The 115,343-nt window shown below is 49.0% G+C and carries 103 protein-coding genes, 1 other RNA gene, 1 pseudogene and 1 CRISPR repeat array (1 of these 106 running past the window's edge); of the genes and pseudogenes, 21 read left to right on the top strand and 84 right to left on the bottom strand.

The features are described 5' to 3' along the window. Window positions 1-139: 139 nt before the first annotated feature. The 20 genes and pseudogenes from cas2 to B9A14_RS12975 form a co-directional block, all read right to left on the bottom strand. Window positions 140-403, bottom strand: coding sequence for a CRISPR-associated endonuclease Cas2 (gene cas2 / locus B9A14_RS12885; protein WP_084666180.1), 264 nt, complete (start codon window positions 401-403; stop codon window positions 140-142). 19 nt (window positions 404-422) lie between these two features. Continuing rightward, window positions 423-1,419: pseudogene (gene cas1b / locus B9A14_RS12890) on the bottom strand (type I-B CRISPR-associated endonuclease Cas1b). A 57-nt stretch (window positions 1,420-1,476) separates the two neighbouring features. Continuing rightward, window positions 1,477-1,995: a CRISPR-associated protein Cas4 gene (cas4, locus tag B9A14_RS12895; protein ID WP_084666182.1), complete on the bottom strand. Its 519-nt coding sequence runs from the start codon at window positions 1,993-1,995 to the stop codon at window positions 1,477-1,479. Window positions 1,996-2,158: 163 nt separating this feature from the next. Then, the gene (gene cas6, locus B9A14_RS12900) at window positions 2,159-2,821 is read right to left on the bottom strand and encodes a CRISPR-associated endoribonuclease Cas6 (protein ID WP_340631048.1); all 663 of its coding nucleotides are present in this window, start codon (window positions 2,819-2,821) and stop codon (window positions 2,159-2,161) included. Between the two features lie 870 nt (window positions 2,822-3,691). After that, window positions 3,692-7,998: direct repeats of the CRISPR family, unit length 30 nt; unit sequence GTTTCCAGCCTACCTATGAGGGATTGAAAC. Between the two features lie 351 nt (window positions 7,999-8,349). Further along, a complete protein-coding gene (locus B9A14_RS12905) occupies window positions 8,350-9,132 on the bottom strand; it encodes a hypothetical protein (protein ID WP_084666184.1) in 783 nt (260 codons plus the stop codon). A gap of 141 nt (window positions 9,133-9,273) precedes the next feature. Beyond that, window positions 9,274-9,825, bottom strand: coding sequence for a hypothetical protein (locus B9A14_RS12910; protein WP_084666186.1), 552 nt, complete (start codon window positions 9,823-9,825; stop codon window positions 9,274-9,276). A 161-nt stretch (window positions 9,826-9,986) separates the two neighbouring features. Further along, complete coding sequence (locus B9A14_RS12915; protein ID WP_084666188.1) at window positions 9,987-10,898, bottom strand: HNH endonuclease; 912 nt, start codon at window positions 10,896-10,898, stop codon at window positions 9,987-9,989. Between the two features lie 329 nt (window positions 10,899-11,227). After that, a complete protein-coding gene (locus B9A14_RS12920) occupies window positions 11,228-12,025 on the bottom strand; it encodes an HNH endonuclease (protein ID WP_084666190.1) in 798 nt (265 codons plus the stop codon). 2 nt (window positions 12,026-12,027) lie between these two features. Then, window positions 12,028-12,441, bottom strand: coding sequence for an 8-oxo-dGTP diphosphatase MutT (gene mutT / locus B9A14_RS12925; protein ID WP_084666192.1), 414 nt, complete (start codon window positions 12,439-12,441; stop codon window positions 12,028-12,030). Window positions 12,442-12,632: 191 nt separating this feature from the next. Further along, entirely contained in the window at window positions 12,633-14,174 is a 1,542-nt protein-coding gene (locus tag B9A14_RS12930; protein ID WP_084666194.1) for a hypothetical protein, read from the bottom strand. A gap of 352 nt (window positions 14,175-14,526) precedes the next feature. Then, window positions 14,527-15,921, bottom strand: a complete 1,395-nt coding sequence (locus B9A14_RS12935) for a stalk domain-containing protein (RefSeq protein WP_340631049.1) — start codon at window positions 15,919-15,921, stop codon at window positions 14,527-14,529. A 221-nt stretch (window positions 15,922-16,142) separates the two neighbouring features. After that, a complete protein-coding gene (locus B9A14_RS17805) occupies window positions 16,143-16,523 on the bottom strand; it encodes a hypothetical protein (RefSeq protein WP_231967770.1) in 381 nt (126 codons plus the stop codon). Window positions 16,524-17,048: 525 nt separating this feature from the next. Next, complete coding sequence (locus B9A14_RS12940; protein WP_084667145.1) at window positions 17,049-18,359, bottom strand: acetamidase/formamidase family protein; 1,311 nt, start codon at window positions 18,357-18,359, stop codon at window positions 17,049-17,051. A gap of 309 nt (window positions 18,360-18,668) precedes the next feature. Continuing rightward, complete coding sequence (locus B9A14_RS12950; RefSeq protein WP_084666200.1) at window positions 18,669-19,706, bottom strand: AI-2E family transporter; 1,038 nt, start codon at window positions 19,704-19,706, stop codon at window positions 18,669-18,671. A gap of 213 nt (window positions 19,707-19,919) precedes the next feature. Beyond that, entirely contained in the window at window positions 19,920-20,084 is a 165-nt protein-coding gene (locus B9A14_RS17490) for a hypothetical protein (RefSeq protein WP_172839158.1), read from the bottom strand. A gap of 16 nt (window positions 20,085-20,100) precedes the next feature. After that, window positions 20,101-20,628 carry a PRC-barrel domain-containing protein gene (locus B9A14_RS12955; protein ID WP_172839159.1) on the bottom strand — a complete coding sequence of 176 codons (528 nt, stop codon included), beginning with the start codon at window positions 20,626-20,628 and terminating at the stop codon, window positions 20,101-20,103. Window positions 20,629-20,726: 98 nt separating this feature from the next. Then, window positions 20,727-21,815 (bottom strand): tRNA 2-thiouridine(34) synthase MnmA, encoded by a 1,089-nt coding sequence (gene mnmA, locus B9A14_RS12960; RefSeq protein ID WP_084667146.1) that lies wholly within the window; start codon window positions 21,813-21,815, stop codon window positions 20,727-20,729. Between the two features lie 66 nt (window positions 21,816-21,881). Then, window positions 21,882-22,286 carry a Fe-S cluster assembly scaffold protein NifU gene (gene nifU / locus B9A14_RS12965; protein ID WP_084666204.1) on the bottom strand — a complete coding sequence of 135 codons (405 nt, stop codon included), beginning with the start codon at window positions 22,284-22,286 and terminating at the stop codon, window positions 21,882-21,884. Between the two features lie 2 nt (window positions 22,287-22,288). After that, a complete protein-coding gene (gene nifS / locus B9A14_RS12970; protein ID WP_084666206.1) occupies window positions 22,289-23,458 on the bottom strand; it encodes a cysteine desulfurase NifS in 1,170 nt (389 codons plus the stop codon). 25 nt (window positions 23,459-23,483) lie between these two features. Then, the gene (locus B9A14_RS12975) at window positions 23,484-23,936 is read right to left on the bottom strand and encodes an RrF2 family transcriptional regulator (protein ID WP_084666208.1); all 453 of its coding nucleotides are present in this window, start codon (window positions 23,934-23,936) and stop codon (window positions 23,484-23,486) included. Window positions 23,937-24,152: 216 nt separating this feature from the next. On the opposite strand from B9A14_RS12975, the gene B9A14_RS12980 reads away from it, so the two are divergent. Continuing rightward, entirely contained in the window at window positions 24,153-25,481 is a 1,329-nt protein-coding gene (locus B9A14_RS12980) for a replication-associated recombination protein A (protein ID WP_084666210.1), read from the top strand. Window positions 25,482-25,532: 51 nt separating this feature from the next. On the opposite strand, the gene B9A14_RS12985 is transcribed toward B9A14_RS12980, so the two are convergent. The 23 genes from B9A14_RS12985 to ruvC all read right to left on the bottom strand — a co-directional run bounded on the left by B9A14_RS12985 (window position 25,533) and on the right by ruvC (window position 48,242). Then, window positions 25,533-25,805, bottom strand: coding sequence for a metal-sensitive transcriptional regulator (locus tag B9A14_RS12985; RefSeq protein WP_084666212.1), 273 nt, complete (start codon window positions 25,803-25,805; stop codon window positions 25,533-25,535). 28 nt (window positions 25,806-25,833) lie between these two features. Further along, a non-coding RNA gene (ssrS, locus tag B9A14_RS12990) (6S RNA) lies at window positions 25,834-26,018 on the bottom strand. A gap of 56 nt (window positions 26,019-26,074) precedes the next feature. Beyond that, the gene (gene aspS, locus B9A14_RS12995; RefSeq protein ID WP_084666214.1) at window positions 26,075-27,895 is read right to left on the bottom strand and encodes an aspartate--tRNA ligase; all 1,821 of its coding nucleotides are present in this window, start codon (window positions 27,893-27,895) and stop codon (window positions 26,075-26,077) included. Next, entirely contained in the window at window positions 27,896-29,167 is a 1,272-nt protein-coding gene (gene hisS / locus B9A14_RS13000) for a histidine--tRNA ligase (RefSeq protein WP_084666216.1), read from the bottom strand. A 23-nt stretch (window positions 29,168-29,190) separates the two neighbouring features. After that, a complete protein-coding gene (locus B9A14_RS13005) occupies window positions 29,191-29,808 on the bottom strand; it encodes an MBL fold metallo-hydrolase (protein WP_084666218.1) in 618 nt (205 codons plus the stop codon). Window positions 29,809-29,893: 85 nt separating this feature from the next. Further along, complete coding sequence (gene dtd / locus B9A14_RS13010) at window positions 29,894-30,343, bottom strand: D-aminoacyl-tRNA deacylase (protein WP_084666220.1); 450 nt, start codon at window positions 30,341-30,343, stop codon at window positions 29,894-29,896. A 44-nt stretch (window positions 30,344-30,387) separates the two neighbouring features. Beyond that, the gene (locus B9A14_RS13015; RefSeq protein WP_084666222.1) at window positions 30,388-32,556 is read right to left on the bottom strand and encodes a RelA/SpoT family protein; all 2,169 of its coding nucleotides are present in this window, start codon (window positions 32,554-32,556) and stop codon (window positions 30,388-30,390) included. A 6-nt stretch (window positions 32,557-32,562) separates the two neighbouring features. Then, a complete protein-coding gene (gene recJ, locus B9A14_RS13020; RefSeq protein ID WP_084666224.1) occupies window positions 32,563-35,382 on the bottom strand; it encodes a single-stranded-DNA-specific exonuclease RecJ in 2,820 nt (939 codons plus the stop codon). Between the two features lies 1 nt (window position 35,383). Further along, on the bottom strand, window positions 35,384-36,292 hold the full coding sequence (locus tag B9A14_RS13025) for a cation diffusion facilitator family transporter (RefSeq protein WP_277995820.1): 909 nt from the start codon (window positions 36,290-36,292) through the stop codon (window positions 35,384-35,386). 89 nt (window positions 36,293-36,381) lie between these two features. Further along, complete coding sequence (locus B9A14_RS13030) at window positions 36,382-36,861, bottom strand: hypothetical protein (RefSeq protein ID WP_084666225.1); 480 nt, start codon at window positions 36,859-36,861, stop codon at window positions 36,382-36,384. A 45-nt stretch (window positions 36,862-36,906) separates the two neighbouring features. Further along, on the bottom strand, window positions 36,907-37,806 hold the full coding sequence (gene secF / locus B9A14_RS13035) for a protein translocase subunit SecF (RefSeq protein WP_084666226.1): 900 nt from the start codon (window positions 37,804-37,806) through the stop codon (window positions 36,907-36,909). A gap of 1 nt (window position 37,807) precedes the next feature. Continuing rightward, entirely contained in the window at window positions 37,808-39,100 is a 1,293-nt protein-coding gene (secD, locus tag B9A14_RS13040) for a protein translocase subunit SecD (protein WP_157109960.1), read from the bottom strand. 39 nt (window positions 39,101-39,139) lie between these two features. Beyond that, the gene (locus B9A14_RS13045; RefSeq protein ID WP_084667149.1) at window positions 39,140-39,799 is read right to left on the bottom strand and encodes an HD domain-containing protein; all 660 of its coding nucleotides are present in this window, start codon (window positions 39,797-39,799) and stop codon (window positions 39,140-39,142) included. A 9-nt stretch (window positions 39,800-39,808) separates the two neighbouring features. Further along, entirely contained in the window at window positions 39,809-40,090 is a 282-nt protein-coding gene (yajC, locus tag B9A14_RS13050) for a preprotein translocase subunit YajC (protein ID WP_084666228.1), read from the bottom strand. Between the two features lie 62 nt (window positions 40,091-40,152). After that, complete coding sequence (gene tgt, locus B9A14_RS13055; RefSeq protein WP_084666230.1) at window positions 40,153-41,289, bottom strand: tRNA guanosine(34) transglycosylase Tgt; 1,137 nt, start codon at window positions 41,287-41,289, stop codon at window positions 40,153-40,155. A 28-nt stretch (window positions 41,290-41,317) separates the two neighbouring features. Then, window positions 41,318-42,343 carry a tRNA preQ1(34) S-adenosylmethionine ribosyltransferase-isomerase QueA gene (queA, locus tag B9A14_RS13060; protein ID WP_084666232.1) on the bottom strand — a complete coding sequence of 342 codons (1,026 nt, stop codon included), beginning with the start codon at window positions 42,341-42,343 and terminating at the stop codon, window positions 41,318-41,320. 12 nt (window positions 42,344-42,355) lie between these two features. Next, window positions 42,356-43,813, bottom strand: a complete 1,458-nt coding sequence (locus tag B9A14_RS13065; RefSeq protein WP_084666234.1) for a SpoIID/LytB domain-containing protein — start codon at window positions 43,811-43,813, stop codon at window positions 42,356-42,358. Window positions 43,814-43,858: 45 nt separating this feature from the next. Further along, on the bottom strand, window positions 43,859-45,046 hold the full coding sequence (locus B9A14_RS13070) for an anti-sigma factor domain-containing protein (protein ID WP_172839160.1): 1,188 nt from the start codon (window positions 45,044-45,046) through the stop codon (window positions 43,859-43,861). Beyond that, entirely contained in the window at window positions 45,036-45,749 is a 714-nt protein-coding gene (gene sigI, locus B9A14_RS13075; protein WP_084666238.1) for an RNA polymerase sigma-I factor, read from the bottom strand. Before sigI ends, B9A14_RS13070 begins: the two co-directional genes overlap by 11 nt. 66 nt (window positions 45,750-45,815) lie before the next feature. Beyond that, on the bottom strand, window positions 45,816-46,040 hold the full coding sequence (locus tag B9A14_RS13080) for a DUF2905 domain-containing protein (RefSeq protein WP_084666240.1): 225 nt from the start codon (window positions 46,038-46,040) through the stop codon (window positions 45,816-45,818). Window positions 46,041-46,077: 37 nt separating this feature from the next. Beyond that, a complete protein-coding gene (ruvB, locus tag B9A14_RS13085) occupies window positions 46,078-47,121 on the bottom strand; it encodes a Holliday junction branch migration DNA helicase RuvB (RefSeq protein ID WP_084666242.1) in 1,044 nt (347 codons plus the stop codon). A 33-nt stretch (window positions 47,122-47,154) separates the two neighbouring features. Continuing rightward, complete coding sequence (gene ruvA / locus B9A14_RS13090) at window positions 47,155-47,748, bottom strand: Holliday junction branch migration protein RuvA (protein ID WP_084666244.1); 594 nt, start codon at window positions 47,746-47,748, stop codon at window positions 47,155-47,157. Further along, window positions 47,745-48,242, bottom strand: coding sequence for a crossover junction endodeoxyribonuclease RuvC (gene ruvC, locus B9A14_RS13095; RefSeq protein ID WP_084666246.1), 498 nt, complete (start codon window positions 48,240-48,242; stop codon window positions 47,745-47,747). Before ruvC ends, ruvA begins: the two co-directional genes overlap by 4 nt. 220 nt (window positions 48,243-48,462) lie before the next feature. Between ruvC and B9A14_RS13100 the strand changes: the two genes are divergently transcribed. From B9A14_RS13100 to hypE, 12 genes are all read left to right on the top strand, one after another. Further along, window positions 48,463-49,104, top strand: a complete 642-nt coding sequence (locus B9A14_RS13100; RefSeq protein WP_084666248.1) for a response regulator — start codon at window positions 48,463-48,465, stop codon at window positions 49,102-49,104. Between the two features lie 226 nt (window positions 49,105-49,330). After that, window positions 49,331-50,389: a 4Fe-4S dicluster domain-containing protein gene (locus tag B9A14_RS13105; RefSeq protein WP_084666250.1), complete on the top strand. Its 1,059-nt coding sequence runs from the start codon at window positions 49,331-49,333 to the stop codon at window positions 50,387-50,389. A 3-nt stretch (window positions 50,390-50,392) separates the two neighbouring features. Beyond that, a complete protein-coding gene (locus tag B9A14_RS13110; protein WP_084666252.1) occupies window positions 50,393-51,241 on the top strand; it encodes an FAD/NAD(P)-binding protein in 849 nt (282 codons plus the stop codon). After that, a complete protein-coding gene (locus B9A14_RS13115) occupies window positions 51,238-51,999 on the top strand; it encodes an NADH-quinone oxidoreductase subunit B family protein (protein WP_084666254.1) in 762 nt (253 codons plus the stop codon). The genes B9A14_RS13110 and B9A14_RS13115 overlap by 4 nt, the downstream gene beginning before the upstream one ends. Further along, window positions 51,996-53,279: a Ni/Fe hydrogenase subunit alpha gene (locus B9A14_RS13120; RefSeq protein ID WP_084666256.1), complete on the top strand. Its 1,284-nt coding sequence runs from the start codon at window positions 51,996-51,998 to the stop codon at window positions 53,277-53,279. The genes B9A14_RS13115 and B9A14_RS13120 overlap by 4 nt, the downstream gene beginning before the upstream one ends. Before the next feature lie 7 nt (window positions 53,280-53,286). Next, window positions 53,287-53,763: a hydrogenase maturation protease gene (locus B9A14_RS13125; protein ID WP_084666258.1), complete on the top strand. Its 477-nt coding sequence runs from the start codon at window positions 53,287-53,289 to the stop codon at window positions 53,761-53,763. Beyond that, entirely contained in the window at window positions 53,756-54,118 is a 363-nt protein-coding gene (gene hypA / locus B9A14_RS13130; RefSeq protein WP_084666260.1) for a hydrogenase maturation nickel metallochaperone HypA, read from the top strand. Before B9A14_RS13125 ends, hypA begins: the two co-directional genes overlap by 8 nt. 57 nt (window positions 54,119-54,175) lie before the next feature. Continuing rightward, on the top strand, window positions 54,176-54,868 hold the full coding sequence (gene hypB, locus B9A14_RS13135; RefSeq protein ID WP_084666262.1) for a hydrogenase nickel incorporation protein HypB: 693 nt from the start codon (window positions 54,176-54,178) through the stop codon (window positions 54,866-54,868). After that, window positions 54,805-57,117, top strand: a complete 2,313-nt coding sequence (gene hypF / locus B9A14_RS13140; RefSeq protein ID WP_084666264.1) for a carbamoyltransferase HypF — start codon at window positions 54,805-54,807, stop codon at window positions 57,115-57,117. The genes hypB and hypF overlap by 64 nt, the downstream gene beginning before the upstream one ends. Window positions 57,118-57,120: 3 nt before the next feature. Continuing rightward, window positions 57,121-57,360 carry a HypC/HybG/HupF family hydrogenase formation chaperone gene (locus tag B9A14_RS13145; RefSeq protein ID WP_084666266.1) on the top strand — a complete coding sequence of 80 codons (240 nt, stop codon included), beginning with the start codon at window positions 57,121-57,123 and terminating at the stop codon, window positions 57,358-57,360. Window positions 57,361-57,362: 2 nt separating this feature from the next. After that, a complete protein-coding gene (gene hypD, locus B9A14_RS13150) occupies window positions 57,363-58,472 on the top strand; it encodes a hydrogenase formation protein HypD (RefSeq protein ID WP_157109962.1) in 1,110 nt (369 codons plus the stop codon). Between the two features lie 28 nt (window positions 58,473-58,500). Next, window positions 58,501-59,532, top strand: a complete 1,032-nt coding sequence (gene hypE / locus B9A14_RS13155) for a hydrogenase expression/formation protein HypE (RefSeq protein WP_231967771.1) — start codon at window positions 58,501-58,503, stop codon at window positions 59,530-59,532. On the opposite strand, the gene B9A14_RS13160 is transcribed toward hypE, so the two are convergent. The 3 genes from B9A14_RS13160 to cysK form a co-directional block, all read right to left on the bottom strand. Next, on the bottom strand, window positions 59,515-60,099 hold the full coding sequence (locus tag B9A14_RS13160) for a hypothetical protein (RefSeq protein WP_084666268.1): 585 nt from the start codon (window positions 60,097-60,099) through the stop codon (window positions 59,515-59,517). The two genes, hypE and B9A14_RS13160, sit on opposite strands and share 18 nt — an antisense overlap. A 67-nt stretch (window positions 60,100-60,166) precedes the next feature. Beyond that, window positions 60,167-60,925 (bottom strand): YebC/PmpR family DNA-binding transcriptional regulator, encoded by a 759-nt coding sequence (locus B9A14_RS13165; RefSeq protein ID WP_084666270.1) that lies wholly within the window; start codon window positions 60,923-60,925, stop codon window positions 60,167-60,169. 103 nt (window positions 60,926-61,028) lie between these two features. Continuing rightward, entirely contained in the window at window positions 61,029-61,949 is a 921-nt protein-coding gene (gene cysK / locus B9A14_RS13170) for a cysteine synthase A (protein WP_084666272.1), read from the bottom strand. 62 nt (window positions 61,950-62,011) lie between these two features. Between cysK and B9A14_RS13175 the strand changes: the two genes are divergently transcribed. Next, window positions 62,012-62,233, top strand: a complete 222-nt coding sequence (locus tag B9A14_RS13175) for a Uma2 family endonuclease (RefSeq protein ID WP_084666274.1) — start codon at window positions 62,012-62,014, stop codon at window positions 62,231-62,233. Here the strand turns inward: B9A14_RS13175 and B9A14_RS13180 are convergent. The 8 genes from B9A14_RS13180 to tyrS form a co-directional block, all read right to left on the bottom strand. Continuing rightward, window positions 62,170-63,045, bottom strand: coding sequence for an ATP-binding cassette domain-containing protein (locus B9A14_RS13180; protein ID WP_084666276.1), 876 nt, complete (start codon window positions 63,043-63,045; stop codon window positions 62,170-62,172). The two genes, B9A14_RS13175 and B9A14_RS13180, sit on opposite strands and share 64 nt — an antisense overlap. Then, entirely contained in the window at window positions 63,024-63,860 is an 837-nt protein-coding gene (cbiQ, locus tag B9A14_RS13185; protein ID WP_172839162.1) for a cobalt ECF transporter T component CbiQ, read from the bottom strand. Before cbiQ ends, B9A14_RS13180 begins: the two co-directional genes overlap by 22 nt. A 57-nt stretch (window positions 63,861-63,917) precedes the next feature. Continuing rightward, a complete protein-coding gene (locus tag B9A14_RS13190; RefSeq protein WP_084666280.1) occupies window positions 63,918-64,244 on the bottom strand; it encodes a PDGLE domain-containing protein in 327 nt (108 codons plus the stop codon). After that, window positions 64,241-64,870 carry an energy-coupling factor ABC transporter permease gene (locus tag B9A14_RS13195; protein ID WP_084666282.1) on the bottom strand — a complete coding sequence of 210 codons (630 nt, stop codon included), beginning with the start codon at window positions 64,868-64,870 and terminating at the stop codon, window positions 64,241-64,243. The genes B9A14_RS13190 and B9A14_RS13195 overlap by 4 nt, the downstream gene beginning before the upstream one ends. 125 nt (window positions 64,871-64,995) lie before the next feature. Beyond that, entirely contained in the window at window positions 64,996-65,187 is a 192-nt protein-coding gene (locus B9A14_RS13200; protein WP_084666283.1) for a CooT family nickel-binding protein, read from the bottom strand. After that, the gene (locus tag B9A14_RS13205) at window positions 65,180-65,656 is read right to left on the bottom strand and encodes a DUF3842 family protein (RefSeq protein ID WP_084666285.1); all 477 of its coding nucleotides are present in this window, start codon (window positions 65,654-65,656) and stop codon (window positions 65,180-65,182) included. The genes B9A14_RS13200 and B9A14_RS13205 overlap by 8 nt, the downstream gene beginning before the upstream one ends. Before the next feature lie 162 nt (window positions 65,657-65,818). Further along, a complete protein-coding gene (gene yunB / locus B9A14_RS13210; RefSeq protein WP_084666287.1) occupies window positions 65,819-66,487 on the bottom strand; it encodes a sporulation protein YunB in 669 nt (222 codons plus the stop codon). Window positions 66,488-66,534: 47 nt separating this feature from the next. After that, window positions 66,535-67,749, bottom strand: coding sequence for a tyrosine--tRNA ligase (gene tyrS, locus B9A14_RS13215; protein WP_084666289.1), 1,215 nt, complete (start codon window positions 67,747-67,749; stop codon window positions 66,535-66,537). A gap of 122 nt (window positions 67,750-67,871) precedes the next feature. On the opposite strand from tyrS, the gene B9A14_RS13220 reads away from it, so the two are divergent. Further along, window positions 67,872-70,613, top strand: a complete 2,742-nt coding sequence (locus B9A14_RS13220) for a transglycosylase domain-containing protein (RefSeq protein ID WP_157109963.1) — start codon at window positions 67,872-67,874, stop codon at window positions 70,611-70,613. 35 nt (window positions 70,614-70,648) lie between these two features. Here the strand turns inward: B9A14_RS13220 and B9A14_RS13225 are convergent, their stop codons facing one another. The 15 genes from B9A14_RS13225 to hydG all read right to left on the bottom strand — a co-directional run bounded on the left by B9A14_RS13225 (window position 70,649) and on the right by hydG (window position 90,335). Further along, a complete protein-coding gene (locus B9A14_RS13225; RefSeq protein ID WP_172839163.1) occupies window positions 70,649-73,045 on the bottom strand; it encodes an endonuclease MutS2 in 2,397 nt (798 codons plus the stop codon). 27 nt (window positions 73,046-73,072) lie between these two features. Next, window positions 73,073-75,571 carry a U32 family peptidase gene (locus tag B9A14_RS13230; RefSeq protein WP_231968023.1) on the bottom strand — a complete coding sequence of 833 codons (2,499 nt, stop codon included), beginning with the start codon at window positions 75,569-75,571 and terminating at the stop codon, window positions 73,073-73,075. Window positions 75,572-75,746: 175 nt separating this feature from the next. Beyond that, on the bottom strand, window positions 75,747-75,905 hold the full coding sequence (locus B9A14_RS17300; RefSeq protein WP_157109964.1) for a hypothetical protein: 159 nt from the start codon (window positions 75,903-75,905) through the stop codon (window positions 75,747-75,749). Between the two features lie 437 nt (window positions 75,906-76,342). Continuing rightward, window positions 76,343-78,634, bottom strand: a complete 2,292-nt coding sequence (locus B9A14_RS13235; protein ID WP_157109965.1) for a sigma 54-interacting transcriptional regulator — start codon at window positions 78,632-78,634, stop codon at window positions 76,343-76,345. 224 nt (window positions 78,635-78,858) lie between these two features. Continuing rightward, window positions 78,859-80,580 (bottom strand): NADH-dependent [FeFe] hydrogenase, group A6, encoded by a 1,722-nt coding sequence (locus tag B9A14_RS13240; protein WP_084666299.1) that lies wholly within the window; start codon window positions 80,578-80,580, stop codon window positions 78,859-78,861. A 73-nt stretch (window positions 80,581-80,653) separates the two neighbouring features. After that, window positions 80,654-83,689, bottom strand: a complete 3,036-nt coding sequence (gene nuoF, locus B9A14_RS13245; RefSeq protein WP_084666300.1) for an NADH-quinone oxidoreductase subunit NuoF — start codon at window positions 83,687-83,689, stop codon at window positions 80,654-80,656. 79 nt (window positions 83,690-83,768) lie between these two features. Further along, window positions 83,769-84,128: a (2Fe-2S) ferredoxin domain-containing protein gene (locus B9A14_RS13250; protein WP_084666302.1), complete on the bottom strand. Its 360-nt coding sequence runs from the start codon at window positions 84,126-84,128 to the stop codon at window positions 83,769-83,771. After that, entirely contained in the window at window positions 84,097-84,684 is a 588-nt protein-coding gene (locus B9A14_RS13255; protein ID WP_172839164.1) for an ATP-binding protein, read from the bottom strand. Before B9A14_RS13255 ends, B9A14_RS13250 begins: the two co-directional genes overlap by 32 nt. A 17-nt stretch (window positions 84,685-84,701) precedes the next feature. After that, complete coding sequence (gene nuoE / locus B9A14_RS13260) at window positions 84,702-85,175, bottom strand: NADH-quinone oxidoreductase subunit NuoE (RefSeq protein ID WP_084666306.1); 474 nt, start codon at window positions 85,173-85,175, stop codon at window positions 84,702-84,704. A 33-nt stretch (window positions 85,176-85,208) separates the two neighbouring features. Continuing rightward, window positions 85,209-85,544 carry a DRTGG domain-containing protein gene (locus B9A14_RS13265; protein WP_084666308.1) on the bottom strand — a complete coding sequence of 112 codons (336 nt, stop codon included), beginning with the start codon at window positions 85,542-85,544 and terminating at the stop codon, window positions 85,209-85,211. Next, the gene (locus tag B9A14_RS13270) at window positions 85,541-86,866 is read right to left on the bottom strand and encodes a [Fe-Fe] hydrogenase large subunit C-terminal domain-containing protein (RefSeq protein WP_084666310.1); all 1,326 of its coding nucleotides are present in this window, start codon (window positions 86,864-86,866) and stop codon (window positions 85,541-85,543) included. The genes B9A14_RS13265 and B9A14_RS13270 overlap by 4 nt, the downstream gene beginning before the upstream one ends. A gap of 11 nt (window positions 86,867-86,877) precedes the next feature. Further along, window positions 86,878-87,252 (bottom strand): ATP-binding protein, encoded by a 375-nt coding sequence (locus tag B9A14_RS13275; RefSeq protein WP_277995821.1) that lies wholly within the window; start codon window positions 87,250-87,252, stop codon window positions 86,878-86,880. A gap of 216 nt (window positions 87,253-87,468) precedes the next feature. Continuing rightward, a complete protein-coding gene (hydE, locus tag B9A14_RS13280) occupies window positions 87,469-88,524 on the bottom strand; it encodes a [FeFe] hydrogenase H-cluster radical SAM maturase HydE (RefSeq protein ID WP_084666312.1) in 1,056 nt (351 codons plus the stop codon). Between the two features lie 77 nt (window positions 88,525-88,601). Next, window positions 88,602-88,850 carry a TM1266 family iron-only hydrogenase system putative regulator gene (locus tag B9A14_RS13285; protein WP_084666314.1) on the bottom strand — a complete coding sequence of 83 codons (249 nt, stop codon included), beginning with the start codon at window positions 88,848-88,850 and terminating at the stop codon, window positions 88,602-88,604. 72 nt (window positions 88,851-88,922) lie between these two features. Further along, window positions 88,923-90,335: a [FeFe] hydrogenase H-cluster radical SAM maturase HydG gene (hydG, locus tag B9A14_RS13290; RefSeq protein ID WP_084666316.1), complete on the bottom strand. Its 1,413-nt coding sequence runs from the start codon at window positions 90,333-90,335 to the stop codon at window positions 88,923-88,925. A 599-nt stretch (window positions 90,336-90,934) separates the two neighbouring features. On the opposite strand from hydG, the gene B9A14_RS18330 reads away from it, so the two are divergent. Then, window positions 90,935-91,228, top strand: coding sequence for a DUF6922 domain-containing protein (locus tag B9A14_RS18330; RefSeq protein ID WP_422938478.1), 294 nt, complete (start codon window positions 90,935-90,937; stop codon window positions 91,226-91,228). Continuing rightward, the gene (locus B9A14_RS13295; RefSeq protein WP_084666318.1) at window positions 91,177-91,803 is read left to right on the top strand and encodes a nucleotidyl transferase AbiEii/AbiGii toxin family protein; all 627 of its coding nucleotides are present in this window, start codon (window positions 91,177-91,179) and stop codon (window positions 91,801-91,803) included. The genes B9A14_RS18330 and B9A14_RS13295 overlap by 52 nt, the downstream gene beginning before the upstream one ends. Before the next feature lie 131 nt (window positions 91,804-91,934). On the opposite strand, the gene B9A14_RS13300 is transcribed toward B9A14_RS13295, so the two are convergent. From B9A14_RS13300 to B9A14_RS13315, 4 genes are all read right to left on the bottom strand, one after another. Further along, entirely contained in the window at window positions 91,935-92,300 is a 366-nt protein-coding gene (locus tag B9A14_RS13300) for a CBS domain-containing protein (RefSeq protein WP_084666320.1), read from the bottom strand. Window positions 92,301-92,425: 125 nt separating this feature from the next. Then, entirely contained in the window at window positions 92,426-94,951 is a 2,526-nt protein-coding gene (glgP, locus tag B9A14_RS13305) for an alpha-glucan family phosphorylase (protein WP_084666321.1), read from the bottom strand. A gap of 11 nt (window positions 94,952-94,962) precedes the next feature. After that, window positions 94,963-97,731, bottom strand: coding sequence for a 1,4-alpha-glucan branching protein domain-containing protein (locus B9A14_RS13310; protein WP_197686518.1), 2,769 nt, complete (start codon window positions 97,729-97,731; stop codon window positions 94,963-94,965). A 5-nt stretch (window positions 97,732-97,736) separates the two neighbouring features. Next, window positions 97,737-98,168, bottom strand: coding sequence for a DUF4912 domain-containing protein (locus B9A14_RS13315; RefSeq protein WP_084666325.1), 432 nt, complete (start codon window positions 98,166-98,168; stop codon window positions 97,737-97,739). A 374-nt stretch (window positions 98,169-98,542) separates the two neighbouring features. On the opposite strand from B9A14_RS13315, the gene B9A14_RS13320 reads away from it, so the two are divergent. From B9A14_RS13320 to pdxA, 3 genes are all read left to right on the top strand, one after another. After that, a complete protein-coding gene (locus B9A14_RS13320; protein WP_084666327.1) occupies window positions 98,543-99,478 on the top strand; it encodes a 2-keto-3-deoxygluconate permease in 936 nt (311 codons plus the stop codon). A gap of 96 nt (window positions 99,479-99,574) precedes the next feature. Then, complete coding sequence (locus tag B9A14_RS13325) at window positions 99,575-100,852, top strand: four-carbon acid sugar kinase family protein (RefSeq protein WP_084666329.1); 1,278 nt, start codon at window positions 99,575-99,577, stop codon at window positions 100,850-100,852. Next, window positions 100,819-102,003: a 4-hydroxythreonine-4-phosphate dehydrogenase PdxA gene (gene pdxA, locus B9A14_RS13330; protein WP_197686519.1), complete on the top strand. Its 1,185-nt coding sequence runs from the start codon at window positions 100,819-100,821 to the stop codon at window positions 102,001-102,003. The genes B9A14_RS13325 and pdxA overlap by 34 nt, the downstream gene beginning before the upstream one ends. Before the next feature lie 71 nt (window positions 102,004-102,074). Here pdxA and B9A14_RS13335 read toward each other — a convergent pair whose 3' ends face one another. After that, on the bottom strand, window positions 102,075-103,808 hold the full coding sequence (locus B9A14_RS13335; protein WP_084666331.1) for a sigma-54-dependent Fis family transcriptional regulator: 1,734 nt from the start codon (window positions 103,806-103,808) through the stop codon (window positions 102,075-102,077). 207 nt (window positions 103,809-104,015) lie between these two features. Next, window positions 104,016-104,351 (bottom strand): nucleotidyltransferase domain-containing protein, encoded by a 336-nt coding sequence (locus B9A14_RS13340; RefSeq protein WP_269456780.1) that lies wholly within the window; start codon window positions 104,349-104,351, stop codon window positions 104,016-104,018. Between the two features lie 314 nt (window positions 104,352-104,665). Between B9A14_RS13340 and B9A14_RS13345 the strand changes: the two genes are divergently transcribed. Beyond that, a complete protein-coding gene (locus B9A14_RS13345; protein WP_084666335.1) occupies window positions 104,666-106,426 on the top strand; it encodes an alpha amylase N-terminal ig-like domain-containing protein in 1,761 nt (586 codons plus the stop codon). A 70-nt stretch (window positions 106,427-106,496) separates the two neighbouring features. Here B9A14_RS13345 and polX read toward each other — a convergent pair whose 3' ends face one another. The 9 genes from polX to rplT form a co-directional block, all read right to left on the bottom strand. Then, a complete protein-coding gene (gene polX, locus B9A14_RS13350; RefSeq protein ID WP_084666337.1) occupies window positions 106,497-108,236 on the bottom strand; it encodes a DNA polymerase/3'-5' exonuclease PolX in 1,740 nt (579 codons plus the stop codon). Next, window positions 108,233-108,511, bottom strand: a complete 279-nt coding sequence (locus tag B9A14_RS13355; protein ID WP_084666339.1) for a cell division protein ZapA — start codon at window positions 108,509-108,511, stop codon at window positions 108,233-108,235. The genes polX and B9A14_RS13355 overlap by 4 nt, the downstream gene beginning before the upstream one ends. Before the next feature lie 54 nt (window positions 108,512-108,565). After that, complete coding sequence (gene pheT, locus B9A14_RS13360; protein ID WP_084666341.1) at window positions 108,566-110,989, bottom strand: phenylalanine--tRNA ligase subunit beta; 2,424 nt, start codon at window positions 110,987-110,989, stop codon at window positions 108,566-108,568. Between the two features lie 44 nt (window positions 110,990-111,033). Continuing rightward, complete coding sequence (pheS, locus tag B9A14_RS13365) at window positions 111,034-112,062, bottom strand: phenylalanine--tRNA ligase subunit alpha (RefSeq protein WP_084666343.1); 1,029 nt, start codon at window positions 112,060-112,062, stop codon at window positions 111,034-111,036. Window positions 112,063-112,130: 68 nt separating this feature from the next. Then, complete coding sequence (locus tag B9A14_RS18150) at window positions 112,131-112,223, bottom strand: YqzL family protein (protein ID WP_340631036.1); 93 nt, start codon at window positions 112,221-112,223, stop codon at window positions 112,131-112,133. Between the two features lie 82 nt (window positions 112,224-112,305). Then, a complete protein-coding gene (locus B9A14_RS13370) occupies window positions 112,306-113,640 on the bottom strand; it encodes a TrkH family potassium uptake protein (protein ID WP_084666345.1) in 1,335 nt (444 codons plus the stop codon). 20 nt (window positions 113,641-113,660) lie between these two features. Further along, window positions 113,661-114,431, bottom strand: coding sequence for a TrmH family RNA methyltransferase (locus tag B9A14_RS13375; RefSeq protein WP_084666347.1), 771 nt, complete (start codon window positions 114,429-114,431; stop codon window positions 113,661-113,663). Window positions 114,432-114,451: 20 nt separating this feature from the next. Further along, entirely contained in the window at window positions 114,452-115,102 is a 651-nt protein-coding gene (locus tag B9A14_RS13380) for a potassium channel family protein (RefSeq protein ID WP_084666349.1), read from the bottom strand. A 5-nt stretch (window positions 115,103-115,107) separates the two neighbouring features. Next, window positions 115,108-115,343 carry the 3' portion of a 50S ribosomal protein L20 gene (gene rplT, locus B9A14_RS13385; RefSeq protein ID WP_084666351.1) on the bottom strand. 130 nt of this gene lie beyond the right edge of the window, so only the last 236 of its 366 coding nucleotides appear in the window; its start codon lies off the right edge, out of view; it ends in the stop codon at window positions 115,108-115,110.

The raw sequence follows: 115,343 nt of genomic DNA on the forward strand, positions 1-115,343 counted from the left end.
CTTGTCAAGGCCAAAATACAATTCTCCAAAATGCTGATATCTTCGTTGGCGCCGATCTGCCCTGAGTGCCCCTTAGCACCATTTACTATCCCCTTTTCCTACATCTGGCTTTCCCCTCCCTGGTTTTACCCACCTTTTCTCACCACACCCACTCTTCGCCTCCCTTTCTAACTCCTATTATCTCCCGTCGGGTGTACCGTTGGCTCCCTAAGACGTAAAAGAGAATAGAATCTTCTTCCCGGTCGATGATGCGCTCAAGCTCCATTTTAAGTTTCCTGAAGCTTGCCTCCGTGAGCTCTCCTTCCAACACCGAGTTCTGCACCCAGTGCAGATACTTGCGGGCAGTCTTTAGCACTTTGGATACCCGGGCTACGTTTACATCGTACACCAGAATCACATACAACTGCCCTACATCCTTCCTATTACCAACGGCTCACAAAGGGTATATAGACTTCTTCGCCTAATTAAGTGTTTCTCTAACTTGTAGAGCTCTAGCCGCAAACAGGTCTGATAGCTCACGTTTCGCTTAAGGCGCCGGTGGTAAAAGGTGCTCTGAAGTTTGGCTTCAAATTCCTCTACATAGGTCCTACGGCCTTGCTCTTTCAAGAACACTCCTCCACCGTGCCGTTCAAAATCATTAGGGCCAATCATTCTTTTACCCACTAAGGAAAAAAGGACCCTATCCGCCAGAATCGGCTTAAAGATCTCGGCCATATCTAAGTTTAACGTAAACCGCCGGAAGTTAGTGGCATGGAGAAAGCCTATCCGTGGGTCAAGATGTGTCTTGTAGATCTCGGTGAGCATCTTAGTGTACACTAAGGAATTTCCAAAACTTATCAGGGCATTCAAAGGATCAGCTGGCGGACGCTTAGAGCGCCCATCGATAACAAAGGGACAGCCCTCCAAAATAACGTTAAAGCTCTCATAATAATAGTTACGGGCGTTTCCTTCTATAGCCATCAACTCTTCTATGGTATGGCAGCTAGCCAGACCCGAACGGTTAAACTCGTCTATAGCCTCGAGATAATGGGCGATCTCTTTGCCCCGGTTAGCATAGTAACGTAAGACTTGTATAATGTTGGCCAGGCTTCCTGCTACAAACTGACGGGCCAGAAATAGGCGTTTCTCGGCGTCAAGATAGTGCTCAGCCTGTTTTAAGACCATGTAGCCAGAATTATAATGCTCTCGTGGATAGAAGCTTCCGATGTAGTGTCCATGATAATCAAAAAAGTGCAGGATAATCTCGTGTTGGTGAAAGAATTCCAAGAGTTTTTTATTGAGGTCTACCTCCCCAAAAACGTAGATATCCCGGATGTTCTCCACTGGAAAATACTTCACTTGCTCCTCTGTTTCCACACAGACAGTGTTCTCTTTGCGGCGCAAGCGTCCGCTGGCAAAAAGATAGAGGGTCTTTTGCATAAACTTACGCACCCTTTTCTCGTAGGCTTTGCTCTGCCAATAATTCACAGTGACTACCTAGGCCCAGCAGAACTCGTTATAAGCGCACTTGCCGCAAAACTTTCCCCTTTCCGGTTGCGGTGGCAGAGGCTGATAAATGAGGGCCCAGATTTTCTTCTTAAGCCCCTCTATTTCCTTTTCTAGATCCTCATCAAGAATAACAGGCTCCCGGTAGCGTTCCTCTGGAAACAGAAGCTCGCCTTCGGCCTCAATTCCCATTCTTTTCAGTTCATACAGATAAAAGCCAAGCTGCAGGCGCGCAGCTCCTGAGGCACGTGAACTCTTCTTCACTTCAGCTACTACCAAGGTTTTACCTTCTCGGCGGATAAGATCGAGGGCCAGATGCCCTAAATGTAGCTCCTTCCGCTCCCGTGCATAAGCCTGGCTCTGTATGAGCCGGCCGAGCTGCAGATATACATTATCCTCGTCGGGGGTGACCTGCCTAGACATTAGCCAAGCCTGCCTGGGACATATACTATAGGCCTGGACCAGGCTGCCCACTATAGTAGCTTCTTCTGTAACTCTAGGTTCTTCCATACAAGATACCCTACCTTTCTTTTAGTCCTTTGGGAGATTAACGTCTGTTCTCCTTAAAGTGCATATCGCGCTAAGCTAGGAGGAAAGTACGTACTTCTTCGCTAAAAACTGACTGCTCATAGCCTAGGCTGAATACGCGCTAGCCCCAAGGAACTATATAGTCTTATCCTCCTTCTACTCCTACCAATTCACAACATCCAAAACCCTGAGAGTTCTTGCCACCCAATCCTGCATCCAGGGCCACTTCTAAAAGCTGAGGATCGCCTTGTAAACGATAAATACCCATCCATCCTTTTATGATAGTACCCTTGTACTTCACAATCTTAAAATCCTTTTCGCTAACGCTCAAAGGCTCTATAGAAAACCCTTCCTGTTCAGCCTGGCGACCAAAAATCAGCCAATATTTTTTGGTTAGATTAGCCAAAATCAATTCCTGGAAGCGAGGCTCAAAGGGAGAATAATAGTGGGTATAACGGTACTCTGAATCAACTAGGGTGCTATACACCGTTAGGGGAGAAAGCATCCGCACTACTATGTTTCTTCCTTGGACCACTTGGTCAGTTGCCGTCACCTTGTCCACCTGGAGGAGTTCTTTGCCCAGCCGGATGTATCCCTGCTTTAGAAGGCCGCTAGCTACTTCCTGTAATATGATGGCCAGAGGTGAACAAATAACAACGTTTATAGGGGGCGAAAACAGCATGTATCCTTGTCGAGGAGCAACCCTCACTTTCCCCATAAGCCGTGAGAAGGTAAAAAGTTTAAATTTTCGCTTACCTAGCTCAAAGCCTTGCTCATGCAGAAAATTGCGCAGCGCCGGCTGCTCAATTTGCTAGTAGATAGCAGCCTGCAACAGATAATTGTGATCTATGGGCAAAACTATGTCGGATAGGCTAGACAAGGTAACGTTGATGCGCAATCAAACCCACATCCCTTGTTTTCGTATATCTATGAACTTACCATTTATAGCCTGGGCGCTTCTAACTTATCCATGAATGCTGCATGGCATAGTTCTTATAAATACCTAGCTCGTTGCAACAACAGAGGGAAGTCATGGCTTGTAATCTGCGTTACATAGCCCTTATGGGTACCTAGCCTGTTATCATTTGGTTTCCTGGTTGTCCCATATTTTGCCGATAACCCACTGCTGTATGGCGGACCCACTTACTATCACCAGATTTCCTATACTTATTCGACACCTTCTAATATTTTCCTGCTAGTTCGCCTAAAATTTTACAGGCTGTCTGGCAGTTCACGTTCCTTAGCCGTACGATTACGATAAAGAACACAACGCTTATCATTGTACGTCGGCAATACTTATCTCCGGCGTCCCGGGTACGGCTGCACCTGCACGGTAATAGCCCCAACTTCGTTTACTGCAGGAAAGCGAAGACCAGTACCTGGTAGAGGAGAGCTGTAATACTCCAACTTTGTTTACTCCACGATTATACATACCTGTCTTGGGTCCGAGTTGCCAATCTTTCTAGAAAGGCACAATTGTCGTCGAGCACCAATAATGCAAAAACCCCTGGAGATCGACGACATCTTGCACGTTGTTCATAACCGCTAAATGAGGACCTAAGGCCCTTAGAAACTCAAGTCTAGATGATTATTCAAAGTATAATATTGGACTCGAAACGATACGTTGTGGTAAAATATGTACTAGCAAACAGCCCCAGATATTACGCACTTAAAACGGGTTTCCAGCCTACCTATGAGGGATTGAAACCTTTTTCTTTCAGCCACTCCACTGATATAGTTCCTTTCTTGTTTCCAGCCTACCTATGAGGGATTGAAACTCCTAATCATAATGGAAAGGTTCTGCTCTAACTCCGGTTTCCAGCCTACCTATGAGGGATTGAAACGCATAGAAAAGTCCCACTACACGAGCCAAATCCCACGTTTCCAGCCTACCTATGAGGGATTGAAACAGCTTTTCTATAATATCCTTAGAAGAAGGCATATCCGTTTCCAGCCTACCTATGAGGGATTGAAACCCTTTAGCTTTTTTCTTTAGCCACTCCACCGAAATAGTGTTTCCAGCCTACCTATGAGGGATTGAAACTAATATTTCCTCCAAAAATCAGGGTCGTCACTGAACGTTTCCAGCCTACCTATGAGGGATTGAAACGCCATTCTTTCACCCCCTTATCCAGCTTTAGCTACCGTGTTTCCAGCCTACCTATGAGGGATTGAAACTGCTTACTCCCAAGACAGGAGAGGCTATCCGTGTTAGTTTCCAGCCTACCTATGAGGGATTGAAACGACTTTATCTTTAGCAGCATCAATACCAGCAGAAACAGTTTCCAGCCTACCTATGAGGGATTGAAACGGAAGTTGCAGAAAGAGCGCATGAGGCTATCCAAAGGTTTCCAGCCTACCTATGAGGGATTGAAACAAAGAGAGGCTTATAAGGGTGGTAGGTCTGAGTGTTTCTTCATGTTTTCCAGCCTACCTATGAGGGATTGAAACAATCCCAGCTAGGATTACTAAGAACATCAGACCAACGTTTCCAGCCTACCTATGAGGGATTGAAACGTGTGGATAGCTAAGATTTCAAGAGATTTTCTAAGAGGTTTCCAGCCTACCTATGAGGGATTGAAACCCAAATAGTCCGTTTGCTAGTTTTGATGTTAGCGCTTTGTTTCCAGCCTACCTATGAGGGATTGAAACTTGGGTGGAGAGCTTGTAATGTGTAGATTTAGGGGTGTTTCCAGCCTACCTATGAGGGATTGAAACGAGAAGGAAGGATATGTAGAAATCCTTTTGATTAGTTTCCAGCCTACCTATGAGGGATTGAAACTTTAAGTCAGCTATCTTACGACGCAACTGTTCTTCGGTTGTTTCCAGCCTACCTATGAGGGATTGAAACGCCGACGGCTCGGACTGCTATGGATAATTCCATAACGTTTCCAGCCTACCTATGAGGGATTGAAACCACTAGAGAAGGTAGCCAGTACTGTTAGGTCCAGAAGAAGTTTCCAGCCTACCTATGAGGGATTGAAACCCCATAGGGTCCGCAAGCTCCTTGACGGCTGGACCAGGTTTCCAGCCTACCTATGAGGGATTGAAACGTTATATCGGTTGCCTCTCTAAGTAGCTGTATATTGGGTTTCCAGCCTACCTATGAGGGATTGAAACTTCCTGGGCTGGTGACTATGTTAGTTATATCGGTTGTTTCCAGCCTACCTATGAGGGATTGAAACTGTCCAGGGTCCTCGTCACGTCTGGGACCTTTGTCCCGTTTCCAGCCTACCTATGAGGGATTGAAACAACTAGCACAGAGCATAAGTGAGGATAAGCCAGTAGTAGTTTCCAGCCTACCTATGAGGGATTGAAACCCTTAACCCCTGCGCTCCCTGGGGGACTGGTAGAGTTTCCAGCCTACCTATGAGGGATTGAAACGTAATCGCCCCATGTCTCGTCCGGTTGTGCTTTGACGTTTCCAGCCTACCTATGAGGGATTGAAACAGGAGCGCAACAACGCCACAGCCATTTCAAGTACCAGTTTCCAGCCTACCTATGAGGGATTGAAACGTTGTGGGAAGACGGCTACCCGAAGCTTACCTTTCCGTTTCCAGCCTACCTATGAGGGATTGAAACTGCTTTGACTATGGGTAGCCAGTCGGTGTTTCCTGGTTTCCAGCCTACCTATGAGGGATTGAAACCCTCCTTGCCGCAAGCTCCAGCATTGCTGCCCGAAATTCGTTTCCAGCCTACCTATGAGGGATTGAAACGTTTAGTAATATTTAGGGACTTGTTTGAGAGAGCAAAGTTTCCAGCCTACCTATGAGGGATTGAAACGGTCATAAACAGCATCTACAATATGCACTTCCCCACGTTTCCAGCCTACCTATGAGGGATTGAAACTCTCTTAAGCACCTTCAGCCTTTCTATGTTCTTATACGTTTCCAGCCTACCTATGAGGGATTGAAACCCTCATATATCGCCGCACCATCTACCTGCTCAATCATGCGTTTCCAGCCTACCTATGAGGGATTGAAACACTGCTGTTTTAAGTATTTCAACGTCCCGCCTGCAAGTTTCCAGCCTACCTATGAGGGATTGAAACCATTATGTCCAATCCGGTCATCTCCACCGCCTCACTTGTTTCCAGCCTACCTATGAGGGATTGAAACTCAATTACCCGGCTTTCGGAATCCATATAAACCACCAGTTTCCAGCCTACCTATGAGGGATTGAAACCTACGGCTTCATTGAAAGCGTCACGGCCGGAATTGGTTTCCAGCCTACCTATGAGGGATTGAAACGATTAAGGGTACACCTTTAGGGATTAGAAAGCAAGAGTTTCCAGCCTACCTATGAGGGATTGAAACGGCTTTATTTCACTCCCCACCCTACTAAGGGTAAGGGGTTTCCAGCCTACCTATGAGGGATTGAAACGGGGTTAACGCCAACCCAAACTGACTGCACCCAATGGTTTCCAGCCTACCTATGAGGGATTGAAACACAAGTCATTGTCGAACTACCGTGCCAAGAAGTGAGGTTTCCAGCCTACCTATGAGGGATTGAAACTGATCAGGACCATACCGCATGACCAACACCGTTATCCGTTTCCAGCCTACCTATGAGGGATTGAAACGATGGACAGGGATGGTAGCGTGTTGCACCGTGTAAGGTTTCCAGCCTACCTATGAGGGATTGAAACGGGCCTCTGACCATTAAAGCCCCTACAGCGTACGTAAGGTTTCCAGCCTACCTATGAGGGATTGAAACGATGGACAGGGATGGTAGCGTGTTGCACCGTGTAAGGTTTCCAGCCTACCTATGAGGGATTGAAACGGGAAATGATTATGGAGGTAAACCGTAAATACCAAAGTTTCCAGCCTACCTATGAGGGATTGAAACACGCTTCTATCTTCTGCTGTTGCGTCATTCCCTTTAGTTTCCAGCCTACCTATGAGGGATTGAAACCATTAACAACACGTCGAAACCCTGGAATTTACAAAGGGTTTCCAGCCTACCTATGAGGGATTGAAACACGTAATTCATACCCTCACAACCCCATTATTGCCTCGTTTCCAGCCTACCTATGAGGGATTGAAACGTTTGTGGTCCAAGTGGACGACCTTGACAGTGCCGGTTTCCAGCCTACCTATGAGGGATTGAAACATGTAATGTACCAGTGGGCGGTAGAGGAGCAGGCGGGTTTCCAGCCTACCTATGAGGGATTGAAACAACTTGAACCAGAACTCGGTCAAGCGCTCGGTGTCGGTTTCCAGCCTACCTATGAGGGATTGAAACCATTTTTACAATGAATTTTTCCGCTGGTGCTACATGCGGTTTCCAGCCTACCTATGAGGGATTGAAACCCTATTGGCCATATCTATTAGCCTGGCCCTATAATAGTTTCCAGCCTACCTATGAGGGATTGAAACCGGAAAAACAGATAAACCAGTGCTATTCCAGCATTGCACGTTTCTAGCCTACCTATGAGGGATTGAAACGATTTTGATGCGTGTGAAGTCATAATTCCTATGCATGAGTTTCTAGCCTACCTATGAGGGATTGAAACCCTGAGTCCAGTAGCCAAAAACATCCTCTTCCCACCAGTTTCTAGCCTACCTATGAGGGATTGAAACGCAAGGCGAATGGTTATGCACCTTGACCCTGCCCACAGTTTCTAGCCTACCTATGAGGGATTGAAACCTCTAAGAGGTCATAGGGCTGTAGTAGAGTTATTTTAGTTTCTAGCCTACCTATGAGGGATTGAAACATTACAGGCTTTAGCAGTGGGCTTAACCGTTTTACAAGTTTCCAGCCTACCTATGAGGGATTGAAACAGATGTATGAAGGCGCGGTTATTCCTGCTGGTGTGCTTGTTTCCAGCCTACCTATGAGGGATTGAAACCCGTAAAACCCCAAAACACTAGCTGCTACGCATACTAGTTTCCAGCCTACCTATGAGGGATTGAAACGTAGGTTTTCCAGCAATAGGGAGTGGGTAGTATGCTGGTTTCCAGCCTACCTATGAGGGATTGAAACTACCAGGAGGCTCGGGAGTTTTTTGATGAGTTAGCTTGTTTCCAGCCTACCTATGGGGATGATTACATATCACCCCACGTTCAGTTGCCCATCAAAATCTGGAAATTACCCAAAGTGGGGGAACATGACAATCTAAAGCGGAAATTTGCTACCGAAGTGGAGGGAAAATGTAAGATAGACCAATGATATCACCAGCAAACCCAGGTGTAGCAAGGATTTCCAGGCAACCCACCAAATCATCTTGATTGCAATCCGTGTTAACATGAAGTAAGTAAATTTAGGTGGCTGGATGATACCTCCATTCTCAGGCTTAGCAAGACTTTATTAGCACCTCACCCGTTAAGAGTAAAATCATAGATGTTCTTCTCTTTGCTGTATAATTTCCTTTTTCGTTCTATAGTCTCCTGGAAACCACGAGTAGGTTGGTAAGAGTGGAAGCTTCAAATAAACATCTCTGAATTCATTATAATCGTATCTTGAAAAATATGTAATGTCATACAATCTTAAATCAGGGGGAGAATAATTGTCGATTGTCATTACATATCCAAAAGGAGGAAACTTAATTTCGGAAAATATATAAATTGTTTTCGTCAAAAAGTTAAGCTTTCCTTGGAAACCACCTATCCTCGCCCATCTTCCTTCGGGGTTAAGGTATACGAAAATACGATATTTTTCCAAGTTAATATATTTACGTTTGGGGTTTAATACAAAGCTTACAAGCTCTGAGTTCCTTTCAGCAAAATCAGGATTGTTGACTGAAAAGAACATGGTGATAATTTGTTTCAAAACCCTAAGAGGAAAAATCCAAAAGGGATAATATAAAGTAGGTTTTCCTCCTGCTTTACTAAGCAACTGAAAACCTTGACGACACCAATCTGCAAAAGCCTTTCCGTACCAAGCTCCTGTATTGTTATTGCATCGTGGACAGAGTGTATAACCTCCCATCCCCTTCGGCATAGGCTGTCCCTTAGATTTTACTTCGTCATCGGGACCAACATTTAAAAGATCGAAGACCCTATAGAGGACAGTAGGATGGTCATTGAAGGCAGATCTTGGGGGAATATGCTCAAACGTCAATTTTCCTACTATTCCACAAATATGGCACTTGCCATAAACTTTTCGTCGTCTACTCATAGTACCCCCACTTTAAATTCTTGTCCAAATGGTTTAATTTTCTCTCCCTTTCTCTTGGTTCCTACCATGCCATAACTTAAGTTTATTTATCAATGAGTCCGACACTCTTCACAACCTTAATCTTTTTTCTATCACACGATGTTACTGCCATAAAATATCCCAATTGTTAAGGTATTTGCGTAGCCTCTCTTGATATTCAACCACATTGAGTTTTCTTACTTTATTGTTTGGATCGTGGGGGCGGCCATTCTTACCTGGGCTTTCCACCCATCTCTTAAAATCCTCTTCTAACCAAGTATTCACCTCATTAGTGGGTATGATATAAAACTCTAGATTTTTTACATCCATAGACAAATTAACCAAAATAACAAAATCGTCATCTTGGCTTATGTCTCTGAACACTTTACCATCCTTTTTCGCAAGGAAATGCCAGCCTGGATTTTCCTCAGACTTAGTTTTCACCCTGATCTTTACAGTGCGGCCGTCATGCGTAGCTAGAACGTCAAAGGACGGGGCATTTCTAGGTGCCAGTGCGGCAATTATACCACGCTTTAACAATTCAGCACTACATAATATTCGCCAGCATTTCCAATTAGCGTTCCCTGGCCTGCCTTGACTTTTCCTTTCAACCCACTCACCCTCCGTTATAAAGCAAACTATCCCAAAAACCTTTACAAAAACTTTCCTTTCCACCTCCTGGTGGTCGAGATGGTTCTACTTCTTATCCCACCAGGGAGGGGATTTTCTGCTTTAGATATAACCCAGCTCGTGCTTAAGCTCGGCTTCAAGCATTTCTCGGATAAGCTGGCTGAATAAGTCTTTACTGCTTTAGGCATATTCTGATAACCCACGTTTCATTTTAATTTTCCTCGAAAAACCATTTTATTGTGATAAGTCAGAGCCTCTTTAGATGGGTATTTTGTGGGATCCTCCGGCAAGTAGATAGCCCTATTTCTGTAACAATTATAATCTGATGAACTCAATTGGTCACTAATTCTAACCTTATACTCTGTATCTATTGTAATTAGGCCCAAATCAAATAGCCTATGTAAGTCCACTCTAAGTGGGATTCCGTTCTGAACATGGTTACTATTTTCGTTAATATATGGTTGTATGTGTGCAGCCTCTATGATCTCAAGGCATGTTTCTCCTGATATACAGCATTTATATCCATATGCTTCTAAAACTTGTTGCCTAAATTGACTTTGTCCGGAACGATCTTTTGATTTGCTAATTCGGTAATTTACCCCTGTATTATCTTCGACTAAATGAAAAGACTGACGGAGATTTAAATGATTTCTTATAGCATAGCCAGGAAAATCTTCTGTAAAAGTTTTAAACTTAACAATAGAAGAAGGAACGGGTTTTTGATATCTCTCAGGTTCGAAGAATTCGTCATCGTTAAAGAACACAGGTTTTTCGATGATAATGCATCCAATCAGTGGATTATTTGAGTAAATATATCTATTTGAATTACGGCTCGCATAGTCATTGATTTTTTTAACAAGTATAGAAAAATCTGGAACCCCATTTGCCTTACCGAACTTTTCCCATGCATCTCTAGCAGACATTTCATCATAATAACCAAAATAACCATATCCGCCAATTCTTCTAATAGGAGACTTAAGCAAGAAGTAAAATTTTTCACCAGGTTTAAGCTTTCTAAATCTCCACGGTGTAGGTGTCCAAAAGTTAACTTCATCAAAGGTGAACTCTCTCAAGTAGAAAAACCAGTCCAAATCAGTCATAGCAATTGCTATCATCATTAACACCCCTAACGTTATATAATAACCTTCGTTTTTTTATACGCCTATTACTGCTCATTTTTAATAAACCCCATGAAGACTTCCGTAGTCCTTTTAAAAGTGCTTTAAGGTAATAAACTAGACTAAACTTTATCCCCAGCCTCCTTACCCACTACCTCCGGAGTTGACCGACGTTATCAAGTAGGCTCCGCCTCCTGCTCCCGGAGGACTTGCTCCTCGGGAACTTCGCCGAGCTAGCAGTATTAATTATTAACAGTATCTCGATCTATTAGGTGATATTTTGGATTGGTTATCGATTAAGAATGTCATCTCAGGAGAGGAAGAATACGTCAACTTTCACACCTTGAACTGAGGTCCTCAGCGATACACCGCTTAAGTGTTTCAATATCTTCAGGATCGTCCACTATATGCATTTTCCTATGGCAGTTGGGACAAAGGGCTACGGTATTATCAATACTGTCTTTCCCACCCCGTGACAACCATATAATGTGATGAGTTTCTAAATAAGGTTCATGGCATCTTCCCTTAGCTCTACGTTTGGCATATTCAGCCACGTACTGGTTTCTTTCGTAGACTTTTGTTATTACTTGTCGCTCTCCAGGGGTTCCGCTACTTATTGCTGCTCTTTCTTGTAATTCGTTTTCACTTAATTTCCTAGCTTGTTTTTTACGATGTTCTTCCTTATGCTGGAGATATTCACAAGGTACATAAACAGGTGGACCATCAAGGATTTTGAGTGGAAATACCCATACAATCCTCATATTTCCATCAATATCTGTTTGGTATGTCTGGTAAGGCTCTCCTGCTAGTTTAACTCTGCCTTGATAAAAATATCTTCCCTTCTCGAATACTTCAAATAAGTGAACTTCCACTCCATTTGATTTGGAATTAGCTAGTATAGCATTTGCCATAAAGTCGAGACTTTGGTTTCCCCGTAACCCCATACCTGTGTAATGAAAAATATCTCCAACCCATTTATCCTCATATATTCCTTTTGTATGATCAGATATAAGTACCAAGCAATTTGTACGTTTAGAAAAACGCATACCTCCCCGAGTACCACATTTCTCTCGTAACCTATTATTACTAATAACTTCACCTTTTCTCAAAGGGATTGTAATACCCATGGTTATACCCTTTTCTCCTTCATAAGTTTTTCTACAATAGGCAAGTCCGCAGGAACGAACTCTAACAAATTAAGCTCTGCCAGATTAACCCATCTAATTTCATCATGCACATAGGGTATAATAGTGCCGCTAACCCAATCCGCTAAAAAGGCTAGTAATTCTATGGAAATATGCTCGTAATCATATGCTGAGGTACAAATCAGGTCTCCAACCCGAATTTTTATACCTAACTCTTCTAACACTTCTCGTTCAAGGCATGACTCTGGGGTCTCCCCTTTTTCAATTTTCCCTCCAGGAAATTCCCACTTAAACGCTAATTTGTCTCCAGCAGGCCGCCGACATACTAACACTTTCCCATTCTTCTTGATCACTGCTGCTGCAACTTTAACCCTACTGCTAGATCTCTTATTATCCATAAGTCAATAAACACTTCCTAACCAAAGGTTTATACTTCGCAACAGACTATAAAGCCAACTTTCATGACAATCTATAATCTCTTGCTTTCTTACAACAGTAACTTGCAACGAATTATCGTTCGAAGATCAAATAAGAGATAACCTATATTTGTCAAACAAGACTTTCTATACCCTAGTGCCGTTCGATAAACTCAGCAGAATTCCGTAGTTGCAAGCTTCTCAATCACGTGATGCATTAGTCTACTCGACGGTTTCTTTGTTCCCTTAAGAAGCATTTTAAGATGCTGATAGCTTATCCCCAATCTTCTCGCCCACCCCCTCCGAGGGTGAGCAACCTTATCAAGCAGCCTCCGCAGTTCTTCCCAAGTTACGTTACTATTGGTATTCGCCTCATAGGTAACCCTTTCCTGCTCCTGGAGAACCTGTTCCTCCACCAGGTTATCAAGGAACGAGTCAGCTTCCTTCCCAATGTACTTAATCCACTTCGCCAAGACGTGGCAAGGTTTGAGCCTGCCAACAATGGTTTCGCCGCATGGCTGGCCATCCTCACCATCATACTTAGCTTCAGGATGGTTGATGTGCTTCTTTATGAAGTCTCCATATGTCCGCACAACCACCTCAGCCCGCTTTTCATCCTCCGGCTGAAGGGTTGGATGAGGTTCAAGGGATGGAGTACAGTATTTATGCCAAGCCTCATCCTCAGTCAAGAACGCCAATGGCTGCCCGGTTGTTTTGTCTTGCCAATCAAAAGCCCGCCAGTTCTCCAATGAATCATAAGGAGCTACCGGAACCAAGGGAGTATTGGCAAGGCAAGATTTACTATACCTACAGGCTGATTTTATTCGACATATCCCTTCTTTTTCCTTCTTTTCCACCCGGCAGTAATAAGGTTCAACCGTTTTCTGGGGAAATAAGGCCTCAGCAAGGAAAGCCACCACCATAAAGTTGAAGGGCTTTACTTTCTTAAGGTAATCCTCAATCCAAGGGCTTCCTTTAGGTGGTTTCCCCTGGCGGAAAAGGTTGTAGGTGTAAGGCTTGCCGATGGTGAACCTGGCCATTGCCGGCTGGCCAAACCACTCCGGCTCAGGCGGATCTTCCTTTAGCACTTCCCGCCTTATGTGGTACTCCCAGCAAGCCCTGACGAGGTCCCCTTTCTTGCCTGTAGGAGGAGAGGAGAGGTGGCCCAGCCCATGCTCGGAAAGCTTGCGGAACACGATTTTGCCGCCGGGAAGCAGGTTGAACAGGCAATACCTTTTGGCCGCTACCGCATAGCAGTAAAGAGGATGATATTCGCCTTCAACAATATTGCCCTTGTCGGTGTCCCTATCCCAGTCAACCCGCCGCCAGTTGTACTCCTCGGCAGCAAGGAGGGAGCCTTCCCCCTCGTAAGGCCAGAGGCTCCTGAACTTCTCCACAACCTTCCGGCCAATCAAATTAGGGCGGTCGCTTTGGAGATCGTATATGCACAGGGAGTCCGTATCGCAGAAGACATAATCTCCTCCCAGATCCTGTATAACCCGTTGGATCATGGCTAAAATCAACCTTGCCGCTCCTGTAATCATCACGGCAATAAGGGGGTTATAGTAAAATCCTTCATTCTCATAAACATCAGTCTCCACATGGAAGCACTCGTCCCCTGAGTAAACTGTGAGTAATCCTTCTTCATCTTTCTCGCGGTTAAGCTCTATGAATATGCCGTAGGACGTGGAGTTAGCCAGTATTTTCAGGAACATCTGGAGGGCATCGTTCTCATCTCCCTTGGCCTTAACCAGCTCTGGGCAAGAGAAGTCTGGTGGTTTTTCGGGGATGCCTTGCTACCCTGGGCTTGGCGGTACTACCATTAGTCTACCTTGCATTTTCCCTCCACTTCGCTGGCAAAAAACTACCCTTGCAGATTATGTTCCCCCACTTCTGCTGATTTCCAGATTTTGATAGGCAATTGGACGAGGGGTGATGTGTAATCATCCCCTTGCAGCCTACCTATAGCTACCTAATATTAACGTATAAAGCCCCCGTTGGGAAAATGGGGGCTCCGCATTCCCAGATTTTTTTCTCTGCTTACTCTCCATAGCCTCCGTGGCTTTCTTATCTCCCGGGCCACATCACTACCTGCTGCCTACTTTCCACCCATCCCACCTCATAACCCAAGACCTCGGCCACATACCTGGCCGGCAAAAAAACGCGCCCTTCCCTTTCAACAGGGGCCACATCCAGAGGCTTAATCTGCCCATCTACCTTTATCTTTTTCTCCCCCAACCGCAACACTATAGTATGGTCTTGGGAAGAAATTTTTACCAAACGCTCTTGCTCATCCCAAAGAATACCTTCTCCTGGTACTCCTAAGGATTGGGCCAAAAACCTTAAGGGTATAAAACTACGTCCTCCCTCAACAAAAGGCGCTACATCCATCTCCTTTACCTCGCCCCTACAGGTATAGCTTTTCTCACCTAAAGTGAAGACCGCTACCGGGATACCCCCTCCTTCTATCAGGTAGGTTCGCCTAAAGGCTTCCCTCTCCTGGCTATCAAAAACCTTAACTTCAAGGGATGATGGCCCATAGGCCCGGCTAAAATCAAACCTGGCCAGGTAAGGAGGAAGGCTAGCTTGGGCTACAAGCATACCATCAAGATAGTACTGCACCCGGCTGATAAAGGGATCATAAATCTTGGCATAAGCCCCAAGGATAACCTCGCCTTGAAGTTTCTCGCCTTCTCTTAGCTCCTGGTAAAAAGGAGCCGGGCTGCTCTGGCCAATCTTTTCCAGGTAATAAGGACTAGCTATAGCTTCCCGGTAAGCCCTCAATATCTCTTCTTTATCGCTCAGACGGTAGTCGCTCACTTTAGCCTGGGTATAGAGAGGGTCGCTTTCATCGAGATCTAAATACACAACAGCTTTAACGCGGGGGTAAAGCAGGGGCAAGGTATTATAAAACTTGCGGATATAGTTAGCCGCCCACCAGCTTACATCCTCCCGGTAAGGCTTAAGGGTCGTATGCGCGATCCCGAACTCCCCCACCATAAGGGGCTTGCGGGTGAAAAACACGCGGTACCAGTAATCCAAACGCTGCAAGGGATCTATCCCCGCGCCGGGCTGATCTACCTGGCCACTCAAATAGTAGTCGCTGTAGAAATTTACTCCCACCCAGTCCACGTAGGCATCTCCCGGATAATAGGAAAGGGCGGTGGCCTTAACCCCTTCGGGCTGTACTATATCAAAGAGATTCCATACCATGGCTACATTAGGGGCGTATTCCCGTATAATAGAAGCAACCTTACGGAACCAAAAAACATATTTCTGGGGGTCGCCATGCCACTGATTAGTGCCCTCCATATTCATCTCCGAGGCAAAGCGCAGGAACACCGGTATTTTTAAATCCCCCAACTGTCTAGCCACGGCTACAATATCTTCTTCCTTTAACTTATCCAAGCCGCAATTTGGCTCCAGGGCCAGGACTAGCCCGGCTCCTGGGACCTCCTGCACCTTATGTATGGTATCCCAAGGCAAAAATACCTCTCCCGCCCCATAGATATGGGCATAGCTTAAGAAGAGGGCGTGCTGTTTGCCATACAGGTTTTTTACCTGGCTATAATCGTACCTGGCCTGCCCGCGCTCTTCATAAAGCCCTAAATAAGCGCCACTAGGAGGCTCAAACTTGGCTAAAGCAGGGATACCTCCTGTCTCTGCCTGGTAAAAAAGGCGTACTACAGGTCGCAACGCTTCTCCTCGTGCCGTCTCCCTCCAGGCCCAGTCAGGCTTGCCTGCCTGCTCAAAAAGGGTGGCCTCTTTACCATAAGCCTCTCCTGCCTCGATGTCTTCCCCTGGTGCTCGCAAAGGTAAAATATCTTCTGCCAGGCTAACCCGGCATTTATAAAGTCGCCCTGCTCTTCGAAATAAGCAGCAGCCCGCCGGTAAAGGTTTTCGGCAGCAGCCGGGTCGCTGGCCTCAACATCCCTAGCCCGCTGCCACTCTGACCAAGGATCGTAGCCCGCTATTGCTTGGGGAGCGAAAAAGGCCAACAATAAAAATAAGACTGCTACCTGAGTAACCCTTAAAAGTCCTGAGTTTACCCACCATCTCTCCACTTGCCGCATACCCCCTAACTAGGCAGAATTGCCGCACCCAATTCCCAACCAAAGCTAGAATAAGGTGCTGGAACACTCCTTTTTACCACACATTTAGATAACTTCTAGTTCCGTCAGCAGTCTGGTCTCTTCGTCTACAAAATACTATTAGCTGGCGGCCGTCTTCTGTGTTCGCAATTTGTCGAAAAGCCCAGGGAAGATCCCTGGTCGGTCCGTGTGCTCATGTCGCAAATTACCTGACGTTTACTGCCTTTGTGGTTGGACCCTGGAGATTGGTCCCTTTCTGCTTGCGAGCCAGAAGCGTGTCTGCGGCCTGGTGGCTGCGGTGGGCGTTTATTTCTGGGCTGATATTATCTGGCACGTGTTGTGGCCGGCAATAAGATAGCAGCTAGCCACCAAAAGTAGGAGGCGTCGTTCCGGGCACTTGCCAGTATATGTTTTTACCCCTACCTATCAGCCTTCTGTTTATCAGACGACGGTTGTCAAGCATAAATCAAAATGTCAAGCGGGTTTACAGGCTTTCGCCTATTCTAACCCGTATTGTTCCCGGACCAATGGCAGTAGACCTGTTCTCTCCAATCGGTCTATTGGTACCCGGAAAGTGACCGTCACCACACCCGGAAGTCTCCCAATTTCGATCGCCCCGGTAATAGTTGCCCGGTTCTTCACTTCTGGTATGGCCATATCAAACAGTCTGGCGGCCCGTTCAAGAGCGTTTTCAGCCGCCGCATTTAAGTTTGGCCCTGTGCCAATTACAGAAACTGGAGCCGTCTCCTCGATATGGTTTAGTCCCCACCGGCGGGCTTCACGTAAGGCAATTTCTTTCTCTACCACACTCAAGGGGCGTGCTAAATATGGGAGATCTTCAGGGACTGGGAGGAGAACTGGGCCTTCGAGTGTTAGTCCTTTAATTACTTCAACCTGTAATGTTACCACACCCGAGACGTCGCAAGTATGACCTGCGATTTCTCCGTCTCCCTGTAGGGCATGCATATCACCCATATATACGCCTCCTCCTCGAACTTTAACAGGGCAAATCAGGATAGCTCCCTCTCGCACGCGATTAATGTCCATATGGCCATCCGTGCGGGCCTGCGCCAACTGGTCAGGTGTAAGAGCATACTCATGGGGGGCTCCAATCAGAAATGTCCCAAAATCACCCGCATTATGTGAATCTGGTATTGGAACTGAAGGCGTAGTTCCTAACTGACCTAAAAATGGACGCATCCTAGCTACGGTTCCTACTAAATCGCTAGGAGCAAATGTAACAATAGGGTTTTGTTTGGACTTTCCCGGGATTGCCATATAATAGCGCCCGTCACTAGCGATACGGCCTGCTGCTTCCCGGTGAAGAGTAACACCCAGTTGATGTCGGTGATCGAATGCTATGGTATATCCGTGGGCGAAGACAAACGGCGAGGCTTCTGTCCCGCAGTGTGCGCATCGCACAGCCTCCGGGCCGGTTCCCACAACATATGTTTCAGGGTATAGTACACCACATCCTGGACAGCGGCCTGCAACATATGGGTCACCTAAAAATCTACCTTCTATAACCTGGTCATTCCCGGAAGCTGTCACTATAGAGGTTACCTGGATAGAGAGAATGCGAATAACAATGGCATCGCCCACCTCCGCCCCTTCCACGTAAACCGGTTGTGTTACTTCATGGCCACCACGGATGCTCGGAGTAATCATTGGTCCCCAACACCCCGGAGCCGTATGGGCCACAATATAACCCTTGTCACGTACAGGACCCAGCATCGGTTGGGAAGGATCCAAGATACCGTTGGTAAAAGTGTTAACAAAAACCATTTCTCGTGATACTGAACATTCCATAGATTTATCCCCTTTCTTAAAAAGTTTTTGTATACAATTACCTAAGGAAAAATATCCCAATTGATTATTATACTCCTATTATATCATAAGTGATAACGGAAACTGAGGGGTATGGACAGGGCTTTTCTTGGCTAGAAGTTCGGGACCGCTTCCTCCGTAAACAACCCGACTGGCCCCACAATAAATAAGGTGTACTTTAATCTTAAGGGAGGGGGACGGTTCATTGTAAATTATATTTAATACCCCTACCCAGAGTATCTCCACACCATCTCCGCTTTATTTCCGCTTTTTGAATATAAGAAAGGGGCCTTAGCGTTCTATCAATTTACTCCACAAAAAACCAATTAGTATCCGGCTAATTGCTAAGGCTGGAACGGCAAGCAGGAGTCCCGCCACTCCCAACAGTTCCTCCCCAGCAAGCAAAGCTAGAATTATAGCTAGAGGTGAAAGGTCTACACTCTGGCTTAAAATACGGGGAGCCAGAATAGCGGCCTCGATCTGTTGTACAGCTATTACCACTAGCAAAGCGTAGAAAGCAAGCCTCCGGGATTCCAACCAGCTAATGGCCACTATAGGAATCGCACCCAGAAGGGGACCGAAGTAGGGGATGAGATCGGCCATGGCCATAACTATCCCCAGCACCACTGCATAACTGCTGCCGGCAAGGAAGAGCCCGAACCCCGTCAGTATACCTACTAATAAAGAGATCAGTAAGTGGCCACGCACAAAGCTTGTAAGTACCCGGTCAATTTTAGCCCATAAACCTAAGAAATCCTCCCGCCAGGTGGAAGGTAAAAGCCTCATGGCTCCTCGGCTAAGGGCCTCACTGTCTTTAAGGAAATAATAGGCTAATACTGGAGCTAAAGCCAGGCTCGTAAAACCCGAAAGCAAGCTTAAAAGAAGAGTAGCCACTCCCCGTACTCCATGTTCAACCCTGGCCTGGAGGTGGGCTAAAGTCTCGTCCACTACCCGGCGAAAGCTTAAAGGCATTCCAGGCCGCTGGTAGCGCTCATAGAAGATTTTAAGCCAGCCTTGTAATTCCTGGTTAAACTCCGGTAGTTTATCAAGGAAGTTGTTTAACTCACGGAAAAGCTGGGGCAAGACATAAAGAAGGGTAGGAACTAGAAGGAGCAAGCCTATAAAATATAAGAAAAGGATGGCCCGCACCCGGGGCCAGCCGCGCTTTTCTAGGGATACCACAGCGGGTTTAAGGGTATAGGCCAGGAGGGCCCCCAAAAGGAGGGGAGTAAGAAGCCTGCGAAGTAAGTAGAGAAAAAATAAAGCCCCGGCTAGCAAAACCACCAGCAAGCCTAGGCGCTTTATCTTACCTAAAGCCAAAGGGAACATCTACTCCCTCCAGTAGGCCGAATTAATCCACCTTGGAGAGCTAGGATCTATGGTAGCGTATAATCCCACTGGCCCGTTTCCCTCGCTCCCGGAAGCTCGTATTTTCATCAGTCCTTTCTAGGGGTTTATTGTGAGGCTGGGAAATCATCCCTAAGATAAAGCCTAACAAGCTCCCTGTTATAAACCCGCCCCAGAATCCTTTCCGCCCAAGCACTATCTTAAACCCTCCTGAGGGTTGTAGGCTACCAAAGTTCCATCTTCAGCAATAGCAAATACCTCATTTTTCCCGTTAAATTCCAGAAGACAATCCCAGCAGTAATATTGGTCTACCCCGATACGCCCCACAGCTTTCCCTCCACATATAGGACAGGTTTTCAAAGAATATAACACCTCCTTATCCGGGTTTAATTTTTTCTCTTACGTTTATCAGCACAACATCCGGTCCCCAGGTTACCGAATTTCCCTCTATGTCCACCAACTGGCGGCCATTAAGGAGATCCTCCACCAATCCTTTAGAGACCTCAAGCTTGACTACACGTCCAGAAGGCCATTCTATTTCCACATCCTCTAAAATCCCTAGCTCTTTACCTGTAGTATCTAAAACCCTCTTCCCCCTAAAATCTGCCCACCTTAAGCTGCCTTCTGGCAGGCCGTTCGATAAAGCTTGATTTTTATTTATAGTAAGGGCATCCGGGCCGCAAGTTTGGATCTCGGTAAGTTCTAAGAACCGTGGTCCTGTAAACAATCCAACAGGGGATATTAATATCCCCCTTAAGTACAAATTTCCTTCCTCCCAGGCCAGGTCTTGTACCCGGCCCAGCTCTTCTCCAGCCAAATTAATTACTGGTAAACCCATAAGTTCGCGCCCTTTAACCAGAATCGCGCATCTCCTCCTACCCGGCCATATTATTACCTGTAGCACCAGAAAACATACGCTTATCTCTTCCCCTCCAAAGTCAACAGGGCTAGGGGTTTCCAAAGTAAGTTTCTCGGTAAGCTTACGTCTTACCCAAAGGCCCTTTAAGTGCTAGGTACCTCTTCTTCCCAAGGAGCCATTATGGTACCGCCTCCTACCACCAGGTCTTCTTGGTAGTAGACTACGGCCTGACCAGGGGTTACAGCCCTCTGGGGTTCTTTAAACTCCACCTCGGCAACTCCATAGGCTTTAGGCCGGAGTACGGCCGGTGCTTCTGGTGACCGGTAACGGATCTTAACTGTAACCTCGGCTTCGGGTGGGAGTTCATCCCAGAGAATATAATTGTTATCACGGGCCAGGAGTTTATAACTTAGTAGGTCTTCTTCATCTCCTACGATAACCGCATTTCGCCTAGGATCTAGGGCTACTACAAAAAGAGGACGGCCAGTAGCCAGCCCTAAACCCCTGCGCTGTCCTACAGTATAATAGGGCAAGCCCTGGTGCTGTCCTAGGATCTTGCCCTTAAGGTCCAAAATGGGACCGGGCCGGATAGGTACACGGGCTCTTTCCCGGATGAACTCCCGGTAGTCGCCCACGGTTACAAAGCATATCTCCTGGGACTCGGGTTTCCGCGCCACCGGAAGACCATACATCTCTGCAATTTCCCGGACTTCTTCTTTAGTGTATTCTCCTAAAGGCAAGAGTGTATGGGCTAGCTGCTCCTGGGTAAAGGTATACAGCACATAGCTCTGATCTTTATAAGAGTCCCGGCCTTTGGCCAAAAGATAACGCCCGCGTTCCCCATCATAAAATACCCGGGCGTAATGGCCAGTAGCTATGTAATCCATCCCTAAGGCCAGGGCTTTACGCAAGAGGGCTTCAAACTTTATAAAGCGGTTGCAGGCTATGCAAGGGTTAGGGGTACGGCCTTCTAGGTAGTCAGTAATAAAATAATCTATAACCTTCTCGGCAAACAGGGAACGGAAATTGAGCACATAATGGGGAATACCGAGTAAGTGTGCCACCCGACGGGCATCTTCTACTGCGCTTAAAGAGCAGCAGCCGACCTCCCCTGGAGGCGGCGGGACATCCAGGGGCCAGATCTCCAAAGTTACCCCGATAACCTCATATCCTTGCTCCTTTAACAAAGCGGCGGCAGTGGAACTGTCCACCCCGCCGCTCATGGCCACCATTACTTTCCCCTTATGACCTCTGACCAACTACTCAAACCCCTTTTATATTTATTTAACGACTATTACTTAAGAATTATTGCGGTCTGAGTTGTCTCCCGTTTGATTTTTGCTACGCCTCTTAAAGTCTTCGATGGCCTTGTGTAGAGCATCGGCAGCCAGGTTAGAACAATGCATTTTCTGGGGTGGTAGGCCGTCCAAGGCCTCAGCCACAGCTTTATTGGTGATGCTTAAAGCTTCTTCAATGGTTTTCCCCTTTACCATTTCCGTCACCATACTGCTAGTAGCAATAGCCGCACCGCACCCAAAGGTTTTAAACTTCACATCCTTAATCACACCATCTTCCACTTTAATGTACAACCGCATTATATCCCCACAAACAGGGTTACCCACTTCTCCCACGCCATCGGCATCGGGTATTTCACCCACGTTTCTGGGATTAGTGAAATGCTCCATAACCTTGGCGCTATACATCTTCAATCACCCGCCTTTTTATATAATGGCGACATGGCCCGCAAACGCTCAATTATCTCAGGCAGTACTTCTAACACGTAATCAATATCCTCTTCCGTGTTATCCCGTCCCAGAGTCATACGTACTGAGCCATGGGCCACTTCATGGGGTATGCCCATGGCCAAGAGTACATGGGAGGGGTCCAGGGATCCCGATGTGCAGGCTGAACCGCTAGAAGCAGCTATACCTTTCATATCCAGGCTTAAAAGGATAGATTCCCCTTCCACGTACTTAAAACTAAAGTTGGCATTAATGGGGGATCTCCGTTCCCGGTCACCATTTAGCTGCACATGATCGATGCGCTCTAAAACTCCATCGATGAGCTTGTCCCGTAAAGCCTTAAGTCTCTTACCTTCGCTTTCCAGTTCCTGCCCAGCCAGTTCTGCTGCTTTACCGAACCCGACTATACCCGGGACATTTTCCGTCCCCGCCCTCCTCTTGCGCTCTTGGCCGCCTCCGTGGAGCAAAGGCTGGATACGCGTGCCCTTGCGGATGTATAGACAGCCTACACCTTTAGGGCCATAAATCTTGTGGGCAGAGGCTGAAAGCAAGTCTACGTTGAGCTCATCTACATTTACCGGGATTTTACCCACACTTTGTACAGCATCCGTATGGAAGATAATGCCCCGTTCTCGGGCAAGTTTCCCGATCTCCTGGATAGGCTGGATGGTACCCACCTCGTTATTTACGTGCATTATGCTTATAAGGATAGTCTCATCCGTGATGGCTTCTTCCACGTCTTCTACCCGTACTAATCCTTCGGGGGTTACCGGGAGGAAGGTCACCTTAAACCCTTGACGCTGAAGGTACTGGGCAGTATCCAGTACAGCATGGTGTTCGATGCTAGACGTAATTATATGCTTACCTTTCTTCTGATTAGCATAGGCAGCACCTATAAGAGCCATATTATCGGCCTCGGTCCCCCCGCTGGTAAATACAATCTCTTCCGGCTGGGCACCGATAAGGGCCGCGACCCGAGCGCGAGCTTCTTCAATAGCTTTTTTAGCTTCCCGGCCCCAACTATAAAGGGTAGAGGGGTTACCAAATTCCTCCTTAAGATAGGGAAGCATCTCTTCCAGGACCTCGGGCCGTACTGGTGTGGTAGCGCTATGGTCTAGGTAGACCTTACGCATGCCTCGATCACCTTTCTTAGAGCCTTTAAATATAGTACATATACTTATCCTTAGGCTGGAGTCTATGGGCTTCTGCCACCATATCTTCCAAAGTTATGGAATCGAGAACGCCAGCTATGCTATCCCGTACTTTCTCCCATATGGTACGTGCCACACAGGTCTCCGCACGGGCACAAGTCCCTTCCCCTTCCTCCTCACTCACGCAATCCATGGGCGCTATAGGGCCTTCGAGGACCCGGATGATCTCGCCTACCTTAATCTCCCGCGGTTCCCGAGCTAAAGTGTAGCCCCCTTGGGCGCCCCGGACACTGCGTACCAATCCTGCCTTCCTAAGGGAAGCAAAAAGCTGTTCCAGATAATGTTCAGAAATATCTTGGCGTTCGGCCACGCTCTTTAAAGAAATGGGGCCTTCACCATAGCGCTGGGCCAGGTCGAACATGGCGCGCAGGCCGTATTCGCCCCGGGTAGAGAGCTTCAATTCCAATCACCCCAATCTCTACCTTTTCCCTCAGCGATTATATCTTAGCAATTTACTCGGATATTGTCAAGAAAAAACCGAGCGAAATACTCTGCTTTTATTAAGATTTCCCCACAGACTAGCCTTTTTATACCATGTCTTAAGAAATGATATAATAAAGCTAAGCTATTTAGATTTTGTTTTAGATTTCGCTCTTCAAAGGGGCTAATTTGTATTATGAATCTCTTTGAGCAGGCGGCTCAGGAAGAACTAAAAAAACAAGCTCCTCTAGCGGTACGTATGCGTCCCCGTACCCTAGAAGAATTCGTAGGGCAGGAAAAGGTAGTAGGTCCGGGTACCCTCCTCCGGCGGGCCATTGAGAACGATACTTTAAGCTCCCTTATCCTTTGGGGGCCACCAGGTAGCGGCAAAACCACTTTGGCCTACATAATTGCCAACATGACGAAGGCTCACTTTGAAGCCTTACATGCGGTTTTAGATGGAATAACCGATATCCGCCGGGTAGTGGAAAAAGCCAAGGAAAGGCGCATTTATCTCCGCCAGAAAACAGTGGTTTTCGTAGATGAGATCCACCGCTGGGCCAAAAATATCCAGGATGCTCTTTTGCCCTGCGTTGAGGAAGGGGTAATAACCTTAATCGGAGCTACAATTGAGAACCCTATGTTCACTGTTAATCCTGCCCTCCGCTCCCGCTCCCAGATTTTCCGGCTGGACCCCCTACGGGAAGAGGATATCTTAAAGCTTTTGCGCCGGGCCCTGGAAGATAAAGAAAGAGGGTTGGCCGATCTTAATGTGGAAGCTGAAGAGGAGGCCCTAAAGCATCTGGCCCGGGTTGCCGGGGGCGATGCGCGCATAGCCTTAAACGCCCTCGAATTTGCTGCCCTCACCACTCCTCCTTCGCCAGATGGAAAGCGGTACATTTCCTTGGCCGTAGCTGAGGAAGCTGTACAGACCAGGCCCATCCTTTATGACCGCGATGGTGACCAGCATTACGACATAGTTTCGGCCTGGATCAAAAGCATCCGTGGCTCGGATCCTGATGCTGCCATATATTGGCTGGCCCGTATGATTTACGCAGGAGAAGATCCTCTTTTTTTAGCCCGCCGGCTCATGATCCACGCAGCCGAAGACATTGGCCTGGCCGATCCCCAGGCCTTGGTAGTAGCCACCGCCGCAGCCCAGGCCATAGAGCGGGTGGGCTTACCTGAAGGCCGGTTGATACTCGCCGAAGCTACCCTATATCTCGCTCTGGCACCTAAAAGCAATTCTGTATATAAGGCCATCGATAGCGCCCTGGAGGAAGTGCAAAAGGGAGAAAACGCATCCGTTCCCCTCCACCTGCGCGATGCTAGCTACCCCGGCGCCAAGGCTTTGGGCCACGGGAAAGGTTATAAATACCCGCACAATTTCCCCGGGGGCTGGGTGGAACAGCGCTACCTGCCGCCCTCCTTGGAAGGCAAGGGATTTTACCATCCGTCTCCTTACGGCAAGGAAAGGGATCTGGTCCGCGCCTGGCAGGAGCGTTGCGGCAAAAAACCTTCTTGAGCTTTAGCTTGGCCTACTATCTAACAGTCCAATAATCTTACATGGCCGAGCTCAATCCATAAATTTGTTTAGAATATCGATGAGTTCTTCTATTACTTCATCTCCTTGCTTTGTTACAATAGCATTTCGCACACAGCCCCGGACATGGTGTTCAAAGATAATCGTGCCTACGGTTTTCAAGGCTGCCCGTACAGCTGCAATTTGCGTAAGAACATCAACGCAATACTTGCCTTCCTCCACCATACGCTGCAAACCCTTAACTTGACCTTCTATTCGCCTTAAGCGAAGTAAAAGTTCATCCTTTACCGGAGCATAAGAGCTCATAAAGGTGAACCCCTTTCATAGATAAAAATAAAACCCCACACATGCCGTGAGGTGCCGCAGTTTCCATGAACCCTCTCTCGAAAGGTGGGTGCCCTCCTGGACGCTTTTTGTTTCCCCTCGCAGGGGCCTACAAGCCACGTCCAGAGACCAGGCTCCCTTTGTATTGGTGTTGGCTCAGAACTTGCGGCCTTTTCACGGGCATTGCAGGGCACTTCTATATTAACACAAAGTTAAAGCGGTTGCAAGAGTGCTCCTGATTTAACAACTGTTTACTTAGCACCCCGAACTAAAGAAACTTGGCCCTTACCCTTGGGCACTGCTTGAACAAGGTGTAGCTCCCGTAGCTGCTCCGGCGCCACTGGTCCTGGCGCACCGGTCAAAAGGCAGGTCCCGCTCTGGGTTTTGGGGAAGGCAATAACATCCCGGATGGTTTCCCGCCTACCCATGAGCATTATCAGCCGGTCTAAGCCTAAGGCTATGCCACCGTGGGGAGGGGCACCATATTCAAAGGCCTCAAGTAAAAACCCGAATTTTTCCCGGGCCTCCTCGGGGCTTAAACCTAGGAGGCTAAACATCTTCTCTTGGAGGTCCCTCCGGTGGATACGGATGCTACCTCCACCCAGTTCTACACCATTCAATACCACATCGTAAGCTAGAGCGCGTACCTTTAAGGGGTCACTATCTAGTAGAAAAATATCCTCTTCCCGGGGAGAAGTAAAGGGATGATGGATGGCCTTGTAGCGGCCCTCTTCTTCACTATATTCTAGCAAGGGGAAATCTATAATCCAAACGAAGGCGAATCTTTCGGGGTCCAGGAGCTTTAATCTCCCAGCTATCTCCAGGCGCAAAGCCCCCAAAACTTGAGCCGCTTTCTCCTCCTCATCAGCTACAAATAAAAGCAAGTCCCCAGTTTGGGCCTTCATCCGGTCTTTAATGCTTTCTAGCTCCCCAGGGGTAAAAAACTTAGCAATAGGAGAACGGATACCTTCAGCTTCTACAATCATCCACGCCAAGCCTTTAGCTCCCCAAGTGCCGGCGAGCTTAGTCAAGTCTTCTAATTCCCGGCGAGAATAGTTCCCGCATCCTACAGCATTTATACCCCGGACCACCCCACCCCGCTCCACCGCTTCAGCGAAGACTTTAAATTGGCTTTTCCTAACTAAATCCGAAATATCCCTGATCTCCAGGTCGAAGCGCAGATCCGGTTTGTCCGAGCCATAGCGCTCCAGGGCTTCCTTGTAACTTAGACGAGGGAAGGGTATTTGAATTTCCACTCCCAAAACAGTGCGGAAAACATAGGCTAAAAGTTCTTCGGTAACCTTCATTACATCCTCCCGGTTAACAAAGGACATCTCTATATCCAGCTGAGTGAATTCCGGCTGGCGATCGGCCCGCAGGTCCTCATCCCGGAAACAGCGTACGATCTGGAAATACCGTTCTACCCCGGCCACCATCAGGACTTGCTTAAAAAGCTGGGGTGATTGAGGCAAAGCATAAAAATCCCCAGGGCTCAAGCGGCTAGGTACCAGGAAATCGCGGGCCCCTTCTGGTGTGCTCTTGGTAAGCATAGGGGTTTCAATCTCCCAGAAACCGCGGCTGTCTAAGAAATCCCTAATAGCCTTGGTGGTGTGGTAGCGTATCTTTATTAGGCGTTGCATCTCCGGCCGGCGCAGATCGAGATACCGGTAGCGCAGCCTTAAAGCTTCATCTACTTCCAGGTTATCAGCAATATAGAAGGGGGGGACCTTAGCCCGGTTAAGTACCTTTATTCCCTCAGCATAAACCTCGATTTCTCCTGTAGGAAGGTTGGGATTGATGGTACCTTCCGGCCGTAGCCGTACTTCGCCGGTTACAGCCACCACGTACTCATTACGAAGGCTTTCGGCTATCTCAAAAGCCTCTTGTGAAACCTGGGGGCTAAATACTATCTGTACTATGCCTGAACGGTCCCGTAGATCTACGAATATAAGCCCACCGTGATCACGGGTCCGGTGCACCCAGCCCATCAACACCACGCGGGTACCAACATATTCTTTCTTAAGCTCGCCGCACCCGTGGGTACGGCGCCAAGTCCCCATGTTCTCTATCATTCATTCTCCACGCTCCTTTGCTTGCTGACAGAAAGCTACCAGATCCTCCCAAGGCACTTCCTTTTGTTCGCCTGTTTTAAGGTTCCTAACTGTGGCCTGGCCACGGGCCAGCTCTTCCTGGCCTAAGATGATCACTAACCTAGCCGGATACCGGTGGGCATATTTCATTTGGGCCTTAAGGCTACGGCCCAAGTAATCTTTATCCGCAGCGATATTATGCTCCCTAAGTAGGCTTAAAAGTTTCAAAGCAGCCGTCTCCAGCCCTTCCCCTACAGTAGCTACCACCACTTCTATCCCGCTATCTACTTTGATTTCTTTGTTTTGGGCTTCCAAGGCCAACAAAGTACGCTCTAGCCCTAACCCGAAGCCTATGCCAGGGATAGAGGGGCCACCACAAGCCTCTACCAAACCATCATACCGTCCTCCGCCGCCGATAGAACTCTGGGCGCCCAAACCTGGAGCTACTATCTCGAAGGCGGTATTAGTGTAGTAGTCTAAGCCCCTTACCAGGTTCTCATCGAGGAGATAGGGTATATCCAGTTCTTTTAGATAGCGTAAGACCTCCTTAAAATGCTGGCTACAATCCGGGCATAAGGAGGAAGTTATAGTGGGTGCTCCTTTTAATAACTTCTGGCATTCCGGGCTTTTACAATCAAAGATACGTAAAGGGTTCCGTTCAAAACGATCCTGGCAAGTGGTGCAAAAGGCCTTAAGTTTATCCTTTAGGTAACTTTTAAGCTTTTCCCGGTGGAGAGACCGGCAGGACGGACATCCCACGCTATTTATGTGGAGCTCAAGACCTTTAAGGCCTAGCCGCTGGTAGTAATCCATGGCCAGGGAGATTACTTCTGCATCTAAAGAGGGGTCGCGGCTTCCAAAAACCTCCACCCCGAACTGGTGGAACTGGCGCAAGCGACCAGCTTGGGGGCGGCCGTACCTAAACATGGGCCCTAGGTAAAAAAGTTTTACAGGGAGCATCCCGCTATAGAGGCGGTGTTCTAGAAAAGCCCTGACCACCGGTGCTGTACCTTCTGGCCTTAAAGTAAGGCTACGCTCGCTGCGATCTAAAAAGGTATACATCTCCTTTTCCACGATGTCGGTAGTGTCCCCTACACCGCGCTGGAAGAGCTCTGTATGCTCAAAGATAGGCGTCCGGATCTCCCGGTACCCGTACAGCCGGCAAAGGGAACGAGCCATCTCTTCTATATAATGCCATTTCTCGCTGTCACCAGGGAGAATATCTTCTGTCCCCCGGGGTCTCTGGGTTAACATGCTCCTCTCCTCTCCTTAACTTTTTAGAAAAAGGGATTGTCCATCTTTTCTGCACCAATAGTGGAGGAAGGGCCATGGCCAGGGTAAATCACTAGGTCCTCAGGGAGACAGAAAAGTTTTTCCTTAACTGAGTCTATAAGCTGCTTAAAGGATCCTCCTGGAAAATCTGTACGTCCGATGGATCCAGCAAAAAGGGTATCTCCAGTAAAGATTACGCCTTCTCCTTTAAGGCAGATGCCACCCGGCGTATGCCCCGGAGTATGGATCACTTCTAAGGTTAGCTTACCCAGTTGTATGGTATCCCCGTCTTCCAAGGTCCGGTCTGCAGGGGGGCTCCCTCCCTGGCCTCCAGTAAAAAGGAGCAAATTTTTGCTAGCATCTGTAAGATACGGGGCATCTGCCCTATGGATCAGGATTTCCGCGCCTGTGGCTTCTTTTATCTCTCCATTAGCACCGCAATGGTCGATATGCCCGTGAGTATTAATAATATAGCGGATTTTTATCCCGGCCCGCACAGCCGAAGCTAAAATCCTTTTCCCTTCGGCCCCCGGGTCGATGACCGCTCCTTCTTTGGTTTGGGGACACGCGATAAGATAGCAATTAGTGGCTAAAGGACCGACCACCAAGGTTTCTAGGATCATGTGAAGGCTACCCTCCTGTCATCCAGAGTCTACGAAAGAAGGTTATAGCCACCCGCCTGGGTGAAAAACGGTTTTTGCTTAGACTTTAAAAAAGCCTGTTGCTATCTAGAAGGAGCGTAACAGGGCCGTCGTTTACCAGCTCCACTTGCATATAAGCTTGGAATTGACCACAGGCCACCTCTAATCCTTGCTTCTTTAGGGCCTCAACAAAGGATTGGTATAGCTTTTCCGCCTCTTCGGCTGGAGCAGCCTCACTAAAGCTTGGCCGCCTCCCTTTACGGCAATCTCCGTACAGGGTAAATTGGGATACCACCAATACCCTTCCGCCCGTATCCTGGACAGAGAGGTTCATCTTCCCCTCCCTGTCCGGAAACACGCGCAAACCGGCAATTTTTTCGGCCAGGTACCAGGCATCTTCCTCCGTATCTCCAACTTTAACGCCCAGAAACACCAAGAGCCCTGGACCTATGGCGCTTATCTCCTGACCATTTACTTTAACTTTTGCTGACAAGACCCGCTGGACAACCGCCCGCAAACAACCCTCACCTCCGGTCTTGGGGTCGGAAGCCTCTACCCCTGTCAGCTCGGAGTTACCCTCTTGACCTCCATAACATCTTTAACGCGCTTGATCTTGTCCATTATATATTGCAGGTGCTCTAGACTCCGTATTTCTAGTTTCAAGTCTACAGTGGCCATATTGTTACGGGTAGCCCGGGCGTGGACAGCATTGATAATAGTCTTGGTATCAGCCACTGCAGACATGATGTCCATGGCCAGGCGTGGCCTATCTAAGGCTAAAGCCTCTATTTGTACTTGGTAAGTAGCTTCGGCCTCCTGATCCCAGGCTACCTCAATAATGCGTTCAGCCTCTTGCCTTAAATGATGAAGGATATTGGGACAATCACTACGATGTACAGAAACACCGCGTCCCCGGGTAATATAACCTACAATGGCATCTCCTGGCAAGGGATTACAGCAATGAGCCAAACGGACTACTACATTATCAATGCCCTTAACCCTTACCCCTTGGGAAGGACGGCTAAACCCAGTCCAGGATTTGGCTGGGGGAAGGGTATCCATTGGGGGTAACTCTTCCCCTTTTTCTTCCTCTTCCTTTTCTTTAAGATCCCCCAATACCTGGGAAGGGGTGACTACTCCATCCCCTACAGCCACCAGAAGATCCTCAGGAGAAGTAAGGTTAAACTTGCGGGCTACTTCCTGCAGGAACCCGGCCTTTAAGACTTCCTCCGGTTCTAAGCCCTGTTTACGACATTCCTTTTCCAAAAGTTCCCTCCCCTTGGCCAGGTTCTTTTCCCGCTCCACCCGTCGAAACCACTGGCGAATGCGGTTTTTAGCCTGGGAGGTCTTTACAATTTTGAGCCAGTCCCGGCTAGGGCCACTACCTTTCTGGGTCAAAATCTCCACTATATCCCCGGTTTTTAGTTGGTAATCCAAGGGAACTATGCGGCCATTAACTTTGGCTCCTACACACTGGTGGCCTATATCCGTGTGCACCCGGTAGGCGAAGTCGATAGGGACGGATCCGGCCGGTAACTCTACCACATCTCCCTTGGGAGTAAATACATATACCCGGTCGGAAAAAAGATCTATCTTAAGGGACTCCATAAATTCCCGGGGATCCCGTAGCTCCCGCTGCCAGTCCAAAATCTGACGCAGCCAGGTGAGCTTCTGCTCAAACTCCTTATCGGAAGTGGTGTAACCTTCCTTATAACGCCAATGGGCGGCGATACCATACTCGGCTGTGCGGTGCATCTCCCAGGTCCGGATCTGCACTTCAAAGGGCTCGCCCTCAGGTCCCAGTACAGTGGTATGCAGGGATTGGTACATATTCGGCTTGGGCATGGCGATATAATCCTTAAAGCGGCCTGGGATAGGCCTCCATAAAGCATGGATTATCCCTAAAACGGCATAGCAATCCTTAACAGTATCCACAATGACCCGTAAGGCAATTAAATCATATATTTCGTTTAGCTCCTTCTGTTGCTTTTTCATCTTATTATAAATGCTATAGAAATGTTTGGGGCGACCCTGGATATCCGCTTCAATACCGCTCTCTTGCAATTTCTCCCGCAAAATAGCGGCCACCTTTTGGATATATTCTTCTCTTTCCTGCCGTTTTTTGGAAATACTTTTTACCAGCTCATAGTATACTTCTGGTTCCTGATAACGTAAAGCTAGATCCTCCAGTTCCCATTTAAGACGGAAAATTCCTAAACGGTGGGCCAGGGGGGCATAGATCTCCAAGGTTTCCCGGGCGATATCCTTTTGCTTTTCCACCGGGCAGTGCTTCAGAGTACGCATGTTATGCAAGCGGTCAGCTAGTTTAATAAGAATCACGCGGATGTCCTTGGCCATGGCCAAAAACATCTTCCGTAGGGTCTCCGCCTGCTGCTCTTCTTTTGTCTTATACTCTAGTCGGCTAAGTTTAGTAACCCCATCCACCAATAAAGCTATTTCTTCGCCAAAAACTTCCCGGACTGTATCTATGCTTATGGGCGTATCCTCCACCACATCATGGAGCAAACCAGCAGCAATGGTAACCAAATCCAGCTGCAGCTCGGCCAGTATTTCGGCCACAGCCAGGGGATGGGTGATAAAGGGTTCGCCTGAATGCCGCCTCTGGTCTTTATGGGCAACGCTAGCAAAATCATAAGCATCCCGGATAAGTTTTAAATCGGCGTTCGGATAGTATAGTAATATCTGTCTTTCTAAACTATGGAGATCCATTAATTTTCACCCCCTTCGCCGGGTAAGCTCCCGCCAGAAAGCGAAAACCTCCTCATAATCCCGGCACAGCTGGCGATATCGCCAAGAGCGGTTTAAATCTTGTTTGCTTTTAGGTACACCTTTAACCCAGACTTTGATCCCCTCACCATGGGGAGCTATATTTATCAACCTCAGTTCTTCCAAGATATTTAAGCCGCACCGGAATAAATAATTGCTGGCAACATTATTATGTAAATATAAAGCCTTTTTGCGCAAGCTTATAGCTTGTAAACGCTTATACAGGTGGGCAAGAAAACCTCTTGGGTCTAAAGGCAAAGGAGGCCCCTTACTTAGGGCATGTGCTGCTATGTACACTTCTGGCCGTTCTTCCTGTAAGGGAAGGGCAAGCTCCAGTTCCTCTTTCCCCCGGGGAAGGTAGGTGAAAAGGACCACTTCTGCTGGATAAAACCAAGCCGGGCACCACCCTACACCTACCAAAAGCTTTAGATCCCCAGCCAACGCCTGCCGCCGGAGGAGAAGCTTTTCCTCAAAAATTAATCCTTCATCCAAGCCTACCTTAAATTTACCCCGCTGCCATAGTAGCTGAGCTAGCCTACGTGCCTGCGAGGGGTGTTCAGTATATATAAGAACCCTCTTCGCCTGGGAAGCCATCTCCCAAGCCAGCTTTACTGGATCGGGAGTAAACCCGTAATTAAAATGGCCTAGAGAAAGCTCTCGACCGGCCTCTCGGGCTCCTGGGGACCATACCTCCCGGCCCTTTTGTCCCCTGTCCTTCCGCCAAAGCTCGAAAGGCTCCAGGAGAATCCCCAAGGAAGGCGGGATAACTAATTTTCCTTCCGGCAACCATGGTCCCCGGGCCACCAGCGGTCCCGCCTCAGGAGGTAAGATACTCTTTAGCCCGTAGTAGCAGCTTAACACCCCTAGTCCAGAGGACAGGATAATGGTCACCGGCTGAGACCCTTCTTCCCAATATCCCTTTAATTCCTCTAGTATAGCCCCAGACCAGGTACTCATCCAACCTTTCCTGGCCTCTCGAGATACGGTCCCGTCTTTATCCCCAGTAGGCCAGATGTCCACCTCTAGGCTAGTAGGGCTATCCACCTTGATGGTGATTGGACTAGGGGCTACCGGCCGCATGGCCTCCACTACCAGTTCCAGTTCCGTTTCCCCATTGAAGGTATTCCCTTCTGGCCGGAAAGCCAAGTCTACCTTGCTACCAATGCTTATATCCGGTGGTAAGGCCATCCGGAACCCTATGGCCGAAACTTCCCGACCCTCGGCCTGTAGTTTAAGCTTAAGGTGAGCTCCTTCGGGCCCTACCTGGCGTATAGAAATTAACCTGGCACCCCGGTAGAGGAACAAGGGCCGGGGGTTAGCTGTACCAAAAGGAGCAAGAGCCTTAAGTTCCTCTACTAAACTTAAGTCTAATTGGCTTAGACGGGCTTCAGCATCCAATTTAAGCCTAGGTTTAAAGGTTTCTCGGGTAGAAGCTGCCTCCAGCGCGTAAAAAAAGGCCTCCTGGAAAGCAGGTATCTTTTCAGCTTCTATCTCTAACCCTATGGCCTGTCCATGCCCTCCATAGGCTAAAAGGTAAGATGCGCAGTTTTTAAGGATCTGGAAAAGGTCTATTCCTTCCTGGGCACGTCCAGAACCTCGCCCCTTTCCCGAAGGTTCTAAACTTATAAGGATAGTCGGCCGCCTAAAGCGTTCTACTAGCCTTGCCGCCACGATCCCTAATACACCGGGATGCCATCCCCAACCCGTAAGAACCAAACCTGGATCTCCCCGTGTCACAGCTTCTTCCGCTTGAGTAAGGGCTTCCGACCACACCTGATCTTCCAAAAGCTGGCGGGTCTGGTTTTGCAAGTTAAGGGCTTGGGCTAGTTCCCAAGCCCTTTGGGAGGAAGAAGTAAGTAAAAGCTCCAGGGCCGGCCAGGCGGAACCCAAACGCCCAGCAGCATTAAGGCGGGGTACCAGCCCCAAAGCCACCCTTTCGTCATCGAGACTATCCCATTTTAAACCCGCCACTTCTAGTAAAGCCCTTATCCCAGGACGTTCTGCCTTTTTAAGTTCCTCTAGCCCTAGTTGGACGAGGGCCCGATTTTCTCCTAGCAAGGGCATAGCATCCGCTAGGGTGCCCAGAGCTACCAGATCTAAAGCCCATCCCGCAGCTACCCCCGCCTGGGGGGGTAGGGAGAAAAATTCAGCTAAAGCCTGGGCCAGCTTGAAGGCCACCCCCACTCCAGCAAGAAGAGCTCCCCCTCCCCCCGCTAGCCAGGGATTAATCAGACTCAAAGCTTGAGGGAGCACCGGCCCGGGCCGGTGATGATCAGTAATTATAAGGTCTAAGTCATTCTTTTTAGCCCAAGCGGCCTCCTCTGTAGCTGTTATCCCACAATCTACGGTGATCACCAGGTGGCATCCTAAAGAGCGCGCCGTCTCCAACCCCCCTATTTTAACTCCGTATCCTTCTTCTAAACGGTGGGGGAGATAATACTCTACTTCTAAGCCTAACTTTTTTAAGATTTCTCCCAAAAGGGCAGAAGCCGTAAGACCATCTACATCATAGTCTCCATAAATCAACACTTTTTCTTTCCTATGTACCGCCTTTTCCACCCGGGCTACAGCCTCATTTACACCAGGAAGCTCATAGGGTGAGCTTAAGGCCTTTAAACCTCCCTGTAAAAATAGCCTCCCTTCCTCTACACTTCTTATTCCTCGGTTGATCAAAACTTGAGCGGTAAGGGGGGATACCTTTAAGCCTTGAGCCAAAGCCTCCTGCAAGTCATAATCGCAAGGACAAACCTCCCATATTATCTCGGCCATTTTAGCGTTCCTCCTGGCAACCGGGGCACCGGTCACAATCTTTATCTTCCCGGCAGGGTTCTATATGAATCAGCACATGGGTATAGGGGAGTGCTGCCTTGATTTCCGAGGTAATACGGTCACATAATCTATGGGCCTCAACTACTGGCTGACGGGCAGGTACCACCAGGTGTAAATCGATCTGCCGCTCCCTCCCAGACTTGCGGGTACGTAGCTTATGAAATTCCACATATTCTCCCGCATGGGCACTAATGATCTCCTTTACCAGGCGTTCTTCCTCTGCTGGTAGACATACATCCATCAAGGGTAGGAAGGCTTCCCGCATCAGCTGGTAAGCAGCCCGTAAGATAAGGCCTGCCACTAAAAGCGCTACCAAAGGATCCATAAAGCTAAAACCTGTGACCTTAAGGATCCCGAGCCCCAGCATTACACCTACTGAAGTATAAACATCTGTCAAAAGGTGCCAGGCATCGGCCTCCAAGGCCACCGATTGTGTAGCCTTAGCCACTTTAAAGAGGTGACGGGAAATCTGGTAGTTCACCCCAGCAGATAGACCCATAACTACCATACCGGTTACTGGCTGGGAGACCTCTGCCCCTAACTTAAGTTTCTTTAAAGCCTCTATAATTATGATCATGGCGGCCACAAACACAAGAAGGGCTTCCAGGGCTCCAGCTATGTTTTCTATTTTACCGTGACCATAACGATGTTCGTAATCAGCCGGTTTAGTAGCCTCCTTTAAAGAAAAATAGGCGAGAACGGAAGCCATTAAGTCCAATCCAGAATGGATGGCCTCCGATACTATACTTAGGGAGCCGGTGGCTACCCCTGTGAAAAGTTTTAAAACGACTAAAGAAATATTAGAGAATACCGATACCCGGGCGGCTCGCAGGCGTTCATCCACGGCCACCGTCTCCCTCCACCTCAAAAAATTAGACTTCATCTTTCCCCGGGATGAAGTCCATAGCAGCACGCTTTGTTCCCATTGTAACACTAGAGTTAAAGGTCGGCAAGATATTTAAGAGTATACCCTAGCAAAAGAAGCCAAAGTATGAAGAAAGAAAGTCGAGGAAGAAAGATACTGCCGAGATACCTCCAGTACCAACGAGCCCCTGCCTTCTTTAACTCTCCTAACTCCGTTGCTCCGGCTATCCCGGCAAGACCGAAGCCCAACCTAGGCCCTAGCAGGGCACTACCTATGAGCAAAATAGTAATACCTAGGACTAGGGATTTATTTAAGTTTAGCCTCTCCCTAGGAGCCTTTCGCCACCCTATTATGGCTAGGGTTAAGGCTGCTATAATCCCTCCCACCAGTAATAGTATAGACAATAGGTTCTGGGGTGGTGCATAATACAGGATATAAAAAAGAAGGAGCGCTATAATGGCAAGCAGGCCTGCCCCAGGGTGAAGCAGACCTGCTAGGAGTAACCAAGCCAAAAATACTCCCCAGAAAATTTCCAGGATTGGAACCTCCTTCAAAGGAAGAAGTTAAGAGACCCGACCCTTCTTGGAAGTAGCCCCCTTTTAAGGAGAAGTTGCCCGGCGTATTTTACCTTGGACCGCTCGCTTGCGTCCTTCAGCTAGGTGCCGGAAATCGATCCAAAGGGGGCTGGCTGTAAAAATGGAAGAGTAGGTCCCACTTATGGTCCCTATGAGCATGGCGAGGGCAAAGCCTTTAGTAGTATCTCCACCTAAAACGAGTAGGGCCACCAGGGCAATAATTACAGTAGTTACGGTACTAATAGTGCGGGTCAGGCTCTGCCTAATGCTCCTGTTCACCAGCTCCTCGAGGCTCTCTTTTTTGCGCATCCGCAAGTTCTCGCGGATACGGTCGAAAATAACAATGGTATCGTTAATAGAATACCCGATAATAGTTAAAATAGCCGCCACGAAGGAACTATCTACTTCCCAGCGGAAAAGGGCAAAAAGCCCTATAGTTACTAGGACATCATGGACCAAAGCCAAGACCGCCGCTATACCGAAGAGAAACTCAAAGCGGAATCCTATATAAATAAGCATTAAAATTGAAGCTATAATTAGAGCGTAAAGGGCATTTCGGGTTATTTCCCGTCCAATTGTAGCCCCTACCTTTTCGTTACGCTTTATCTCAAAACTTCCCAGCTTTTCTTTTAAAGCAGAAAAAAGCTTACTGGTCTCTTCCTCTCCCAGGACAGGGGTTCGTAACAGAAACTCGTTTTCCCCGGCTGTCTGCAAGGAGCTCTTTTCTAAATTGAACTCCTTTAGTACCTCCCTAACCTGGCTGCTTTCTACAGGGCGCTCAAATTTTAGTTGTAGGAGATTCCCGCCAGTAAAGTCAATGCCAAAATTGAGGGCTGGCCGGTTAACCAGCATGGCTATAAGCCCCGGTATAATTACCAACACCGAAATTATATACCATAGTTTGCGTTTACCTACAAAATCCATATTACTTCACCCCTTCTAGTTCTACCGGCCCAGCTTTTACATGGGCACCATAAAGCCACAAGTTCCGACTAAAAAGAGGTACGCTGATAATTAGGTGGAGCAGGGTTCTGGTCAAGGTTATGGCTGTAAACATGCTGATGGCGATACCTAAAGAAAGGGTTATGGCGAACCCGCGAACAGTTCCACTGCCTAAGAAGTAAAGGACGATGGCGGCTAAAACAGTTGTAGCATTAGAATCAAAGATAGTAACAAAAGCTCGTTTGAAACCGGCATCCACTGCCGCACGTAAGGTCTTACCATTACGCAATTCTTCCTTAAGGCGCTCGTAGATCAAAATATTAGCATCTAGAGCCATGGCTACAGATAAAAGCAAACCAGCGATACCAGGTAAGGTCAGGGTGGCCTTTAAAGCCCACAGCGCAGCCAGGACAAGGACAGCGTAAACTATAAGGGAAAAGTTAGCTACTAGCCCCGGCAGGCGGTAGACTATCAGCATAAATAAGGCGATGGCCACCAGCCCTACAATAGCTGCCTTCTCGCTTTTAATTAAGGAATCTTGGCCTAAGGTAGGGCCTACTGCCCTGCGTTCCTCAATCTGTACAGGTACCGGGAGAGCACCACCGCGCAAGAGAGCAGCCAAGTTGGCAGCTTCTTTAAAGTCAGCAAATCCACCCCGGATCACAGCTTCCCCGCTGGGAATAGGTTCATCTACTACCGGGTTGGTCAGAAGTTGATTATCCAGGTAAATACCGATTCTCCTCCGGGGATCGGTATGGTTATATTTCTGGACCAGCTCTGTGGTAACCTCGGCGAATTTTTTAGTACCCTCGGTGTTGAATTTTAAGGCCACCTCAGGCTCTTGAGTACGCGGATCTATAAGGGCCTTGGCATCCTTAAGGTCCTTACCGCTCACCACTACTCGGCCATCACTGGTTTTAAACTCCAGCAAAGCCGTCTTACCAATGACTTTAACTGCTTCTTCTGGATCACTCGCACCTGCGAGCTCAATAATAAGCCTGCGGCTTCCCTCCCTCTGGATAAGGGGTTCAGCCAGCCCTAGCTCGTCCACCCGATTGCGCATAACCCGCTGTAGGGCCTCCATATCCTCGCCAGTTACCTTGTGCTCTGGGGTATCTTTGGCTTCTACCACTACATGAACGCCACCCTGCAAATCTAAACCTAGTTTCATGGCCTTAAGAAGCGGTGGCAGCGCTCCTATACCTAAGGCAAGGATAGCTAAAAAAACAGCTATAACTTTAAGGAGGTTCCCTCCTCTTCCAGTTCTCCCTGACAAACTAGCTTCCCCCTTGTTAATAACTTAAAATAAACGGCTCTAAAGGAGCCTGGTTTGGTTTATGACCAGGCCGAACTGGCAACTTAAGAAAGCTGCTGCCCGGCGGCACATCATCATACGGGTAAGAAAGATCTCGAAATACTCGGCCGGTTTACTTATCTCCAGGTCAATCTCTAATTCCAAGGTAATGGTTTTGTGCTTTTCGTCCACCCGGAGAAAAGAGTGTTCTACCGCGTAATTTACCCTGTCATGGAGGTCAAAAGTGGCTAGCTCCCGGTTCCTTACCCGTGAACGGTGCACATCGGATTTATCAGCCAGAATTAAAGCAGCAGCCACGGGGTTTACCGCCTGGCCATACTCTTCTTCATGGTTTCCAATGGCTCCCAATACCAGGGCCATCTCCCCAGCATCCATCCCTAGCCTTCGCAAGATATTATAAGACAAAAGGGCGCCGGCCTGACCATGGTTTTGCCGGCTTATGACATTACCTATATCATGGAGATAACCGGCGATGGAAGCTAACTCAGCTAACCTTTCCGGATAACCTAGCCTAGCTAGGACATTGTGACTAATGCTGGCCACCAGCCCTAAATGCCGGTGGCCATGTTCAGTATAACCTAAAGCTCCCAGGTGCTCGTTACCCTGGCGTACAAAAGCCTCTACTTCAGGATCCCTTTTAACATCCTCTAAGGTAACCAGTGCCAAAAATTATTTCGCCTCCTGCCCAGGGACATAGGATATAGCGTTCTTATCTAGCTCTATCTCTACCTTGTCTGCGATCCGGATCATCACCGTCCTATCTTTTATCTTGGTAATCCGGCCATGGATGCCACCGATGGTGACGACCCGATCATCCACCTTTAATTTACTTAGCATCTCCTGCCGCTTTTTCTGCTGCTTCTGCTGCGGTCGTATCACCAGGAGATAAAAAATGGCAAAGAAAAAGATCAAGTAGAAAATAGTCCATCCCCAGGCTTGCGCCTGCTGCATATTGCTTAACACCCCCTTGTTAATTTCCTTTCTACAAGGGGAGGATAAAACCTCTTTTCCCTTTAGAAATTTTCTTCCCCACCTTCGGTAGCCTGGTAACGGGAATAAAACTCTTCGCTCATCTCTAAAAGGCGGTCTTCGGCTATGGCCTGCCTTATACGGTCCATAAGGCGGAAAATGAAGTAGAGGTTATGAATAGTTGTAAGGCGTAATCCTAAAACTTCATTAGCCTTTATAAGGTGACGGATATAAGCCCGGGTAAAATTACGGCAAGTGTAGCAATCGCATTCTGGATCCAAAGGGCGGAAATCCCGGGCATAAATAGCGTTCCGTACCACCAACTTCCCCCGGCTGGTCAAGACAGTACCATTGCGGGCTATCCTAGTAGGGAGTACACAATCGAACATATCGATACCCCTTTTTACCCCTTCTAGAAGGCAGTCGGGTGAACCTACGCCCATAAGATAACGGGGCTTGCTCTCCGGTAAAAAGGGGCGTAGCTCTTCCAGTATAGCATACATCATACTTTTAGGTTCCCCTACACTTAAGCCCCCAATACCGTATCCCGGAAAATCCAAAGAAGTTATCTCCTGGGCGCTGCGCCGTCTAAGATCAGGAAAAACCCCTCCCTGGATAATACCGAATACAGCTTGATCCTGTCGTTTATGCACCTTAAGGCATTCTTCAGCCCAACGGGTAGTCCTTTCCACCGCCGCTTCAACTTCTTCATAACTGGCTGGATAGGCCACACATTCATCAAAGGCCATGGCAATATCTGAGCCCAGGGCTTCTTGGACAGCCATAGATTCTTGTGGCCCCATAAAATGGGTTGAACCATCCAAGTGGGAACGGAAAAGAACACCCTCGGGACGTACCTCCCGGAGACTAGCGAGGCTAAAAACTTGGAAACCGCCGCTATCGGTTAAGATAGGACGGTGCCAATTCATAAACCGGTGCAAGCCCCCGGCCTCGCGAATAACTTCAGCCCCTGGCCTAAGGTAAAGGTGGTAAGTATTGCTCAAGATTATTTCCGCACCTAGAGATTCTACTTCTTCAGGTGTCATGGTTTTCACTGTAGCCTGGGTTCCCACAGGCATAAAAACTGGTGTATGCACAACTCCATGGGGTGTTATCAACCGGCCCAGCCGGGCTCCAAAGGTTTTCTCAACCTTTATTACTTCAAAGGAGACAGGTGTCAAACTACGGGTCCACCTCCAGAATTAAATCCTAAAGAATTAGCATGGCATCGCCAAAGCTATAAAAGCGGTAACGCTCTTTAATAGCTACTTGGTAGGCTTCTAATACCCTCTCTCGCCCAGCAAAGGCACACACCAGCATAAGTAATGTAGAACGGGGCAAGTGAAAATTGGTAATAAGTCCATCCACAGCTTTAAAGCGATAGCCTGGGTAAATAAAAAGTTCGGTAAGACCCTCTCGAGGCTTAATCTCTCCTTCCGGTGTAGCTGCTGTCTCCAAGGTGCGGACAACTGTAGTACCTACAGCTATCACCCGTCCCCCTTGTCTCCGGGCCTCGTTTATGGTCCTGGCTGCCTCCGGATCCACACAAAAATATTCAGCATGCATCCTATGTTTTTCTACCACTTCTTCCTTTACCGGCCGAAAGGTTCCCAGCCCCACATGGAGCAGGATGTAAACAATCTTTACCCCCTTTTCTTTAAGCTCTTTAAGCAGTCGGGGGGTGAAGTGAAGGCCAGCTGTAGGAGCGGCTACGGAACCAGGCCTGGAAGCGTAAACTGTCTGGTAACGTTCAGGGTCAGGTAGTTTCTCTTTGATATAAGGAGGTAAGGGAACTTCTCCCAACCTCCCTAATATTTCCTCCCACTCTCCTTCATATTTAAATTCCACTAAGCGACCTCCCTGTGGTGTACGTTCCAAGACTTTAGCCCTAAGCTCTCCCTGGCCAAAAAGAAGTTCTGTACCTGGTGGTATCCGGCGGCCCGGCCGAACCAAGGCTTCCCAACAGTCTCGCCTCAAAGGCCTAAGGAGGAGAAGTTCTACCTGCCCTCCTGTTTCCGCTTTTTTTCCTAAGAGCCTAGCTGGAATTACTCTAGTATCATTGAGAACCAAGATATCCCCCGGCTTAAGATACAAAGGTAGTTCATAAAACCGCCGGTGTTCTAACATCCCCGCCTTGCGGTGTAGCACAAGGAGCCGCGAGGCATCCCGCGGCTCCACAGGGTGCTGAGCTATGAGTTCAGGGGGCAAATAATAATCGAAATCCTCTACCCGCATCTCTATCTCCTACTATAATCTTCTGGTATAGGGCCCAATAGTTAGCTTACCGTCATACCTTCCCTGATTATAATAATGTTCAATAATATCCCGGTAACTAAATCCTTTAGCCGCCATCCCCCGTGCTCCCCACTGGCTTAAGCCTAAACCATGGCCGTAACCCCGGCCCTGGATAAGCACCCTCTGGAATATTTTAGGCACCATACGTGCTCCTTCAGCACCAGCTACCGCATATTCGCTAGCAGGACCGTTTAAACTTAAGGGATTTCCTCCGGCCCCTACTGCCTTTAACTCACCAGCATAATTTAGCTCGCGCTTGTTCCCCTGGCCGTCCAGGATGGTGACCGTAGAGTCCATCTCTAAAGTAAAGAGGGTGCTGCGGAGGCCGAGGACAGAGCGTATCCTATCCCGGTAGGCTATAGCCTTACCCCTAGTCCCCACTATCTCTAGGCGGGTCACCCGTCCAGAGACTGTAGGGGTGCTCCCGTCCCGCCGCTCCCGGGAAGTAATGAGGTCTATTATATCCCCTAGCTCAGCAGTTTGCCCTGTGCGCTCAAGCCACGCCTTGATCATACCTTGTACTTCCTCCCGGGTCAAGGTTTTGCTCCAGCTATAAGTGCTAGCTATCCAACCTCCGAAGCGTAAGGCGTATTCATCCTCTGGTGAAGGTACCCCGCGAAGGTAAGGAAGAGCTTCCGACCATACATTTTCACTATCTTCCGTATAGCCTCCGGCATTGGAATGAAAATAAGCCTTCACTAATTTACCTTCATAATAGATAACCTGGCCCCGGGTAGCATCTACCGCCTTTTTAACCTTATCGGCCCCAGGCACAAGCTCAGCCTCATATCCCCGATATACCTGGGTGTAGGTATCATCAGTTACATCGTAATATCCCCCGGAGCCTAAGCAACTTAGGGCGTAGGACCGGGAAACTACTGCTTGGGCCTTAAGGGCCTCTTCAAGTCCAGGCTCCCCAGTCCCTGTACTTACCGCCATCTCTGGTCCCACCACTCCATAAAGATATTGCTCTAAATCTAAAGTATTAACTGTAGCTAATCCTTCCGGCTTAAGAAAGATCTTTAGGCTACCCCGTAAGCGTTCGCCCTGGTAAAGGAAAAGATTAAAAGTTTTTTCGTCCTGGGGGCGTAATTCTACCACCCCAGTAAAAGTCTGGGGCAAAGTTTGCCCTTGCCGTATAAGAAATAGCTTTCCATCTATGGTCCGCGCTTCCCAAGCTTCCCCTACCACTGGCCGGGCGATCTCTTTCCCTTGCTCATCGAGCAATTGGTACCCACCTTGTATTACCTGGAAACTGACCTGGGATAGGCCCTGATCTAAAAGAACCCGGATGTAAGGAGGCTGGACTGTATCTGCCCTGGCCCCTGGGGAAAAACTAGCAAGCCCTAAGGATACTAGTATTACCCAACACCAACGCTTAAATTTACCCCTCAAGAACCCTTCCCCCATTTATCCCCTCATTCTCCTCCATTTACTCTTTAAAATACATTGGCTCTATTCTTTGCTTTGTTCCTTTATTCCCCTATTCCCTTCTTTATTTTCCTCCATCCTTTCCGGGATTCTAACACCTTTACTAGGGTGTTCGGGGTTAACCTTTATATCCTGTGGGCTAAACGCATCCCCTTTCTTCCCAGGGGTTTCTTCTCTCTTTGGAAATACTATAGGAGCCTTCCCCGTTTCTCCCCTCTTCTGAGCTGTTCCTATATCTTGACCTTCCTTCTCTACCCCTGGGCTCTCCCTTGAAGGCTTTTCCTCCAGCCTTCCTTCTGGCAGTGGTGGGAGATTCTTCTTAGGTAGGCCCTCTTTATTTTCTCTATTTTCTCTTTCTAGGACATGACTTCCTTCTTTTGGACTAACTGGATTAAAATGCTGCTCCCCCTTGTCCCTAACATCCGGTACAATAGAATCCCAAAGCTTTTGAGGATCGGCTCCGGCCTGGCGGAGAGCCTTTAAAGCCCCTCTCTCTTTTAGAGCCTCCACCGTAACCGGTAGTCCAGCTTCTAAAGCCTTTAAAAACAAAGCGTATTTTCCTGGGGAAAGACCTAATCTGGCTGCCTGTTTCCGTAGTTCTACCTTAAAGGTTCCTGCCTTAACCACAGGTTCCACACGTTCGGCCCGTAATACCTCCTCAGCCACTTTAGCCAACCTACCCGCCAACCGGTCTCCAGCCTCTATCCCCTCTTCTGTTTCTTTTCCAGGAACTACACTAACTAAAAGAAACCCTTCTTCCCCCGGCCGTAAGTAGCCCTTCTCTAGAGCTACCTTGGCTAAGGTCCTTAGGGCGTCTTGTACATCTTGCCCTCTTAGGTTAAGCCCTTCTAGTAAAACTTTTCCATCAGTGTTAAGGGAGTTAGCCTCCATCACTTTCTCCTGGGTATTCAGGACCAGTTCAAGGCTAGGGTTAATGTCTATAGCTACGTAAAAAGCAGGCTGCTGTCTTGCTAGTATACCAGGGCTAAAGATACGGGAAAGACCCCAAGCTAGAAAAACTAAAGCTACAGCCGTGGCAGCAAACTTCATCCGAGCCCACGTCCAGGAAGATGCCGGTGGTAACATTATCTCCTCCCCTATACTCGGGAAAGGTTGGGGAACCCTGACCCGCCGGAATTCTCCCTGGGGTGTTAGGACTATCGCTTCTTTTCCCCGGATCTCCAAAACGAGCCCCCTTTCATCAGCCCCCATTGCTTTCACCCCTTTCGGCCTGACTAATGTATTCTTTGAGATAATCATAATCCCCCATAATTATAAGGGCTAAAGCTATTATGTACTTACGGTGACGTTCCAGGGTTTTACGACTGGTTTTAAGATTATGGCCTAAAGCTTTAAGAGGTAATTCCTTCTTTTCCTCTAAATAGCGCCGTAAAAGGGGATTATCAGCAATGGTCCGTGCACAAGCCAGGGCCCGTTGGCGGGCATCCTGGTGGCGGGGACAGTTCCGTACCAGGTCCGCAAAGGAGATCCCATAAGAGGCCAGCTCCTTCTGGTACCGGACTATCTCTTCCCGGCGATCCACCAGTTCCCAAGCCCAGTGGTGGTCTTCTGGAGTGGATGAAACCTGTATATCTTGGGTAGCGAGGTGCTGGCGGTGCCTTTCTTCCTGCCGGAAATAGTCAATTATCCGCCGTCTGATTACTGTCTCCGCAAGGGTTAAAAAAGAAACACCTTTACGGGGATCGTAAGTATCGATGGCTTCATTAAAGGCCATAAGCCCAATGCTAGCTTCATCATCCTCCCCCAGGCGTACAAAGCGGCCGCTTAGTCGGGAGACGATGTTTAGGATAAAAGGGGTGAACTTCCGGATCAACTCTTCCCGGGCTAGATCGTTACCCTTCCGGGCTAAAGAAAGGAGGTGGTTAGGATCGGCTCCCAGTGGCAATTGCCTCACCCCATATATAAAAATTCGCTTAAAACCCTGGCTTTTAAAGGGTAGGGGACGCTGGAAAGGGAGAAGTTAACGCCGGAAGAGCAGATTTAACACTAGGGTTAGGATAAGGCTTAGCACCAGGGAGGTAACAAGAGGAAAATAAAAGGTAAAGTTGCCCTTCTGGATATATATATCCCCTGGCAACCTGCCCAAGGAAAATAGCTTACCCAGGCCTAAGACCATAAGGCCCATGAGGGCTATAAAAATTCCCATTCCTACAAGCATTTTGCCCAAGAAACTAAAGTCACCCATAAGTGTTTTTCCCCCTTTAAAATGGAAAATCTAAGCTTTACTCCTCGATAGAGGTATCTTGAAACCATCTTAACTGGGCATTGGTCTCTCCTGGAGGCTCCTTCCCTAGATGTCGATAAGCCAGTTTAGTAGCTAATCTACCCCGAGGGGTCCGCTGTAGGTAACCCTTTTGCAATAAGTAAGGTTCATATACATCCTCCAGAGTACCCGGATCCTCGCTTAGAGCCGCGGCTAAGGCCTCCAGGCCTACAGGACCTCCCCCAAAGCGTTCAATAATGGTAGATAGTAACCTCCTGTCTAAGGTATCTAAGCCTGCCTCGTCAACCTCCAGCAATTCTAAAGCCTCCCTAGCCACTTCCAGGGTAATTGTTCCTTGAGCCTTAACCTGGGCATAATCTCGTACCCTTTTTAAAAGGCGGTTAGCTACCCGGGGTGTACCTCGAGCACGGCGAGCGATCTCCCAAGCCGCACCTGGTTCCACTTGGACCTTTAAAATGGCGGCCGAACGCTGGATAATGGCCGCGAGTTCCTCATGCTTGTAAAAATCTAAGCGGGCTGTGATACCAAAGCGTTCCCTTAAAGGTGAAGTCAAAAGGCCTGTCCGGGTGGTAGCTCCCACTAAGGTGAACCGGGGTAAAGCCAAGCGTAGGGATCGCGCTCCTGGCCCTTTCCCCAAAACGATATCCAGCCCAAAATCTTCCATGGCCGGATAAAGGATCTCTTCTACACTCCGGGGTAGACGATGGATCTCATCGATAAACAATACTTCCCGTGGCTGTAAACTAGTGAGGATCGCGGCCATATCGCCAGGACGCTCAATAGCAGGACCTGAAGTTATACGGAAGGGCACCCCTAATTCTCGGGCGATAATACCCGCCAAGGTGGTCTTCCCCAAGCCCGGTGGCCCGCATAATAAAACATGATCTAAGGCTTCGCCACGAGCCTTGGCAGCAGCAATAAAAATGCTCAAAGTATTTTTGATGTGCTCCTGGCCTATATATTCAGCCAGGGATCGGGGCCGTAAACTGGCTTCTATCTCTTGTTCTCCCGAATGAAGGCCAGAAGCCACAAGACGTTCCATAAAAAACTTTTCCCTTCCTAAACATACATAATTTTACTTAACAGAACCCAAAATCCTTAACACTGCCTGGAGCAGTTCAGCACTACTAGCTCCCGGGCCTAATTGCTCTCGGGCTCTGCGCAAGGGCTCCTGCACTTCGGAAGCCGTATAGCCCAAGTTGACTAAAGCACCCAGGACTTCATCTTCAGCCGTATGGGAGATCTCCTTCCCCTCTAAAATCTGGAATCCCGACTTAAGCAGCCTATCTTTAAGTTCTACCACCAGCCGCTTGGCTTTTTTAGGCCCTATACCCGGTAAAGCGGTAAGAAAACCTGTATCTTCTTCTACAATGGCTTGGATGAGCCGTGAAGGCGATACAGAGCTCGCTAGTACCTGGGCACCTTTGGGGCCCATCCCAGTTACGCCTAAAAGGAGCTGGAAGATATTAAGCTCTTCTGGGGTTTTAAATCCGTAAAGCTCTATAGTTTCTCCTTTTATTACCATATGGGTATGGAGGATTACCTCGTGGCCTAAGGGCGGCCAATCTTGTACCCCCCAGGTATGTACCCAAAAACCTACACCGTTTACTTCTAAAACCACACCCCCAGGAGTAACCTGCCTTAACTTCCCCCGTAAAAAAGTTATCATACGAGATCCAACCCTAAGCCCCGTAACCCTTGATGAGCAGCATGACAAAGGGCCACGGCCAAAGCATCGGCTGCATCATCAGGTGCGGGGAACTGGGGCAGGTTTAAAATAGCTTGTACCATTTTCTGTACCTGATATTTGGGGGCGCGGCCATAACCGGTCACTGCTTGTTTAACTTCCAAAGGAGTATATTCGGCTATTTCCAACCCCGCGTGAATAGCAGCGAGAATAATCACTCCTCGTGCCTGCCCCACGGCCATGGCAGTACGAGTATTCCGGTTAAAAAATATTTCTTCCACAGCCAGGCAGGAAGGTTTTTCCTTATGGATCAAGCTCAAAACCTGTTCATATAGGGAAGCCAAGCGTAAGGGTAGCGGCTGAGCCGGTGAAGTAGATATTAAGCCATAATCACCCACTTTAACCCACGAACCTTCTGCCTCTATTATGCCATAACCAGTGGTAGCTGTACCTGGGTCAATCCCTAAAATACGCATAAACTCTCCTCCTGTGTTACGTAATTCGCCATCTTAAACTCAATCCCTTCTCTTTTTTCCCTGCCGGGTGGTATCTTCTATCGGTTATGCCATTATTATCTGAAATTTATGTGTATATATGTGACATCTTGAACAATATCCTTCTTTCCTGTATACTCTAGTTAGAAAGTTAACAATCTACGGGGCTTAATTTCATATTTTTGAATGAAAGGGAACAGGTATGGCCTGCAACTTACGCATCCTCTTGGTGGATGATCATACCTTGATCCGCAAGGGGTTGCGAGCCCTCATGGCCGAATGGGAGGGGTTTGAAGTAGTAGGAGAGGCCAGGGATGGAGAGGAAGCCGTTGAACTGGCCCTTGAGCTTCGCCCGAACATTGTCCTCATGGATATATATATGCCCCGCCTCGACGGCCTAGAGGCTACACGGCGCCTTAAAACCTTGCTTCCCGAAAGTAAAGTAGTCATCCTAACGGTAGATGACAATCCCGAAACTCTGTTAGCTGCCTTAGAAGCCGGGGCTAAGGGTTACCTCCTTAAGACAGTAGAACCCCAACAGCTTTATTACCTCCTCCAAGAAGTGGCTCGTGGTGAGATGACTTTGACCCCGGCCCTTATAAAAAAGATGCTCCCTAGGTTAACCCGGACGCCTACCTTGAATTCTTTAAGTGCCAGAGAGAAGGAAGTCCTGGAGCTAGTAGCCCAAGGTTTTACCAATCGGGAAATAGCCCAAAAGCTCTATATCAGCGAAAACACGGTTAAAAACCATCTTCGGAGTATCTTAGAAAAACTCCAAACTAAAAACCGTTTACAGGCAGTCCAGTATGCCCTCCAGCAAGGCTGGATAAAGGCGCCGAAATAGCCAGAAAGAACTATTTTTAAATAGTCCTTTCGGATATTACGTAAAGGAAAAGGCGCTGATTATATTACTTTGAGAAGAAAAATGATTTCAGGCTTTAAATTTAGACTTGGGGAGGAGGCGAAAGCATAAAGCTGCCTTAATGGAAATTAAGCAAAAAGGGAAATTTATTTTTGGCTTTTATTGTGAAGGTAGTTGCAAGTATACCATTTTATTGGAGGTGTAAATTATGTCAGTAGCTTATGCCCGCCAGGCAGAGATGGAATTACCTCTTCTTTATCACTTACCTAAGGCAAAACTAGATGCTTTTGTGCAGGAATTGCGCAAAGCCTATGATGTATTTGGCCCGGTAGCTAAAGGAAAAGAATTTGTCTTCGCTCCAGTAACTAGCGCTGAAGAGTTGGCCCTACACTACCAGACCACTTTATTACCTCCTAAGAAGTTGCTCCACCTACCCTTCGAAGTCCTCTTCTCCTTCCACGAAGACCAGCATATAGAAGAAGCTGTAGCGCCTGAGCGACCCCAGGTAATATTGGGCATCCATCCTTGCGATGTCCATGCCATTCATATCTTAGATAAAGCTTATACCTCCGAATATCCCGATCCTTATTACATGGCTAAACGGCGTAACACAATTATCATCGCCCTTAACTGTACTACCCCTGGAGAGCACTGTTTCTGCTCATCCTTCGGTACTGGTCCTGCTTTAAGAGAAGGTTACGATCTTTTGCTTACTGACTTGGGCCAGGGCTTCTTGGTAGAAGTTGGTAGCCAGGTAGGTAAAAAACTCCTCCTAAATATGGATATGGAGCTTACCCCTGCCCCCCGGGTGGCCATGGTAGAAAAACAAAAGGTAATAGATAACGCCCGCCGCAGGTTCCAAAAGAAAATTAATACCCAAGGGCTGCATGAATTGCTAGAAGAGAATTTCCGCCATCCACTTTGGGAAGAGCTTATGCATCAGTGCTTGGCCTGTGGATCCTGTACCATGGTATGCCCTACCTGCTTCTGCTACAACGTGGTGGATAAGCTCGACCTTAATCTTAAGAGTGGAAAGCGGCAGCGGGAATGGGATTCTTGTATGCTTTTGGAATATGCCCAGGTAGCCTTAGGACATAACTTCCGTAAGGATCGGGATGCTAGGGTTAAGCAAAGGATTTATCATAAACTGGTGTATTACGAGCCCCAGTTCGGGACCCTGGGTTGTGTAGGTTGTGGCCGCTGCATAAAGGCCTGCGTAAAGAAGATCGATATCACAGATATTATTAGCCGTCTCAGGGGGGAATAAAGGGTGTTCAATCCATTCAAGCCTGAACGGGCTGTGATCAAAGAGATCATTCGCGAAACCCACGATACCACTACTTACACCTTTAGCTTTATCGATGAAGAAGTGCGCCGGGATTTCCGCTTCCGACCCGGTCAATTTAATATGCTTACTATTTTCGGTATCGGCGAGGCCCCGATATCTATAAGTTCCAGCCCAGTCCAAACAGAAACTTTCCAACATACTATCCGCCATGTAGGTAACGTCACCAACGCCCTGGCTAGAATGAAACCCGGTGATGTGGTAGGTATCAGGGGGCCTTATGGTACGGGTTGGCCTCTAGATGTGCTACCCATAAAAAACCTTCTCATTGTGGCTGGAGGTATTGGACTTGCCCCCTTACGTCCGGTCATCCGGGAAGTTGTCCACCGGCGGAAGGAGTTCGGGCAAGTTGAAATCCTGTATGGTGCTCGTACCCCTGCTGATCTCCTATACACTCCTGAATACCAGTTATGGCGCCAGTCAGATATCATCTTGCGCCTTACAGTGGATATGGTACCTCCTGGCACTGAATGGAAAGACGAGGTCGGAGTAGTAACTAAACTCTTCGATAAAATGTCTTCCCGCCCCGAAGAAACTACTGTATTCACTTGTGGTCCAGAGATAATGATGGCCTTTGTAGTTAAAGGGCTTTTGGCCCGCGGTTTCCGGCCTGAACAGATCTATGTATCGCTGGAACGCCGTATGAACTGCGGAGTCAAAAAATGCGGTAAATGTCAGATCGGGCCTAAGTTCGTCTGCCGAGATGGCCCTGTGTTCGCCTACGCTGAACTCTTAAGCCTACCCGAAGAAGTTTTAGGAGGTGCAGCCCGGTGAGTAAACCCCGTATAGCTGTTTATAAAATGAGCTCTTGTGCAGGCTGCCAGTTAGAACTTTTAAACCTTGAACCTATTCTTTTAGATCTTTTGGGAGCCGTAGATCTTAGCTATTTCGTCATGGCCCGCCGGGACAATGAACCCGGACCTTATGATATCGGCCTAGTCGAAGGGGCCATAACTACAGGTGAAGAAATCGAGCGGCTTAAGAAGGCGCGGGAAGAATGCCGCATCTTAGTAGCCATGGGGGCTTGTGCCTGCTACGGTGGCCTCCCCTCCATTAAAAACTGGCAGCCCCAGAGGGTAGTAGAAAGCCGGGTCTACGAGAACTTAGCTGCTATCCATTCTACCACAGCCTATGGTATCGATTATTATGTCCCGGTTGATGCCTATCTCAAGGGATGCCCAGTAAGCCGGGAGGAACTATTAGAGTTTATCAAAGGTGCTCTACTGGGGATAAGACCCTATCTTAGACCCCACAGCGTATGTGTGGAATGCAAGCTTCACGAAAATGTATGCCTGTTTGTAACCGAAGGCCAGGTCTGCTTAGGGCCAGTCACTACAGCAGGCTGCGGTGCCCTCTGTCCTTCCCGCGGGAGGCCCTGTGAAGGTTGCCGGGGCCCGGCCAACGATGCTAATACAGTATCCCTGGCCCAGACCATGGCTGAATACGGCCTACACCGCAGCGATATCATCCGATATTTCCGGAAGTTTGCGGGTATGACCCCAGAATTTAGTAAGGGAGCGGAAGCCGTATGACAGAACAGGCCATCCATGTGGATTATATAGCCCGAGTGGAGGGCGAAGGCGCTTTAAAGATTAAAGTAAAGGATAACCAGATTACCGAGCTTCAGCTTAGGATCTTTGAGCCCCCGCGTTTCTTCCAGGGGTTCCTGGTAGGCCGCAAATTCGATGAGGTACCAGGGATTGTATCACGCATATGCGGTATCTGCCCTGCCTCCCATCAAATAACTAGCATACAAGCCTTAGAGGACGCCTTGGGAGTGGAGCCAAGCCAACAGACCAAGGACTTAAGGCTGCTTTTGGCCTTAAGCCAATGGATACAGAGCCACACCCTCCATATCTATTTCCTCGCCCTCCCGGACTTCCTTGGCTATGAGAGCGCCATTGCTATGGCTAAAGATCACCTGCCAGCAGTAGAGAGGGCTTTAAAGCTTAAGCGGCTGGGTAATGATCTTACGGCCCTCGTTGGAGGCCGGGAAGTGCATCCCGTCACCCCGACCATTGGAGGATTTACCTCCATTCCCAGCCGAAAGGAGCTGCAAGCTATAGGTGAAAGGCTCCAGGAAGCCCGGGCGGATGCCTTAGCTACCATAGATCTAGTAACTTCCCTTAAGATACCGGCTTTCGAACGGGACTGTGAACACATCGCCCTTTCTGCCGACGACACTTACGCCGTAAATAGCGGCCGCCTAGTCTCTACTAAAGGGTTAGATATACCAGTTTGGCAGTACCGTAACCATATAAAGGAACGGCATATACCCCATTCCAACGCTCTACATTCCTATGTGGAAGGCCGAGGCAGTTTCCTGGTAGGCCCGCTGGCTCGGGTAAACTTAAACATGGATAAGCTTTCCCCTGCAGCGCGAAAGATAGCAGAAGGTACAGGAGTATTCCCCACTTTAAACCCCTTCTACAGCATCTTGGCCCGGGCCATCGAGTTGCTTCACAGCATTGATACTTGCCTAGAAGTTATTGAGCGCCTCGACCCGCAGCCGGAGGATATAGCCTATACGGTCCAGGCCGGCCAGGGCTTCGCCATCACTGAGGCACCGCGAGGCGTCCTCTACCATAGCTACCGGATTAACGACCAAGGCCTAGTGGAGGAGGCAGATATAGTTAGCCCCACTGCCCATAACGTGGCCAACATGGAGGAAGATTTACGGGCCTTTGCTCCTAGTGTATTGGATCTTCCCTTGGAAGAAGCTACTCTAAAGTGTGAGATGGTTATCCGGAACTACGATCCATGTATCTCTTGTTCGGTCCACTTCCTGCGCCTGGAAATTGAGAGGGAATAAACGAAAAATGGCTTTAGTCAAAATTATAGGCTGCGGGAATCCCTTGGCTGGGGATGATGGAGTAGGTCTTAAGGTCATAGAAGAGCTTAAGCGCTGGGGGCTTCCGCCGGGGGTTAGGCTCATCTCGGCGGGGCTCCCGGGGCTTACCATTCTAGACCTTATGCGCGGCGCAGACCAGGTCATCATCGTAGATGCAGTGGAAGCAGGGCAAAAGCCTGGTACTGTGATCCATTGTAAAGAAACGGACCTGGCCCGGGTTACCTTCCGCAGCCTTTCCTTACACAATATAGGTATAGCAGAGGCTTTGAGCTTAGGACGCTTAGTAGAACCGGAAGCCTTCCCGCGTCGTCTTGACATAGTCGGCGTGCAGATAGCCGAAATAACCTGGGGAAAAGCTGATTTAAGCCCGTTAGTGGCAGCTGCTTTACCCCTGGCTGTGCATACTGTATACAATATTCTAAAGGGTGGGGGACCATATGCATGAACTATCCCTAGCCCAGGAAGCCATACGCTTAGTAGTCCAGGATGCTAGCCGAAGGGGTTTAAAGCGGGTAACCCTAGTGAAGATTTTAGTGGGAGAATGGACAGCAGTCCTGCCGGAGGCCTTCCGCTTAGCCTTTGAGTGCGCAAGCCGTGGTACAATAGTAGAAGGTGCGCGTTTAGAAATTGAAGAAGCGCCTGCCCGCGCTCTATGCTGCACCTGCGGGCTGGAATTCCACCCTAAGGAATGGTTTTTATTATGCCCCCGGTGTTCTACCCCAGGTGCCCAGCTTTTGAGCGGCCGGGAGATGCAGATAGTATCTTATGAAGGAAGCCTAGCCTTAGAGAAAGCCCAATAGGAGGATTATCAATTGGAAAATTAAAAAAGTCATCTTATAGCAGGAGGGACTTAAAAGATGCCTGATTTCAAGGTAATCCTGGCCCAGGACCTGCGCCAGGCTAACCAGGAACAAGCCACCGAAAACAGGGAAAGGTTTTCTTCCTTCGGAATTACCGTAGTTAACCTCATCAGTAGCCCCGGAGCAGGTAAAACTAGCATCCTGGAAGCCACCCTGGCGCACCTTTCTGGGACTATGGGTATAGGGGTAATAGAGGGCGACATTGCTACCACGCGCGACGCAGCCCGTATAGCCCGGTATAACGTACCCGTAGTCCAAATCAACACCGATGGTGCCTGCCATCTGGATGCAAGGCTAATATCCCGGGCTATTGTAGAACTACCTTTGGAAAAACTAGATCTCCTTTTCATCGAGAATGTAGGTAATCTAGTCTGCCCAGCGGAGTTCGACCTGGGTGAAGATATTAAAGCTTGTATCTTAAGCGTAGCTGAAGGTAGTGATAAACCCCTAAAATACCCTCTTATTTTTAGGGAAGCGCAGGTTCTCCTATTGAACAAGATAGACCTTTTACCGTATACTGATTTTAATATGGAGGCCTTCCGCCAAGATATAAGTAAATTAAATCCCGAGCTTACTATATTTCCTGTTTCTGCGCGAACCGGCGAAGGCCTGGGGGAATGGTGCACATGGCTAAAACGGCAGGTAGCATCCAAAAAGAAAAGTGCCGTCCCCTGCGACGCTATCGCCTAACCCTTTGGGGCATAGTGCAGGGTGTAGGTTTCCGTCCTTTTGTTTACCGTCTGGCTCAATCCTGGGGTGTACGGGGCACCGTATATAATGCCAGTTCGGGTGTATGCATCGACGTAGAAGGCGAAGAGGACCGAGTGGAAGCTTTTATCCAGGAGGTTTTGGTGCGGCCTCCGCGACTTGCGCGCATTGCCGGCTGGCAGAAGGAAGAACTAGAACCCTATGGATGGAAGGACTTTACTATCACAGCCAGCCTAACTGGCGATGAGCAACAAGTAGTAGCTTCTCCAGACGTGGCCCTCTGTAACGATTGCCGTCGAGAACTTGAGGACCCTTCTGATCGCCACTACTTGTATCCCTTTACCAACTGTACCAACTGCGGTCCCCGTTTTACCATAATTTTCAGTTTACCTTACGACCGTAGCCGTACAGCCATGGCCCCTTTTACTTTATGTCCAGAGTGTGCTACCGAGTATACTGATCCCGCCAACCGACGCTTCCATGCCCAACCCATAGCCTGCCCTGCTTGCGGACCACAGGTAGAACTACTCAACAATAAAGGTCAGCCGGTAACTGGCGACTGGCTTAAAAAAGCCTCCCAACTACTTAAGGAAGGCTATATCCTGGCTATAAAAGGTTTAGGCGGGTTCCATCTAGCCTGCGATGCCACAAATAAGCACGCTGTAAGTCTACTTCGCCTGCGCAAGGGCCGGCCTAGAAAACCTTTCGCTGTTATGGCGCGGGACCTGGACACAGTGAAACAGTATTGCTTTCTTAACGAAGAAGAAGCGGCTCTCCTCTCTTCTCCAGCGGCCCCTATAGTGCTTTTACGCCAAAGGCCAGATACAGATCTCGCCCCGGAGGTAGCTCCGGGCTTAAGTACCCTAGGGGTTATGCTCCCTTATACCCCCCTTCACTTGCTTATCCTTCAAGCGGGGCCTCCCCTTCTCGTGATGACCAGCGCCAATCCTAGCGATCTGCCCCTGGTTAAAGAAAACCACAAGGCTCTAGAGGAATTGAGAAATATAGCCGATTATTTCCTCTGCCACAACCGAGAAATAGTCAACCGTTGTGATGATTCGGTGGTAAGCTTACGGCTTGGAGGCACCCACTTCTACCGGCGCTCCCGAGGATATGTCCCCCAGGCTATCCAGTTAGACCTCCCTCAGGGGCCGGATGTCCTAGCTGTAGGGGGCGATCTTAAAAACACCCTCTGCCTCCTAAAAAAGAACTTAGCTTTTCTTAGCCAGCATATTGGGGATCTTGCTACCCTGGAAACCCAGAAAGCCTGGAGAGAGGCCAGGGAGCGCTTGGAAATTTTAACTGGTACCCGGCCCGAACTTGTCGCCTGTGACCTGCATCCTAGATATTACTCTGCCCATTTAGCCCAGGAATTAGGCCTTAAGGTCATTCGCATCCAGCACCACCATGCCCACTTGGCTAGCTGCCTAGCGGAAAATCAAGCTAAAGGTCCCGCCTTAGGGATCATCGCCGACGGTACCGGATATGGCTTAGACGGGGCTATCTGGGGTGGAGAAATCTTAATAGGCTCCTATGAGGAGTTTGAAAGGGTATTCCATCTCAAATACGTGCCCTTGCCCTCAGGCGATCAAGGAGTCCGTAAACCCTGGTATTTGGCCTTAAGCTACCTTTACCATTATCTAGGTCTTGAAGAGGCCGAAAAAGCTGCCCAGCGCTTTTTAAGCCAGGGTTTACCGGCTGATGTGGTCCTTAACATCTTTAAGCGTAAGTTCGGCCTAGTACCCACTTCTAGCCTAGGACGCCTTTTTGATGCGGTGGCCGCCCTGATAGGCCTTTGCCTAGAAAACACCTATGATGGCCAGGCACCGAGCGAGTTGGAAGAAGCTGCGCTGTCTGCCGGGAACCTTTCCACATATCCACCTTACCCATTTAAGCTGGAAGGGAGGGAAATAGATCCCGGACCCATGATAGAGGGCCTTTGGGAAGATTATAAAAAAGGGATACCCTCTCCGATCATTGCTGCTCGTTTCCACCGCACTATAGGTGAGATGCTTGTGCAAGCCGTTAAACAAGCCTCGGAAATAACCGGAATCCGTCAGGTGGCCTTAAGCGGCGGTGTATGGCATAATGCCCTCCTTCAGGAGTCGGTATATCAACACCTAACGACCCAAGGTTTCACTGTATACGTCCACCGGCTAGTTCCCACTAATGATGGAGGGCTCGCCCTGGGACAGGCCGCCATCGCCCGATGCCTAGCCAAGGAGGATTAAGCTATGTGTTTAGGTGTACCAGCTAAGATTATTTCTATTGATCCTAATGGCCTCGAAGCTATAGTAGAAACGTGGGGAGTAAGAGCAAGTGTTAGCCTAGCCCTAGTAGAAGGATGTAAACCCGGGACCTACGTATTGGTCCATGCCGGTCATGCTATAAGTGTTATCGATGAAGAGGAAGCAAAAGCTAGGCTTTCCCTATGGAAAGAATTGGCTAACTCGAAGGAAAGGAGCTCGCTTTAAAATTGAAACTATGGGTTCTCTACCGCCAAAGGGAGCTGGGTGAAAACGTCTTAGCTAAAGTAAAAGCTTTAGCCCGAGAAGCGGCAGATAAATTAGGTAGGCGGCCAGTGATCATGGAGGTATGCGGTACCCATACTGTGGCCCTGGGGCGTACGGGGCTCCGTAGTCTTTTGGCTGACTATTTGGACTTAAGGAGCGGGCCCGGCTGCCCAGTATGTGTTACCGCGCCCGAAGATATCGATTATATGCTGCTTTTAGCCCGCCAGCCAGATGTAGTGGTAGCTACCTTCGGTGATATGCTGCGGGTACCAGGAAGTTATGGCTCCCTGGAACAGGCTAGGGCTGAAGGTAGCCAAGTCCAGGTATGTTATAGCCCGCGGGAAGCTGTAGAACTGGCTAAGTCTTACCCGGATAAAACGGTAGTATTCTTGGGTATCGGTTTTGAAACGACGGCTCCCGCGGTGGCTTTGGCCCTTAAGGAAGCTATAACCGAAAAGTTAAAAAATTTCCTCCTTTACAGCGCCCACAAGCTAGTACCCCCAGCTTTAAGTCTGTTAGCTAGTGACCCGGAGTTGGGCTTAGATGGGTTTATTCTGCCCGGGCATGTAAGCGCTATTTTAGGTCGCCAGGCGTTCATTTTCTTAGCTGAAAAGTACAATTTACCTGCGGCCATAGCCGGTTTTGAACCCTTAGATATCCTGGGAGCCTTGATGGAGCTTCTTCCCCTGATATTAAGGAGGGAAGCCCAGGTGATCAACGCTTATCCGCGGGTAGTAACCGAGACGGGTAATCAAAAGGCGCAAAAAATATTGGAAGAAATTTTCTCTCCCCACTCGGCCAACTGGAGGGGATTGGGCATCATACCTGAAAGCGGCCTTAAACTTAAAGCCTGCTACCAGGATTTCGAGGCTAGGGAGCGTTATCCTTTAGAAGTAAGGCCATCCCCCCCACCGGCTGGGTGCCGCTGCGGGGCTATCCTTAAAGGATTATCCCTTCCACCAGAATGCCCCTTGTTCGGCCGCCGGTGTACTCCTCTTACACCGGTAGGTCCCTGTATGGTCTCTTCCGAAGGATCTTGTGCTGCCTACTACCGTTACTCCCAAAACATCTAATGCACCAAAGGAGGAACATAACCAATAGATGATAAAAGAGAGCCAAGTCAGCAACAAAAACATGACCATTACGTTAGCCCATGGAGATGGGGGCGAGTTAACCCATAAACTTATTTCCGAGCTATTTTTGAAATACTTCCCCTATGAAGCCTTACAAGCCCTAGGTGATGCCGCCCTGCTTCCTCCCCCGGCTGGCCGAATAGCTGTGACTACAGACTCCTTTGTAGTCAAACCCTTATTTTTCCCTGGAGGTAATATTGGTTCTCTAGCTGTAAACGGGACAATCAATGACCTAGCGGTAACTGGAGCCAGGCCCCTGTACCTTACTTTAGGGCTTATCCTGGAAGAGGGGTTATCCTATAGTACCCTGGAAAAAGTGATCTCTGCCATAGCCCTGGCAGCGCAAGAAGCGGAAGTCGCCATAGTAGCCGGGGATACTAAAGTCGTGGAACATGGTCATGGAGACCAAATCTATATCAATACTACGGGAATAGGGGTGGCAGCCGACAATATTGATTTAGGCCCCCACCGGGTAGAACCAGGGGATGTAGTAATCATAAGTGGGCCCGTGGGAGACCATGGTCTTACTGTCTTGGCTACTCGAGAAAATTTTGGCCTTCAAGGGTTAAAAAGCGACTGTGCTGCCTTGCATAAGGTAATCCTACCTTTTCTTAAGGCTCTAGGTCCTGCGGTAAAATGGCTCCGGGACCCCACTAGAGGGGGGCTCGCTACTACTTTAAAAGAACTCGCCACGAGCGCCCGGGTAAACGTTTATTTAAACGAGGAAGACATCCCGGTCCGGGAGGAGGTCCGGGGTGCTGCAGAACTCTTAGGGCTTGATCCCTTATACCTCGCCAACGAAGGCAAGTTCTGCGCTGTGGTGGAAAAAAGCGCGGTTGACCAGGCCCTGATCTTTTTACGCCAGCACCCCTTAAGCAAAGAAGCAACCCTCATAGGTGAAGTACGCGAAGGTTCGGGCCGGGTCTACCTTCGTACTCCCCTGGGTGCTACTCGTGAGCTCCACTATTTAAGCGGCCTTCTATTACCGCGTATCTGCTGAATATTCTTCTAGGCTATCCAAGGCCTGCAATAGTTCTTCCTCAGACTGAAATTCAGCACGACCCTGGCGTATCCGTTCCTGCCACGCCCGGGGTAAGGCATCCACTTTTACCTCCAGAACCCGCTCCAACTCTCCCATACTTCCTATAGGTCCCCTGTATACAGCCACCCTTCCATCTAATTCAGCCAAATGCCGCTTAGGAGCATCCTGGGGGCAGAGCCCCGGAACCTTCTTAAGTATAACTAGCCGACCATTTTTTTCTGTGCGGATAGTCCATCCCTCCTGGGGAGGAAAAAGGATCTCTAGTTCCTTTTTACCTACCCACCGTAGGTCTACCCCTTCCGGCAAAGGTATCTCCTCCCGGTGACCGCAAGCTTGATAAAGCTTTTCTATCCGGGGCTTAGGCCGCAAAAACTGGGGCAAAGCCCAGACTGGCACCTGCCAGGAAGCATCCGCGAATATCCGCTCTTTAACTATCCGCACTCCAATTGACCCACACGTTAGGACCGCTCCTGTAGCCACTAAGCATATAAGAACCAATAAGAAATGCCGGTAGCTAGATTTCATAGGCAAACCTCCTTTGTTTGCCAGAATCTAGCATTCCCGGCGTTAAAATGAATTATACTCTAAGCCCTTAACTCAAGCGTTCTATTATTTCATCCGGGATATCAAAGTTAGTGTAAACTGCCTGGACATCCTCGTGATCTTCTAGCAGGTCCACTAGTTTCAGAACTTTGGCCGCCGTCTCGGGATCCTCAATGGTGACTGTAGTGTTGGGAACCATGCGTACCTCAGCCTCTTTAACCTCTGCTCCCGCTTCTTCCAAGGCCCGGCGGACAGTTTCTAAATCTCCCGGCGTGGTATAAATCTCTACCATCTCCTGGTCGCTGTCATCCACGTCTTCTGCGCCTGCTTCAATAGCCTTAAGCGTCAGCTCCTCCCGTTTATCTCCCGGTGGTACAGCCAAAGTAATAACGCCCTTAGGCTGGAACATCCAAGACACACATCCGCTCTCACCTAAGTTCCCACCATGACGAGAAAAGATATATCTGATCTCCGCCGCCGTACGATTGCGGTTATCCGTAGCAATATTCAGAAGCAAAGCCACGCCCCCTGGGCCATAGCCCTCATAGGTAACTTCTTCATAATTAGCGCCACCCTCTAGTTCGCCTGTACCACGCATAATAGCTCGCTGAATATTTTCACTTGGCATGTTGGCGGCCTTGGCCTTCTGGATAGCTGCCTTAAGTCGAGGATTGGCCTCCGGGTCACCGCCCCCTAGTCTGGCTGCTATTATCAGTTCACGGCCGATTTTGGTAAAAAGTTTACCCCTTTTTTCATCTACCTTTGCTTTACGGTGTTTAATATTAGCCCACTTAGAATGTCCAGCCACAGGCTTTAATCCCTCCCCTCCTTCTCTATTTGCCGTGCATCATTCTAGCACAAGCCAAGCTTACCCTTCAAGGGAAGGGCCTTTAAAGCCTTTTCCACCTTACCTAATTAAACTTAAATAGCTCTGTGCTCAAATATCTTTCCCCTGTATCTGGGGCGATAGTCACCACTCGCTTACCTTTACCTAATCTTCTAGCTACCTGAAGGGCAGCATAAACAGCTGCTCCCGAGGAGATGCCCACAAGAATCCCCTCCTCCCGAGCTAAACGCCGAGCCGTCTCCATAGCTTCTTCATTGCCTACCGTAAGGATCTCGTCCACTACTTCACGATTAAAGACTTTGGGAACAAATCCTGCCCCGATGCCCTGGATCTTGTGGGGCCCTGGCGGGCCACCGGAAAGCACCGCTGAAGCAGCAGGCTCTACTGCTACCACTTTCACATGGGGTAATTCCTTTTTAAGAACCTCCCCCACTCCAGTTATAGTTCCTCCCGTACCCACACCGGCCACAAAGGCATCCAACTGGCCGCCCATCTGTATTAAAATTTCCCGGGCAGTGGTCTCGCGATGGATAGCCGGGTTGGCCGGATTTTCAAACTGCTGAGGCATAAAGAAATGGGGATTCGCTCGTACTAACTCCTCGGCCTTTTCTACTGCTCCCCGCATACCTTCAGAACCTGGTGTCAATACTAGTTCGGCGCCAAAGGCCTTAAAGAGTTTGCGCCTTTCTATGCTCATCGTTTCCGGCATTACCAAAATCAACCGATAACCCCGCGAAGCAGCAAGCATAGCCAGACCTATCCCGGTATTACCGCTGGTGGGCTCAACGATAGTATCCCCTGGTTTTAGGCGTCCTTCCTTTTCCGCTTTTACTATCATACTTAAGGCAATACGGTCTTTTACGCTCGCTCCCGGATTAAAAAACTCTAGCTTAACCCAAACTTCCGCGCCGTCGCTTATCAAGCGGTTCAAGCGAACTATAGGCGTCTGGCCGATGAGCTCTGCTATATTCTCTGCTACACGCATAGCCATCCCCCTTATCCTACTATCTCCTGGGTACATGCTAACCCGGCGAGACTTTCTTGTCAATGAAAGATAAAAAGATAAAAAAGCTCAAGCGCAGCCTTTACAACCGCTACGACGTGTTGGAATACTGGTTGTTCGATCCGGAGCTTCGCCTAGCAGAAATTTATCGCCGTGATACGGAAAATCGCCTTGTAAAGGTGGTCGAATATGAGGATGAAGGTCAACTAACATCTCCCTTGTTTCCCGGCCTGGTCATTGATTTAAAGCTGCTCTGGGTCGAGTGAAATAAAAGAGAATGGAGTAACCTCCTAGCGCTAGCTATATCCCTGGGCAAGGGATAACCCTCCGGTAACATCCCTTGGAAAATCTGGGCAACGATGGGAAGGCGAAGCTCTGCTTCCCTTACTATATCCTCATTTAAAAGCAGTTCAGGTTCCCCTTGGGCCAAAAGCTTTCCTTCTTTTAAAATTAGCACTTGCTCTGCCCAAGAAGCAGCAAAATCTACATCGTGGGTAGCTACCAGTAAAGTCTTGCCTTGCCGGTGGAGCTCCTCTAGAAGGAAATATAAATTAGCTTGGGCAGCCGGGTCTAAAAAGGCTAGAGGTTCGTCCAAAAGGATAACTTCAGGTTCCATGGCCAGAACACCAGCAATAGCTACCCTCTTTTTCTGCCCATAGCTTAAGTTTTGGGGGGCGCGGTCTTGGTATTCTAGCATACCAACGGCAACCAGGGCAGCTTGGACTCGCTTTTCTACTTCAGCCGGCGATAAACCCAGATTACGCGGCCCAAAGGCCACATCCTCTTTAACGGTAGTAGAAAACACCTGATCATCAGGATCCTGGAATACAAGGCCCACCCGGGTGCGCACCCACTTTTCAGTCGAAGGAGTTATCTCCCGGCCCTCAACTTGTACTTTCCCTTGTTGGGGTAAGAAGAGGCCATTTAAGTGCCATAGCAGGGTGGATTTTCCTGCTCCATTATGACCCATAAGGGCCACTTTTTTCCCTCGAGCAATGGAAAAAGAAAGGCCCCGCAGGGCCCAAGTACCATCAGGGTACTTAAAGTGCAAATCCTCTACAACAATAATTCTCTCCACTCCCCAACCCCCAGTTCTAATAGGCGTAAGGTTAAAGCCCAGGCTAAAATTAGAGCTCCTAAGGCTAAATCCTCTTTATTAAGCCGTGCTGCTGGAGACCCTGCCGCTGCTGGCCAAGCAGCAGGGCTAACTCCGTTAAAACCCCGAGCCAGCATGGCATAATAAATTCGCTCGCTCCGTTTGAAAGAGCGTAAGAAAAGAGCCCCTATTAGCTGGCCTAAAGTAGAAAAGGTAGCCATATCTAGAAGACTTCGTCCAACCCTAAAACCCCGGGCCTGCCGTGCCAGCATCATGCGTTTTAATTCTTGAGTAAATACTAAAGTATATCTTACGGTAAATTCTATCAATAATACTAGTAAGGGTGGGACATAAAGGCTTCTAAAAGCCAGCATGAGGTCTCTAAAAGGAGTGCTTTCCGTTAACAGGTAAAGGGCAAGTAGGGCATTTACCAACCGCAGGGTTAATACTACGGCCAACCTGGCTCCCTCTAAGGTAAAAGTAAAAATCAGTGTCCCTACTCGCAGTTCTTGCCAGGGTGTACCGGGGGTAACTAAAGATAACAGGACAAGGAGGGGCCCGCTAACTGCTCCCGCCCAGGACAGCCTCTTTATCACCCCTCGCCTTCCCAGACGGGCCACCCCTATCAGGAAGATTAAAAAGGCTATACCTAAGGAAAGTAAAAAAAGGGAAGTTAAGGTAGTAACCAAGGCAGTAAATCCGAGCAGGGCCACAACTTTTACCCGCGGGTCAAGCCGGTGAAGGCAAGAACCTCTCTTTTCCTGCCCGAATTCTATCTTGGCTGCTGGATTACACACCTTTCTGCCCCACCCTTCTCCTAAATCGCCCAAGTTTTGGTTAGGAACCTAGTTTATTTAAGCGCTACTTTGTTTTTGGTAGCCCTGACCACGATGACCGCTCCAAAGCCGGCCTATTCCCCAAGCAGCGCCGAAGGTTAGCGAGGTACCTATTATCCCAGCTAGAGCAGTAGCTAACTTTTCGTTCTCTATCCCCGGGAAGATATAATCCGGCATGAGGCCTTTTATCACTTCTTTACCTTCACTCCGCTCGAGAAAGCCCTGGTCCTCGGCCACCCTCTCTAATCCATCGGGGTAAGAAGAAGCCCAGGGTGAAAGGAAGGCAGCTATCATCAATGCTAAAAGTAAGAAAAGCCAACTTCCTCTTTTTACCGTGTCCCTCATCTGTCTCCCGCCTCCAAGGTAAAGGTTTGGAAAGGTACTACCCCTATCCGTTTAAGGAAAATCACAACCCCACAAGTAATTAAACCCTCGCCTATACCGATCAGGGAATGCCAGCCTAACATGGCTGGTAGGACTATACGTAAGGGTACAGTTCCAGAAAAGGCCAACTCCAAGGAACAGGCTAAGGCCGCTGCTACAATGGAGGCCCAGGCCGCCAAAAAAATGCTTAAATGTCTATACCCCACGAACCTGTAAATTGCCTGGGCTACCCAAGGACCTATCACAGCCATATTCAGCACATTAGCACCTAAAGCCGTTATACCTCCATCAGCGAAGAAAAGGGCTTGGATAACAAGTACAGTAGTGAGTACCAGGCCAGCTCCCCAAGGTCCGAGGAAATAGGTAGCCAGGGCTGCCCCCAGGAGGTGGCCCGAAGTCCCCCCTGCTACAGGGAAATTAACCATCTGAGCGGCGAAAATAAAGGCAGACATGGCCCCCAAGGTGGGTAACTGGCGTTCCTGCCACCTTTCCTTTGTCTTCTTTATTCCGTAATATAATGTAGCTCCGCTTAAGGCTGCCGCTCCTAGCCAGGTCTTGGCATCTAGGAACCCATCCGGTATATGCACCGAGCAACGCCTCCTTTTAAATAAATAAAATTAAGCCACGTAAGCTTTTTAAGCCTCCGTGGCTTGCTAAGTTGCCTCCTTGGCAACTTTTTACCCTACTTTCTTATTATGTTTCACTTTATTTTTCATTTTATCTCTTCCAGGAGTATTTTATGATCTACTAAAGCCATTTCCTTGATCCTAGCCCGCAAAATCTTTTTCTTACCAAAGATGTCTTCTAATAAAAGGCCGTCTTCTTGCGGCACTATACGATCTACGCTTTCCAAAACCAGCTCTTCTTTACCCCCTTTTAAAAGATAAGCATTAGCTTCACACATCTTTCTCTCCCTCCTCCACCTTCTGCCCGCCAGGACGGACTTGTAGCTTACCTGTAGCTTCAGCCCACTCCCTTAACCGGGCCACCAGCTTATCTATCAAGTGGGGCAAGGGTTCGCTCATTACTCCTATAACCTCCACCCCTGACCTGTTCAGGGGAAGGAGCAACTTCAAAGCCGGGCTAGCAGCTATACTAGCTGCCATGCGAGGCGTAACCTCACCTAGCATCCCTTCTGCTAGTACGATAGCTAAAGAACCCGCTATAACATCTACCAGGCCAACATTGCGTACAATGGCGTTTTCCCCGGTAGCGCCTTCGTTAGCCCCTGCCTTAAGCATGGCCGCCGTGGCCATGGCATTAGTTCCTAAAGCTAGGATTTCCACCTCCGGGGGTAATTCCTTGCGTATCTTCGCCGTGATATGCTTACCGATACCGCCCCCTTGGCCGTCAACTACAGCTACACGTAGCAAAAACTATCTCCCCTTACACAAAAAGGCCACCGGACTCCCGCCGGCTCCTTCCGGCTGGCAACCTCCGTGGCCAGACATCCAGCGCGGCCTCCGCTGACCGCTTTTTATGATTCATTATTCGCCCTAGGAAACAAAAATCCTGCTTAGAGAAGCAAAAAAGCTTTAAAACCTAGGAGAACGCAATATACCTTTTCCAGACTCCAGCCCCAAGGAGAGATAAGCTTGGGGTACCGGGCCTACAATTATGGCCTCAGCGACCGGTATCTGGGACTCCACTTTAACTTTTTCAGCCAGCAGAGGAGCCAATACCTGGACCTGGCTTTCCACCTGTAAGTAAATGCGGTGACGCGTCTGATTTATACCAGCAGCCTCAAAGGTATCTCCTAAGGTAATATTTACAGTACCTGCAGGAATAAAGCTTAAAGGGATACGTGGCCCGTATGCAGCCAGAAGCTTTAGCCCTAGAATCTGACCTAAAGGTAAAGTATAGGTCCTACCTTTAAGGTCAGATAATCGCTCTTGAATGGCTAGCTGGGCTTGGGCTTGGAGCCGGCTTAAGCGGGCTACATCGGCTTGCATAAATACCACCTGCCGGGTACCATCGGCCGCAGGCTGGATAAGGTCCTGGTATTTTATCCCTTCAGTTACCTTCTCCAGCACCGCCCTTTGAATGGCTTCTGTAGCCACCCACTGGGCTTGGGTTATAGCCAATCTGGCCAGGGCAGGTTTAAGCCTCCACTCCAATACCAATAAGAAAAAAAGAAAAAATCCTATAACACCCACAAGGGCCCAAGCTCTCCAAGGTATCCGCCCTGGCCGGCGCCGTCGCATACTTTCACCTCCATAGAAAGTATACGCAGCAACCGGCCATGGCGTTGTTATACCTTACGCACCAGGCGCACAAATTTTCGCTTGCCCACTTGGAGGACAGCTCCAGGCGAAATCTCTATATCAGCTTCCGGATCTTTTAACTTAACGCCGTCCATCTTTACCGCTCCTTGGAGGATGAGCCTTCTAGCCTCGCTCGTGCTAGGAGCTAAACCGCAACGAACCAGAAGGCGGGGAGCCCACATCCGGGCCTCTAATACCTCCACTTCTGGTATCTCCTCTGGTAGCTCCCTTTCCTGGAACACCTTCCGGAATTCAGCCTCGGCCTGTAGGGCAGCAGCTTCCCCATGGTAAAGCTTAACGATCTCCCGGGCCAGGTACATTTTGGCGTCCCTCGGATGGAGCGTACCCTGGGCCAATCCCCGGCGCACGTCTTCCAGCTCTTCCAGGGAAAGGGTAGTAACTAGCTCAAAATATAAAAGCATCAATTCATCAGGCAGGGACATAGTTTTACCATACATTTCTTTAGGCGGCTCATTTATACCAATGTAGTTGCCCAGGCTTTTACTCATCTTCTGTACCCCATCCAGGCCGGGCAGAATGGGCATCATAAGGGCTACCTGGGGTTCCTGGCCGTATTCCCGTTGTAGCGTGCGCCCCATGAGCAGATTAAATTTCTGGTCTGTCCCCCCGAGTTCCACGTCGGCCTTCAGCGCCACCGAATCATAACCCTGCATTAAAGGGTAAAAAAACTCATGTATACCGATGGGTCGTCCTTCTTGGAAACGTCTGGAAAAATCTTCCCTTTCTAACATACGCGCTACGGTAACCTTAGCAGCCAGCTCTATGACTTGGCTAAAAGTCAGCCTTCCTAGCCAGCTGCTGTTAAAAACAACCTCGGTACGCTGGGGGTCTAAAATTTTAAAAATCTGCTCCTTATAGGTTTCGGCATTAGCCTTAACTTCTTCTTCGCTAAGCTGACGCCGCGTCTCAGACCTTCCGGTAGGATCTCCAATACGGCCTGTAAAATCCCCGATAATAATGATCACCTGGTGCCCCAGTTCCTGGAACTGCCGTAGCTTGTGCAGTACTACAGTATGTCCCAGATGGATATCAGGAGCCGTAGGGTCGAGGCCTAGCTTGACCCGGAGGGGTCGCCCAGTCCGTAAGGAATGCCGAATCTTTTTTTCTAGATCCTCTTCCGGAATTATTTCTGCGGCCCCTCGCCGGATAACCGCTAATTGCCTGGCTACTTCCTGCTCCAAAGAAGATCAGCCTTCCTTTCTACCAACCTGTCTCTCAAAGTTTAGCATAAGGTATAACGGGGTTCAAGCTACCTGCGTGCTATGTTATAATGGAAGAGTGTAAGGAGGTCAGAACCAGGGTCATGGCCCGAGAAAAGAAAAAAGTACGGCGGCTAAATATCGTGCGGCTCCTTTTCTTGCTTTTAGGGGTACTTTTCCTTCTACTCCTTGGCGCAGGGACCGGCTTTGCTATTGGAATTTTTAAGAGCCTACCACAATGGGAGCCAGGCAATATAAAAATGGATCTTACTACCACTTTATATGACAAAGACAATAGGCCCTTCGCCACCCTCCATGGAGGAGAAAACCGCCTTCCTGCCTCCCTAGAAGAAATACCGGATCATTTAAAAAAAGCAGTAATAGCCATTGAAGACGCTCGTTTTTACCAGCATCACGGTATCGATATCAGGGCTATCCTCCGGGCTGCAATCACCAACCTATTACACCACCAGATAAAAGAGGGCGGGAGCACCATCACCCAGCAGCTAGCTAAAAACGCTTTTATAGAAAATCCCCAACGAACCTTGAAACGTAAGCTACAGGAAGCTATTCTAGCCCTCCAGTTAGAACATCTATATACTAAAGACGAAATCCTAGAGCAATACCTCAACATAGTTTATTTCGGCCCCGGAGCCTACGGAGTTAAAGCTGCTGCTGAAGTCTATTTTGGAAAAGATGTTAAAGACCTAACCCTAGCTGAAAGTGCTCTCCTGGCTGGGGTGATTCAAAGCCCTGCCCGTTACTCACCCTTAATCAAAGGCAATGAAGAAGCAGCCAAAGAACGCCAAGCCCTGGTTTTGGCCAATATGGTTAAGTATGGCTTTATCACCCAGGAACAAGCTGACCAAGCCCTGAAACAAAAGCTTGTATTTAATTCTAAGCCACCTCAAACTACACCTAAACACCCCTATTTTGTGGATGCCGTAATCGAAGAGGCCAGCCGCCTTCTAGAGGAAAATGGTATCGATGCTGGGGAGCTCTTCCGAGGCGGCCTCCATGTGTATACCACTTTAGATCCTAAGATCCAGTCCAAAATAGAAGAAGTCTATAGCAACCCGGCCAATTTCCCCAAAAGCGCGCCTGACCGCCTAATTGAAAGCGCCATGGTAGTCCTTGACCCCCATACTGGGGAAATAAGAGGGCTTATTGGGGGAAGGCAATACACCGCCCGCCGGGGCTTAAATAGAGCTACTCAGGCCGAACGCCAGCCTGGTTCCACTATCAAACCCCTGGTGGTCTATGCTCCGGCACTAGAAAAGGGTTTTCCACCGGCTACAGTAATAGACGATGTACCTACCACTTTCCCCAGCTCCCCTAAACCCTTCACCCCTGTAAACTACGACGGTCGCTACCGAGGTTTAATCAGTATGCGGGAAGCCCTCCGCTGGTCGGTTAATGTGGCAGCTGTTAAAATGCTTTATACTATTGGAGTAGACACTGGATTTGAATTTGGCCGCCGGCTAGGTTTACCCTTGAAGGACAGTGATCGCAATTTAGCCCTAGCCCTGGGTGGGATCACTTCTGGGGTAACCCCCTTGCAGATGGCAGCAGCGTATGCAGTATTTGCTAATGGTGGTGTTTATATCCCCCCTCATACTGTAACCCGCATTACAGATAGGTTTGGCCGGGACCTAATTGTAAACACGCCTAAACAAAAAGTAGTAATGAGCGAGCAACTGGCTTATCTCATGACCGATATGTTACAGACAGTAATAAAATCGGGCACGGGCCAGCGGGCCCAAATAGGTCGTCCGGCGGCGGGAAAAACTGGAACTACATCCCTCCCCGATCTCCCAGCTTTTAAAGGTTTATCAGGAGAAAAGGATGCCTGGTTTGTGGGTTACACTCCCGAGCTAGTAGCTGCTGTTTGGATGGGGTATGACGAGACGGACCCCAAGCATTACTTACAAGGGGTAGCCGGTGGTAGCTATCCGGCCCTCATATGGAAGCAAGTGATGCAGGAGGCTTTAAAAGGCGTACCGGTTAAAGATTTCCCACGGCCACCAGGAATAGTTTATGCTGATGTGGATGCTAAGTCTGGTCTCCTACCCAGCGATTTAACTCCTAAAGAGTTTATAGTTAAAGAGATATTCACTGCCGACATGGTACCCAAAAAGGTATCCGATGTATGGGTTAAGCTAGAAGTCTGCGCTACTACCGGGCAATTGCCTTCGCCCTATTGCCCGCAACTAACTACAGGCGTTTTCCTGAAGCGTCCGGTCCCGTACAACGGGCCTATACAGCCGGAAGATGCGTATCTAGAGGCTCCCAAAGAAGTTTGTACCTTGCATACTTCTGGCCAGGCTGTGAAGGTTAAAATATGTACCGACCCGCGCCATAAGGGTAAACCCGTCCTAGCCAATATACCGGGCCCAGGCCAGCAGGGTGGGTGCCCGCCCCAGTACGTTCAAGAGAGAGAATTTCCTCCAGGCGCTGTACCCACTGAGCGGTGCAGCCTCCCCGATCATCAAGTGATTAACCAACAGTCTAGTGGCCAGCCTGGTAGTCTTAAGCCCCCCCCACCGCCGGAACTCCAGGTTCAAGTGGATGTAGGTTTGGGACAGGGTCGGGCCCAGGTAAGACTCTCTTGGTCCAGCGGTGGTGAAATAGAATACCTTTATTCCGTGGAACGCAGGGACGAAAACGGCCGCAAAAATCTCTCTATAACCCGAGAAACCTCTTACGTGGATAGCTCTGTTAAGCCCGGAAAGACATATATATATAGGGTTATAGCCATCGATCCCCTGACCCAGGTTAGTAGCTCTTCCAATGAAGTTACAGTTAATATACCGCCCAGTGCCAAATCAGAAAATAAGCCTCCGTAAGGGGGAGGCTTTAATGGCAGCCTATTTTTTCAACTCTACTTCAACTCTACCACTGTAACCCCGCTGCCTCCTTCCCCAGCATTACCGAAGCGGAAACTCTTAACTAAGGGATGGGTGCTAAGATACCGGTGCAGGGCTGCCCTCAAGGCACCGGTCCCCTTCCCATGGATAAGGCTCACTATCTTGAGACCAGCAAGGTAAGCATCATCTAAATATTTATCTGCCTGGTGGCAAGCCTCCTCTATAGATAAGCCTCTAAGATCGATCTCCGGCCTTAAAGACCGGGTAGTCACCTGGACTACCCATCTACCTTGCTCCTTACTTTTTTCCCTTTTTTCTGGAAGCAGCCGCAGTTCATCTAACTTTACGTTTACCTTCAGGGAGCCTACCTGGACCAATACCTCTCCTTGGGAAGTGGGGAAAGTCAAGACTTGGCCTTCTTGGTTTAGGGCTACAACCCAAACCCTCTCACCAGGGGAAACCATAACAGGCGGGACACCATTTACCTCCGGTTGGTACTCTAAAGCCTTATCTGTTATTTCTTTACTTAAAAGACCTAGCTGTGTCCTAACCTTGTCCAAGGTCTTTATCTTATCTTTGTATCCTTCTTCCGCTAGAGCTCGCTCTACCTGTTTCCTTATTTCCCGGACTTCTAACTTAACCCGCCGGATTAAATCATAAGCTTCACGCCGGGCCTGTTCTAATAGCTCACCAGCCTTCTTTAGGGTTTCCTCCCACTCTTTTTCTGCCCTTTCCCTTATCTCCTTAGCTTGCTCGCGCAATACTTCTGCTTCTAGGAGGGCCTCTCGGCTAGCCTGGCGATCTTTAGCCAATGCCTGGATCATTTGGCTTATTTGGACCTGCTCTTCGGAAAGGTAAGCCCTGGCTCGCTTAAGGACCTCTTCAGGTAAACCTAACCTTTGGGAAATAATAAAAGCGTTACTTTCACCTGGCGTACCTATAAGCAACCGGAAGGTAGGCTTTAAGGTCTGGCTATCAAATTCCACCGCTGCATTCTCTACCCGCGAAGTCACATAGGCATAAGCCTTTAGCTCACTATAGTGAGTGGTAGCCACCACCTTGGCTCCCTGAGAAGCTAGGTAATCTAAGATAGCCATCCCTAAAGCAGCGCCTTCTGTAGGATCCGTCCCCGCTCCTAATTCATCGAGCAAAACTAAGGTCCCGGGCCTTACCTGGGATAAAATGGATATGATATGGCTCATATGGGAAGAAAAGGTGCTTAAGGATTGTTCGATGCTTTGTTCATCCCCGATATCAGCAAAAACAGGACCTGCCACCGATATTTCAGCTTCCTGGGCTGGTAAGTGCAGTCCGCATTGGGCCATTAAAGTAAAAAGCCCTAAAGTTTTTAAAGTTACCGTTTTACCTCCTGTATTAGGCCCTGTTATTATCAAAATGTCAAAATCTTCACCTAACCATAAAGTGATAGGCACCACTTTTCCTTTTAGGAGGGGGTGCCTCCCCGCCACGATCTTCCAACGGCCTGTAGTATTTAGAGAGGGAGCCACGGCGTCCATTCTTTGACTTAAAAGGCCTTTAGCCAAGATAAAGTCTATTCTAGCTAGGGCCTGCAAAGTTCGGGTAAGTTCTTCCTTCTCTCCTCCCACAAGGTTGCTCAAGGAGTAAAGGATAGCCTCTATCTCACGCTCTTCCTCAGCAGCCAAGCGTTTAAGCTCATTATTTAGTTCCACCAAAGCTAAGGGCTCAATAAAGAGAGTAGCACCGCTAGCTGACTGGTCGTGGACTAGGCCAGGTATCTGGTTACGGTATTCCTGCTTAACTGGAAGACAATATCGGCCTGCCCGTATAGTATATAAGTTATCCTGGAGATACTTTTGTATCTCAGAGGATCTCAAGTACCCCTCCAGTTTCTCTTTTATTTTTTCTTGTAGAGCATAGATGCGCTGCCTTAAGGCTAAAAGTTTAGGGGTGGCTTCGTCCTTTATCTCACCGTCCTCCCGGACAGTCCGGGCTATTCTTTCCTCCAGACGTGGAAATTCTCCTACTCGGCTAGCCCAGGACTTAAGTATCGGGAAAGCCCCTTCTACTTGCAAAAGGGTTTTTTTAAGGCGCCTCCCTGCAGCCAGGGTACTGGCCACCTGCAAGAGCTCTTCTCCAGTAAGGACTCCTCCCACCCCAGCTCTCTCTACCAAAGCCCGAATATCCTTAATACCTGCCCGGTTAAAATCCGGAAAAAGGCGCCATAACCGGCAAGCTTCTTCTGTCTCCGCCTGCCGCACTTTAATCTCTTCTTCATCCGTTGTAGGCTCTAATCTTTCCACCAGATCTTGCCCTAACGGTGAACTACAGCAATCTTTAAGCTGGGCCAAGATTTTACCCAACTCCAGTTTTTCTATAGTCTTAAAGATCAAGTCACTTGCTTCCACTGCTATTCCCCCATGCTTCCCCATCAGTTGCTGATATTTTTTATAGTCTTCCTATACTACGCCCCGGAAGTAATGCCCCCTAGTTATTTCCCGGCCCACATATTTTTCTACCTCACCGGCCAGTACAGATAAAGCCTCTATCTCTCCTTCTTTCAAACAGTTTAGGGCTTCCCGGTAGATTCTTGTTACCCGGCGTACATAAGAACTTTCTTTTTCCCGCAACTCGAGGCGTACCAGGGTAACTCCTGTACCCCTTAAAAGACTTAAGTGGGCAAGGAAATCCAGGGTTTTGGGATTGTACAGGTAAAACCGGCAGCGGGTATCTGTGGTTATGGAAAAAACAAACCCCAAGCGGTCCTTTAACCCATACCTGGCCTTTCGGCAGGGGGCAAAGCAAGGCTTCCTTCCTTCCTTGCCACCCAATCTTGCTCCCAGCACGCAGTGGGCAGAGAGCATTAAAGGCAAGCGGCCGTGGACAATTACCTCTAATGGTAGAAGGGCCTTAATCCCTTTTATCTCTTCTAAGTTTAATTCCGGGGATAGGGTGGCACCCTCAAGGCCCCAAGCCTTAAGGTTTTGAAGGGCAAAATCGTTAAATATGTTAAGGGTATAATCCCCCCATCCGGTTAACCGGTACTCTTTAAGCAACTGTAAACTTCCTAGATTACCCACTAAGAACTTTTGTCCTCCCGCTTGCAGCCACCTTTCTAACTCCCGCCGGATATGGAGTTCCTCTTTCTCTTGCCATAGCCGGGGGAAGGCTATAAAAAATTCCTTGCCCTGCCGCTCAGTAGCTTTACAAAGGCTCTGTAACTCCGAAATAGAGATAGCCTTCTGCCCTTGCCATACTTCCCCACCCAGATACACCCTTTCAGCACCGGCCTCTAAGGCGGCCAGGGCGGCCTCGTAGCTTCCTACCGCTACAGAAAGGGAAGGCACCCGCGAGGCCTGTTTTCCCTCTTTATCCCTTAGCAAGCTAGCCAGGGTAGTCACAAATTCCTGGCGTGGCGGTACAGAGCGGGGAAAGGCTTCCCGGCGTTTTAAACTTAAGTTCGCTAGGGCCTCTCGCCTTACCTGGTTAATTATACTTAAAGGTACCATGGGCGTACCATGAAGGTTAATTTGCAAGCTTTTAAGCTCATACGGGGTATTGCCTAGCCGATCCAGCTGCTCCTTTAAAACTTCTTCTGTTAAAGGGTGTTTTATAGCTATTTCCGCAGGGGCAGAAGAAGCCGCCTCTCCTATGTGACCTTCTTCATCCATTACCTTCACCTTGAAAAGTTGTCCTGGAGAAGCCCATACCTCCATATGGATAGGTATTTTCCGGATTTCCCGCTGGGAAGTATAAGTTCTTCTGGCCCAGGCCAGGAGGGAGGCATCACTGGTCTTGAATACCCGGTCTCCTGGGCGAGCTTGAGGAGGTAGTTCCAGGGAAACCAAGGCTCCCGCTGGTGCTTCCTCCACTTTCCTCCCCCAAAGCCTTATATCCTCCACTACAAGCCCTGGGTGTCCTCCTCCACGTACCCAAACCTCCACCCCATCTCCCTGGCGTAAGGGAGCTTCCAGCTTAACAAGGTAGCGACCGCCTTCCCTTTCCACCACTCTCCCTAAATAGATCCCCCGGTTGCTGGGGCGGCCATAGCTCATCAGCTCAGCCCCAGGATCACCCAGAAGATAGCCGGGGGTGAAATCCCGGTTGAAAACCTGGGCTACCTCCCGGATCTCCTCTGGATCTACAGTAAAGCCTTGGGGATCTTCTAGATACCGGTCAAGAATCCGGCGGTAGGCCCGGGTAACTACAGCTACATATTCGGGCCGGCGCATCCGGCCCTCGATTTTAAAGGCATTGACTCCCGCCTCTATAAGACGGGGCACCAGTTCCAGAGTACAGAGATCCCGGGTACTTAAAAGGTGTTCCGCCCCTGGTTCTAGCTCCTGCCCTTTAGCATCTACTAGAGTATAGGCCAACCGGCAGGGTTGAGCGCACCGGCCGCGGTTACCGCTCCGGCCGCCCACCATACTGCTTAGAAGACACTGGCCGGAGTAGCAGAAACAAAGGGCGCCGTGAACGAAAACCTCAAGCTCAAGTTGACACTCACGTCTTATACTAGCGATCTCCTTAAGGGATAATTCCCGGGCTAGTATTATCCGCTTAAAACCTAGTTCACCCAAAAGCTTGGCCCCAAGAGCATTAGTGACCGTCATTTGCGTACTGGCCATAAGCTTAAGATCCGGTAAAACCTGCCGAGCCGCCCAGGCCAAGCCTAAATCCTGGACTATAACCCCATCGACCCTGCTGTTGCCCAAGAAATATAAGTAATCTATAGCCTCCTCCATTTCCACATTCTTTACCAGAGTATTTACTGTTACATATACTCTAACGCCCCGCTCATGGGCATATTCTATAGCTTCTACTATTTCTTCCCGACTAAAATTTTCCGCCAGCTGCCGCGCGTTAAACTCCTGTCCGCCCAAGTAAACGGCATCCGCTCCGTTAGCTATAGCAGCCCGCAGCGCTTCCCTATTTCCAGCGGGGGACATAAGCTCCACTAAAGTCAAGCCTTATACATCTCCTTACGATATACCGCGTTTGTTTTTATTTTACCACAACTCGATATGGCCCCCTTAACCAGTTAACATCCCGGTCCCAAAAAACAAAAAAGCGCGAACGACCGCGCTTCTAACTAACCTCCACCTGGTAGTTCTGTATTCGGTATTTCTAATGTCAGTTCTGTTCTATCCTGGCTAGTATCTGGTATATAGGGTCTTTAAGGCTATTTTCCCCTATAAACCACTCCCAATTAGAACGCAAGTTATTATATTTTTCTTCCAACCGGCCATAGGCTTCATTTAGCTCCCTAAGCTCTACCTGGAACCCCCACATATGATTCTGCCCTCCTAAAAATTTTTGGTAAAGATAACTTCCAGGTATCAACCTTATACCACCCAGCCACCCTTTAAATAAACTTATCCCTCGGTTAGTGCTTCTATTTTAACATATTTTTACTACACTTTAGAATTGCCTCCCCTCAGAAGCAAATTTTTAACGCCCAAAGGTAGAAAAACCAGGATAAACGGGATTGTGAATTTTTTCTTTAAGACTGCCTTTCTAGCTCTACTTTAAGCTCCTAAGCAAAAATCATGCCAAGGATGGAAAGTCCAATAACAAAGCGGGGTCACACCGAGAAAATAAAAAAGGCTGGCCAGCTTTAAGCTAGCCAACCTGAAAGCAGGTGGTTCATAATTTTGAATTTCCCTGGAGATCCGTTCAAAAGTATCTTGCGGGTTAGGGGTGATGTTAGGTGGATTCAGTTTTTTGTATTACATTCGGTTTTCCGAATATATCTTGGCCATCTTGGGAGAAAGGCGGTATCGTTTAAGCATCTCATTTAAGGTACTGCGTTTCAATCCCAAAATTTCGGCTGCCCGCGCCTGTACCCATTTGCTCTCTTCTAAAGCCTTAAGGAGTAGCTGGATCTCGTAAGCCTCTACAGCTTCCTTGAAGGTCATCCCTTGGGTATAAGCCCAGCCCGCCGCCTTGGCCGCCCGGTTACGGAGTTCCCGGGGGAGGTCCCCTAGTTCTATCTTATCTCCTTCACAAAGAATAGCTGCCCGTTCCACTACGTTCTCCAGTTCCCGTACGTTACCCGGCCAATCCGCCCGCACCAAGGCGTCCATGGCTTCGGCAGTGAATCCTTTAATCTCTTTACCTAACCTTTGGCAAGCTCTTTCTAAAAAATGCCGGGCGAGCAACGGAATATCATCCCGCCGCTCCCGCAAGGGAGGTAGCCATATGGTAACCACATTTAGGCGGTAAAAGAGTTCGGGTCGGAAGCTCCCTTCCTTAATGGCCTTTTCCAGGTCCCGGTTGGTGGCGGCGATAACCCGTACGTCCACTCTACGGGGCCTGGTCTCCCCTACACGGATGAACTCTCCTTCCTGTAATACCCTCAAGAGTTTACTCTGTAAACTCAAGCTTATATCCCCTATCTCATCTAGAAATAAGGTACCCTGATGGGCTTCCTCAAAAAGGCCCCGCTTGCTGGTAATAGCACCGGTGAAGGCCCCCCTGGCATGTCCAAAAAGCTCGCTTTCCAGGAGGGCTTCAGGCAGGGCAGCACAGTTAATGCTTACGAAGGGGCCGTCACTGCGGAGGCTCCGGTAATGTATAGCCCTGGCCACTAACTCCTTTCCCGTACCGCTTTCCCCCCGGATGAGGACTGTAGCATCGGTAGGAGCCACCTTTTCAATTAGCCGGTATACCTCTTGCATGACCAAGCTCTTGCCTACAATATCGCCGAATTGCTTGCGTACTGTTCTAAGCTCCTGCCTAAGCCGCAGGTTGCTTTTTTGTAACTGTAAAATTAAATAAGGCAAGCACATCTTATTTTCTGCAAGTCCCTGATAAACGGCTATAGCCTTCTCGCGGCAGGAGGAATAGCCGCAAGCACCGCAATTTAGTTCGTCTTCCGGTCCCATCTTACCTAGTTCAGCCATGATAGCCCGTATATCAGCTTCGCTAGGTTGCGGTAGATGTACCCGGTGGTCCCGGAATTCACGGCGCAAGTTCACCCCATTAAGGTGAACCTGGGTAATAGCCGAACTTACCTCCGGAGGCCGAACTTCCCCTTGCTTCCCCAAAGCCAGACCCTGGCGGGTAAACTCAGCTACCAGGCGCCGGCGGCGGAAAAAGGAATATTCATTTTGCATCATGGGGCCTTCAATACAACCTTTGCAGAACAGCATATCCACAAGCTGGGGTACCATCTTACCTTCATTGGCTGCCCTAAGGAATTCCAAGCAATCCTCCCGCCCCTCGATGACTAGCAGCCGGCTTTCCAGCACATCCGCCATCATACCGGCACTACGCAAAAGCCCTCCGCCAATGGGATACAGGCGCCCCAGTTGGGGTGGGGGATTATCAAATTCTCCGTCTCCCAGGGAGGTTATCTCTATTCCCCGCTCTGTGAACATCTGTTTAAGCTCTGGGTAGGTTAACACTGCATCTATGGCACCCGCTACTTCTTCAGCCCTTGCTTCGTCTTTCTTAGCTACGCAAGGCCCTATGAATACAACTTTGATACCTGGACCTAGCTTCCTTTTAAGATAGCGTCCCAAGGCTACAGCAGGAGAAACGATGGGAACAAGTTGGGGAATAAGGCGAGGGAAATATTTCTGTACTAGATTAACTACTGCAGGGCAAGGGGTACTGATGAGACCTTGGCTTTCCCCGACCTCTTCCAAGAACCTTAGGTATTCTTGGGTCACCAGATAGGCACCAAAGGCTACCTCGTGCACTTCATAAAAACCTAATTTACGTAAGGCAGTCACCACTTGTCCAGGCCAGGCTGGATGAAACTCGGCCACAAAGGAGGGAGCCAGGCAGGCTATTGTTTTCTCGCGTTGAAGGAAATTATTTACTATTTCTATTTCGCTTTCTACCATTTTGGCTTGTTGAGAACAAACTCGCACGCAATATCCACAAGCGATGCACCGTTCGGGTACTACTTGTGCCTGCCCATCCACCACCTTGATAGCTTTAACCGGGCAGTTGCGAACGCAGGCATAGCACATACGGCATTTACCTGTGATTGTTCTCACTATACCACTCACAAGTAAAATATCCCCCCTCTTGTTCCTTAAAGTATTATATAATAAAGCGCCTGTTTTAGGGAAGTCAAAAATTTGAACCATAAGAATAAAAAAGGGAAGGCCACCTTTGTACAGTACCTCCCCAAAACCCCTATTTTTGCCGTGAGTAACCCCCTTTTACTTCTTACTTGCTTTTTCTTTTTTATCTCTTTATCTCTCTTGACCCCACCCTTTTCGTGTCCCTTCTAATATTTCCCTCGCGGTGTATAATGGGTATGCAGTAGATGGTGGGATTTCTCGCTTAAAGGATGGCCCAAGAACTCCCGGTACAAGGCCTGGATGGAAGGATTCTCATGGGATTTACGTATGGACATACGCTCATCCGCAGTATATATCCCTGCCATGCGCTGGGCTCGGATCTCTTCATTAGTAGGAATGGGTTGACCACCGCCACCTATGCAACCCCCAGGGCAGCACATGATCTCAACGAAATGATATTCCTCCCCACCCTTGACCCGCTCTAAAATCTTACGGGCGTTCCCTAAGCCATGGGCCACAGCTACTCTTACAGGAGTTCCGTCGATTTCTAGCGTAGCTTCTTTAATGCCCTTTAAACCCCGTACCTCGTGAAATTCTAGACGAGGCAATTCTTTCCCCGTTATAAGTTCATAGGCAGTCCGCAAGGCAGCCTCCATCACACCACCTGTAGCCCCGAACAGCACCGCAGCGCCGGTGGATTCCCCTAATGGATCGTCGTACTGTTCTTCGGGTAAGCTTTCGAAATCTATCCCGGCTTCCCTTATCATACGGGCTAACTCCCGGGTAGTAAGGACATAGTCAACATCTTGGTAACCGCTCGCCCTCATCTCCGGCCGCTGGCATTCGAACTTCTTTGCTGTGCAGGGCATGATGGAAACTACCACCATCTTGGCCGGATCAATCCCTACCTTTTGAGCGTAATATGTTTTGGCTACAGCTCCAAACATCTGCTGAGGCGACTTGCAAGTGGATAAATGGGGGAGGAACTCCGGATAAAAGTGCTCCACGAACTTTATCCACCCTGGGCTACAGGAGGTTAGAAGGGGTAGCCTTTCTCCCTTTTTAAACCTCTCGATAAATTCGCTACCCTCCTCCATAATGGTAAGATCCGCTGCAAAATTTGTATCGAATACCCGATCGAAGCCCAAACGCCTTAAAGCGGCCACCATCTTCCCTGTATTGATGGCCCCCGGAGGATATCCGAACTCCTGACCCAGGGAAACGCGAGTAGCCGGCGCCGTCTGAACCACAACAAACTTTTCTGGATCAGCTAAGGCAGCCCATACCTCTGACGTGTAATCCCTTTCATATAAGGCGCCTACAGGACATACAAGGGTACACTGACCACATTCTACGCAGGCCACATCCATTAGTTTATCCTGGAAGGCTGGAGCAACTATTGTATCAAACCCCCGCTCCAAGGGAGCTATGGCCTTTACGCCCTGGACTTTCTCACAAACAGCCACACAACGGCGGCACAAAACACATTTAGCAGGATCCCGGACCAAGGCTGGCGTAGAAGTATCCGGCGCTTGATAGTTCACCAGGCCGTTAAACCTCACTTGCCTTAAACCTAAGCTCTGAGCTAGAGCTTGGAGTTCACAGTTTAAGTTGCGAACGCAGGTGGGGCACTCCATTTTATGGTTAGAAAGCAAGAGCTCCACGTTCAACCGACGGGCAGCCCGGACTCGCGGGGTATTGGTGCGCACCACCATGCCCGGGGTCACCGGCGTAACACAAGCAGCCGCAAGATTCCTAGCTCCTTCTACCTCCACCACGCACACCCGGCAAGCCCCGATCTCATTGATCCCTTCTAGGTAGCAGAGGGTAGGAATATGGATACCGGCTTTCTGGGCCGCTTTCAATATGGTAGTACCGGGTTCTACTTCTACCTGGAGGTTATCGATGGTAAGGGTCATTTTGTTCATCCTTTCGCCTCCCCAATGGATACTAGATTTAAGCCTTGGGTAACAATCTACCATAGGCCACCCATAGAAAAGGTTAGTCTCGTACATCGCAACGTAGGCAACGGGCCGCTTCCATAACTGCTTGTTCCTCGGTAAAGCCTAGTTCCACTTCAGCAAAACTATCCAGGCGCTTCTCCACCGGCAAAAGACCGGAACAAACCCGCGCCGTCTTTTCTTCTAGCACTGGTGCAGTACGCTTACGCTCCACTTTATATTCAGGTACCACCACGCCATCTCCACCCAAATACTTATCGATGGCAGCAGCAGCTTTCTTACCCGAGGCTATCGCAGTTATGACTGTATCAGGGCCGCTCACACAGTCACCGCCGGCAAATACACCAGGAAGGTTGGTGGCCAAGGTCTTCTCGTTAACCGCTATGGTTCCGGCCCGAGTAACTTCTATATCCGCTGGCAAGCCCTCTCTATCCACCGTCTGACCAACAGCTGCGATAACCACGTCTACATCCATGGTAAACTCGGAACCTTCCACGGGTACGGGCTTACGGCGGCCGCTCTTATCGAATTCCCCTGGGCGCATCTTCTGGCACCTAATAGCCTTTACCCGTCCCTTTTCACCCAGAATAGCTACAGGAGCTGTTAAGCAGGTGATGTGTATCCCTTCTTTTTCCGCTTCATGTATCTCCTCCCGGATGGCTGGCATATCTTCTTGGGTACGCCGGTATAAGATATACACTTCTCTAGCCCCTAACCTGCGGGCTGACCGCGCAGCATCCACGGCCACATTACCACCACCTATAACGGCTACCACTTTATCCTTTACATCCACAGGACGGCCCAAATTGAGTTCGCGCAAGAAACTGACCCCTGAATAGACTCCTTCTAATTCCTCACCCGGTATGTCTAGCTTTAGTTCCCGGTGGGTACCTATAGCTAGGAAAATGGCCTGATATCCATCCCGGCGCAGGTCCTCCAAGGTGAAGTCTCGACCTAAAGCCGAGTTAGTACGGATCTCCACCCCTAGCTCCGTGATATTCTTTATTTCCGCCATTAAAATCTCCTTCGGCAACCTATATTCAGGAATACCCACGGCCATCATGCCACCAGCCACCGGCAAGGCTTCAAAGACGGTAACCTGGTAGCCTTTGAGGGCCAGGTAATGGGCTGCTGTCAAGCCCGCAGGTCCAGAACCGACGATAGCTACCTTTTTCCCGTTGGTCGGAGCCACTTCAAGCTTAGGTAGTTTGCCGTTAAGGGACAAGGCAAAGTCTCCTGCGAAACGTTTAAGGCTCCGGATAGCCACTGCCTCATCCATTTTGGCTCTATTGCACTTACCCTCACATGGGTGATGGCAAACACGGCCGCAGACTACAGGGAAAGGATTTTCATACTTTATAACTTCATATGCCTCTAAAAATTTGCGCTGGCGGATAAGATCAATATAAACAGGAACATCTACATTGGCCGGACAGGTATTCTGGCAAGGTGAATTAAAGAGGGCAGCACATACAGAAGCCGGGCAACGCTTATCCCTTATGTGGGCCTCATATTCTTCACGGAAGTATCGGATGGTACTCAATACTGGATTGGGCGCTGTCTGTCCTAGCCCGCATAAGGCAGTATCTTTTATTCTCTGTCCCAACTCTATAAGTAGCTCGATATCTCCTTCCTGGCCTTGGCCCTTAGTAATACGATCCAGAATCTCCAGCATCCTGGTGGTACCTATACGGCAAGGAGTACATTTTCCGCAGGATTCGTCTTTAACAAAGTCCAGGAAAAACTTAGCCAAGTCCACCATGCAGGTATCCTCGTCCAGGACAATAAGGCCGCCTGAACCCATGATAGTTCCCAAAGCGGTTAGCGACTCATAGTCGATGGGTACGTTCAAATGTTCAGCCGGTATACAGCCTCCGGAGGGACCACCAGTCTGGGCGGCCTTGAATTTTTTACCTCCTGGTATACCTCCACCTATATCGTAGATAACCGTACCCAGGGTAGTACCCATGGGTACTTCTACCAAGCCATTATTTTTGATCTTCCCTGCCAAAGCGAAAACCTTCGTACCCTTGCTCTTCTCTGTTCCGATGGAAGCAAACCATTCCCAGCCGTTACGGATAATGGTGGGGATGTTGGCAAAAGTTTCTACGTTATTTATTACTGTGGGCTTCCCCCACAAGCCCGAGATAGCGGGGAAGGGTGGACGCGGCCGCGGTTCACCCCGGCGCCCTTCAATAGAGGCTATTAAAGCCGTCTCCTCGCCGCATACAAAGGCCCCGGCACCTAAACGTATATCGATGTCAAAATCAAAACCAGAATTAAACAGGTTCTTACCCAAAAGCCCCTTCTCACGGGCCTGGCTTATGGCTATTTTCAAGCGCTGCACCGCGATGGGATATTCGGCCCTTACATATACATAGCCCTGGTTTGCTCCAATAGCATACCCGGCAATAGCCATACCTTCCAGGACAGCATGGGGGTCGCCCTCCAAGATGCTCCTATCCATAAAGGCTCCAGGATCGCCTTCGTCAGCGTTGCAGATAATGTACTTTACCGGACCGGGTGCGCGGTAGGCGAATTCCCATTTAAGGCCGGTAGGGAAACCGCCCCCTCCCCGTCCCCGGAGCCCTGACTTTTTGATAACCTCAATAACTTCTATAGGCTTCATTTCGGTAAGTACCTTGGCCAGGGCTAGGTACCCGTCGCGGGCGATATACTCTTCAATGGATTCTGGATTGATCACCCCACAGTTCCGTAGGGCTATACGTAATTGGTGCTTAAAAAAAGGTATCTCTTCAAAGCTTGAGACAGGCACTTCCGTCTCCGGCTGCTTATAAAGCAATCGCTCCAGTACCCGTCCCTTTATAAAATGTTCTTCTACAAGCTCAGGTATATCTTCGGGCCGGACAGTGCAGTAAAAGACACCTTCAGGGTAGACCATCATATTAGGGCCAAAACGGCAAAAACCAAAACAACCAGTTTCTATTACCTTGATCTCCCTATCCAGCCCCCGGTTAGCCAATTCCTGGATCAAAGCCTCCCTAGTAGCTTGGCTGTCAGAGGCTGTGCAACCGGTGCCAGCGCAAACTAATACATGGGCGCGATAGAACTCCATGACCTCCTTAACCTCCCTTGAAAGAATAGCGCTGCTTTAGAAATCAGTTGTACCGGGGATGTTATTGATTAATTAAGGGTTACTTATTGATCACCCAATCACCGATTATTAAGCCATTCGCAATGTGCTGGGCCACGATCTGGCGTGCCTTCCTCGCATCCACTTTGCCGTAAGTCACTTTAGGCTTGCCAGGGACAAAAACATCCACTAAGGGTTCCTGGGCACAAAGACCTATGCAGCCAGTCTGGGTAACCACCACATCGGTGAGCCTGCGTTTACTTAACTCATCCAGGATAGCAGTCATCACTTCCCGGGCACCGGCCGCAATGCCGCAAGTACCCATACCCACCACTACTTTAACTTTGGCCCCTTCTTCCCGCAGGGCAATAGCCTTCTGGGCCTCCTCCTTAAGCTTTAGCAGATCCTCCAGGGATTTCATGATTGCCCTCCACCTCCATTTGAAGTCGCCTTAAACCCTCATTAATATAGTCCTTAATCCACCTAAGAACAGGAGCTAAGTTTAGGGGGATTTCCCCCAAGATGGTTTTTACTTCCTTACTTGAGAATGTAAACTCTTTCTCATTTACCCGGTGCAAATACCAAATTTCCACCGGCTCCTCCCGGCTCAATATAGCAGCTATGGTAGCACCCATATCCCCCAAGGGTGGACAATCCACATGGTTTAGCTGCATGGCAACGAAAACCCGCGTCCCTTCCCCTGGGCAAGATTTCACCTCTAAGAAGCCCCCGCATGCTTCCGCCGTAGCTCGGAAGAGGGGAAGACCAAGACCAACCCGCCGCGTCTTACGCGTAGTGAAAAAGGGATCTAGGCATCCCTGGGCTTCTTCCTTTTTCATGCCCCTTCCGTTATCTTTAAGTTCAATGTACACCTGCCCAGCATCCTTATCTTCAACGATGTGCAGTTCAAGAACAGAGGCTCCCGCTGCGAGGGAATTTTCCATAAGATCTAGGATGTGTAAGGCCAGCTCTTCCATCCCCATAGTTCCCTTTTTTACTTATAAGATTTAAGTACCTCGACAGCCGTATCCGGCTTAAGAAGCCCATGGGCGCGCTTGTTAACCATCATAACCGGACCTAAGCCGCAGGCTCCCAAACACCGCACTACTTCCAGGGAAAAGCGGCCATCATCGGTACTATCCCCGGGTTTGATGCCCAGTTCTTTTTCCAGCCTTTCCAAGATCTCCGGAGACCCCTTAACATAGCAAGCCGTGCCCTTGCACACAGAAATTTGATATTTGCCCTTAGGCTTGGTGGTAAAATGGGAATAAAAGGAAACTACGCTGTAAACCTCGCTCAAAGAAACTCCCAGGCCATCGGCTATAGCCATCTGCACCTGTTTAGGCAGATAACCGATGAGCTCTTGGGCTTGGTGAAGCACCTCAATAAGGGCTGAAGGTTGGCCGCGGTGAGCATCGATAATTTGTTCCAATTGCTCCCACTTCTCTTCACATTGACAAGGTTGCATCAAGTGAAAAACCTCCTTTTCACGAAATAAAGCTTAAAAATTGAGCAGCTTATACAGTTCCCCCGCCACAATAAACGTGTTTTCCTTTGTAGTTAAGATGGGTATCCCTTCGGCATCAGCGCGTCGGCGAGTAGCCTCTTCGGGGTCGCGCCCGCTGGTTACTACTATCCCTGCAGCATCCACCAGAAGGGCTACGGCTACTATGTTTTCATGGGTTTGAAGGGTAACCCACAAGCACCCGGGAGGTGCGTGGGCGATAACTGCACTCAAAAGATCCGCCGCGTAACCAGCTAGTACTTCCCTCTCCAAACCCTGGTATCCGGCTACCACTTGTAAACCCAAGCGCGAGGCTATCTCCCCTACCTTCATGGGAGGTCTCTGCTCCTTTCTGGCTCGGCCATAGAGGGCGGGAGCTTCCTAGCCAACTCCGCAACTTCCTCTGCCAGTACACGCACCCTTTCCCGGAGAAGAAAAATACAATCTGTATCCACCGCATAGCCCCGTACTATATCTTCAGCTAAGGCTCGGCAATTGGGGGAGCCGCAGGCCCCGCAGTCTAGGCCAGGAAGAAGCTTCACCGTTTCCTCCAGCCGTTGCATTTTAAGAAGAGCACTGGCAATATCTTCATCTAAGCGTAAGGCTGGACGAGGCTCCAAATCCTTTTCCCTCCACCAACTCCCCCGGGCTGCCATATCAGCTAGAATTTTTTCTTCAACCTTTTGCTTAGGCAAGGCTTGAAGTAACTCCCCTAGCCGCCGTTTAGCCTCATAAGGGTTGCTCACCATTAAGGCCCCTCCCACGCAACCGCCCGGGCACGCCTGGGCTTCCAGATAATCGAAAGGTTCCAGTTGCCCCTTTTCCATAGCTTCCAATACTTCGATAACATGGTGAATACCATCTACCTCTAAAAGCTTCCCGTACCCCAGGGCTGCGTTTTCTCCACCGCTTCTCCCCCATCCCACCCCATAGGCCCCCGCTTGAGCTTCCAGGCTCTTCGCCTCTTTAAGGGCTTCGCGAACTTGGCCATATATGGAGAGAATGGGAATAACGCCATCGATCAGTCTTTCCCCTGCCCCTTGAGTCTGGCGAACAGCAGTAATCTTAGCTGGGCAGGGAGAAAGGAAAAACACTCCAATATTTTCTGGGGGTAACCCCGTGCGGGTGGTGGCTTCTAACCGTGCGAGACGTGCGGCAACATTGACCGGTGGCTCCACCGGTACCACATGATTAATAAGAGAAGGAAACCGGACCTGGATTAGACTCACTACCGCCGGGCAGGCTGCAGAAATCATAGGCCGCGGCCGGTCAAGATCTTGTAAAAGCTTTCGCGTAGCCCAGGATACTGCTTCTGCTGCTAGGGCCACTTCAAAAACGGCATTAAAGCCGATTTTAAGGAGAGCCCCTAAAATCTGAGGTATACCGCCAGACGCCTGGAATTGGGAATAAAAGGATGGAGCAGGTAACGCTACTACATAGGAAAAATTATATATTGCCTCCAGGCTATCACCCACAGCTATCTTGGCATGGTTAGGGCAAACCCGAATACACTCTCCACAGTCAATACACCGCTCTTCTATGATCTGGGCCTTTCCGTCCCGCACCCGGATAGCTTCGGTAGGGCAACGCTTTATGCAGTTAGTGCAACCCTTACACTTATCCCGATCCAGGCGGACGGAATGAAAGTATTCCATCCTCCTCTACCTCAATCCCGGAAACCCGTAGGATAAAATTCTATGTGTAAAGAAGTCCCCCGGCCAACCTCCGATTTTATCTCTAACACATCAGCACATGCCTTAATATTAGGCAACCCCATTCCTGCCCCGAACCCCATTTCCCGCACTTCCGGGGGTGCCGTAGAGTATCCTTCTTGCATGGCTAGTTCAATATCGGGAATACCAGGGCCTTCATCCTCGGCTACAAGGACTATTTTTTGCGGTTCTATCTTAACCCTTAGTTCCCCCCGGTAAGCATGGATTATCACATTAGTTTCCGCTTCAAAGGTAGCCACGGCCACCCGCCTAACTAGCTCCGGGGAAAACCCTACCTGTTGTAGTACTCGTTTTAACTTCCCGGCCACCTCTCCAGCGGCCTTAAAATTCCTACCCTGGACAGGATATACCAGCTCCAGGAGCAATGGCGCTTCACCAAGCTTTACCAATTAACTCTTAAGGTGACTGTGAACTCATTCACATTTCATCTTATTCGCTATCCCCTTCTTATTTCCTCCCTAAAGCAACAAAATTCCCTGTATTTGTTCAAATCAACGAACATCTTTGTCCAAAAATATAGACGTTCAATTTTCTGTGAGGGGTCGTAGAGCGTGACCTGGACCCCGGCCTATCCGACGGCCCAAAGAGTGGATCATCCCTTCCAGGCAATAACGGCAATCCGCAGGTTCTTCATTGACACATATCTTGCCAGGGTAAATCTGGTAGTCTCCCCGGTACTTCCTGGGGGTAAGATTCGGCATAACTACGTTCGCACCACGCTGGAGGGCGAGCTGCCGACCATTAGGTGACAAAGTACCTACAGCGGTGGTAGCTGGTAGATGGGCCCATGGTAAGACCAGACGAGCCACAGCCAATACCCGGTAGGTCAATTCCAAGCTACCAGCCGGATAACTTCCTAAGGGAGTGTCTGGATGGGGGATAAAGGGACCTATGCCTGCCATCTCTACCCTAAGCTTACGTAAAAGGAGAAGATCATCGGCCAGATCTTCCAAGGTCTGGCCGGGAAGGCCTACGATGTTTCCCGAGCCCACCTGGTAACCTAGCTCCCGTAGCCACTGTAGGCAGGTTATCCGTTCCTCCCAGCTCATGCCGGGATGCAGCCTATGATAAAGCCTAGGATTAGCCGTTTCATGCTTAAGGAGGTACCGGTCAGCGCCAGCCTCGCGCCAAAGGGCATACTCCTCCCGCGATCTTTCTCCCACGCAAAGGGTCACCGCCAGACCCATTCCCTTAATAGTAGCTACTAACTCGGCTAGCATCTCTGCCGAATACCACGTATCTTCTCCGGACTGGAGCACTACTGTACCATAGCCCAGCTCCACGGCCATCCGGGCGCTCTTAAGGATCTCCTCTTTTTCCATGCGGTAGCGCCGCAGACGCCTATTATCCGCCCGTAGTCCACAATAGTGGCAAAGCCGCCGGCAGTGGTTAGAAAATTCTATGACCCCCCGCAAGTGTACCTCTTCACCTACATACCGGGCGCGGAAGTTATCGGCCTCCCGGTAAAGGGCCTCCTCTTCTTCACCGGGCCGAGCTGAAAGAAGGATTATAAGAGAGGCTTTGTCAGGTTCCTCCCCTTGTATTATCCTAGATAGAGCAGTAGCAAATTCCTTACGCAAAAGTTTTCACCTCACTTTCCTGTCAAGACTACTATAAACCCCTCCCCTTTCACATCAGCACGCTATCGCGTTTCACCTCATTTTCCCGTTAGGGCTGCCCGTACCTTTACCCCCGGTAGGCTCCCCAACTTGCCCGTAAGAGCACCCACAACATCTGTACTTCCATCCACAATCAAAGCGATGACCGCTACCCCTCTCTCGCGATAAGGGACACCCATACGGCCCACAATATAGTCGCCGTAATCGCTTAAGACAGCATTTACCCGCGCCGCTACCGCTTCCCGATCTTCTATAACTATCCCTATAACACCAATCCTCCGCTCCACCTGGTCAATACTCCTCCCTTCTACAAAGGTTCTACTTAGCCGTGGATATTTGCTGCGCCTTCTGAATGGCCTTTAAAAATAAAGGTCTCGTTCGCCCTCTTCTATGCGCTTAAGCCTCCTTAGGGTTTCTTTACGCACAGCTTCATTAGGTATCTCCTCAAGATGTCGACTTATGATTTCCTCGCCTATCTTACGCGTCTCTGGAGTAGCATAATCAAGGAGGTATTCTTTAAAGGTCAGGAGGGCATTAGGCTGGCATACGTTCTGGATCTCGCCTGATTTGGCCAGAGCCATAAAACGCTCCCCCGTGCGGCCCCGCCGGTAACAAGCAGTACAATAGCTGGGCAGATAACCCCGCTGACACAGATCCCTAATAACCTCGTCGGGATGCCGACGATCTTCCACTTCAAATTGGGGCGTTTCCTCTTGTACCTGGGTATAATGCCGCCCATAGCCACCTACCCCTGTACAGGAGCCCGCGCTGAGCTGGGAAACTCCTAGCCTAAACAGTACAGTCCGAAATTCAGGGCTTTCCCTGGTGGAAAGGATAAGTCCTGTATAGGGCACCGCTAAGCGGATTACTGCCACAGCCTTTTTAAACTCCTCATCAGAAACCAAGAAAGGAAAATCCTCAAGGGATACGCCCTTAGCCGGGCGTAGACGTGGGACAGATATGGTATGGGGGCCTACTCCGAAGGTTTTCTCGAGGTGTCTTGCGTGATAAAGAAGGCCTAGCACCTCGAATTTATAGTCATAAAGTCCGAACAATACTCCTAGCCCTACATCATCAATCCCTGCTTCCATAGCCCTGTCCATGGCCGTAGTATGCCAGTCGTAATCGGCTTTAGGACCGGAAGGATGCATATATTCATAAGTGGGTCGATGGTAAGTCTCCTGGAAGAGCACATAAGTACCGATACCTGCTTTTTTAAGCTCCCGGTACTCATCCACCGTGGTAGCAGCGATGTTTACATTCACCCGGCGTATATTTCCGTTTTTTTCCGTTATCCGGTATATCCGGCGGATAACTTCCACCACATAATCCAAAGGACAATTTTGAGGGTCTTCCCCCGCCTCTACAGCCAGACGTTTATGTCCAAGGGATTCTAAAATCCGTACCTCCCGTTCCAATTCATCCCAAGCGAGGCGACGTCTAGTGAACTTATTATCCCGGCGATACCCGCAATACCGGCAGTTATTAATGCAATAGTCACTAATATATAGCGGAGCAAAAAGCACCATGCGCTTCCCATAGATCTTTTCTTTTATCTCCCCTGCAACAGCAAAAATCCTTTTCCACAAGGCTTTCTCTTTGGCCTGAAGCAACACTGCTACTTCATTAGGCTCAAGGCCTTTGGCTTCCCGGGCTTTCTCCACAATTTTTTCGGCTAACTCAGAAGGTGCACCTAAAGCTTCCGCCAACAGCCCTTCGATCTCTTCCTGAGGTATAAAATCTACCTGGTAATTATGCCTCGGAATATACATTCTATTCTCGTCCCTCCTTACTAAAAATAAAAAAGCTTACCCACTACCTGGGAATAGCTGGGTAAGCCCTTGTTACCCATAATCCATATCCTTTCCCTCCCCTTGATATTCAGGACCCCATGGAAGCTTAAGGTCAGAGACTTGCTCTTCCCTGGTTCCCCTCATCGCAGGATTAAGGTCTCCATCCTCCCAGGCGGGCATCCCTAGCCTAAATTTGTCGCCAAATTAATACCTCTGTTAATACTTCTGTCGCTAGGATAACCCTTTCGAGTTTGGCTACCCTTAACCCACCCAGTCAGATTGTTCTAGTATTATTTTGCACAATCATATATAAAAAATCAAGTTAAAGTGGGTATAAGCATTTATTTTTATTATGCATCAACACTATTGTAATCGTATTCCGCCAAAAACAAATCCCTTTAGGGACCCATGGGGAAGCCGCACAGTTCCATAGCCGCTTTAAAATGTTCGTTTATATTCCTGGTAAACTTTTACGTTCCACAAAAAATGGTATAATTATCATAGTGAAAAAGTTAAAAGAAAGGCCGAAAAAATTGTCCTCAAGCCAGTAATAAAAAGGCAGGAGATATCCGTTGAGGTTGCCGTCTTTTTTAAGAAAATATTTTTGGGACGTCTCTTTTGACAGCCTGGATAGTCGGAACGACTCGTATTTTATCCTCGAACGGTTACTGGAATACGGCGATGCCCGAGCCATTCAGTGGGTTTTGAGCCAGTATAGAGATGAAGAGCTCCTGAGAGTAATCAAAACCAGCCCTAGGCTATCTGCTAAAACTGGCCATTTTTGGTGTTGTTATTACCATCTTCAGGAGGATGAGCTTAAGTGTTTGCAGCCGCCCTCCCATCGCAGGGACAGCAAGTACTGGAATTATTAAGCACTAGTGGTTTATTGCAAAATTTTTATCTGGCAGGCGGTACTGCCTTGGCCCTGCACCTGGGCCATCGCCTTTCCGAAGACCTGGACTTCTTTTCCCCTGCTATAGTGGATACCTTTATGCTCAAACAAAGGCTCCAGGACCTAGGGGATTTTCAAGTGCTGGAAGAAAAATGGGGTACCCTTCATGGAATTCTCCGGGAAACCAAAGTCAGTTTCCTATATTACCGGTATCCCCTTCTTTTTCCACTTACTACATTCAGGGGTTGCTCAGTGGCATCTCCTGAAGATATTGCCCCCATGAAAATAGAAGCCATCGCCTCGCGGGGCAGCAAAAAAGATTTTTACGACCTGTATTTTATCGCCCAGGAAATTGCAAACTTACGCCAGTGCCTGGAACTCTACCAGCGTAAGTTTGCAGGAACCAACTTTAACTTATATCACGTGTTGAAAAGCCTTACCTACTTTGCCGATGCTGAAAAGGAAAAGGACCCTATCTTATTGCGCCCTGTTAGTTGGCCCCAAATAAAGAAGTACTTCGAACAAGTTGTGCCCCCGCTTTTAACCTGCATATAAAGTTCCACCTTATCCTCAAAGGGTACCGCGATGGCCAGCTCAAAATAGCTCACCTCTGTTATAACACGTTCATAAATTTTAATCAACTCTAGCGGTACCGCAAACGAAAGCAAAAAGTGGTAAAAGCTTTTTTATCTGCTAAGCTTCTGGGCCATAGCCGCTACAATATCGGCCCGGCTGATGATACCCACAAGGCGGCCTTGGTCATACACTGGTACCCGCTTTATTTTTTTGGTGTGTAAGATAGCTGCTACTTCTTCAATAGGAGTATCGACACTGACACTGATTACTTCCCGAGTCATGATATCTTTAACCTGGGTACCGTTTCTTAACTCTATAAGATCTGCCTCTGTGACCATCCCCACTACTTTCCCACTTTCATCGCATACCGGCACGCCGCTTATGTGGTGCTCAGCTAGAAGCTTAGTTAGTTCATAAATACGGGCATAGGCCTTGATGGTAATCACTTCCTTGGTCATAATATCCTTGGCCAGCACAGCTCCCCCCTCCTTTCCTCTTTTTTAAGAAAAATCAAATTACCTCCAGCTATATTTTTACGGCCATAAGTAACTAAACCAGATTAATTAAAACGAACAGCCCTTGCTTACCAAGATAGTAGCTTTTACCCCCATAAAACCAATCCCGTATAGTAGGGGTGGGGAAAATCCTCTTGATAGGGCACCACGAGGATCTTATATCCCTGGCGGCCGCTCTGCCGGCAAGGAATAGTACCTTCATACAGGTATCTTCCTTCCCCTAGATCCTGGGAAACCTTTAAAACTACCTTCTCCGCCTCTCCAATCTCTCCCCAGCTATCCATCTTCCCATAATAAGCCATTACCTTAACATCTCTAGGCGTTAAGGCCCCTAACGAAACTCTCACTTGCAAAGGCAGCTCTTCCCCGACTATCAGCGGGCTATCCTTCCCTTCTTTAACCTCTTCCACCTGCACTTTACCCCAAGATATCTCCACCCGTTTCCTAAAGCCAGCCAATTCCCTGGCCCGTTGCTGATCATTGGCCTTAAGCCTTGAAAACAGGCGGGCTGCAGGAAAGTAAAATTGCTTTGCGTATTCTTCCACCATGCGGTGGCTATTAAAGATGGGGGCGTAAGCCTTAATAGAGTTTTTAACCTGCTCTAGCCACTTTTTAGGAATCCCTTGCTCATCGCGTTCATAGAAGAGGGGGATCACCTCTTTTTCCAGCAGGCTATAGAGGGAACTGGCTTCCAGGGCATCCTGGTAAGAAGGATCAGTATAAACTTCACCCTGCCCGATAGCCCAACCTGCCCCCATCTCCCAGGCTTCATCCCACCACCCATCTAGCGTGCTGATGTAAAGAGCACCATTGAGGACAGCCTTCATTCCGCTGGTGCTACAAGCTTCTAAGGGCCGGCGGGGATTAGCCAGCCACACATCCACCCCCTGTACCATAAGGCGAGCTAGCTCCATATCATAATCTTCCAGGAAGACCACCCGGCCCCGGAATTCTTCTTTCTGGGCATAAGTTACAATCTGGCGGACTAGTTTTTTCCCCTCCTCATCCTGGGGGTGGGCCTTGCCAGCATATATGATTTGCACTGGTCGCTCAGGATCGCCTACTATATGAGCTAGCCTTTCCAGCTCATAAAAGAGGAGGTCTGGCCTTTTATAGGCAGCAAAACGGCGAGCAAAGCCTATAGTTAAAGCCCGGGGATTCAAAATAGTTTTTACTTCTTCTATCTCTTTTGGGTTTGCCCCTTGCTCCTTAAGGTTATATTCCATTTTCTTCCGTATAAACTTAATTAAGGCCTCCCTCTGTTTCTCCCGGGCCTGCCACAGCTCTATATCCGGCACTTCCTTTACTGCCCTCCAGGCTTCTTTATCCGCCGGGTTCGTTCGCCAGGTAATGCCTAGGTAATGGTCAAAAAGGGCGGCCATGGGGGATCCCACCCAGGTAGGAACATGCACCCCATTAGTTATGGCGCCAATGGGTATTTCCTCCTCTGGCACTTCCGGCCATATCATCTGCCACATCTTCCGGGCCGTATATCCGTGCAGGCGGCTCACACCATTAGCCCAAGCTGACAAGCGCAAGGCCAGCACAGCCATATTGAAGGGTTCTTGGTGGTTATTAGGGTCTTTCCGTCCCAGGGCCAAAAACTCCTGGCGGGAAAGCCCTAAAGACTGGTAGTACTCAGTAAAATACTTGTCCATCAGATACGGGGGAAAGAGGTCTATACCAGCAGGCACTGGGGTATGGGTAGTAAAAATATGGCTGGGAGAAGCTAACTCCCGCGCAGCAGCAAAATCAAGGTTATATGTTTCTTTTAGCTGGCGTATGTGCTCCAGGGCCAGGAAAGCTGAGTGGCCTTCGTTTAGATGATAGACATGGGGCTCCAGATTTAAACCTTTTAGAGCCCGTACCCCACCTATACCCAGGATTATTTCTTGCTGGAGGCGCTTCTCTAGGTCGCCCCCATAGAGCTGGTCAGTGATATTCCGGTCGGCCTCCCAGTTCTCAGGTACATCAGTATCGAGCAAGTATAGCTTTACACTACCCACCTGGGCCTCCCATACGTAAACTTTTACCGGACGGTCTGGAAAATCTACTTCCACCATCAAGGGAGAACCATCCGACCCCCTCACCCTCACCACAGGCCACTCATAAAAATCATAACGCGGGTAGATCTCCCTCTGCTCACCCAGACCATCTATCTTCTGGCGAAAATAGCCCTGCCTATATAAGAGCCCTACCCCCACAAGGGGAATCTTAAGGTCGCTAGCTGTCTTTAAGTGATCCCCAGCTAGAATCCCTAACCCCCCGGCATAAATAGGCAGAACTTGCGCCAGGCCAAATTCAGCCGAAAAGTAAGCGATTAAATTTTCGGTAGCGGGCGAACGGAAGTAATCCTGGTATTCCCTCCATACCTTTTCTAACCGGGCCAGGTAATGGGGGTCCTGGCTAGCTGCTGCTAATCTTTCCTCCGGCACCTGGTAAAGAAAAAGATTAGGATTATGCCCGCACTCCTCCCATATATCTTCGTCTAGCCTTAAGAAAAGTTCTTCCGTCTCCTTTAGCCAGCTCCAGTAAAGATCTAGGGCTAAAAGTTCAAGGGGCTTAAGTTTCTCTGGTATACGAGGTTGAACGAAAAAGGTGTGAGCTGCCATTTTATCCTCTCCTACTCTTCTTTCCCTATTTCCTTATAAACTTCTAGCGTATGCCGCGCTATCGCCTCCCAGGTATAATCACGCTCTACTTTAGCGCGGGCCTGGCGGCTAAATTCTTCCGCTTTAGCAGGATTTTGCAAAATAAACACTAGGCAGCGCAAAAGATCCTCTACATCACCAGGAGCAAAGGACAAACCCGTCATTCCATCCTCTACTATCTCTGCTAAACCGCCGGTGCGCGAAACGATCACAGGTACGCCGGCCGCCATAGCCTCTAAAGCTACAATGCCGAAGGGTTCATATAGGCTCGGGAAAACAGCTACATAGCTTTGCCCTAAAAGCTCATTGCGCCTCGTCTCCGAAACAAAACCGGCAAACTCCACCCGTTCGGCTATGTTTAAAAGAGCAGCTAAGTGTTTAAGCTCTGGAGCATAGGGGCCTGCCCCGGCCACCACCAGGCGGGCTTCTGGGAAAAGTGTTAGTAGGCGGGCAAAGGCTTTAAGGAGCACTTGGACCCCCTTTTCTACTACCAAGCGGCCCACATAAAGCACTATAGGTCCTTTCTCTCCTTCGCGCGTGATATCTATAGGCCGCACGCCGTTAGGGATTACCCTAACCTTACCCAAAGGAGGGTGGAAAAGCTCTTCTACCTCCCTGGCCATATACTGGCTACAGCAGATCACTTTTTGCGCTTCCGCTACAAGTTCCCCCTCCATCCCGTGGATAATCTCCTGCAAGGGATTATGCAATCCCCGGTTTCGGCCATATTCAGTGGCGTGGATAGTAGCAATTAGAGGTGCTCCAAAAGCTCTTTTAAGTTCCTGAGCAGCGCTAGCTACCAGCCAATCATGGGCATGTAAGATAACTTTACGTGGAGATAAGCGGTAAAATAATTCGTACCCCTTATCGGCTAGGGCTAAATTGAATTGCAATACCCAATAAAGAAAATCTACTCCTTGCCCTGGTCCCTGGTAGCGGGGAACATAGTGAATTTCTACACCCTCATAAACTATAGAAGAAGCTTCTTCCCCAGGGGCTAGGGTGAGGACATGGACCTCCACTTCCTCCCGGGCTAAAGCTAAAGACAAGTCGCGCACATGAATCCCTAAGCCCCCCACATGCTGGGGCGGGAATTCCCAGGCCAGCATAAGTACTACCGGCTTATTCACGACCGAAACCCGGCCCTGGCCAGTCTCTTTCTTCGCTTCCCGCTGGTACAGAGAATAATCAAGGTTAGGAAAGAGACCTTCCCGCGCTTCTAAGCAAGCGAGGAAATCTTCCTCTAGGCCACCTTGCTGGTAGCCCTGGTAGAGCCTAAAAAAGTTTTGCAAGTGTGTTTTTAAGCGGCCTTGGGCATACTCCATCACTGTCTTAGTCGTCAAGATAAAGGGCCAGTCGCTGCTTTGGGCGAGTAGAAGCTCCCGCGCCGCCTGCCTTAAAACGCGCTCTTCTAAGGGCGAAGGGTCCCTAGTTTTTTGGGCCATGGCCTGCATGGCCTTTTCGGCCTGGTGGAGAAGGGGATATACCCAGTCATTGGTGGGATTTAACCACATCTGGTTATAACCCCCTTCCCCCCAGCTAGAAAATCCTAAGTTTACTTCCTCCCGGGGCGGGTACTTATCTAAATACTCGGAAAGAGTAGTAAGCTGCACCTGATAGTTTGAAGAAGCTGCAAGTCTTAAAACTTCTTCCAGCCAGTCTGGACCCTCAAACCACCAGTGGCCAAAAAGCTCTGCATCATAGGGCGCTACTATCACCGGCTCCCCTTCCATCCGCCCGGTCCAGTAAAGGGCCTGCTGGTCCCGTTTTTCCATAAAATCATAAGCATGCTCCCTAACCTTTAAACAAGCAGCTTGGTAATCATAGGGTTCCTTGCTTTCGGTTGAGCCAGTAATGCGATAGTATTTAAACCCCGTGTCTCCCCGTATACCGCCCAGGAGGTAAGGTGCTAGGTACTCAAAATCCAAGTCATAGCCTATATCTCTATAAAATTCGCGGTAAACGGGATCCCCAGGATACCCCTCCGTACGGCTCCAGACCTGATGGGAAGTCTCCCAGTCTCGGCCGAAGACTGTTAGCCCCCCAACCCTTACCGGGGCATAAACTGCTGCTTGGGGCCGGGGGCGGGCATTAAGAAGCCCGTGGGCTGCTACTATAAAGTAGTTAATCCCCGCTTCTTTTAATATTCTCTCTATACCTGGTGCGTAGCCACATTCGGGCAACCAAAAGCCCGCTGGACTTAATCCCATGATTTCCTCAAAGAAATCCACCGCTACCTTCACTTGGGCCCGCTGGGCTTCAGGAGTAAGGATCAAGGGTAAGTACCCGTGGGTAGCACAGGTGGTGATTATCTCGAGGTTGCCTCGTGCCTGCAACTTCTTAAGGGGGGTAACTAGGTCCCCCTGGTATACTTCTTTAAAGGCTACTGCCAGTTCTTTTAAACGGTTAAAATAAAATTCAGCTACAGGAGAAAACTTAAGGTCTTGAGAGGTACGTTCCCTTTCTCGCTCGGCTAGCTCAATCATTTTATCTAAGAAAAGGCCATAGCGTTCCTGGATTTGGGGGTCAATAAGCATGCTTAAAAGAGTGGGAGAAAGGGAGAGGGTAAGCTTAAAACCTATCCCTTCTTGGGCTAACCTTTCCCAGCTCCTTATAAGGGGCAGGTAAGATTCCGTTAAAGCTTCAAACAGCCACTTCTCTTCCCAGGTGAGTTCGGCCCCATCCGGGCGGGGTATATAGGGCAGGTGGGCATGGAGCAAGATGGCCAGGTGCCCTGCCACAGGCCTCAACTCCTTAAACTAAAGCTAGAAGGAAGGGGATAAGGAGGCTCCTGGGAGCTTTCTTTCTCGCCAGCCGGAAAAAGAGCACTCTTTTCTCCCTCGAGGGGGCCTAGCTTAATCTCTGAGCTACGGGTAAAAACGACAAAATCTCCCTCTAAAGTCCTCACCCCGAGTTCCAGGCAGTAAACCAAGTGGGGATCGATCAAGCGGAAATAATGGCTTCCCTTTTCCCAGGAAGATAGGATAATTTCCTGTTCCAAGGAGGGAGAACTAGGACAGCGCAGGCGCAAAGACAATTTAGCCTCTGGCTTAAGCTTAGCCAGGAATTCCTGCAAGGCCTTTATCCTCTGGGGGGTAAAAATCCAGTACACAAAGATGGTCTGCGGATCCTGTGGCAAGCACACCAGATCATTCGAGAGGGCGCAGAAGTCTTCCATGATTATATCCCCTCGGTTCGTATAAGTTTAACTCCACTCATCCTCCACCCTCCTTTTTATGGTAATAATGATAATTCTTTCTCTTGGTTTTGTTATAGCATGTCCATGGGTAGCAGTCAATCTTTATTAATCAAAGTGCATTATCTGTTTCCAACCTTTTCATTCTACAACATTAAAAACATCTCTAGTTTCAAAAATAAACTCCAACCCCACCGCACTAAGTAATTCCCAAAAACGTTCGATTTTTGTCCTGGTTTAGTCCAGCAAAGGCCTCCAAGTATCTACTTCTTACCTCTCATGTTATCAATTTTACTCTGGCATAATTTTTGCTTTATTAATATACCAGTTACAAAAAACTCTTTGGAGGTGCTTCTATGAGGATCGTTGAAACCATCGAAAAGGTCCCTGGAGGCATGATGCTTATCCCTCTCCTCCTCGGATCTGTTGTCAAGACCTTCTTCCCCGGCTTCCTTGAATACGGCTCATTCACCACCGCCCTTTTCAAAAATGGTGCTTTACCGCTCATTGCCCTTTTAATCGTCGCTACCGGTGCGCAGATTTCTCTGCGCCAAAGTAAAGCTGTTCTTGTAAAGACAAGTGTTCTTCTTCTAGCCAAAACCATTATACCTGGCTTTCTCATCATTATATACGGCTATATCTTTGGTAAGGCCGGTATCTTGGGTTTTTCTCTGCTGGCTGTCCTCGTGGCCTTTATTAACTCCAACGGTGGCCTTTGGCTTGCCCTGGCCGCCCGTTATGGTGATAGCAATGATCAGGGCGCTTATATTGCCAGTGCTCTAAACGACGGGCCCTTCTTCACTTTACTTTTCCTAGGCTTGAGCGGCCTCGGCTCCATCCCTTGGAAATATATTGTGGCTGCTATCATTCCTTTCCTTGTCGGTTTTATCTGGGGTAACCTCGACAAGAAGTTCGCAGAAATGATGAAGCCTACCGCTAGGATCACTATTCCCTTCTTCTCTTTCTCTTTGGGCGCTGGTATTGATCTGCGTTCTCTATTTGTTGGAGGTTTCACAGGGATTATTATTGGCGTGGCTGTAACTATTATTACCGGTACCCTGGGTTACCTGAGTTACCGGTATCTCTTACGTGAAAAATCAGCTATCGGCTTTGCTATCGGAACTACGGCCGGGAACTCCGTTGCCACCCCAGCTATTGTTGCTGATGCCGATCCGTCATTTAAGCCTTTCCTTGCCGTGGCCACGCCTCAGGTAGCCGCCTCTGTCCTGGTTACGGCTATTCTTGTTCCTATTTTTACCCATTATCTGGACCGGAGGTTGAGGGCCAGCTAAAGTAATCTCTCTCGAAAGGGCTTGTCTCCGTACTGACCTATCCATGTCCAAACTATAAGGTAAAAGCGTTAGGAAAAGAGTTGAAGGAGGACCATTATGTCACTTTTAGCTGTCATCGCTGATGATCTTACTGGTGCCGGAGATACCGGCATCCAGTTCGCTAACACTGGCTTTAAGACCAGGGTTTTTCTGCAGTGGACGGACGTGGAACCTACAAATGATGTGGAGGTTATCGTTCTCAATACCGATTCCCGGGCTGTTAATGAAACGGAGGCCTATACCCGGGTTCAAAAAGCAAGTCGTAGGTTAAAGGAGCTTGGGGTTACTGGAATCTATAAGAAGATCGATTCCACCTTGCGGGGTAACATCGGACAAGAGATCGATGCCCTCCTGAATGAGTTTGATTTCGACCTTGCCCTGATCAGTCCTTCCTTCCCAGCAAACGGCCGGACTGTTGTCGGCGGGTATCTCCTCGTAAACGGCGAACTTGTATCGCGTACCGCCTTAGCCCACGACCCGGTTTTCCCGGTTAGGGAAAGCTATATCCCTGCTCTACTGTCTAATCAAAGCCGTTATCAGGTTGGCCACCTTCCTCTTTCGCTCGTAAGTCAAGGTTCTGAAGCAATTGCCTCTTTCTTACGGGAAGCCAGAGAAAAAAAGATAAAGATCGTTGTTGCTGATGCCATAAGCGATCAAGATCTAACAAGCCTCGTAGTTGGAGCCAGTCTCTCAGGGGTAAATCTGTTTTATGTCGGTTCTGCAGGCCTGGCTCTCCCCGTTGCCCGCTCCTGGGCTACATCCTATCGCCAGCGCTCAAAACAGCTAATGCTTTTGGTTTGCGGTTCGGTTAATCCACGGTCACGGGAACAGATTGATGTGGTGGCCCAAAAGGCTGGCTGGAAGATTATAACAATTAACCCTATCAGCTATCTTAGGGATGAAAGTTCTTGGCAGGACTCTCTTAAAAGGGAACTGGATAGTATCCTCAATTCCTTTAACCTTGAAGGTCTCATCCTTACTACCCCCGGGACACCCGATGAGGTAGCCAAAGTAAAGGAAGCCGCTATCCAACTTGGTCTTTCATTACCGGATCTTCCTGGTAAAGTCGTTCTGGCTCTGGCTCAAGCAACCCTCTTGACCCTGGAATTGGTCCCGGTGAAAGGCTTTATCCTTACTGGCGGTGATACCGCTACCGCAGTGATGAAGGCCTTTGGAAGTAAAAGCTTGGACCTCTTCGCTGAAGTTTCACCTGGAGTACCCATTGGCAGGTTTGTAGGGGGAAAATATAACCACTACCCGGTTGTAACCAAGGCTGGTGGTTTTGGAGGAAAAGAGGTATTATGGGAAGCAGTTGGCAAGCTAAGAAACCTTTAAGTGGCCAAAAGAAACAGTTTTACACCACCCCAAATGTTGTAACTAGCGAAACGGCCAACTATCAACAATCAAGCCAAACCAAAGGCGAAGCCTGGCAGAAGGAAAGCTTAAACCCGTTTTCCCCACGCCCAGTATTGGCCATCACCATGGGCGACCCGGCGGGTATCGGCCCGGAGATAATCCTCAAAGCCCTTAGCCATCAGGAGATTTATGAAATTGCTTCTCCTCTAGTTATTGGTAGCTCGATAACTTTAAAAGAGGAGCTAAAAACCCTCCCGCAAAATTTTGGACAGCTGGAGATCAACGAAATTAAGGACCTGTCACAGGCCCGGTTCCAGTTCCCTTTTGTCAACGTTTTAGACCCTTCCCCATTGATTAACCCAATCGTCAAAGGAAGGGTTTCGGCAGAGGCGGGAGCCGCTGCCGTGGCCTACGTAACCTATGCTAGCCAGTTGGCTAAAGCAGGCCTTATCGCCGCTATTGTTACTGCCCCCCTCAATAAGCAGGCAATGCACCTGGCTGGTTACACCTATCCTGGCCATACTGAGCTATTAGCAAAGCTGTTTAACCGCGAGAAATATTGTATGGTCTTGGCCCACGAGGGACTCTTCGTTCTCCATGTTACCACTCACATTGCTGTAGGCGAAGTCCCCAAAGCCCTCTCCCGGGAAAAAGTTCTGGAACGAATACAGATCGCCTCTGCGCTGGCCAGAGCCCTGAATATGGAGAGTAAACCCATCGGTGTTGCTGGTCTTAATCCCCATGCGGGGGAAGGAGGCTTATTCGGTGATGAGGAAATCCGGATAATAAAGCCAGCTATCGAGGCCGCTAAAACTTTAGGGATCAATGTTACCGGCCCATGGCCGGCCGACTCTCTCTTCCCCAAAGCAAGGGCTGGAGAATTTAACTTTGTGGTGGCCATGTACCATGACCAGGGACACGTCCCATTTAAAACTCTTTACTTCGATGAAGGGGTCAATATTACAGTTGGTCTCCCTGTGGTTCGTACTTCCGTCGACCACGGAACAGCTTTCGACATTGCCGGGAAAGGAATCGCAAAAGAGAAAAGTCTGATGCAAGCTGTCAAGGTGGCAGCCCGTCTCGCTCCATCCTGGGAAGAAGTAAATCGCCACTTATACTATGGAGAATAGTTCTTCCCAACAAGGGCTGGCGCTCCCGACCAACAGTTGGAGGGAGCGCTTTTTCGTAAGGGCCTGATCGATTATAACAAAAGATATTCCTTAAGCCGACGCCACAATGTAGTTCGGCTTATCCCAAGTAGGCGAGCCGTTTCTTTTATATTCCCACCAGTCGCCTGATATACCTTAACGATGTGCTCCCGTTCCACTTCCCGGAGAGGTCGTATCCCTCTTAGGTTCTCGTTATAATTTCCTGGGCCGGAGAAGTATACAGGGAGTTGCCCAGTAGAATCATTTCTCTCAACAAAGTAATTATTTGGTGTTTTAATAGTTGGCAATTCTATCATCTGAGGTTTGATTTCAGATCCATTGCAAAGAAGAACGGCTCGTTCTATAATAGCCGCCAGCTCCCGAACATTTCCCGGGAAATCATAGGTCAGAAGGGCTTCCTGGGCCTCAGGAGCGATCCTGACAATGTCTTTGTTTAACTGACGCGCATATAGCCTAAGAAAATGAAACGCTAGAGGAATGATATCTTCTTTCCTCTCGCGCAAGGGTGGAATATGAAGGTTGAGTACGTTAAGCCGGTAGTAGAGATCCTGGCGGAATTTTCTCTCACGCACGAGAGAAAGTAAATCGCGATTGCTTGCCGCAATAATCCTTACATCTAGGCGAAACACCCGGTTTTCTCCTAGTTTCCGTACCTCACCCTCCTGGAGAAAACGAAGAATCATCCCTTGCACCTCAAGAGGCAGGTCTTGAATCTCATCGAGAAAAATAGTCCCCCCGTGTGCCGCTTCAAAGAGACCTATTCGTCCTTCTCTCCTCGCGCCAGTAAAGGCACCTCCAGAATACCCCATAAGTTCAGCAGCCAGGAGGCTCGGAGGAATAGCCCCACAGGCCACCGTTACGAAGGGGCCTTTCCTCCTCGAACTCGCCAGGTGTATGCTATGAGCTAAAAGTTCTTTGCCTGTACCTGTCTCCCCGGTTATAAGAATTGGGGAATCCGTGGCCGCGAAGATCCGTGCTCTTTCGATAACCTGCTCCATTATCTGGCTTGAATAAACAATATCCTCAAAACTAAAGCGTGCAACGGTTGGAACCTCCGGAGGGACACTAGATTTCTCTCTAGCCCTGATTTTAGGTACAAAATAAGAATAAGATCTATCCGCCAGTTCTTCCCTTGCTCTACCTGGTAGAGCCGCTCCCCCTTCGGCAATAGTCCCTGAAAATCCACGGGTTTCAGCCAGATATATGGCCATCTCTACTGCCTCTATGACAGCTCGGTCACTCGATCTTATTAACCTCGCTTTAAGTCCCAAACTCCGCGCTACTTTACTACCAATTGTATCCGTCAAGAAGAACTCTACTCCCCGCTTTGCTGCCTGGGTGATTAGCTCTTCTACCTTCTCTGGATCGTTAAAAACCACGTAGTCCAGTGGTAATTCGAGGAATCTCGCCAGACCACGATAGCTTCGGATCACATTCTCGAAACCTGCCAGAGCCATTTGACCATGATCCCGCCGCAAGCTAGAAAGCTCCTGAAGGAGGTCTTCGGCATCCACTTTAATTTCTATTATTGGTACCCTACCTCCCCTGACCAAATACTCTGTAAAAGCTTTTCTTATCAACTCAAACGTACCACCCCTACTTACAATAAATGCTACTCCATCCTCAACCAACTCACGGGCAATCTTCACCCCTTCAAAGAGATCACCTAACACAACTTCTAAGTTCCATTTCCTTCTCCTTTTTAAGTATTCAACAAGTTCCAATAGATCCTCGTATGGCGCAATCAGAGCCCCTTTCAATGCCATAATCTCTCTTAATCCCTCCTACTTCTTCAGTATTCTGTCGTCCAAATTGCTGAACCCCATTTTATACTCTAAGTTTCTTAAATAGTTCCACCCGCTTACAAATCCATAGTCGCTCAATATTATAACTTCAATTCCCTGCATAACAAGGTTTTGGAGTGGTCGGTACCCCAACATGCGGCCAGGTTAATTACAAAGTGCGGACAGATATTATGGTTTAAGCATATCCAACAAGGACTCTTTTATTAAAGGCTCAAAATCAAAATATCTTTCCCAAGTATTTTCTACAAAAGTTAATCTGGCTTCTTCATCCTTGGATACAACTACGATACCCTTGGTAACTTCATAACAGAAAGCTATCGAAGCTTTATTTAAAGCATGCACATCAACTGGTAGCTGTAACTTATGACTTAATTCCGCTGCTAACGTTAAGCTCAAATCTAGTTGTTCCTCAAGGGAAAGAGAGTTATCAAAATAAATAGCGATATCTATATCATGAATGGGCAGTTCTTCCAAAAAGGAACCATGTATATAGGCAAACTTTATATATAGTGGTGCTGTGCTAAGTGTTCCTTAATAATTTTTTTAATATTGTTCGCTTTTGTTTTGGAGTTTTTACCCAAACGTTTGGCCAACTCAAAATCTACTAAGTTTATTTTCATCCCTTCTTAATGGAAATAATGATAATCTCTTCTCCTGGCTTTGTTATAACACGTTAACAGATGACGGTCAATCACATTGGTAGTATTATTAGGAGGAGCAAAGTAAAATCGCTCTAGCTTGCAATCTTGCAAAGATACGTTCATAATGGTGGATAAGCGGTTGTTTATTAGGCCACATCACCAAAGGGGAGACTAGCTTTGTTCTTTCACCGCCCGATCTTCCGTCTCTGCCAGCCCCTAGGCCCCAACAGGCTCCTTTTGAGGCTGAAAGCCCCCCGCCGGGAAGGACAGCGCTGCTCAGTCATCTATGAAGACGGTGAGGAGTTCAAAGTTGCCCCTATGTATGTCTACGCCCGGACACCCCATTACCTATATTACCAGGCAGAAATAAACCTCTCTAAGCCTTGGCGCTGCCGGTACTTCTTCCAATGCCTAGCCAAAGATGAAGAACCTGTATATATTATGGCTCCTGGTAGTCAAAAGACCCTTCATGCCTTTAGCTTCTCTTGGACAGCCCAGGATATTTTTACAGTGCCTGACTGGATTTATGATGCCGTATCTTATCAAATATTTCCGGATCGCTTCTATAACGGCAATCCAGAGAATGATCCCCCTGGTACCCGACCCTGGCAGGAGGTTCCTACCCGGGATAGCTTCTTCGGCGGCGATCTTGACGGTATCTGGTTTAAGATCCCCTACCTTAAGTTTCTAGGCATTAATACCCTATGGCTTAACCCCATCTTTGCTTCCCCTTCCAATCATCGCTATAACACTACTGACTATTTTAAGGTAGATCCTGCTTTAGGGGATAACACTACTTTGCGCCGCCTGGTAGAATCTTTGCACGCAGCTGGGATACGCCTTATACTCGATGGAGTGTTTAACCATACGGGTACCGAATTCTTTGCCTTTAAGGATGTCCTCCTCCACGGCGCAGAGTCTCCCTATAAAGACTGGTACTATATCCAAAGCTTCCCTGTAAGAAGTGAACCCCAACCCAACTACGCCTGCTGGTGGAATATACCAAGCCTACCTAAATTAAAAGTGAGCAACCCGGAAGTGCGCGATTATCTTCTGGCGGTAGGAACTTACTGGCTACGGGAGGCTGGTATAGATGGCTGGCGCCTGGATGTGCCTAACGAAGTCGAGCCTTCTTTCTGGCGGGAGTTCCGGCAGCAAGTAAAGACCACTAACCCTAACGCTTATATTGTAGGCGAGATCTGGCATGATGCCCGTTTCTGGCTTAACGGCCGTTACTTCGATGGCGTGATGAATTATCTCTTTCGCGACCTGGTGCTAAACTTCTTTGCCCGCCGCCGGTTCCCCATTTCCACGCTGGATTTCCTTTTAGGGCTTATAAGGCTTCGCTACCCGGAAGCGGCCAACTTTGCTCTACTTAACCTCCTGGGAAGCCACGATACTGCCCGGGTGATCACAGCCTTCCAGGAAGGATTAAAAGAGCTGCCTGGTCATTCTGGGACTCTTTCCGAAGCTCTATCTCACCTGCGCCCGGCCTTGATCTTGCAGTTTACCTATGTGGGCGCTCCCTTAATCTTTTACGGGGACGAAGTGGGCTTGACCGGCGGACCTGACCCGGATTGCCGCCGCACCATGCCTTGGGACCCTAAGGCCTGGAACCAGGACCTCCTTAGTCTTTACCGCCAGCTTATATCTTTAAGGCATCAGTTACCTCCCTTAAGGCGGGGCTTTTTCCAGCCTTTGCTGACCGATGATACAGCCGAAGTCTACGCTTACGCCCGCCGCCTGGGAGACGATAAAGTTATAGTAGTGCTCAATGCCAGCGATCTCCCCCAAACAGTAATATTGGCTTCCGAGGAGTTAGAGCTGACCGAAGGGGAGATATGGCAGGAAGGCTTAAGTGGTCGGTCCTTTGAAGTAGAGAAAGGGCAGCTTATAATCCCTTTAGAAGCCAATTCCGGGGCTATATTATGGAAGTAAATAAAATATGGGATATAAGGGCCACTTACACTCCGCTTTTTTTCCTCGGCAATAGCTTTTGTTAACCCTGTTAAAGTTTCAAGTGACGGTTACGCTTAAGCCTCTTTAGGAGCCTATCTAAATCCCAAGTGTTTACAATATCCTCCGGTTCTAGCCAGGCCCGGCGGGCTACAGCCAGCCCGTATTCCATATCTTCCAGACGGCCGGCATCATGGGCATCAGTGTTGATGGCTAAAGGTATCCCGTATTCCTTAGCCCGGCGGGCAGCTACTTCATCTAAATCAAGACGGTCAGGCGAGGCATTTATCTCCAAGATAGTACCTGTCTCGGCGGCCAGCTCCAAGACCTTTTCCAAATTTATAGCATAGGCTGGCCTGCGTCCCAACATGCGACCAGTGGGGTGCCCCAGGATATCTACATAAGGATGGCGTAGGGCGGCTTCCAGGCGAGCCATCATCTGTTCTTCGTCTTGACGGAAACCCGAATGAATGGAAGCTATAACTAGATCCATCTGGGCTAATATCTCATCTTCGTAATCTAGCCGCCCGTCAGGGAGGATATCTACCTCGATCCCCGCAAGGATAGTAAAATCCTCTAACTCTTCATTTAGCCGGGTTATTTCTTCCTTCTGGGCCAGAAGCTGCTCTAGGCTTAATCCCCGGGCTACAGCCAAAGACCGGGAATGTTCGGTAATAGCCAGGTACCGATAACCCCGGGCCCGGGCCGCCTCTACCATCTCCTTTATAGTATGGAGGCCATCGCTATAGCGGGTGTGACAGTGTAGATCGCCTTTAATATCCTCCAGGGTAACGAGACGGGGCAGGCGCCCTTCTTTAGCTACCTTTACCTCTCCCCTACCCTCCCGCAGTTCCGGCGCGATAAAGGGCAAACTTAAGCGGCTATAAAATTCCTCTTCCGAGGTCAAGAAAACGTGTACCTCCTCTAGCCTTGAGGGAAGGCCCGCATCCTCTAAAGAAAACCCAGCCTCTTTAGCGTAAATCCCAAGTTCTTCCCGGTGGGCGGCCGAACCTGTAAGGTATAACCAGCTAGCGACAAACTTTTCTGCCGGAACTACGAAGATCTCTACCTTAACCCCGGTCCAGGTGCGCAAAGAAAGGTGGTTATTTTCTACCTTGATCACTTCTTTCACCTGGGGGTGACGCTCTATTACTTCAAAAAGGGAGTTAGCTTCTGCGGAAACCATCCCTACTAAGATATCTACATCTCCCACCATAGGGCAACCCCGGCGGACGCTTCCGGCCATTTCCACCCGGTCTACCCCTGGTAGGGCCCTAAGTTGTCGGCAAAACAGCTCCGCCAGGGGCCGGGCCACCCCTAAAGGTACTTTATCCCGGCTTTCTTTAAGCATATCCACTCCGCGTAGGATAGCCAACTCCGTTTTGCTTCCTAAGCCAGGGAGGGTCCGAATCTTGCGTTCTCTGGCAGCTTGTTCTAACTCTTCCAGCGTAGTTATTTTGAGGTGCTGGTAAATAGTTCGAATAGATTTCGCTCCCAGTCCTGGGATAGATAGCATATCCCGCAGTCCTGGGGGAACTTCCTGGCGTAACCTCTCTAAGAAAGTGGAACGGCCAGTTTCTAAAAGTTCCGCAATCTTTTTGGCCAGGTTCTTACCTACCCCAGGAATCTTTTCCAGCTCTCCCCGGGCATGGAGCTGGGCTGCTTCTTCTTCTAGGGATTCCAGGATTCTGGCTGCCCTATGATAGGCCCTTACTTTGAAGGGTTCTTCCCCTTTTATCTCTAAAAGATCCCCCATCTCCTCCAAAGCCCAGGATAACTCTAGGTTGGTCAAGCTTTTCTTTCCTCCTGGATTAATTTAATCAGGGTTTCGTAATCCTGCTGAATCTTGTTTAACTCATCTGCGATATTAAGCGCCGCAAGCACCGCTACTTTCACCGGAGGGTAATGGGGGCATCTCTCGCTGATCTGGCGCATCTTCCTGTCCACATAAGCAGCTAAAGCTTGCAAGTACTCGGGGGGCTCGGCACCCTTAAGGATATATTCCTGATCAAAAATGGTAACGGGGATCCGGTTTACTCCTTCTTCTTTAGCCTTGGCTTCCGCCAAAAGGTGCCACCTCACTTTAGAAGCTGAAAATCCTTCCCCTTATAGGGGACAAACTCACTCCTGCCTGAGTACCGCCCCCACACGCCGGCCTAGCTCCTTCTCTATCTCTTGCATAATGCTATTTACCTCTACGTCTGTGAGGGTCCGGTCTTCACGCTGGAAGCTTAGGGTAAAAGCAAGGCTTTTCTTACCTTCTCCTATCTGTTGTCCGCGGTAAAGGTCGAAGAGCCGGCACTCCTTTAAATAAGGACCTGCGGCGGCTAAAATAACCTCTCGCACCTTTTCAGAAGGAACCTCTTCGGATACCACCACCGCCAAATCTCTCTCTACAGCCGGAAACTTCGGAAGCGGCTGGTACGCGGGTATCCCCCCGGCCAACTCCATTAAGATTTCCCAATCTAACTCAAAAATGTAAGCTCGGGCAGGTAAATCAAAAGCACTTAGCACGTCGGGGTGCAACTCACCAGCAAAGCCTATTGCGTCCCTATAAACCCAGATCTCTGCGCTCCGGCCAGGATGAAGGAAGGGATAAGCTGTGGTGGGTTCCCACCGTACCTTAGGTACACGCACCCGTTCTAGAATCTCCTCTACCACACCTTTTAGGTAATAGAAATCCATTTCCACCGGTGGCCAGTCCCAACCTCTTTCCCGGGTTCCCATGACAAGTCCGGCGAGCCGCAAGGGCTCCTGGGGCAATTCATTCCCTTGGGGTATGAAGACCCGTCCTAGCTCGAAAATAGCCACCGGCATAACCCGACGGTTAGCGTTGCGGGCCGCTACCTCTAGGAGTCCCGGTAGCAACGTAGTCCTTAAAATGCTCTGCTCTTCCCGTAAGGGATTCTGTAACACTACGGTTCTACGCCACTTGTGGCCGGGGGGGAGCCGTAATATATCCCAAATTTTGGGGTTTATAAAGCTATAAGTTATCACCTGGGTAAGGCCGCAAGCTACAGCAGCTTCCTGGCCAGCTTCCTCCCATACCTGGCGCCGGGATTTTTTTTCACCTGGTACTACACCAGGGGGTATGGTGATGGGAATACGATCGTACCCATAAAGCCTGGCCACTTCTTCCACCAAATCAATCTCCTGGGTTAGGTCACCGCGGGTGGAAGGCACCTCCACCTGCCAGGTATCCGGGCTCTTTTCTTTTACCTTAAGCTTAAGACGCTCTAGTATCTCCTTAATTTCTTCCCTGGAGAGCTCAGTACCTAAGAAATAATTTACCCTCTCTGGCCGGAACCGGATAGTCACCGGGCTCTTGCGGGCCACATAACAATCCAGCCGCCCATGGGCAATGCTACCCCCGGCCAGCTTCTGCATAAGCTCTGCTGCCCGGTCAGCAGCCCGGGGGGCTCCTTCTATGTTTACACTTCGCTCAAACCGCAAGGAGGCCTCCGAACGTAAAGAGAGATAGCGTGAAGCTCTTCTAATGGCTACTCCATCGAAGTGGGCAGACTCAATCAAAATATTCCTGGTTTGCCTGGTAACCTCTGTTTCTAATCCGCCCATTACCCCTGCCACAGCTACAGCCCGTTCTTTATCAGCGATGACTAACAAATTCTCTTCCAGAACTCGTTCCTGCCCATCTAAGGTTACTATCTTTTCTCCCCTTTTTGCCCGGCGCACGATAATCTTTTTCCCTTTAAGCAAATCGTAGTCGAAGGCGTGCAGGGGTTGGCCCATCTCCAGCATTACATAGTTAGTGATATCGACAATATTATTGATAGGCCGCATCCCACAGGCCCGCAGCCTGGCCTGCATCCAGCCAGGGGAAGGCCCTATAGTAACATTTCTCACCACCCGGGCCACGTAGCGGCCACACATATCAGGAGCTTCAATTTCTATACTTGCGAGTTCTACTACCGGAGGGTTTTCTTCCCTAAGATCCACATTAGGCTCCTTCACTGGAGCACCTGTAAGAGCAGCTACCTCACGTGCAACACCTAAGATGCTTAAGCAATCCGCCCGGTTAGTAGTAACCTCTAGCTCAAGGACTATCTCTTCCAGTCCTAGCACTCGGGCTACGTCCTGCCCCAAGGGTGCATCCGGAGGCAAAGTAATAATACCCTCCCGGTCTTCAGGCGCTACAAGGCTCGTATCCAGCCCTAGCTCCTGGGCTGAACATAACATACCAAAGGAATCCACACCCCGGAAAGTAGCCCGGCGTATCTCCCGGCCTCCCGGTAGCCTGGCCCCCTCCAGGGCTACTGCCACCCACTGGCCCACAGCCATATTGGGAGCTCCAGATACCACCTGAAGGTACTTGCCGCCTACATCCACTTGGCAAACCTTTAAGTGATCAGCATGGGGGTGTTCCTCAATGGCTATTATTTTTCCTGCTACTACTCCGCTAAAACCAGGATGTAAGTTGATTATATTTTCCACAGGAAGGCCAGCCATGGTAAGCTTTTGAGCTAGCTCCTCGGGCGAAAGTTCTATCTCCACATATTCCTTTAACCAGCTATAAGGTACTCGCAATTCGCATACCACCTCATCTTTTTACAAAAACTCTTCTGTTGAAACTAAAATTGCCGTAAAAACCGTAGATCATTTTCAAAAAACAGCCGCAAATCATCAATACCATACTTTAACATAGCCACCCTCTCTACCCCTAGCCCAAAAGCGAAGCCGCTAACCTCCTCTGGGTTATATCCTGCCATCTCTAAAACCTTGGGGTGTACCAGGCCGCTACCTAAGATCTCCAGCCACCCGCTCTGCTTACAAACGCGGCAACCTTCTCCCTGGCAGATAACGCAGGAAATATCCACCTCGGCGCTGGGCTCTGTAAAAGGGAAATAGCTGGGGCGGAAACGCACACCTACATCTTGACCAAACATCTGGCGTAAGAAAGTCATTAAGGTTCCTTTAAGGTCTCCGAAGGTGACCCTTTTATCCACCACTAGGCCCTCTACCTGGTGGAACATGGGTGAATGGGTAGCATCGTCATCTCGCCGGTAAACCTTCCCGGGAGCTATAATGCGGATAGGAAGGCGCGGCCGCATGGCTTCCATAACCCGGATTTGAACTGGAGAAGTATGGGTACGTAGCAAAACCGTAGAGGTGATATAGAAGGAATCCTGCATGTCCCGGGCCGGATGCTCCGGAGGTAAATTTAAAGCAGTGAAGTTGTAGTAATCAGTCTCTACCTCCGGCCCTTCAGCCACGGCAAAACCTAGTCCAATAAAGATATTTTTAATTTCCTCCAGGACCAAGTGGATGGGATGGTAATATCCCCGCGGTAAAGGCCGTCCGGGCAAAGTTACATCTAGTTTTTCTTCCCGCAGGCGGCGCTCCTTTTCCTCCCGGGCTAAGGTCTCCCGGGTCCGCCTTAAGGCTTCTTCTAGTTCTTCCCTGACCTTATTAGCTAGCTGTCCCACCCGCGGCCGCTCTTCAGGTGGGAGCTTTCCCATACCGCGTAAAACCTGGGTGAGCTCCCCCTTTTTGCCTAAGTACTTTATCCTTAAACCTTCCCATCCTTCTAAATCCTTAACTTGAGCAAGCTCTCTCAATGCCCTTTCCTTTAAGGACTTTAAAGCCTCTAAGGTTTCCAATCCATTTTCACCCCATAAAAAAAGCCCTCGCCCCCTTGGGACGAAGACTTCTATTATTTAATAGCATATCACTGCAGGGCCAGCCTGCGGTAGATGATGTAGGCCGCTATGGAGCCTGTCATCTCAAAAAGCCGCCAGAAAAACTCCGCAGGCAGGAACACAGTATCACAACCTTTCCCAAGGGTTGTGTACCTGGTATAAGGCTAACCCAAAATAGATTATAGCATAGGAGCCATCCCTTGGCTAGCCTAAAATCACCTGCTCCTCGGGAAGGTGAACATTAACTTTAGCCTGTTTATGCCAAATAGCCATAGCTAGGCTTAAAGGCCCTACCCGGCCAGCGAACATAGTAAAGATTATCAACCACCGGCCTATAGGGCTAAGCTCCGGGGTAATACCCGTGCTAAGACCCACGGTACCGAAGGCCGAGGTTACTTCATATAACACGGGCAAGAAACCTTTCCCTTCAGTTATCAAAAGTATAAAGGTAACGGCATTGACCAAAGCGAAGGAAATAGCTGCTATGCTAAGGGCCTTAAAAACCCTAAACCAGCTGATCTGCCGACCACCAAAATCTACCTCCTGCCTTCCCCGCACTATAGTGACTACGGCCAGCACTAACACCGCAAAGGTAACCGTCTTTATACCGCCACCGGTTCCTGCGGGAGAGGCCCCGATAAACATAAGGATTACCTGCAAGTACTGGGTAGCAGGTTCTAACCCGGCAATATCAATGGTATTGAATCCGGCGGTCCTGGGGGTTACAGCCTGGAAATAGGCCGCCAGTATCTTCACGGGTAAGGTTAGAGGATGAAGTGTCCGGGGATTATCCCATTCTACAATCAGGATCAAGGCGGTACCCACTATAATAAGAGATGCCGTGGTAAGGAGCACCAGTTTGCTATGTAAGCTCAGACGGGATAACTTTTTAGTCCTTACTACGTCCATGAGAACTGGGAAGCCGAGACCACCTAGAACAAGGAGGGTAGCCACGGTCAGACTCACTACAGGGTCCCCGACATAATGGGTTAAGCTCGTGAACTCGCCGAACTCCTTTCCTAAAACATCAAAACCTGCGTTGTTAAAAGCAGAGATAGCATGGAACAAGCCGTAATATAATCCTTTTTTCCAACCAAAATCTAGGGTAAACCTGGCCGCCAAAATCAGTATACCTAGGCTCTCAATAATTGCCGTAATAAAAATAACCCTTCGAGCAAGGTCTACTACTCCGCCTAAAGTTTCTCTATTTAAAGCTTCCTGGAGGAGTAACCTCTCTCGTAAGGAGATCCTCTTACGTACTACTAAAGCCAAAAAGGTGGCCACGCTCATCCATCCCAAGCCGCCTATCTGAATCAGCAACAAAATAATCATCTGCCCAAAGGAGGACCAATAAGTCCCTGTATCCACTACCACCAGGCCAGTCACGCACACAGCCGAAGTAGCTGTAAATAAAGCGGTTAAAAAGTCCGTCCAGATACCAGAAGCAGAAGAAATAGGGAGCATCAAAAAAAGAGCACCAGTCAAGATCAGCCCTGCAAAACCTAGGACCACCACTTGAGTAGGGTTGAGGCGCAGCATAAACCTATAAGGTTAACCTCCTAAACCGTACCCAAATTGTAACGCTGGCGGGCGGCCTCATATAATAAAAGGCTTGCCGCCACAGCCACATTTAGAGACTCTACAGGCCCCCAGAGGGGGATTTTAACCCGCGCATAAGCTTGAGCTAAGATTTCTGGGCTGGGACCGCGGTTTTCGTTTCCCACTACCAAAGCCAGGCTACCCCTATAATCACATTCGTGATAGAAAACCTCACCGGCTACGTGCCCCACTATGATTTTAGCCCGGCCTTCCAGGTGCTTTACAACTTCTCCTGGCCCTAGCCCAGTAACTACGGGCAAGTAAAAAAGGGCGCCCATAGCTGCGCGTACTGCTTTTTCATTATAAGGATCCACAGTTCCAGTAGTCAAAAGGGCCCCTGTACATCTAGCGGCAGCCGCTGTACGCAGCATAGTCCCCAAATTGCCAGGATCCTGTACGCCATCAGCCACCAATAAAAAAACCTCCTGGTTAGCCAGCAGGCTCTCCAAATTGATTTTATGTTGCCGGGCGATGGCCAGAATCCCCGGTGGTGTAACTGTAGCAGCTGCCCGGTTGAGCTCCGGACTAGGTACTTCCAGGCACCGGTAACCAGCCCGGGCTAACCGCTTTAAAAGCTTCGTATGCTCGGAGGAAGCAGCAAACTCCCTATCATACAATACTACCTCTAGCTCCGCTTCCGATTGTAAAGCTTCAAGGACCAAGTGCTCCCCTTCCAGGAGGTAAAGCCCTGTTTTTTCCCGCCGGGAACGTCGTTTTAGGGAGTGCGCCAACTTTAAATACTTATCGGGAGTTATTCTCTCTCCTCCAATCGTTCTAGGACTTTGGTGGGACCGATGAGGACTAATATATCGCCCTCCCTTACCACGTCCTCCGCACCTGGGGCTACCACAATATTATCCCCATGTTTAATGGCCACCACCATAATACCGTGTCTAGCCCTTAAATTAAGCTGGCCTAAAGTCTTTCCCGCCAGCCGGTGGGAAGCAGCGATCTCCACAATGCTATAATCAGGTGAAAGGTCTATATGTTCCAATACATTCCCAGCTGCCAAGGTACGGGCCACCCGCACCCCCATATCCCGCTCAGGGAACACTATTTTATCCGCCCCGATCTTGGCCAGGACCTTAGCGTGAAGGTCGTTTAGGGCTTTAGCCACTACGCACTTTACCCCTAGCTCCTTAACTATTAAAGTAACGAGAATGTTAGCTTCCACATTCTCCCCGATGGCTACAATAGCTACATCTACGTTCCGGATACCAGCAGCTTTAAGGGCTTCCTCATCCCGGGCGTCAGCTTGGATGGCGTGGGTGACCTCGTCCATTATAGCTTCTACTTTTTCCGCATCAGAATCAATAGCCAGGACTTGACACCCCATCCTGGCCAAAGCAGTGGCTACACTAGACCCGAAACGCCCAAGGCCAATAACAGCAAATTGCTTCATAGATTTTAAACACCAACTCCCAAGTTTTCTTTAGCCACCTCGACTAACTGCTTAAAACCTGCAGCATCATGAACAGCCATATCGGCCAACATCTTCCGGTTGATCTCTACTCCAGCCTGCTTTAATCCGTTAATTAGCCGGCTATAGGTCAACCCGTTTTGCCTGGCCGCAGCGTTAATACGGGCGATCCACAGCTTCCGGAAATCCCCCTTCTTTTTCCGCCGGTGGGCATAAGCATAGG

Source organism: Thermanaeromonas toyohensis ToBE (assembly GCF_900176005.1).
Classification (GTDB): Bacteria; Bacillota; DSM-521; order Neomoorellales; family Neomoorellaceae; genus Thermanaeromonas; species Thermanaeromonas toyohensis.

Coding starts and splice junctions, on each gene's coding strand:
- recJ (WP_084666224.1), bottom strand. CDS start 35,382: ATGGCCGAGATAATATGGGAGGTTTGTCCTTGCGATTATGACTTGCAG.
- nuoE (WP_084666306.1), bottom strand. CDS start 85,175: ATGCAACCTTGTCAATGTGAAGAGAAGTGGGAGCAATTGGAACAAATT.
- B9A14_RS12905 (WP_084666184.1), bottom strand. CDS start 9,132: ATGAGTAGACGACGAAAAGTTTATGGCAAGTGCCATATTTGTGGAATA.
- hypB (WP_084666262.1), top strand. CDS start 54,176: ATGCCTGATTTCAAGGTAATCCTGGCCCAGGACCTGCGCCAGGCTAAC.
- B9A14_RS13250 (WP_084666302.1), bottom strand. CDS start 84,128: ATGAAATCCCTGGAGGATCTGCTAAAGCTTAAGGAGGAGGCCCAGAAG.
- B9A14_RS12980 (WP_084666210.1), top strand. CDS start 24,153: ATGAATCTCTTTGAGCAGGCGGCTCAGGAAGAACTAAAAAAACAAGCT.
- secF (WP_084666226.1), bottom strand. CDS start 37,806: ATGGATTTTGTAGGTAAACGCAAACTATGGTATATAATTTCGGTGTTG.
- B9A14_RS13325 (WP_084666329.1), top strand. CDS start 99,575: ATGTCACTTTTAGCTGTCATCGCTGATGATCTTACTGGTGCCGGAGAT.
- B9A14_RS12950 (WP_084666200.1), bottom strand. CDS start 19,706: ATGTTCCCTTTGGCTTTAGGTAAGATAAAGCGCCTAGGCTTGCTGGTG.
- ruvC (WP_084666246.1), bottom strand. CDS start 48,242: ATGCGTATTTTAGGGATTGACCCAGGTACAGCTACCACTGGTTATGGC.
- B9A14_RS13240 (WP_084666299.1), bottom strand. CDS start 80,580: ATGAACAAAATGACCCTTACCATCGATAACCTCCAGGTAGAAGTAGAA.
- cysK (WP_084666272.1), bottom strand. CDS start 61,949: ATGCGTGTAGCAGAGAATATAGCAGAGCTCATCGGCCAGACGCCTATA.
- cas4 (WP_084666182.1), bottom strand. CDS start 1,995: ATGGAAGAACCTAGAGTTACAGAAGAAGCTACTATAGTGGGCAGCCTG.
- B9A14_RS13200 (WP_084666283.1), bottom strand. CDS start 65,187: ATGTGTGAAGCTAATGCTTATCTTTTAAAAGGGGGTAAAGAAGAGCTG.
- hisS (WP_084666216.1), bottom strand. CDS start 29,167: ATGTTAACCCAGAGACCCCGGGGGACAGAAGATATTCTCCCTGGTGAC.
- mnmA (WP_084667146.1), bottom strand. CDS start 21,815: ATGGTGGCCATGAGCGGCGGGGTGGACAGTTCCACTGCCGCCGCTTTG.
- mutT (WP_084666192.1), bottom strand. CDS start 12,441: ATGGATAATAAGAGATCTAGCAGTAGGGTTAAAGTTGCAGCAGCAGTG.
- B9A14_RS13380 (WP_084666349.1), bottom strand. CDS start 115,102: ATGAAGCAATTTGCTGTTATTGGCCTTGGGCGTTTCGGGTCTAGTGTA.
- B9A14_RS12915 (WP_084666188.1), bottom strand. CDS start 10,898: ATGATGATAGCAATTGCTATGACTGATTTGGACTGGTTTTTCTACTTG.
- B9A14_RS12940 (WP_084667145.1), bottom strand. CDS start 18,359: ATGGAATGTTCAGTATCACGAGAAATGGTTTTTGTTAACACTTTTACC.
- B9A14_RS17300 (WP_157109964.1), bottom strand. CDS start 75,905: ATGTGGGGGTTCCAGGTAGAGCTTAGGGAGCTAAATGAAGCCTATGGC.
- yunB (WP_084666287.1), bottom strand. CDS start 66,487: ATGCGACGGCGCCGGCCAGGGCGGATACCTTGGAGAGCTTGGGCCCTT.
- B9A14_RS13105 (WP_084666250.1), top strand. CDS start 49,331: ATGTCAGTAGCTTATGCCCGCCAGGCAGAGATGGAATTACCTCTTCTT.
- B9A14_RS13070 (WP_172839160.1), bottom strand. CDS start 45,046: ATGGGGGCTGATGAAAGGGGGCTCGTTTTGGAGATCCGGGGAAAAGAA.
- hypE (WP_231967771.1), top strand. CDS start 58,501: ATGATAAAAGAGAGCCAAGTCAGCAACAAAAACATGACCATTACGTTA.
- B9A14_RS13335 (WP_084666331.1), bottom strand. CDS start 103,808: ATGGCATTGAAAGGGGCTCTGATTGCGCCATACGAGGATCTATTGGAA.
- nuoF (WP_084666300.1), bottom strand. CDS start 83,689: ATGGAGTTCTATCGCGCCCATGTATTAGTTTGCGCTGGCACCGGTTGC.
- B9A14_RS13125 (WP_084666258.1), top strand. CDS start 53,287: ATGGCTTTAGTCAAAATTATAGGCTGCGGGAATCCCTTGGCTGGGGAT.
- B9A14_RS13220 (WP_157109963.1), top strand. CDS start 67,872: ATGGCCCGAGAAAAGAAAAAAGTACGGCGGCTAAATATCGTGCGGCTC.
- ruvA (WP_084666244.1), bottom strand. CDS start 47,748: ATGATAACTTTTTTACGGGGGAAGTTAAGGCAGGTTACTCCTGGGGGT.
- B9A14_RS13315 (WP_084666325.1), bottom strand. CDS start 98,168: ATGGAAGACTTCTGCGCCCTCTCGAATGATCTGGTGTGCTTGCCACAG.
- B9A14_RS12930 (WP_084666194.1), bottom strand. CDS start 14,174: ATGTTCCTGAAAATACTGGCTAACTCCACGTCCTACGGCATATTCATA.
- aspS (WP_084666214.1), bottom strand. CDS start 27,895: ATGATAGAGAACATGGGGACTTGGCGCCGTACCCACGGGTGCGGCGAG.
- B9A14_RS13005 (WP_084666218.1), bottom strand. CDS start 29,808: ATGATCCTAGAAACCTTGGTGGTCGGTCCTTTAGCCACTAATTGCTAT.
- B9A14_RS12985 (WP_084666212.1), bottom strand. CDS start 25,805: ATGAGCTCTTATGCTCCGGTAAAGGATGAACTTTTACTTCGCTTAAGG.
- B9A14_RS13080 (WP_084666240.1), bottom strand. CDS start 46,040: ATGGGTGACTTTAGTTTCTTGGGCAAAATGCTTGTAGGAATGGGAATT.
- ruvB (WP_084666242.1), bottom strand. CDS start 47,121: ATGGAACGTCTTGTGGCTTCTGGCCTTCATTCGGGAGAACAAGAGATA.
- pdxA (WP_197686519.1), top strand. CDS start 100,819: ATGGGAAGCAGTTGGCAAGCTAAGAAACCTTTAAGTGGCCAAAAGAAA.
- B9A14_RS13160 (WP_084666268.1), bottom strand. CDS start 60,099: ATGAAATCTAGCTACCGGCATTTCTTATTGGTTCTTATATGCTTAGTG.
- B9A14_RS13225 (WP_172839163.1), bottom strand. CDS start 73,045: ATGGGGAAGCATGGGGGAATAGCAGTGGAAGCAAGTGACTTGATCTTT.
- B9A14_RS13370 (WP_084666345.1), bottom strand. CDS start 113,640: ATGCTGCGCCTCAACCCTACTCAAGTGGTGGTCCTAGGTTTTGCAGGG.
- nifS (WP_084666206.1), bottom strand. CDS start 23,458: ATGCGTAAGGTCTACCTAGACCATAGCGCTACCACACCAGTACGGCCC.
- B9A14_RS13175 (WP_084666274.1), top strand. CDS start 62,012: ATGAAAGATAAAAAGATAAAAAAGCTCAAGCGCAGCCTTTACAACCGC.
- B9A14_RS13270 (WP_084666310.1), bottom strand. CDS start 86,866: ATGGAATACTTTCATTCCGTCCGCCTGGATCGGGATAAGTGTAAGGGT.
- hypF (WP_084666264.1), top strand. CDS start 54,805: ATGGCTAAAACGGCAGGTAGCATCCAAAAAGAAAAGTGCCGTCCCCTG.
- B9A14_RS13100 (WP_084666248.1), top strand. CDS start 48,463: ATGGCCTGCAACTTACGCATCCTCTTGGTGGATGATCATACCTTGATC.
- hypA (WP_084666260.1), top strand. CDS start 53,756: ATGCATGAACTATCCCTAGCCCAGGAAGCCATACGCTTAGTAGTCCAG.
- B9A14_RS13320 (WP_084666327.1), top strand. CDS start 98,543: ATGAGGATCGTTGAAACCATCGAAAAGGTCCCTGGAGGCATGATGCTT.
- B9A14_RS13255 (WP_172839164.1), bottom strand. CDS start 84,684: ATGGAAGAGCTGGCCTTACACATCCTAGATCTTATGGAAAATTCCCTC.
- queA (WP_084666232.1), bottom strand. CDS start 42,343: ATGCGGGTAGAGGATTTCGATTATTATTTGCCCCCTGAACTCATAGCT.
- B9A14_RS13265 (WP_084666308.1), bottom strand. CDS start 85,544: ATGAAGGTAGGGGAGATAGCCTCGCGCTTGGGTTTACAAGTGGTAGCC.
- hydG (WP_084666316.1), bottom strand. CDS start 90,335: ATGTATATTCCGAGGCATAATTACCAGGTAGATTTTATACCTCAGGAA.
- B9A14_RS12920 (WP_084666190.1), bottom strand. CDS start 12,025: ATGGGTATTACAATCCCTTTGAGAAAAGGTGAAGTTATTAGTAATAAT.
- glgP (WP_084666321.1), bottom strand. CDS start 94,951: ATGGCAGCTCACACCTTTTTCGTTCAACCTCGTATACCAGAGAAACTT.
- yajC (WP_084666228.1), bottom strand. CDS start 40,090: ATGCAGCAGGCGCAAGCCTGGGGATGGACTATTTTCTACTTGATCTTT.
- nifU (WP_084666204.1), bottom strand. CDS start 22,286: ATGTATAGCGCCAAGGTTATGGAGCATTTCACTAATCCCAGAAACGTG.
- B9A14_RS13120 (WP_084666256.1), top strand. CDS start 51,996: ATGACAGAACAGGCCATCCATGTGGATTATATAGCCCGAGTGGAGGGC.
- B9A14_RS13015 (WP_084666222.1), bottom strand. CDS start 32,556: ATGGATCTCCATAGTTTAGAAAGACAGATATTACTATACTATCCGAAC.
- B9A14_RS13190 (WP_084666280.1), bottom strand. CDS start 64,244: ATGAGGGACACGGTAAAAAGAGGAAGTTGGCTTTTCTTACTTTTAGCA.
- B9A14_RS13065 (WP_084666234.1), bottom strand. CDS start 43,813: ATGGGGGAAGGGTTCTTGAGGGGTAAATTTAAGCGTTGGTGTTGGGTA.
- B9A14_RS13145 (WP_084666266.1), top strand. CDS start 57,121: ATGTGTTTAGGTGTACCAGCTAAGATTATTTCTATTGATCCTAATGGC.